Origin of the sequence: Terrabacter sp. RAF57 (assembly GCF_052113925.1) — a bacterium.
Taxonomy (GTDB): Bacteria; Actinomycetota; Actinomycetes; order Actinomycetales; family Dermatophilaceae; genus Terrabacter.
Genome location: NZ_JBFRDT010000015.1, coordinates 1 through 101,522, shown reverse-complemented (window position 1 = coordinate 101,522; position 101,522 = coordinate 1). Strand labels below are relative to the sequence as shown.

Here is a 101,522-nt window from a genome sequence, read left to right as displayed (position 1 = left end):
TACCTCCACCGGCAGCGGCTGCTCCCGCGGACCCCCGGGCGGGCTTCGCCGCGGCCGTGACCTCGGCAGGGTCGGCACTGCCCGGGTCGAGGGCAGGCGGCGCCGGGACGGTGGCCATCCACGCGCCGAGGCGGTCCTTCTCGTGGAGCAGGTCGCGGATGTCGGTCTCGGCGTACTCGAACTCGGGGCTCCAGTGCAGGGCGTCGAAGGGGCAGACCTCGATGCAGATGCCGCAGTACATGCAGAGCGAGAAGTCGATGGCGAAACGGTCGAGGACGTTGCGCTGGCGGGCGCGGCCGCCGGGCGTCGTCGGCGGCAGCTCCTCCTTGTGCGAGTCGATGTAGATGCACCAGTCGGGGCACTCGCGCGCGCAGAGCATGCACGAGGTGCAGTTCTCCTCGGTCAGCGCGATGACGCCGCGTGACCGGGGCGGGAGCGCGGGTGAGACGTCGGGGTACTCGGCCGTGTGCGTGTGCCGGGTCAGCGACTTCGCCGTCGTCGCGAGTCCCTTGACGAGCCCCGGAATGATCCCGTCAGCCATGTCGCTCCACCCTCGATCGGTCGTCGGTCACGGGAAGACCACCACCCCGACGGCGGTCAGGGCGAGCTGGAAGAGTGCCATCGGCACGAGCCACACCCAGGCGAGGCGCTGGAGCTGGTCCTCGCGCATGCGCGGCCACGACACGCGGAGCCAGATGACGACGACCGCGACGAGGAAGCCCTTGAGCACGGTCCACAGCCAGCCGAGCCACTGCTCGATGGGCCCTGCCCAGCCGCCGAGGTAGAGCACGGCGAAGAGCAGCGACATGACGACGATGCCGGCGTACTCGGCGAGCAGGAAGAAGGCGAACCGCAGGCCGGTGTACTCGGTGAAGGCGCCGAAGACGATCTCGGAGTCGGCGAGCGGCATGTCGAACGGCGGGCGCTGCAGCTCGGCGAGGGCTGCGACGAGGAAGACGACAGCGCCGGGCAGCTGCCAGAGCAGCCACCACGGGTTCCACGCCTCGGCGATGGAGACGAGCGACAGGCTTCCGGCGGCGAGGGCGACCGAGGCGACCGCGAGGACCATCGGCAGCTCGTAGGACACGAGCTGGGCGGCGGCGCGCATCGCCCCGAGCAGGGAGTACTTGTTGGCCGAGGCCCACCCGGCCATGAGCGTGCCGATGACGCCGACCCCGATCACGGCGAGCACGAGCACGACGCTCGCGTCGACGTCGGCCCCGACGACCCGTGGCGAGAGGGGGATGACGGCGAGCGCCACGAGGTAGGGGATGAGCGCGACGAAGGGGGCGAGGCGGAAGACCCAGCGGTCGGCCCGGGCCGGAGTGATGTCCTCCTTCTGGACGAACTTCACCCCGTCGGCGACGAGCTGGGCCCACCCGTGGAAGCCACCGGCATACATCGGTCCGAGGCGACCCTGCATGTGCGCCATGACCTTGTGCTCGGTCTGGCCGACGAGCAGCGGCAGCACGAGGAAGGCGGCGAGCACCGCGGCGGCGCGCAGCACGACCTCGACCCAGGGAGCGAGGTCGCTCATCGCGGCCCCCACTCGGGTCCGGGCACGCCGGGCGCCTGGACGCGCCGGCGGCCGGGTGCGCGGGCGGAGTCGTGGCCCTCGCCGGGCTCCTTGGCACCGGGCCACGCCTTGGAGGCGCGGGCGGCCAGGACGAAGGACTTGCGCAGCGGGGTGCCCTCGAAGCCGTCGGGGAGCAGGAGCGGGCGCAGGCCGAGGCCGCTGCCGTCGTCGAAGCCGTCGAAGTCGATGCCGAACATCTCGTGGGTCTCGCGCTCGTGCCACGCCGCGCCCCGGAAGATCCCGGTCAACGACGGGACCGGCAGACCCCCGGTGACGCGAGTGCGCAGCAGCACCGACCTCAGCGCGCCCGGCGTGCGTGTGTCGAGCAGGTGGCAGACGACGTCGAAGCCCGCGTCGTCGCCCTCGCGGTCTGTCTCGTCGACGGCCGTCAGCCAGTCGAAGTACGCGTAGCCCTCCTCACGGAGCGAGAGCACCGTGCGGGGCCACTCCCCGAAGGGCACGTCGCGCACGTCGGTGACCCTCACCGGCCGTCCTCCCCCGGCTTCGCGCCACGGCGCAGGAGGGGACGGCGGAGGTCGCCGGCGCTGCCGACGCGCGTGCCGGCATACCTGCCCTTGAGCTTCTGCGTCGACAGGCGCTCCGCGGCGATCTGCTCCTGGAGGCGGATGATGCCGTGCAGCAGCGCCTCGGGGCGCGGCGGGCAGCCGGGGACGTAGACGTCGACGGGCACGATCTGGTCGACGCCCTTCGTCACGGAGTAGGAGTCCCAGTAGGGGCCGCCGGAGTTGGAGCAGGCGCCGAAGGAGATGACGTACTTCGGCTCGGGCATCTGGTCGTAGAGGCGGCGGATCGCCGGGGCCATCTTGTCGGTGACGGTGCCCGAGACGACCATGAGGTCGGCCTGGCGCGGGCCCGGCGCGAAGGGGATGACCCCCAGGCGGATGAAGTCGTGGCGACCCATCGAGGCGGCGATGAACTCGATGGCGCAGCAGGCGAGCCCGAAGTTGAAGACCCAGAGGGAGTAGCGGCGGCCCCAGTTGAGGACGACCTTGATCGGCTTGGGCGCGTGGGCGCCGAGGACGCCCATCGACGCCGGTCCGATGGTCGGCATCGGGAGGCCGACCGGCTGGCCGGGCTGGCTCGCCGGCTGGCCGGGCTGGCTCGGCGGCTGATCCATCACACCCACCTCAGCAGACCGCGGCGGCCCGCGTGGGCCAGGCCGAGCACGATGACGCCGATGAAGATGCCCATCTCGACGAGGCTCGCGCGGCCGAGGTCGGCGTCGCGGATGACGGTCGCCCACGGGAAGAGGTAGACCGCGTCGACGGCGAAGACGACGTAGAGGAAGGAGAAGACGAAGTAGCGGACCTTCGTCTGCGCCCAGCCCTCGCCGACCGGGTCGACACCGGACTCGTACGTCGCCAGCTTGGCCGCGTGGGGTGCGCGCGGGGCGAGGAGCCGTCGCACGAGCATCGCCGCCGTGACGAGCAGGACGCCCGCCCCCAGCACCGCTGCGACGGCCACGTACCCGGACATGACGGCCAGCCTATCCATGCCGGTAGGCGAGTGGCACGGAGTGGTCAGCCGCATCCGGGCTACCCTCCAGCGCATGTCGACAGGGGTGGACAGGACCGGGTGGGCTCGCCGCACGAGGCGACGACCCAGGTGCCCGGCGACGTGCCCCACGACGGGCCGCTCGACGTGACGGACCCCGGACGTGGACCCGGGCGTGGACYCCGGCCTGGACCCGGGCGTCGACCCGGGCGTCGACCCGCTCGGCTGGGACGCCACCGCCCTCGTCGTGACGCACGTGGTCCTCGCCCTCTGCACCGGGGCGGCGGTCGGGGCGCCGTCGGGCGGCGCTACGTCCGCGGTCGGCACGTCCCGGTGGGCGCCTCCGTGCGGTGACCGCGGCTCACCCTGTGTCGGCACCGCGTCGACCCGCGTCGTCCACGTTGTGGCAGGTGCACGATCTGAGGCCCGACGAGACATAGCATGGAAAGTGCCCGCCGCACAGGGCCCCGGGCAGTGAATCGTATGGAAGTTCGAGGACGTCGCAGAGCATGAGCGCCAAACTGGTCCAGAAGCTCGATCGCGTGGTCATCCGATTCGCCGGGGACTCCGGCGACGGCATGCAGCTCACCGGAGACCGCTTCACGTCGCAGACCGCACTGCTCGGCAACGACCTGTCGACGCTGCCGAACTTCCCCGCCGAGATCCGGGCGCCCCAGGGCACGCTGCCCGGCGTCTCGAGCTTCCAGCTGCACTTCGCCGACCACAACGTGCTGACGCCGGGTGACGCCCCCGACGTCCTCGTCGCGATGAACCCCGCCGCTCTCAAGGCCAACCTGCGCGACCTGCCGCGGGGCGCCGCGATCATCGTCAACACCGACGAGTTCACCAAGCGCAACCTCTCCAAGGTCGGCTACGCCGAGAGCCCGCTCGACGACGGCTCGCTCGACAGCTACGACGTGCACCCGGTGGCCCTGACCTCGATCGCCGTCGAGGCCCTCGCGTCCTTCACCGACCTGACCCGCAAGGAGAAGGAGCGCGCGAAGAACATGTTCGCGCTCGGCCTGCTCTCGTGGCTCTACACCCGACCCATGGACGGCACCGAGGCGTTCCTCAAGGCGAAGTTCGCCGACAAGCCCGAGATCCTCGAGGCCAACCTCGCCGCCCTGCGCGCGGGCTTCAACTACGGCGAGACCACCGAGGACTTCGCGGTCGCCTACGAGGTGGCCCCGGCCGCGATGCCGGCGGGCACCTACCGCAACGTCACCGGCAACGTCGCGCTGTCGCTCGGCCTCGTGGCCGCTGCGCACCGCGCACACCTGCCGCTCTTCCTCGGCAGCTACCCGATCACGCCGGCCTCGGACATCCTCCACACGCTCGCCGGGCTCAAGCGCTACGGCGTCGCGACGATGCAGGCCGAGGACGAGATCGCCGGTGTCGGCGCCGCCCTCGGTGCCAGCTTCGGCGGCGCGCTCGGTGTGACGACGACGTCGGGGCCCGGCCTCGCGCTCAAGGCCGAGACGATCGGCCTCGCCGTGTCGCTCGAGCTGCCGCTCATCGTCTGCGACATCCAGCGCGGTGGCCCGTCGACCGGCCTGCCGACGAAGACCGAGCAGGCCGACCTGCTCCAGGCGCTCTTCGGCCGCAACGGCGAGTCGCCGGTGGCCGTCGTCGCACCCGCGACCCCGGCCGACTGCTTCGACGTCGCCGTCGAGGCCGTGCGCATCGCCACGACCTACCGCACGCCGGTCATCGTGCTGTCCGACGGCTACCTCGCCAACGGCTCCGAGCCCTGGCGGCTGCCCCGCACGGCCGAGCTGCCCGACATCGCCGTGGAGTTCGCGACCGAGCCCAACGCCGTGGACGACAAGGGTCAGCCGACCTTCCACCCCTACCTCCGAGACCCCGAGACGCTCGCCCGGCCGTGGGCGATCCCGGGCACGCCGGGCCTCGAGCACCGGGTCGGGGGCATCGAGAAGGCCGACGTCACGGGCAACATCTCCTACGACCCCGACAACCACGACCACATGACGCGCCTGCGTCAGGCCAAGATCGACGGGATCGCCGACACCATCGAGCCGCTCGTCGTCGACGACCCGACCGACGACGCCGACGTCCTCGTCCTCGGCTGGGGCTCGACCTTCGGCCCCATCGCCGCGGGCGTCCGCCTGGCGCGGGCCACCGGAGCCCGCGTCGCCCAGGCGCACCTGCGCCACCTCAACCCCTTCCCCGCCAACACCGGCGACGTGCTCCGCTCCTACCAGCGCGTCATCGTGCCCGAGATGAACCTCGGCCAGCTCGCGATGCTGCTGCGGGCGAAGTACCTCGTCGACATCGAGTCGCACACCTCGGTGCGCGGCCTGCCGTTCCAGGCGGGCGAGCTCGCCGACGTCATCGCCACCGCGGTGGCGTCCGTCTCGGACGTGCCCCTGAAGGAGGCCGCCAAGTGACCACCGACCTGGGTATGCCGTCCAGCGGGCCAGGCGCCCCCGGTGCCCACGGCACCGCCGGCGTCCCGCGCCTCACCGACGGCACCGCGCTGACGAAGAAGGACTTCACGTCCGACCAGGAGGTGCGCTGGTGCCCCGGGTGCGGGGACTACGCGATCCTCGCGGCCGTGCAGGGCTTCCTCCCCGAGCTCGGGCTCAAGCGCGAGAACATCGTCTTCGTCTCGGGCATCGGGTGCAGCTCGCGCTTCCCCTACTACCTCGACACCTACGGCATGCACTCGATCCACGGCCGTGCCCCGGCCATCGCGACCGGCCTCGCGGCGACGCGCGAGGACCTCTCCGTCTGGGTCGTCACCGGCGACGGCGACGCCCTGTCGATCGGTGGCAACCACCTCATCCACGCCCTGCGCCGCAACGTCAACCTCAAGATCCTGCTCTTCAACAACGAGATCTACGGCCTGACCAAGGGGCAGTACTCCCCCACCTCGCACGTCGGCCAGGTGACGAAGTCGACGCCGCTGGGCTCGCTCGACACGCCCTTCAACCCCGTGTCGCTCGCGCTCGGCGCCGAGGCGAGCTTCGTGGCCCGCACGATGGACTCCGACCGCCAGCACCTGACGTCGGTGCTGCGTGCCGCGGCCGAGCACCGCGGGTCGGCGCTCGTCGAGATCTACCAGAACTGCCCGATCTTCAACGACGGCGTCTTCGACGTGCTCAAGGACCGCACCGAGGCGGCCGCCCGCATCCTGCACCTCGCCGACGGCGAGGAGGTCGGCACCGCCGAGACGGTCGTCGTGCGTGACGACCGGGGGTCGCTCGCCGTCGTGCCGCGCGCCGAGGCCGACCCAACCCGCATCGTGCGCCACGACGTGTCGGCCCACGACCCGTCCGCGGCGTTCGCGCTCTCGCGGCTCGACAGCCCCGACCTCGGGCACGTCCCGATGGGGATCTTCCGCAACGTCCCGCGCCCGACCTACGACGACTCCCTGCGCGAGCAGATCGCCTCGGCCCGCACGGGCGAGGTCACCGACGCCGACATCGACGCCCTGCTCGCCGGTCGGGACACCTGGACCGTGGGGGCGTGACCGCGCGCGAGACCGCTCCGTCCCTCGCGCCGAGCGAGTCCGGCACGCGCGGGACGGGGTCGACGGCACCCCACGGCGAGGTCGGGCGGGGCACCCTGCTCGGCTTCGCGGCCTACGGCCTCTGGGGGCTCTTCCCGCTCTACTTCGACGCGCTCAAGCCCGCCGGGCCGTGGGAGATCCTCGCCCACCGCATCCTCTGGACGCTGCTCTTCTGCGTCGTCGTGCTGCTCGTCGTGCGCGACCTCGGCTGGATCAGGCCGCTGCTGCGACGGCCGCGGCTGCTCGCCGGCACCGCGGTGGCTGCGGTGCTCATCGCGGTCAACTGGGTCGTCTACGTCGCGGCCGTGACCTCGGGCAACACGTCCGAGGCCGCGCTCGGCTACTTCCTCAACCCCCTCGTCACGGTCGCCCTCGGCGTCGTCGTGCTCGGTGAGCGCCTCCGCGTCCTCCAGTGGGTGGCCGTCGGCATCGGTGTCGTCGCGGGCGTCTACCTCGGGGTCTCCGGCGGACGCGTGCCGTGGGTGGCCCTGACGCTGGCGGTGTCCTTCGCGCTCTACGGGCTGACGAAGAAGAAGGTCGGCGTCAGCCTCGACGCCATCCACGGCCTCACGGTCGAGACCGTCGTGCTCGCCCCCGTCGCCGTCGTGCTGCTGCTCGTCGTCGGTGCGCAGGGCGGCCTCGAGTTCGGCCTTCACGGTGGCGTGCACACGTCGCTGCTCGTCCTCTCCGGGCTGGTCACGGCGGTGCCGCTGCTGTGTTTCGCCGCCGCGGCGCGCCGTATCCCGCTCGTGTCGATCGGGCTCATCCAGTTCATCACCCCGGTCATGCAGCTGCTCTGCGCGGTGGTCCTGCTCGACGAGCACATGCCGTCCGAGCGGTGGATCGGCTTCGGCATCGTCTGGCTCGCGCTCGTCGTCCTCACCGTCGACTCGCTCCTCAGCCTGCGTGGCGCCCGGGCCGCGCGGCGAGACCTGCCCGTCGACGACTGCCCGCGCTGACGAGCCGTTCGTCGCACCCGCGGTGACAGACTGCCGGTGTGAGCGACGTCGTCCTGGGCTCCCGCACCGGTCGGTTCGTCATCGCCGCTGCCGTGCTCGGCTCGGGGATGGCGCTGCTCGACGGGACCGTCGTCAACGTCGCGCTCGTCCGGATCGGCGAGGAGCTCGGCGCGAGCCTCGCCGAGCTGCAGTGGATCACCAACGGCTACCTCCTCGCGCTCGCCTCGCTCATCCTCCTCGGCGGGTCGCTCGGTGACCGCTTCGGCCGCCGACGCGTCTTCGTCATCGGGGTCGTGTGGTTCACGGTGGCCTCCGCCGCCTGCGGTCTCGCGCAGTCACCCGTCCAGCTCATCGTCGGCCGGGTGCTCCAGGGCGTGGGAGGTGCGCTGCTGACGCCGGGCAGCCTGTCGATGATCCAGGCGTCCTTCCGTCCCGACGACCGCGGCAAGGCCATCGGCACGTGGTCCGGACTCGGCGGCATCGCCTCCGCCCTCGGGCCCTTCGTCGGCGGGTGGCTCGTGCAGTACGCGAGCTGGCGCTGGGCCTTCCTCGTCAACCTGCCCCTCGGCGCCGCGACCGTCTGGATCGCGCAGCTGCACGTCCCCGAGACCAGGGACGACCGTGCCGACCACCACTTCGACGTCGCCGGCGCCGTGCTCGCGACCCTCGCCCTGGGCACCACGACCTTCGCCCTGATCCAGCACGAGCCGCTGGGTGCGGTGGCCGCCACGGGCGTCGGCCTGCTCGGCCTCGCCATCGGCGCGACCTTCGTCGTCGTCGAGGGTCGCACCTCGCACCCGATGGTGCCGCCGGCCCTCTTCGCCTCCCGGCAGTTCAGCGCGGCCAACGCGATGACCCTGCTCGTGTATGCCGCCCTCGGCGCAGTCTTCTTCTTCCTCACCCTCCAGCTCCAGACCGTCCTCGGCTACGGCCCGCTGCTCGCCGGCATGGCCTCGCTGCCGGTCACCGTGCTCATGCTGCTCTTCGCGGCGCGAGGAGGTGCGCTCGCCTCCCGCATCGGGCCACGCCTGCCGATGACGGTCGGCCCGGTCGTGTGCGCGGTCGGTGCCCTCCTGCTGTCGGGTGTCGGTGCCGGCTCGACCTACTGGACCGGCGTCCTGCCCGGCATCTCCGTCTTCGGCCTCGGACTCACCCTGCTCGTCGCGCCGCTGACGGCGACGGTCCTCGCCGCGGCTCCCGACCGCTACGCCGGCGTCGCCAGCGGGGTCAACAACGCCGTCGCCCGCGCGGGCAGTCTCCTCGCCGTCGCCGCACTCCCGGCCGTCGTCGGGCTCAGCGGCTCGGACTACGCCGTCCCCGAGGCCTTCTCGTCGGCGTACCGGACCGCGATGCTCCTGTGCGCCGGGATGCTCGCCGCCGGAGGTGTCGTGTCGTGGCTGCTCATCCGCAACCCCGCACCCGCGCCGTCCGGCACCGACGAGACGGGTGCCGGACGGCAGGGGCGCGCCGCCGCAGCGGGAGCGACACGGCATACGCGAGCGGTTCCGGCCGGCTGGTCGTGCGCCGGCTCCGAGGGGTGCCCGGGGACGGCGCACCACCACGACGAGGACCTGCCCGCGCTGGGCGGGGCGCCGACCGGGCGCTGACGGAACTCCGCCCGGCCCGGCCGACCACGCCGTCAGGGCGTCGGGTCGGCCCAGCTCCCACACGGATGTCGCTGTTGCCGAAGGTCGCCGGGCACGCCGCGAGGACGTCGGGCGGCGGGATCTGGCTCGCCGTGTAGAGCGAGGCGCGGTACGCGTCGATCGCCGGCCAGTCGGCGGCGTGCACCGTCCAGCGTGCGCCCGCGACGCGGCATCCGGCAAGGTCTACGGCGGATCTCGTCGGCGAGACGTGGATGATGGGGACATGAGCGACGTGTCAGCGCCAGGCTTCCGGACCGAGCACGACTCGATGGGCGAGGTGAAGGTGCCCGCCGACGCGTTGTGGGGCGCGCAGACGGCGCGGGCCGTCGAGAACTTCCCGATCAGCGGGCAGCCGGTGCCGCCGGGCGTCGTCCACGCCCTCGCCCGGCTCAAGGCCGCCGCCGCCGACGTCAACGCCGAGCTCGGGGTCCTCGACGCCGACCGGGCCCGAGCCATCGCGGCGGCAGCCGGTGAGGTCGCGGACGGCGACCACGACGACGAGTTCCCCATCGACGTCTTCCAGACCGGGTCCGGCACCTCGACGAACATGAACGTCAACGAGGTCGTGGCACGGATCGCACACCTCGCGAGCGACCTCGACGTGCACCCCAACGACCACGTCAACGCCGGCCAGTCGAGCAACGACACCTTCCCCAGCGCGCTGCGCATCGCGGCGACGACCGCGAGCGTCCTCGACCTCGTGCCGGCGCTCGAGCACCTCGCGCTCGCCCTGGGTCGCAAGGAGGCCGAGTTCGTCGACGTCGTCAAGGCTGGACGCACCCACCTCATGGACGCCGTGCCGGTGACGCTCGGGCAGGAGTTCGGCGGCTACCGGCGCCAGGTCGAGCTCGGGGCCAGCCGGGTGCGCAGCGCCGCGGAGGCGACGAGCGAGCTGCCCCTCGGTGGCACGGCCGCCGGAACCGGGCTCAATGCGGCACCGGGCTTTGCCCGCAAGGTGATCGAGCGGGTCTCGGGGGTCACCGGCATCCCGTTCCGCGAGGCCGCGAACCACTTCGAGGCGCAGTCGGCGCAGGACGCCGTCGTCGAGCTGTCCGGGGCGCTCAAGGTCGTGGCCGTCAGCCTGACGAAGATCTGCAACGACCTGCGCTGGATGAGCTCCGGGCCCCGCACGGGCCTCGGCGAGATCCACCTGCCCGACCTCCAGCCCGGGTCGAGCATCATGCCCGGCAAGGTGAACCCCGTCGTGCCCGAGGCGACCCTCATGGCGTGCGCGCAGGTCATCGGCAACGACGTCGTCATCACGACGGCCGGCGCTGCCGGCAACTTCGAGCTCAACGTCATGCTGCCGGTCATGGCCAAGAACGTCCTCGAGTCGATCGGGCTGCTCGCCTCGACGAGCCGCCTGCTCGCCGACCGCTGCGTCGACGGCATCACGGCCGAGGTCGAGCACGCGCGGGCCCTCGCCGAGGGCTCGCCCTCGATCGTCACGCCACTCAACCGCTACCTCGGCTACGAGGCCGCGGCCGCGGTCGTCAAGCAGGCGGTCAAGGAGCGGCGCACGATCCGCGACGTCGTCATCGAGCAGGGTCACGTGGCCGACGGCAAGCTCACCGAGCAGCAGCTCGACGAGGCCCTCGACGTCCTCTCGATGACCCGCCCCGAGGACTGACGTCGAGGTCGCTGTGCGTTGAGTCATCCAGCGACCCAGCGTCCACCCGGCCGCCGGCCGGCCCGGCTGCCAGGGCGCTGAGTCACCTGACGGTGCAAGGCACAGGGCGCACGGAACAACCCGGCGACGTCGGCCGTGTGCACCGTGGAGGTCCACGGCTGACGTGACCCCGCTCGCCGCGCAGCGGGAGGTCCCGCGGATCAGCCGAGGAACTGGCTGACCGTGAAGACGGCACCCTGCGGATCGCGCACGACGGCGGTGCGCGTCCAGTCGCTGTCGCCGGTGCGGACGACGGACCCGCCGAGCCGCACGACACGCTCGGCCGCCGCGTCGCGTTCGGCGACGGTGAACGTCACGTGCCACCCCGGCTCGGCGCCCGGTGCGACGGGCACGACCCAGCCGATCGCGTCGGCGAAGCCCGGTGGCACCCTGGCCCCGGACTGTCGCTCGTGGATGTCGGGGTCGACCGTCGAGGCGAGGTGGTCGCCGTAGCCGGGCACCCGGATCATCGTGGCGAAGCCGACGTCGGCGAACTCCCAGCCGAAGGCCCGGGCGTAGAACTGCTGCGCGGCGGCGGGCTCGTCGGTGTGCAGGTCGCTGAAGTTCCAGGCACCCGGGACATTGGTCACCTGCGAGCCCAGACGTCGCCTGGCCTCCCAGAGGCGCACCTCGAGTCCCTGCGGGTCGCGCACGACGGCCGACCGGCCACCCTCGCCGGCCACCGTCGGCGGTTGGACGACGGCTCCCCCGGCCTGCTCGACCCGGCCGGTCGCGGCCTCGGCGTCGTCGACCGCGACATAGGTGTGCCACCGGGCCGCTCCACCGCCAGCACCACCGGCGTCCTCAGCCGCGGGTGTCGCGGGGCCGCCGAGCCCACCGACGTCCTGGCCGTCGAGCTGGGCGATGAGATAGCGGAACGGCACCCCCGGCGGGGTGGCCTCGGTGAACGTCCAGCCGAAAAGCCCGGTGTAGAAGTCTGCGGCGGCATCGACGTCGTCCTGCTCGGTGTCGACCCACGAGGTCACGCCCTCGGGGTAGGTCCTCGGCTCGGTCACGGCATCCTCCTCGGCGTCGCTGTGCGTTCTCCACCGTAGGTGGGCCCGCCGACAGCCGTCGACGCACGCCGACGGTCGTCACCAGGTGCCGCCGAGGGGCGCGCTCGCCCAGCGGGCCGGCCCGTGCGGTCTACCGTCGGTGGATGACCCTGGACGACGTCGACGAATACCTCCGGACGCTCGACGGGGTCCGCGCCAGACGCGCCGACGGGCGCCGCGCGTGGTACGTCGACGGGCTGCTCGTGGCCCGAGCCGACGCTGCCGGCACGCTGCTCGTCCGACTCGGCGGCCGCGACCGCGAGCAGCTCGTCAGCGCCCACCCCGACACCTTCGGCGTGCCGCCCCGGTGGGAGGCGCACGCCAAGCTGCAGGCCGACCTCACGGGCGACGAGGACGCGATCAGGCGCTCGCTGCGCCTCGCCTGGGAGCGACAGCGCTCGGTGCGCGCCGGCACCTGAGTGGCGGACACGGCATACGCCATCGCTCACCGGGACGCTCAGGCGCCGAGGACCCGCTCGAGGTAGGGGTTGCCGAAGCGGCGCTCCGGGTCGACGCGGTTGCGGACCGCGAGGAAGTCGTCGAAGCGCGGGTAGACGCTGCGGAGGTAGTCGGCGTGCCGCGTGTGGAGCTTGCCCCAGTGCGGGCGACCGCCGTGGTTGACGGCGATGGCCTCGAACGCGTCGAAGTAGGCACCCCGCCCCTGCCGGTGGTACTTGTGGATCGCGATGTAGCAGCTCTGGCGCTCGTAGGCCGTCGAGAGCCACACGTCGTCGGCAGCGGCGACGCGGCACTCGACGGGGAAGGAGATGCGCTCGTCGTGGGTGTCGACCCACTCGCGCAGCTCGAGCAGCACCTCGGACAGGCTCGCGCGCGGGAAGGCCCACTCCGACTCCATGAAGCGCACCTCGCGCGCGGTGACGAAGACCTTGCGCGAGCTGTCGGTGAACTGGCGCTCGCTCAGGGCACGCGACGCGATGGCGTTGATGCTCCTCGTCGAGCGCGGCATCCGGGTGGCGACACGGTTGGTCAGCTCGAAGAAGCGGTTGCTCAGGAGGTCGTCGTCGAGCTTCTCGCGCCAGGCCGGCAGCGGGCGCCTCGCCGTGCCCTCGGGCACGCGGTTGTTGCGCTTGGTCAGGGCCCGGTCGGTGTGTGGGAACCAGTAGAACTCGAAGTGGTCGTTCGCCTCCGCCGAGACGTCTGCGTGGGCCAGCACGTCGGTCAGGGACTCGGGACGCTCGACGGCGTGGAGCAGGAAGGCGGGCACGACGGCGACGGTGATCTCGGTGACGATGCCGAGAGCTCCGAGCCCGAGACGGGCAGCCTGGAAGAGCTCGGGCTCGTGCGTCGGGGAGCACTCGACGAGAGACCCGTCGGCGAGGACGATGCGCAGCGCCCGGATGCCCGCGGACAGGCCCGTCAGGCGCAGACCCGTGCCGTGCGTCCCGGTGCCGGTGGCGCCGGCCAGACTCTGCCGGTCGATGTCGCCGAGGTTGGGCAGCGCGTAGCCGAACGCCTCGAGCTCCTCGTTGAGGACGTGCAGCGGGGTGCCGGCGCGCACCGTCGCCTCGCCGCGCGTCGAGTCGATCGAGGTGACCCCGCTCAGGGCGCCGAGGCGCAGCTGCACGCCGTCGGTCACGGCGACGCCGGTGAACGAGTGACCGGCGCCGATCGCCTTGACCCGCAGTCCCCGGTCGGCAGCTCGCACGACCTCCTCGACGACCTCCGCCTCGCTGCGCGGCGTCGCCACGCGCGCGAGCTTCGAGGACTCGGTGCCGGCCCAGTTGGACCAGTCGATGCTGCGTACGACGCGGCGCTTCACGCCACCCACGCTGTCAGCCAAAGCACTGCCCTTCCCCACGATAGGTCGCGGCCCGTCCGACGACCCGGTCGCCTCCGTCGCTGCTGACGAGCGCGAACTCCGTGAAGCGCTCGGCCAGCTCCCCTGCCTTGGCGTGCCGGAACCATATCCGATCACCCAGTGAGAGCCGGTCGGCGCCCGGACCCTCGAGAGGTGTCTGCACCTCGCCCGCCCCCTCCCGCCGGAGCAGCGCGACCTCGTGCTCGGGCAGCGGGCTCGGCACGCGGGACCACCCGGGCGGCCCGGACGCGACGTAACCGCCGCCGTATGCCGTCACCATCCCTGCGCCGGGCCGGCGCACCACCGGGGCGGCGAAGTAGGCGGCCGGACGCAGCGACAGCGCGTCGTAGCCGTCGAAGAGGGTCGGCGCGAAGAGGCCCGACCCCGCAGCGAGCTCGGTGAGCGACGGGTCGTGGTGCGTGACGTGCAGGCTGCCGGTCCCACCGCCGTTGACGAGCTCGAGGTCGGCGAGGGCGCGCGCGGCCGCGACGACCTCGGCCCGGCGGGTGCGCAGCTCGGCGTCGGACACCTTCTTCATCCGGCGCACGACGGGCGAGGAGTCGGGCAGACCGGCGATCTGGGCGTCGTAGAACATGAGGCCGGCGACGACGAGGCCCCGCTCCTGGGCCCGACGGATGACCGCCTCGACGTCGGCCGGCGTGCGGGTGGGTGACCGGCGGACCCCCATGTGTGCGGGGCCGACCCGGAGCGACGCGTCGACGTCGATCGCCACGCGCAGGCCCTCGTGGCCGGGCACCTCGCGGGCGATGAAGTCGACGTGCTCGACGCTGTCGACCATGACGACGACGGCCCGGGTCAGGGCCGGGTCGGCAGCGAGCTCGGCCAGGGCGGGGACGTCGACGCTCGGGTAGGCGACGAGGAGGTTGTCGTGACCGTCCCGGGCCCACCAGAGGGCCTCGCGCACGGCGTAGCACATGAGGCCCTCGAAGCCGCGGCGCCCGAGGGCCCGCTCGATGAGGGGTCGGCTGCGCAGCGACTTCGTCGCGATGCGGATCGGCACGCCCGCGGCGAGGTCGACGAGGGTCGCGGCGTTGGCGTCGAAGGCGTCGAGGTCGACGACGGCGAGCGGGCCGGGCAGGTCGGCGGTCGCCGCCGAGAGGCGCGCCGCGACGGGCGGCGACAGGCGGCGATGCATGGTCTGCACCCTACCCAGCGTCACCCCACCCCGTGACCCCCCGATCTCACTCGAATTGGGGGTGAGGGTGGTCGCGAGGAAACGTCAGCCGACGCGGTCGACGACGCTCATCGCCAGAGCCTGCAGGGCGGCCTTCGCGTCGCTGTCGGGCAGCGGGTCGAGCAGGGCCTGCGCCTCGCGGGCGACGGCATACGTCTCGTCGCGCGCGACCGCGAGTGCCGGGTGGGCCCGGAGGAGCCCCAGGGCCTCCGCCAGGGCGGCGTCGTCGTCGGTGAGGTCACCGTCGAGGAGCTCGAGCAGACGTGCGTCCGACGCATCGGCGGGATCGGCCGTGGCGCGGAACCGCAGCACGGCCAGGGTGTCGACGCCCTCGCGCAGGTCGGTGCCCGGGATCTTGCCGCTGTCGTCGGCGTCGGACGCGATGTCGATGAGGTCGTCGGCGAGCTGGAAGGCGATGCCGAGCTTCTCGCCGTAGGAGCGCATGATCTCGACCGACCCGGGCGAGCCGCCGCTGAACATGACGCCGTAGCGTCCGGCCGTCGCGATGAGCACGCCGGTCTTGTCGGCGAGGACACCGAGGTAGTAGTCGACCGGGTCGACGCCCTCGGGGCAGGGACGGTCATCGCGGATCTGCCCGTTGCAGAGACGGACGAACGTCTGGGCCTGGATGAGGACGGCCTCGGCGCCGAGACCCGCGACGAGCTCGGACGCCTTGCCGAAGAGCAGGTCGCCCACGAGGATCGCCGTCGAGTTGTCGTAGGCCGCGTTGACCGACGCGACACCACGCCGCACGCTCGCCTCGTCCATGACGTCGTCGTGGTAGAGCGAGGCGAGGTGGGTCAGCTCGACACCTGCCGCAGCCGCGACGACGTCGTCGTTGATGCCCTCACCGAGCTCGGCCGCGAGGAGCGTCAGCAGCGGCCGGAACCGCTTGCCGCCCGCCGCGACGAGGTGCCCCGACGCGGCCGCGATAAACGGGTCGTCGTGGTCGACGACCTGCGTCAGCAGGGCGTCGACCCGGGCCAGGCCGTCACGCAGGCGTGCCGACAGGTCCGCAGTCGCCCCGGGGATCCCGAGGACCGGCGGGGTGGCGTGCGTCGTCATCGAGCCCCGTGACCGGAAGGACGACCCTGCAGCCGTGGCTGAGCCGTCATCGGACGAACTGCGAGGCGCGGTCGGCCAGGTCGAGCAGCGCCGACGGCAGGACGCCGAGGGCGAGCGTGGCCAGGGTGCCGATGGCGATCGAGAACGTCGTCGAGACCGACGGGATGACGACCTCGACGGCGTCGTCGGGGGCGTCGCTGAAGAACATCAGGACGATGACCCGGGCGTAGACGAAGACCGTGATCGCGCTGCACAGGACACCGACGATCGCCAGGACCGTGCCGGTCGCGCCACCCGTGCCGATCGCCGCCGAGAAGACGCCGAACTTCGAGACGAAGCCCGAGGTCAGCGGGATGCCGGCGAAGGCGAGCATGAGGAAGGCGAACGCGCCGGCCACGACCGGGTAGCGCTTGCCGAGCCCGGCCCACTGCGACAGGTGTGTGGCCTCGGCGCCGTTCTGGCGCACGAGCGAGACGATGGCGAAGGCCGCGATCGTCGAGAAGCCGTAGGCGACGATGTAGAAGAGCACCGCGCCGACGCCCTTGCGGTCGAAGGCGAGGACACCGACGAGGATGAAGCCCGCGTGCGCGATCGAGGAGTAGGCGAGCAGGCGCTTCATGTCGGTCTGCGTCACCGACAGCACCGAACCGACGACCATGGTGAGCAGGGCGACGAGGACGAGCGCGTTGGTCCACTCCCAGCGGCCGGTGTCGAGGCCGACGTAGCCGAGGCGCAGGATCGCGCCGAACGCGGCGGCCTTGGTGCACGCGGCCATGAAGCCGGTGACCGGCGTCGGGGCGCCCTGGTAGACGTCGGGCGTCCACGCGTGGAACGGCACCGCGCCGACCTTGAAGAGGAGGCCGACGAAGACGAGGAACGCACCGGGCACCAGCAGGCCGTTCATCGCGAGCGGTCCGGCCGCGATCGCCTTGGACAGGTCACCGAAGTAGACCGAGCCGGCGTAGCCGTAGAGCAGGGCCGTGCCGAAGAGGAAGAAGGCCGAGCTGAAGGCACCGAGCAGGAAGTACTTCAGGGACGCCTCCTGCGAGAGGAGGCGGCGACGACGCGCCAGGCCCGAGAGGATGTAGAGCGGCAGCGAGAGCACCTCGAGGGCGACGAACATGCCGATGAGGTCGTTCGTCGTCGGGAAGAGCATCATGCCGAAGATCGCGAACATCGTCAGCGGGAAGACCTCGGACGTCAGCGCGCCCGCGCGGGCGGCCGCCGTCTCGGTGGCCGAGCCCGGCGTCGACGCACCGCTCGGGGTGAAGGCGTCGGGACCGACGCCGCCGAACCGCTCGGCCATCGTCAGGACGCCCAGGACACCCAGGAGCAGGATCGTGGCCTGCATGAAGAGGGCCGGTCCGTCGATGGCCAGGGCGAAGAGCTGGCGGTTGGTCGAGCCGTCCGTCAGACCCATCGTCAGGCCCTGGTGCTTGGCCGCGAGGATGATCGCCGCGGCGGCCGCGAGCAGGCCCGCGACGGCGAGCGTCACCTGGATGGCGTGGCGACGCTCCCGCGAGGCGAACGCCTCGACGAGGACGCCGATGAGCGCCGTGCCGAAGACGATGAGCAACGGCAGGATCGCGAGGTAGTCGACGTTCGACTGCTGGAACGCTGCGGGAAGCGTGGGCAGCGCCAGCGGAGCGACGGCGGTCACTTCGAGCTCCCTTCGGCCACGGTGCCGGCCGGGTTGAGGTTCGGAATGGCTTGCTGGACGTGCGACAAGGTCTTGTCGACGGCCGGGTTGATCACGTTCAACGCGAGGTTCGGCAGGAAGCCGAGCACGACGAAGGCGGCGATCAACGGGGCGGCGACGAGCTTCTCGCGCGTCGTCAGGTCACGCACGGCGGTGAGGCCGCGACGGCCGCGCTCGTCGAGCCGGTCGTGCTCGCGCTCGCCCACGAGGCCCTCGGGCTTCGGGCCGGTCATGACCTTCTTGTACATGAGCAGGATGTAGAGCGCGGCGAGGATGATGCCGGACGTCGCGATGACCGTGGCCACCGGCTGCGTGGAGAAGCTGCCGACGAGCACGAGGAACTCCGAGACGAAGCTCGACAGGCCCGGGAGGGCCAGCCCTGACAGGCCCGCGACCAGGAAGATGCCCGCGAGCGCAGGAGTGATGCGCTGCCACCCACCGAAGTCGGGGATGCGCTTGCTCCCCCTGCGCCGGACGAGCATCGCGGCGAAGAGGAACAGCGCCGCTGTCGAGAAGCCGTGGTTGACCATGTAGAGCGTCGATCCGCCCTGGCCCACCGTCGTGAAGGCGAAGATCCCCAGCACGATGAAGCCGAAGTGGCTCACCGAGGTGTAGGACACGAGGCGCATCATGTCGGTCTGGCCGATCGCGAGGAGCGCACCGTAGATGACGGAGAGCACCGCGAGGGCCACGACGACGGGCGTCGCCCACGTGCTCGCCTCCGGGAAGAGCTGGAGGCAGAAGCGGATCATCCCGAACGTGCCGACCTTGTCGAGCACGCCGACGAGCAGCGTCGCCGTCGCGGGCGAGGACTCGGTGGCGGCGTCGGGCAGCCACGTGTGGAACGGCACCATCGGGGCCTTCACCGCGAAGGCGAAGAAGAAGCCGACGAAGAGCAGCCGCTCGGTGGTCGGGTCGAGCGAGAGACCCGTGAGGCGCTCGATGAGGAAGCCGTCGGTGCCGCCGGGGCCTTGCAGGTAGAGGGCGATGACGGCGACGAGCATGATGAGCCCGCCGGCCAGCGAGAAGAGGAGGAACTTCATCGCGGCGTACTGCCGGCGCGGCCCGCCGAAGCGGCCGATGAGGAAGTAGACCGGGATGAGCATGGCCTCGAAGAAGACGTAGAAGAGGAACACGTCGGTGGCGGCGAACACCCCAACCATGAACGTCTCGAGCACGAGGATGAGCGCGAAGTACGTCTTGACGCGCTGGCCGCCCCGGGGGCCGGCCTCCTCGGGCACGTCGTGCCAGGCGGCGAGCAGGCAGATCGGGGTCAGCACGAGCGCCATGAGGATGAGCACGAGCGCGATGCCGTCGACGCCGAGCGAGTAGCTGACGCCGAACTGCGGGATCCACGAGTGCTGCTCACCGAGCTGGAACTGCTTGCTCGAGGCACGGTCGAACTGCGTCGCGGCGATGATGCCGACGACGAGCGTGGCGACCGAGAACCCGATCGCCATCCGCTTGGCGTTCTCGGCGCTCCCCGGCACGAAGGCGACGACGAGCGCGCCCACGAGGGGGATGAGGCCGAGGATCGTCAGCCAGGGGACGGTGGACATTGCGGTCATCAGGACATCACCCAAAGAGCACCGAGGATGGCGACGACACCAGCGAGCATCGTCAGGGCATAGGAGCGCGCGAAGCCGTTCTGCAGCTTGCGCAGGCGGGAGCTCGTCCCGCCGACGAGGGCGGCGAGGCCACCGGCCGCACCGTCCACGCCCTTGCTGTCGGCGAAGACGAGCGAGCGCGTGAGGTGGATGCCGGGCCGCATGAGGAGGGCCTCGTTGACCTGGTCCTGGTAGAGGTCCTTGCGGGCCGCCTGCGTGAGCAGCGAGCCCGCCGGGGCCGTGACCGGCACCTCGTCACGCCAGTAGCGCAGCCACGCCAAGGCGCCACCGGCGGCGACGAGGACGAGCGTCAGGGCCATGAGGACCGGCACCGGGATGACCGGGTGGGCGCCCTCGGGCTCGGCGCCGGTGACCGGCTCGAGCCAGGAGGTGAAGAGTCCCGTCGGGCCGAGGATCAGACCGAGGAAGGCCGAGCCCACCGCGAGGACGATCATCGGGACCGTCATGAGCTTGCCCGACTCGTGCGGGTGCACGTCGTCGGTCCAGCGCTTCTTGCCGTGGAAGGTCATGAAGAACAGGCGCGACATGTAGAAGGCCGTGATGCCGGCACCGAGGAGGGCGGCCAGACCGAAGACCCACGGGCGCCAGCCCTCACCGATGAAGGCGGCCTCGATGATCTTGTCCTTGGACCAGAAGCCCGAGAACGGGGGCACGCCGAGGATGGCGAGCCAGCCGACGGCGAACGTCGCCCACGTGATCTTCATGGCGCCGGACAGGCCGCCGAAGCGGCGCATGTCGACCTGGTCGTTCATGCCGTGCATGACCGACCCGGCCCCGAGGAACATCCCGGCCTTGAAGAACCCGTGCATGAGCAGGTGGAAGATCGCGAACGCGTAGCCGACCGGGCCGAGGCCTGCGGCGAGCATCATGTAGCCGATCTGGCTCATCGTCGAGGCCGCGAGGGCCTTCTTGATGTCGTCCTTGGCGCAACCGACGATCGCACCGAAGAGCAGCGTGATCGCGCCGACGATGACGACGACGAGCTGGGCCGTGGGCGCCGCCTCGAAGATCGGCGCCGAGCGCACGACGAGGTAGACGCCGGCGGTGACCATGGTCGCGGCGTGGATGAGCGCCGAGACCGGCGTCGGGCCGGCCATGGCGTCACCGAGCCAGCTCTGGAGCGGGAACTGCGCCGACTTGCCGCAGGCGCCGAGCAGGAGCATCAGGCCGATGGCCGTCATGAAACCCTGGTTGGCGTTGCTGCCGGCCGCGCCGAGCACCGTCGCGAAGTCGACCGCACCGAAGTGGAAGAACATCACGATGATGGCGATGGACAGACCGAAGTCACCGACGCGGTTGGCGACGAACGCCTTGTTGGCCGCGGTCGCGTAGGCCGGGTTGTAGTTCCAGAAGCCGATGAGCAGGTAGCTCGCGAGGCCGACGCCCTCCCAGCCGACGTAGAGCAGCAGGTAGGAGTTGGCGAGGACGAGCAGCAGCATCGCCGCGACGAACAGGTTGAGGTAGGCGAAGAAGCGCCGCTTGTCGGCGTCGTGCTCCATGTACCCGATCGAGTAGACGTGGATGAGCGAGCCGACGAAGGTGATGAGCAGGACGAAGACCATGGACAGCTGGTCGACGAGCAGCCCCGCGCTCACCTTGAACGAGCCTGCGGCGATCCAGTCGAAGAGGTCGATGCCGACGGCGCGGTCCTCGGCACCACGGCCGAGCATCGCGAGGAAGACGAGTGCGCCGACGACGAACGCACCCCAGGAGAGGGCGGTCGCGAGCACGGGCCCGAACCTGTCGGTGCGGCGACCGCCGAGGAGGAGCACGGCGGCACCGAGCAGCGGCAGCGCGACGAGCAGCCACGCGTATGCCGTCACCCCGGTGGCGGCGTGCGCCTCACCTTCGTGCGTGGCGAGGCCCGCGGCATACGTGCTCAGCGTGCTCGACGAGCTCGCGAGCGTCTGGACGAGAGTTCCCATTCTGGCCGGCGCTCCTTACAGCTTCAGCAGGTTGGCGTCGTCGACCGAGGCCGAGCGGCGGGCGCGGAAGATCGCCATGATGATGGCGAGTCCCACGACGACCTCCGCGGCTGCGACGACCATGACGAACAGGGCCATGACCTGCCCGTCGAGGGCGCCGTGCATCCGGGAGAAGGTGACGAGGGCGAGGTTCGTCGCGTTGAGCATGAGCTCGACGCCCATGAAGACGATGATCGCGTTGCGTCGGACCAGCACTGCAGCCGCGCCGATGGCGAAGAGCAGCACCGAGAGGTAGACGTAGTGCATCGGGCTCACTTGGACCGACCCTCCTCGATCTCGCGCTCCATGTGGCGCTCGACGTCCTTGAAACCGTCGGTCGTCGCGACCTGGTCACGGGCCACGAGGACGCGCGAGACGGACAGGTCGCTCGGCGTGCCGTCGGGCAGCAGCGCCGGGGTGTCGACCGCGTTGTGGCGGGCGTAGACACCCGGCGCGGGCAGGCCCGCGACGTTCTTGTTGTCGCGGACGCGCTTGGCGGCCCACTCGGCCTGCGTGATGCGCGGCGTCAGGCGCTCGCGGTGCGCGAGCACCATGGCGCCGAGGGCGGCCGTGATGAGCAGGGCCGAGGTGACCTCGAAGATCCAGACGTACTGGCCGAAGATCAGTTCGGCGAGGCCCGTCACGTTGCCGGTCTCGGCGTTGGACGCGACGAGCTTGTCCATCCCGGCCTGCACCGTCTGCTCGTCCATGACGACGCGGCCCAGCGAGAAGACGAGGATGCCGGCGAGACCGATGACGAGCAGCAGCGAGGCCCAGCGCTGACCCTTGATCGTCTCGACGATCGAGTCGGACGAGTCGACGCCGACGAGCATGAGGACGAAGAGGAAGAGCATCATCACGGCGCCGGTGTAGACGAAGATCTGCACGATCCCGAGGAAGTCGGCCTTCTGCATGATGTAGAAGACGCCGAGGATGCACATGACCAGGGCCATGCCGAGGGCGGCGTGGACGGCCTTCTTGGCGAAGAGCAGGCCCAGCGCGGCGAGGACCGCGATCGGGGCGAGCAGCCAGAAGCCGACGGCTTCGGCGGTGGAGGTCACGGGTTGGCCCCTTCCCTGGTCTCTGCTGCGGTCGGGTGGCTGGAGTGCACGATGTCGTGGGCCCCAGGCACCGCGGCCCCGACGTTGCCGGGCCCACCCGCATACGCGTCGTCCTCGTCGTCGGCCGCGTCGCGGGCGTCGACGTAGGCGCGCTGCGCGGCGGTCGGCTCGCTCACCTTGCCCTGGTAGTAGTCGCGCTCCTCGAGCCCGTCGGACATCGGGAACGGCGTCTGGAGCATGCCGCTCTGGAGCGGGGCGAGCAGCTGGTCCTTGGTGAAGATCAGCTTGCCGCGGTCGTTGTCGGCGAGCTCGTAGAAGTTCGTCATCGTCAGGGCGCGCGTCGGGCACGCCTCGATGCACAGGCCGCAGAAGATGCAGCGCAGGTAGTTGATCTGGTAGACGCGGCCGTAGCGCTCGCCCGGGCTGAAGCGGCCCTTGCCACCCTGGTCGAGCGGGGTGTCGTCGTTGTCGGCACCCTCGACGAGGATCGCGTCGGCCGGGCAGGCCCACGCGCACAGCTCGCAGCCGATGCACTTCTCGAGGCCGTCCGGGTAGCGGTTGAGCTGGTGGCGACCGTGGAAGCGCGGCGCCGTGGGGCGCGGCTTCTCGGGGTACTCCTCGGTCGCGACCTTGCGGAACATCGTGGAGAACGACACCCCGAAACCGGCCACCGGCGCGAAGAGCTCGGACAGGAAGCCCTTGCTGCGGTCGTCCTGGCCGGGTCGCTGGTCACGGGGCGCGCCGACCTCCGAGCCCCTGCCGGGGCTCTGGGGTGACACGTCCTTGCCGACGGTGTCGTCAGCCATGGTCCTCCTCCTTGACGGCGGTCGGGGTGCTCGAGGTGCCGGCGGTCGTCAGCACGGGCTCGCGGGACGCCGCCAGCTGGTGGCCCGACCGGGTCGGCTCGTTGAGGCGCTGACCCGGCAGCGGCGGGACGGGGTAGCCGTCCTCGAAGGGGTCGATCTCCTCCGGCGGGGTCACGTCCTCGGCGGCGGYACGGGCGGCGCGCTTGTCGTCCCAGATCCACGCCGCGGCGAGGGCGATGACGGCGACGATGCTGACGATGACGACGGTCGCGACGGACAGCTCGCGCCCGGCGAAGGTCAGCTTGCTGTCACCGAGGAAGCCGAGCTGCGCGCCGCGGATGAAGGCGACGGCCACGACCCAGGCCAGGGTGATCGGGATGAGGAACTTCCAGCCGAAGCGCATGAACTGGTCGTAGCGGACACGCGGCAGCGAGCCACGCAGCCAGACGAACATGAACATGAACAGCCACAGCTTGGCGGTGAACCACAGCAGGCCCCACCAGCCGCCGCCGAACATGTTGTCGTTGATCGCGGAGATGAACGGCGGGGCCTGCCAGCCACCGAGGAAGAGCGTGGTGGCCAGGGCCGAGACGGTGAACATGTTGACGTACTCGCCGAGGAAGAACATCGCGAAGCGCATCGAGGAGTACTCGGTGTGGAAGCCACCGGTCAGCTCGCCCTCGCCCTCGGCGAGGTCGAAGGGCAGGCGATTGGTCTCGCCGACCATGGTGATGACGTAGACGGCGAAGCTGAAGAACGCCGGAAGGATGTACCAGAGCGAGCTCTGCGCCGAGACGATCGCAGAGGTCGACATGGAACCGCTGTAGAGGAAGATCGCGACGAGCGAGAGTCCCATGGCGATCTCGTAGCTGATGACCTGGGCGGTCGAGCGCAGGCCACCGAGCAGCGGGTAGGTCGAGCCGGAGCTCCACCCGGCGAGGATGATGCCGTAGACGCCGACCGAGGCGACGGCGAGCACGAGCAGCACGGCGACGGGGACGTCGGTGACCTGCAGCGGCGTCTCGTGGCCGAACATCGAGACGGTGCCGCCGACCGGGATGATCGCGAACGACACGAAGGCCATCGTCGCGGCGAGCAGCGGCGCGAGGGTGTAGATGAGCTTCTCGGCGTTGGCCGGCGTGATGTCTTCCTTGAGCATCGACTTCATGCCGTCGGCGAGCGTCTGGAGCAGACCGAAGGGACCGTTGCGGTTCGGGCCCGGGCGCTGCTGCATGCGGCCGATGACGCGGCGCTCGAACCAGATGACGAGCAGCGTCGAGACGAGCAGGTAGACGAAGATGCCGACGGCCTTGATCAGGGCCACCCACCACGGGGTGTCGCTGAAGTCGGCCGTGGGGTTCTCGGACACGGGCAGCGTGGCTGCCACCCCGTATGCGGTCAGGCCGAGGCTCATGCCGCACCACCCTTCGTGACGTGGACGCGGCCACCGGCGTCGGTACCGAGGCCCGAGCGGATCGAGCAGTCCTCGTGGGTCGAGTCGCTGGTGGAACGCGAGTTGGTCGGGAGCCAGACGACGCCGTCGACCATCCCCCCGGTGACGACGGCGGGCAGCGTGACGCTGCCGGCCGGGCCGGAGACCGTGACGTGGTCGCCCTCGACGAGCCCGAGCCCGGCGGCCGAGGCCTCGGACAGACGGGCCACGGCGAGCGGTGCGGTGCCGGCGAGGAACGGCTCGCCGTCCTGCATGCGGCCGGCGTCGAGGAGCGTGGCCCAGCTCGACAGGACGAAGTCGCCGCTGCCGTCGGGGGCGGTCGCGACGCGCTGGCCGTCGGGGGCGCTCGTGGCACGGGCGCCACCCCACGGGCCGAGCGCCTCGAACTGGGCGTGGATCTCGCGCTGGGTGCGGGTCTCGAGGAAGACGCCCATCTCGCTCGCGAGCATGTCGAGGGCGCGGTGGTCGCTGACCGCGTTGGTCTCGAGGGCCTCCTCGAAGGCGCGGACGCGGCCTTCCCAGTTGACGTAGGTGCCGGTCTTCTCGGACTGCGAGGCGACGGGCAGCACGACGTCGGCGACGGCCGTGACCGGCGACTCGCGCAGCTCGAGCGAGACGACGAAGGCCTTCTCGAGCGCCGCGGTGGCGGCCGGGTCACCGAGGTCGGACGGGTCGACACCACCGACGACGAGGGCCGCGATGTCGCCGGCCGCAGCGGCCGCGAGGATGCCGGCCGTGTCGCGGGCCGGGGTGGCCGGGACCTGGTCGACGTCCCACACGCGGGCGACCTCGGCGCGCGCCGAGGCGTCGGAGACCGGGCGTCCGCCGGGCAGGAGCGCACCGAGCGCACCGGCCTCGAGGGCACCGCGCTCCCCCGCCCGACGCGGCACCCACGCGAGGCGGGCACCGGTGGCGGCGGCGAGGTCGGCCGCGGCGCGCAGGGCACCGGGCGAGGTGGCGAGGCGCTCACCGACGAGCACGACGCCGCCGGCACCGAGGGCCTCGCGAGCCTTCGCGCCGAGCTCGGTCGAGCCGAGGTCGGTCAGGGCCGAGGCCTCGTGGCCGGGGACGGTCGGCAGCAGCGTGCCGCCCACCTTGGTCAGGCCGCGCGTCGGGTGGGACGCGACGGCATACACCTGCGTCTGGTGCTTGCGGAACGCCTTGCGCAGGCGAAGGAACACGATGGGGCTCTCGTCCTCGGGCTCGAAGCCCACGAGCAGGACGGCCTTGGCCGCCTCGAGGTCGGCATACGTGACGGCGCCGCCATCGGGTCCCGTGGCGGCGACGTGCTCGGCGAGGAAGGCGACCTCCTCGGCCGAGTGCGGTCGCGCCCGGAAGTCGACGTCGTTGGTGCCGAGCACGACGCGCGCGAACTTGCCGTACGCGTAGGCGTCCTCGGCGGACACGCGTCCACCGACGAGCACGCCGGCCGTGGTGCCGGCGAGACCGGCCGCGGCTGCGGCGAGGGCCTCGGGCCAGCCGACCACCTGCAGTTCGCCGTCGGCGTCACGGACCATGGGCAGCTCGACGCGGTCGGGCAGCGTGGCGTACGTGAACGCCCAGCGGCCCTTGTCGCAGTTCCACTCCTCGTTGACGGCCTGGTCCTCGGCCGCCATCCGGCGCAGCACGACGCCGCGGCGGTGGTCGGTGCGGGTCGCGCAGCCGCTCGCGCAGTGCTCGCAGACCGACGGCGTCGACACGAGGTCGAACGGGCGGCTGCGGAAGCGGTAGGCCGCACCGGTCAGCGCGCCGACCGGGCAGATCTGGACGGTGTTGCCCGAGAAGTAGCTCTCGAACGGCTTCTCCTCGTAGATGCCGATCTGCTGGAGCGCACCACGCTCGACGAGCGCGATGAACGGGTCACCGGCGACCTGGTCGGAGAAGCGGGTGCAGCGGGCGCAGAGCACGCAGCGCTCGCGGTCGAGCAGGACCTGCGAGGAGATGTTGACCGGCTTGGGGTAGGTGCGCTTGACGTCGTCGAAGCGCGACACCGGGCGGCCGGCGCTCATCGCCTGGTTCTGCAGGGGGCACTCGCCGCCCTTGTCGCAGACCGGGCAGTCGAGCGGGTGGTTGATGAGGAGCAGCTCCATGACGCCCTGCTGCGCCTTGTCGGCGACCTTGGACGTGGCCTGCGTGTTGACGACCATGCCCTCGGACACCGTCATCGTGCACGAGGCCTGCGGCTTCGGCATGGGGCGGACGTTGCCCTCGCGGTCGGGCATCGCGACGTCGACGAGGCACTGGCGGCACGCCCCGACGGGGTCGAGCAGCGGGTGGTCGCAGAAGCGCGGGATCTCGACGCCGATCGTCTCGGCGGCGCGGATGACGAGCGTGCCCTTGGGGACGCTGACGGGCACGCCGTCGATCATCAGGCTGACGTGGTCGGGCGCCGTGGGCGCCTTCGTCTCCGTCGTGGCGGTCATGCGGACACCATCCCGCTGGACTCCTTGGTCTGGACGTCGAAGAGGACCGACTTCTCGGGCGGGAAGAGCTCGTGGGCCGGCGTGTGCATGCCGGCCTCGAACTCCTCGCGGAAGTACTGCACGGCCGAGGTGATCGGGCTCGTGGCCGCGTCCCCGAGGGCGCAGAAGCTGCGGCCGAGGATGTTGTCGCAGATGTCGACGAGCTTGTCGATGTCGTCCTGCGTGCCCTGGCCGTTCTCGATGCGGTTCATGATCTGGCGCAGCCACCACGTGCCCTCGCGGCACGGCGTGCACTTGCCGCAGGACTCGTGGGCGTAGAAGTCGGTCCAGCGCGCGACGGCGCGCACGACCGACACGGTCTCGTCGAAGACCTGCAGGGCACGCGTGCCGAGCATCGAGCCGGCCGCGGCGACCGAGTCGAAGTCGAGGGGCACGTCGAGGTGCTGGTCGGTGAAGATCGGCGTCGAGCTGCCACCCGGCGTCCAGAACTTCAGCTTCTTGCCGCCACGCATGCCGCCGGCGAGGTCGATGAGCTCGCGCATCGTGATGCCGAGCGGGGCCTCGAACTGGCCCGGGTTGGCGACGTGGCCCGAGAGGCTGAAGATGCCGAAGCCCGTGGACTTCTCGGTGCCCATGCCCTTGAACCAGTCGGAGCCCTCGAGGATGATCCCGGGCACCGAGGCGATGGACTCGACGTTGTTGACCGACGTCGGGCGGGCGTAGAGACCGGCGGCACCGGGGAACGGCGGCTTGAGGCGCGGCTGGCCACGGCGGCCCTCGAGCGAGTCGAGCAGCGCCGTCTCCTCGCCGCAGATGTAGGCGCCGGCGCCGGCGTGCACGGTGATGTCGACCTTGACGCCCTTGCCACCGACGTTGTCGCCGAGGTAGCCCGCGGCACGGGCCTCCTCGACGGCGCGCAGCAGGCGGCGGTAGACGTGGACGACCTCACCGCGGAGGTAGATGAACGCGTGCTCGCAGCCGATGGCGTACGAGGAGATGGCCACCCCCTCGATGAGCGCGTGCGGGTTGGCCATCATGAGCGGCACGTCCTTGCACGTGCCCGGCTCCGACTCGTCGGCGTTGACGACGAGGTAGCGCGGGCCGCCGTCGGGCGGCGCCATGAACGACCACTTCATGCCGGTCGGGAAGCCGGCACCACCACGACCACGGATGCTGGAGTCCTTGACGGCGTCGATGATCGCCTGCGGCTCCATGTCGAGCGCCTTGGTCAGGGCCTTGTAGCCGTCGTGGCGCTCGTAGGTCGCGAGGGTCCAGGACTGCGGGTCGTCCCAGAACTTCGTGAGGATCGGGGTCAGGGTGTCGGTCACTGCGATCCGTCCTTCCCGTCGGGCTGCGACGAGTGCGAGCCGTTGCTGCTGTTGGCACCAGGGGCGACCCAGCCGCGGTCGTTGGCGATCTTGAGACCGAGCAGGGACGCCGGACCGGCGCCCACGCCCTCGTCGGCGCGGCCGTCCTCGAAGCCCGCGAGGACCCGCGAGACCTCCTTGAACGTGCAGACCTTGGCGGCGCCGCGCGTCGGGGCGACGTCCTTGCCGGCGCGAAGGTCCTCGACGAGCCCGATCGTGCTCTCCGGCGTCTGGTTGTCGAAGAACTCCCAGTTGGCCATGACGACCGGCGCGTAGTCGCACGCGGCGTTGCACTCGACGCGCTCGAGGGTGATCCTGCCGTCGTCGGTCGTCTCGTCGTGGCCGATGCCGAGGTGCTCGGAGAGCCGGTCGAAGATGAGGTCGCCGCCCATGACCGCGCACAGCGTGTTGGTGCAGACGCCGACGGTGTAGTCACCGTTGGGGTGGCGCTTGTACTGCGTGTAGAAGGTGGCGACACCGCTCACCTCGGCCTCGGTGAGGTCGAGCACCTCCGCGCAGAAGCTCACGCCGCGGCCCGCGACGTAGCCGTCGACCGACTGCACGAGGTGCAGCAGCGGCAGCAGCGCCGAGCGCTTCTGCGGGTAGCGCGAGATGACCTCGGCGGCGTCGACGTGCAGCTTCTCGAGGACGTCGGCGGCATACGGCGCCTTGGACTCGGGGCTGACGTGCAGGTGGCCTGAAGCGTCGTGACCGCTCAACGGTCCACACCTCCCATGACGGGGTCGATCGAGGCCACGGCGACGATGACGTCGGCGATCTGGCTGCCTTCGCACATCGCGGCCACGGCCTGCAGGTTGTTGAAGCTCGGGTCGCGGAAGTGCGCGCGGTAGGGGCGGGTGCCCCCGTCGGAGACGACGTGGCAGCCGAGCTCGCCCTTCGGCGACTCGATGCCGACGTAGGCCTGTCCCGCCGGCACCCGGAAGCCCTCGGTGACGAGCTTGAAGTGGTGGATCAGGGACTCCATCGAGGTGCCCATGATCTCGCGGATGTGGTCGAGGCTGTTGCCGAGACCGTCGCTGCCGAGCGCGAGCTGCGCGGGCCACGCGATCTTCTTGTCGGCCACCATGACCGGGCCCTCGTTCGCCTGGAGGCGGTCGGTCGCCTGCTCGATGATCTTCAGCGACTCGTACATCTCGTCGATGCGGATCCGGAGACGGCCGTAGGCGTCCTGGCTCGTGCGGGTCTTGATCTCGAAGTCGTAGGTCTCGTAGCCGCAGTAGGGGTCGAGCTTGCGCAGGTCGTGCGGCAGGCCGGTCGAGCGGAGCACCGGGCCGGTGATGCCGAGCGCCATGCAGCCGGCGAGGTTGAGCACGCCGACGTCGACGGTGCGGCCCTTGAGGATGGGGTTCTCGTTGAGCAGCGCCTCGAGCTCGCCGAGACCACGGCGCACCTCGGGGACCATCTCGCGGAGCGCGTCGATGGCGCCGGGCGGCAGGTCCTGCGCCACACCGCCGGGGCGGATGTAGGCGTTGTTCATGCGCAGGCCCGTGATCATCTCGATGACGCGGAGCAGTCGCTCGCGCTCGCGGAAGGCGACGGTCATGACCGTCGTCGCGCCCATCTCCATGCCACCGGTGCCGAGGCAGATGAGGTGGCTGCTGATGCGCGTCATCTCCATCATGAGCACGCGGATGACGTTGGCCCGCTCGGGGATCTGGTCCGTGATGCCGAGGAGCTTCTCGATGGCGAGGCAGTAGGCCGCCTCCTGGAACATGGGCGTGAGGTAGTCCATGCGCGTGCAGAACGTGACGCCCTGCACCCAGGTGCGGTACTCCATGTTCTTCTCGATGCCGGTGTGGAGGTAGCCGATGCCCGCGCGGGCCTCGGTCACCGTCTCGCCGTCGATCTCGAGGATGAGGCGGAGCACGCCGTGCGTCGACGGGTGCTGCGGCCCCATGTTGACGACGATGCGCTCCTCGCCGAGCGAGGTGGCCTCGTCGACGAGGTCGTTCCAGTCGCCGCCGGCGGCGTTGAAGACGTGGGCGCCCTCGCTGGCCTGCTCGTCGGCCACGGACGTGGCGTAGACGTCGTTGGCGCCGGGCTCCGGCACCTCGGTCTGGGTGAACTCGGTGTGCGTGCTCATCAGTTGTACGACCTCCGCTGGTCCGGCGGCGGGACGGTGGCGCCCTTGTACTCGACGGGGATGCCGCCGAGGGGGTAGTCCTTCCGCTGCGGGTGGCCCGGCCAGTCGTCGGGCATGAGGATTCGGGTGAGGGCCGGGTGGCCGTCGAACTCGATGCCGAACATGTCCCACGTCTCGCGCTCGTGCCAGTCGTTGGCCGGGTAGACGGAGACGATCGACGGGATGTGGCGGTCGTCGTCGGGGCACGAGACCTCGACGCGGACCCGCCGGCCGCCGTGGGTGATCGACAGGAAGTGGTAGACCGCGTGCAGCTCCTCGCCGGTGCGGTTCGGGTAGTGCACGCCCGAGACGCCGGTGACGATCTCGAAGCGCAGCGACGCGTCGTCGCGCAGGACGCGGGCGACGGCCAGCAGGTGCTCGCGGCGGACGTGGATCGTCATCTCGCCCCGGTCCACGACGACGCGGTCGACGGCCTCGCCGTAGGAGGCCGTGCCGCCGACGAGGCCGCGCTCGAGGTTGTCGGCGATCTCGTCGAAGTAGCCGCCGTAGGGGCGCTCCGAGGCGCCGGCGACGAGGATCGGGCGGACGAGGCCGGAGTAGCCGGTCGTGTCGGCGCCCTGGGTCGCCCCGAACATGCCGTGGCGGACGCCGACGACCTCGGGCTCGGCGGGCGTGCGCTGCTGCGCGAGCTCGATCTCGTGGGGTGTCAGGCCGGAGGCCTGGTCCTTCGTCGTGTCGGCGTTCACGGCGTTCGTGTCGTCCTTCTTCTCGCCGTCGCTCATGCGAGCAGACCCTTCATCTGGTGCGTCGGCGTCGCCGAGAGGGCCGCGACCTCGGCGGCCTTGGCCGCCTCCTCGCGGTTGACGCCGAGCGGCGAGGTCTCGATCTGGTGGTGCAGCTCGATGATCGCGTTGAGCAGCATCTGCGGGCGCGGCGGGCAGCCGGGCAGGTAGATGTCGACCGGGATGATGTGGTCGACGCCCTGGACGATCGCGTAGTTGTTGAACATGCCGCCCGAGCTGGCGCACACACCCATCGAGATGACCCACTTGGGGTTGGGCATCTGGTCGTAGACCTGGCGCACGACGGGAGCCATCTTCTGGCTGACGCGACCGGCGACGATCATGAGGTCGGCCTGGCGCGGGGTCGCCGAGAAGCGCTCCATGCCGAACCGGGCGATGTCGTAGTCGGGCGTGCCCACGGCCATCATCTCGATGGCGCAGCACGCGAGGCCGAACGTGGCCGGCCAGATCGAGGCCTTGCGCATGTAGCCGGCGAGACCCTCGACGGTCGAGAGCAGGAACCCGGCTGGGAGCTTCTCTTCGAGACCCATTGCTTACTCCTTAACCTTTCCTGACGAACCCGGTGGACGCGTTCCCGCTGGTGCGGGTGCTCACGTGTGCAACGGGCGTCAGTCCCACTCGAGGCCGCCGCGACGCCAGACGTAGGCGTACGCGACGAACACCGTGAGGATGAACAGGACCATCTCGACCAGCGCGAAGAGGCCGAGCTTGTTGAAGGCCACCGCGAACGGGTAGAGGAAGACGGACTCGATGTCGAAGATGATGAAGAGCATCGCCGTCAGGTAGTACTTGATCGGCACGCGGCCACCGCCGGCCGCCTGGGGCGTCGGCTGGATGCCGCACTCGTACGCCTCGAGCTTGGCGCGGTTGTAGCGCTTGGGCCCGACGACGAGCGAGGTGAAGACCGACAGCGCGGCGAACGCGAAGCCGAGCCCCAGCATGAACAGGATCGGGACGTAGGAGTTCATCCGAGGTCACGTGCCTTTCGGTCGTGCTTGACGTGCGAAGCAGGGGCGCAGGTGCGCGGCGCACCCATCCTAGGGGCGTCGGCATCGATTGTGCTCGGCGTCACAATGGCGCCGACGGGCGGGTGGCTCATGCGCTCGGAGMCAGCCGCGAGAGGGTGGTGATGAGGCGGTCGCTCGCGCCCTTGCTCGTGGGGTCGGCGAGGTTGGCCATGATCTTGAGCAGGAGCGGCATGAGCTTCCTCCGGGGCAGGCCGTACTTCGTCGCGAGCCGCATGACCTCGGGGTTGCCGATGGCGTGGGCGAACCAGCGACCGAGCGTGAAGTAGCCGCCCAGCTCGTCCTTCATGACCTTGGGGTATGCCGCGAGCACCCGTTCGCGCGCAGCGTCGCTCGGGCGCGCCATGGCCTGGGCGACGAGCTCGGCACCGAGGCGCGCGGCCTCGAGGGCGTAGTCGATGCCCTCGCCGTTGAAGGGGTTGACCATGCCACCGGAGTCGCCGACGAGGAGCAGGCCGTCGGCGTAGAGCGGGGTGCGGTTGAAGCCCATCGGCAGCGCGGCGCCGCGGATCGGACCGGCCGACTCGTCGTGCTCGAGCTGCCACTCGGGATTGATGTCCTCGACCCAGCGACGCATGACGTCCTTGTAGTCGGTCTTCTGGAAGGCCGAGGTGGTGTCGAGCGTGCCGAGGCCGACGTTGGTACGGCCGTCCTCGAGCGGGAAGAGCCAGCCGTAGCCGGGCATGAGGATGCGGTTGCCGTCGTCGTCGCGGCTCCACAGCTCGAGGTGGCTCTCGAGGTAGTCGTCGCGTTTCGGCGTCGTGTAGTAGGCGCGGACGGCCACGCCCATGACGCGGTCCTCGCGCTTGGGTCGGCCGACGGCGGTGGCGAGGCGGCTCGAGACGCCGTCGCTCGCGACGACGACGGGCGCGCGGTAGGAGACGGTCTCGCCCGTCGCGCGGCCGGCGTCGTCGAGGCGCTTGGCCGTGACGCCTGTGACGCGACCCGAGGAGTCGCGGAGCGGGGTGGAGACGCTCGTGCGCTCGTGGAGGCGCGCGCCCCGGGCCTCGGCGTGGCGGGCCAGGGTCTCGTCGAGCTGGGCGCGGGTGCGGACCATGCCGTAGCCCGGGAAGGCGTCGGACTCGGGCCAATCGAGCTGCAGCGTGTGGCCGCCACCCTTGATGCGCAGGCCCTTGGTGCGCTGCCAGCCMGTCGTGTCGACGCCGAGGGAGATGAGCTCCTTGGTCGCGCGAGGGGTCAGGCCGTCGCCGCAGATCTTGTCGCGGGGGAAGGCGGACTTCTCGAGGAGGACGACGTCGAGACCGTGGTCGGCGAGGTAGGCCGCCGTCGCGCTGCCGCCCGGACCGGCACCGACGACGATGACGTCGGCCCGCTCGACGGGTGCAGCACCAGACCCCGAGGGGCTGGGCGCGACGCTCGAACTGGTCATGTCTCCCTGCACGCTTCCGAACCGCTTGTGAAGATCTTCACGAACTAACTTCGGGAGTCTATTCCCGCGATTTCGCGCTTGTCAGATAAGGCATGCCTAACTCTCGACACGCGGGCGGTCAGCGCTTGGTGCCGTGGTGCAGCGCGACGATGCCGCCGGTGAGGTTGGTCCAGCCCACCTGCTGCCAGCCGGCCGCCTCGACGATGCTTGCGAGCTCGCCCTGCGGCGGCCAGGCGCGGATCGACTCGGCGAGGTAGACGTAGGAGTCGGGGTTGCTCGACGTGCGGCGGGCGACCGGCGGGAGCGCGCGCATGAGGTAGTTCGAGTAGACGGTGCGGAAGACCTTGTTGACCGGCTGGCTGAACTCGCAGACGAGGAGTCGGCCGCCCGGCTTGGTGACGCGGAGGAACTCGCGCAGCGCGGTCTCGGCATCGGCGACGTTGCGCAGCCCGAAGCTCATCGTCACGACGTCGAAGCTCTCGTCGGCGAACGGCAGCCTCATCGCGTCGGCGGCCGTGAAGGCCATGTCCGGGCGACGCCGGCGACCGACCCGCAGCATGCCGAGCGAGAAGTCGGCCGGGACGACCTCGATCTCCTCGTTGGCCCACGGCTCGCTCGACGTGCCCGTGCCCGCCGCGATGTCGAGGATGCGCTCCCCCGGCTTGGCGTCGACGGCCTTGACGACGGCCCGGCGCCACAGCCGGTCCTGCCCGAGCGAGAGCACGTCGTTGGTCACGTCGTACTTCTCGGCGACGGTGTCGAACATCGACGCGACGTCGACCGGCTTCTTGTCCAGCTGCGCACGGGTCATGCGCTCATCCTCGCACCCACGACGGGTGTGGGTCGGGTCGCACCGGCGACCACGCGAGCAGGGTGGCTCACGATCGGCCGTAGAGTTGCCACCGATGTCCACGCTTCCCGCCCCCGAAGCGCCGTCCCCCGCCGCGGGACCGACGGTCGTCGTCCGCACGGTGCCCCTCGAGGCCGCGGACCCCTTGCTGGCCTACCTCCCCGCCGACGTCCCGCACGACGAGCTGCTCTCGTGGGTGCGCCGAGGCGAGGGCCTCGTCGGCTGGGGGTCGGCACTGTCGTTCGAGGCCCACGGCGACAGCCGTTTCCGCGAGGCCGAGGCCTGGTGGCGCGAGGTCAGCCGGCACGCCGTCGTGCGCGACGAGGTGGGCCGCCCTGGCACGGGTCTCGTGTGCTTCGGCTCCTTCCCCTTCGCCTCCGACTCCGCCGAGGCGGCCCGGCTCGTCGTCCCCTCGACGATCGTCGGCCGTCGGGACGGGCAGACCTGGCTCACCACGGTCTCTCTCGAACCGCAGCTCACGCTGCTCGAGAAGCCCTCTGTCGCAAGCGATCCCGAGCCTCCTCGTGACGTCGCCTTCGCCGACGGCCAGGTGTCCCCCGCCGACTACGCCCATGCGGTCGCCGACGCCGTCCAGCGCATCGGGGCGGGTGAGGTCGACAAGGTCGTCCTCGCCCGCGACCTCGTCGCGACGGCCTCCGGCCCCATCGACCCGCGCTGGCTGCTGCGTCGCCTCGCCGAGCGCTACGAGAACACGTGGGTCTTCTCGGTGGCCGGTCTCGTCGGAGCCACCCCCGAGCTGCTCGTGCGCCGCGACCAGGGACTCATCACCTCGCGCGTGCTGGCCGGCACGATCCGCCGCACCGGCGACGACGCCAAGGACCTCGCCCTCGCGGCCTCGCTCGCCCGCTCGTCGAAGGACCTCGAGGAGCACGAGTACGCCGTGCGCTCCGTCGCCGAGGCCCTCGCCCCGCACTGCTCGTCGATGAACGTGCCCGAGGCACCGTTCGTGCTGCACCTGCCCAACGTCATGCACCTCGCGACCGACGTCGCCGCCGTGAGCGCCGACGAGGCCTCGGCCCTGACGCTCGCCGCGTCGCTGCACCCCTCCGCCGCCGTCGGCGGGACCCCCACGGCCCGCGCGGTCGAGCTGATCGGCGAGCTCGAGCACATGGACCGGGGGCGCTACGCCGGCCCGGTGGGCTGGATGGACGCGAGTGGCGACGGCGCGTGGGGCATCGCCCTGCGCAGCGGCGCCATCGATCCCGGCAACCCGTCGCAGATCACGCTGTATGCCGGGTGCGGCATCGTCGCGGGATCCGACCCCGAGTCCGAGGTGGCCGAGTCCAACGCCAAGCTCATCCCGATGCGCGACGCGCTCGCGAGCGACTGATCGGGGCGACGGTGACCGCTCGTCGGAGTGCGCCTGAGGTCGCGCTGCACGTGCTCCAGCAGCTGTGGCTCGGCGGGGTGCGCGACGTCGTGCTCGCCCCGGGGTCGCGATCGGCACCCTTCGCCCTCGCCCTCGACGCGGCCGACCGGGCCGGCGACCTGCGCCTGCACGTGCGCGTCGACGAGCGGTCCGCGGGCTTCCTCGCGCTCGGTCTCGCCACCGGGTCACGCCGACCGGTCGCCGTCGTCACGACGTCGGGCACTGCCGTCGGCAACCTGCTCCCGGCGGTCATGGAGGCGCACCACACGGGGCGCCGGGTCGTCGTCGTCAGTGCCGATCGGCCCGAACGCCTGCGCGGAACGGGCGCCAACCAGACGACCGACCAGGTCGGCATCTTCGGCACCTTTGCGCCGTGCCACGACCTGACGGCGGCCACGCCCGACGACGAGCTGGCTGGCCTCGTGGCACAGGCGTGCTCGCGGCCCGGACCGACCCAGCTCAACGTCCAGCTCGACGGCGACCTGCTGCCCTCGGACGCCGACCCCGACACGTGGTGGCAGCGCCCCGGGGACGACGCCGCTGCGCCCTCCCTCCTCGCCTCGACCGACCTCACCAACTCCGCCCCGGCGGACCTCCGACACGAAACCGCAGCCGAACCCCACCACAACCCCGCCCCGGCGGACCTCCGACACGAAACCGGAGCCGAACCCCGCCACAACCCCGCCCCGGCGGACCTCCGACACGAAACCGCAGCCGAACCCCGCCACAACCCCGCCCCGGCGGAGGGTGCGCGCGGGGACCGGGCCGGACGGGGCGTCGAGCCGTCGGTGTCGGCGCCGACCGACGGCGAGGTGCTGCCGCTCGGGCCGCGCACGGTCGTCGTCGCGGGTGACGACGCCGGACCGGCCGCACGCCTGCTCGCCGAGGCCGCGGGCTGGCCGCTCGTCGCGGAGCCCACCTCGGGGGCGCGCCTCGGCCGGCAGGCCCTGCGCACCGGACGGCTGCTGCTCACCACCGACCTGCGCGGGGACGTCGAGCGCGTCGTCGTCGTCGGCCACCCAACCCTGTCCCGCCCCGTCACGAGCCTCATCAGCGACCCGGGCCTCGAGGTCCTCTCCGTCCGAGCTCGTGACGGCGTGGCCACCGACCCGGGCCGGGTGGCGCGCGTGCTCGACGTCGTGCCGCGGGTCGAGGCCGCCGACGACCCGGCCTGGTTCGACGCCTGGCGTGACGCCGACCAGCGACTCGGCGCCCTCATCGACGCGGGACTCGTTGCGCCCGAGGGAGATCCGTCACGAGCCCCCGGGGACGGCGGCCTGTCGCCACTCGCCGTCGCGGCTGTCGTGGGCGCCGCGGTCGCCGCCGACACGACGCTCGTCGTCGGCTCGTCGAACCCCGTCCGCGACCTCGATGTCATGGCCACACCGTGGACGCCGCTCGAGCACCGCTTCGTCGTCGGCAACCGTGGTCTCGCCGGCATCGACGGCATGGTCTCGACGGCCGTCGGCGTCGCCCTCGGTCGCCCACGAGCCGCGCGCAGCATCGCCTACCTCGGCGACCTGACCTTCCTCCACGACACGAACGGCCTGCTCACGGGTCGCGGTCAGCGGCGGCCCGACCTCACCTTCGTCGTGCTCAGCGACGACGGGGGCGCGATCTTCAGCACCCTCGAGCAGGGCGACCGTCGCTATGCGAGTGCCTTCGAGCGCGTCTTCGCGACCCCGCACGGCACCGACCTCGAGGCGTTGTGTGCTGCGCACCACACGGCATACGAACGCGTCGACGACCTCGGTCGGCTTGCCGCGGCGCTCGCCGAGTCCCCCTCTGGCACCAGAGTCCTCGAGGTCCCCGTCTCGCGGGCCGACCGCCGGGCCGAGGCCGCCTGGCTGCGCGAGCTGGCTCAGCAGGTCGCGCCCCACCGCTGACCGGACGGGCGTCGGGTCAGCCCGGGGCGTCGGGGACCGGCCACTGGGACGGCGTGCCCGGCTCGGAGCGCACCGCCGCTGCGACGAGGTCGGCGCTGTCACGCGCCTCCCGCCCGTCGGGCAGGTGGACGGTGTCCTCGAGGCCGATGCGCACGTCGTAGCCCGCAGCCTGCGCCCAGCGCAGCACCCGCCAGGTCCAGCGCCCCTCGCCGTGCACGAGGACCGGCACCGGCGACATCCCGAGCGCCGCGAGGATGCGCTCGGCCGCCCACGGCCCGTCGGAGCCGGGGGTCATACCCGGGATGAGCTCGACGAGCACCCGCTCGACCTGCCAGGGCCAGTTCGTCCCCACGTAGCGGCTGGCCGCCATGGGCGTCCAGATCCCCGCCTCGACGCCGGATCCGTTGTCGCGCAGGGCTGCCGCGACGTCCACCGCGCCCTCCTCGTGCCAGTTGACGCTCGCACAGTCCGGGCCGCCGAGGTCTGGCGACGGCCACTCCGACACGTGGGCGAGCTTGCGGCGGGCGCTGTCGACGATGCCATCGCGCGTCGAGACGCTGACGCGGAGCCCCGGCGTCGCAGCCCGGATGGCGCTGACGGCGTCGACGACGTGCCGGGTCTCGAGCGTCTCGCGACCGGACTCGTCACGCGGGTGCACGTGAACCATGAAGGCACCCGCCGCCACGGCGTCGGCCGCGGCGCGGGCGAGCTCGTCGGGCGTCTGCGGCACCGTGCGGTGCTGGCCGCGGGTGCGGTCACCGTTGAGGCAGGCCTGGATCATCGGGGGCTCACCTCGGCGAGCACGGTGTGGCAGCGCACGAGCCGGTCACGCCACCACTGTTGCCGGTCAGGCGGAGCCGCGAGGTCCGCGAGCGCGTCGGGGTCGGCCACGGCACGACCGACCCCCAGGAGACCGCCCGACGGACGCCACGGGTCCGCCGAGACGTCGCGCTCGAAGAGACCCACCGTGCCGAGGCCGCAGGCGTGGTCGAGCGACGGGAGCGCCGCGGCGAGGGCCACCCCCGCAGCGATGCCGACGCTCGTGTCGAGCGCCGACGACACGACGGCGGGCAGCCCGCACGCCTCGACGACACCGAGCGCCGACGCCACACCACCGAGGGGCGCGACCTTGACGACGACGAGGTCCGCGGCACCGAGCCGGGCCACACGGATCGGGTCCTCGGCCTTGCGGATCGACTCGTCGGCCGCGATGAGCGCGTCGATCCCGTTGCGTGCCAAGGCGGTTCGTAGCTCGACGAGCTCCTCGACGCTGGCACAGGGCTGCTCGGCGTACTCCAGGTCGTATGCCGTGAGCCGCCGCAGCGCCGCCGTGGCGGTCGCGACGTCCCACCCTCCGTTGGCATCGACCCGGATGCGCGCCGAGGGACCCATCGCGGACCGGACGGCCGCGACCCGGTCGATGTCGTCGTCGAGCGTCTGGCCGCGCTCGGCGACCTTGACCTTCGCCGTCGTGCACCCGTCGAAGCGCGCGAGGACCTCCGGCACCCGGTCGGGGCCGACGGCCGGCACGGTCGCGTTGACGGCCACGGCGTCGCGCACGGGAGCGGGCCACACGGCATACGCCGCCTCGAGGGCCGCGGACAGCCAGCGCGCGGATTCGCGATCGGCGTACTCGACGAAAGGGCTGAACTCACCCCAGCCCGAGGGCCCTTCGAGGAGCAGGGCCTCGCGCACGTCGACGCCGCGGAAGCGCACCCGCATCGGCAGGGCGACGACGTGGGCCCGGGCGAGGAGCTCGTCGGCAGGAGGCAGCGTCGTCATGCCTCCATCATCACCGACGGAGCTCAGCGGGCCGGGAAGGCCTCGTGCCGGTCCTGCGTCGGGTCGGGCTGCGCCGGGACCGGCTGCGTCGGGGCGTGGTCGTCGTGCGGGAGCCCGCGGTCGTGGGAGCGACGGGCCCGACTGCCACAGGCGTGGCCGCGAGTGCGACCGGAGGCGTGCGGCAGCACCCAGAAGAGCCCGAAGAGCCACCAGAGGCCGTGACCCGACGCACCGAGCGCGACGGCGATGAGCACGACTCCGGCGATGATGAGGTTGCGTGGCGAGAACACGTGGGTCTCCTCCGTCCGCGGGACCGGTCGGCCCCGTACTCCCTCGACGGTAGGCCCGCGAAGCCCGGCGGACCCGGTCCCTCTGTCAGCGCCTCCCCCTGACAGATGTCACCTCCGCCGGCTGGGACGGGGCGCTCACTCGACTGGGGCGGGGCGCTCACTCGAGTGGGAGAGGGGGCCGAGGACGACGTCGCGCGGGTCGTCGACGGCCACGGCGATGCGGTCGCGGAAGACCTGGCGCATCTGCGGCAGGGCATCGAGGGGGAAGAACCGCGCGTCGGTCGACTCGTCGTCACCCGGTCGGGGCTCGCCCGAGACCCAGCGGCACCGGAAGGTGTGGTCGAGGTACTGCCCGAGGTCGCCGTTGACGTGCGTCACGACGCCGCTCGCCGAGACCCAGACGAGCCGCTCGACCTCGGCGACGACGCACGCCTCCTCCTCGACCTCCCGGACGGCGGTGACGTGCGGGTCCTCGCCCGGGTCGACGATGCCGGTGACCGGTGTCCACGCGCCGTTGTCCGACCGCTTGACGAGCAGCACCTCGTCGGCGCCGTCAACGCCCGGGCGGAGCACGACCGCCGTGACCCCGGGCATCCAGAGCAGCTCCGTGCCGACCATGGTGCGCAGGTGGGAGACGTAGGGAGGGATCGGCATACGGCCGACCCTAACCCCGCCGATAGGGTCGGTCCGTGAGCAGCGAGCCGGGCCAGAGCGCCGTGTCCGAGACCTTCGACCCGAGCGAGTGGGCACCCGTCGAGGGCTTCGACCTGACCGACATCACCTACCACCGGCGCCGGCCCGTGGCCGGACGCCCCCACGCGGAGTCGGGGGTCGTCCGCATCGCCTTCGACCGTCCCGAGGTGCTCAACGCCTTCCGCCCGCACACCGTCGACGAGCTCTACCGCGCGCTCGACCACGCCCGCAGGACGCCCGACGTCGGCGTCGTCCTGCTCACCGGCAACGGCCCGAGCCCCAAGGACGGCAAGTGGGCCTTCTGCTCGGGCGGCGACCAGCGCATCCGCGGGCGCTCCGGCTACCAGTACGCCGAGGGCGAGACGGCCGACACCGTCGACGCGGCCCGCACGAAGGCCCAGGGAGGGCGCCTCCACATCCTCGAGGTGCAGCGGCTCATCCGCACCATGCCCAAGGTCGTCATCGCCGTCGTGAACGGCTGGGCGGCCGGCGGCGGGCACTCCCTCCACGTCGTGTGCGACCTGACGATCGCGAGCCGCGAGCAGGCCCGCTTCAAGCAGACCGACGCCGACGTCGGCTCGTTCGACGCCGGCTACGGCAGCGCCTACCTCGCCAAGATGGTCGGCCAGAAGTTCGCCCGCGAGATCTTCTTCCTCGGGCGCACCTACTCCGCCGAGGACATGCAGCGGATGGGCGCCGTCAACATCGTCGCCGACCACGCCGACCTCGAGCGCGAGGCCCTGCAGGTCGCGACGGAGATCATGGGCAAGAGCCCGCAGGCGCAGCGGATGCTCAAGTTCGCCTTCAACCTCACCGACGACGGGCTCATGGGCCAGCAGGTCTTCGCCGGCGAGGCGACCCGTCTGGCCTACATGACCGACGAGGCCGTCGAGGGCCGCGACCAGTTCCTCGAGAAGCGCGAGCCCGACTGGTCGCCCTTCCCCTGGTACTTCTGACGCTCAGAGCCCGTCGACCAGGGCGACGGTGGCGGCCACGATCTGGCGCTGCGCCTCGGCCCGGCTGACCGTCGGGGTGCCGTCCCCGGGCTGGTCGCCGTAGTCACCGAAGTAGGAGTGCACGGCCCCCGTGACGGCGGTGTATGCCGTGTCGCCGGGCAGGAGCGGCCGGCTGGCCGCGATGTCGGCGGGCGTCGTGAAGCCGTCGCGGGTGCCGCTCACCGAGGCGACGGCGAGGTCGGTGCGCTCGGCCATGGAGTCGACCGGGTAGGACGCCCAGAGCACGAGTCCCTTGACGACGCCGGGGTGGTCGTGGGCGAACCCGGCGGCGACGACGCCGCCGAGGCTGTGCCCGGCGATCGTCCACGACGTCACCTCGGGATGACGGTCGATGAAGGCGTGGGGCGCCGTCGTGGCAAGGAAGCCGATGCCGAACGGCTGCTTGACGATGAAGACGATGACCCCCTGCCGGCTCACCTCCGACAGCATCGGCACGTAGGCGCGCGGATCGACGCGGGCGCCCGGCTGGAAGATCAGGCCGCGGGTCGGCGTGCCGCTCGTCGGCGCGATGACGATGTGGGCCGGCGCGTCCATGACGCGGACGTCGGCGCTGCCGGACATCGCGGCCACGGCCTCGGGGGTCGCCCCGAAGGGCCGCAGCCAGACGAGCGCCCCGAGCACGACGACCGTGACCAGGACCCCGGCCACCCGGCCGACGACACGGAGCACCGGTCGTGCGGTCCGACGTCGCGGGTCCGGCTCCGAGCGGTCCCGCACGAGGAGCACGACGCCGATGAGACCGCTCGCCGCGAGCGCGATGACCTGAGCCGGGTTGCCGGCCAGCAGGACGGTGTGGTCGAGCAGGAAGAGCACGAGCGGCACGACGAGCCAGAGGACCCCGAGCACGACGGTGAACCGCGCGCGAGGGCGCCGTCGGGCCCCGGCCCCGGTCCCCGCCAGTCCCTCGTCCGGCACGGTCGTCACGACCTGAGGGTAACCACGCGGAAGGGCGCAGCGGCGGCGTGGACGCCGGCATTCCGGAGGACGGACGGCCCTGCCGCGGCGAAGCCGGTGTCGGTCGCCCACCGGCCAGCGGGACAGGGCAGGATGTTGGAGTGGAACCGAGCGACGACCGCCGCGCCAGCCCTGGCCGTCGTGCGCCCGGTTCCGCGCCACGTGGTCGCGCCGCAGCAGGCGCCCCGCACGGGACCGACGGATCGGCCGCTCCCCCTCCCGCACCCGAGACCCCGGACGTGCCCGAGGGCGGCCGGCCCGCGGACTTCCGCCAGCCACCGCGCACGACCGCGGCCAACGCGACGCGCGCCGTCGGGCGCGGGCTCGGACGGGCCGCCACCGGCACCGCTCGCCTGACCGCACGCTCGGGTCGCTTCGCTGCCGCCAAGGCGCATGCGTACACCCACTCCGGCGGGGCCGGCGAGAGCGGTCTGGCCCGGATGACCGAGCTGCACGCGAGCCACACCGCGGGCGACACGATCATGACGCTGGCCCTCGCCGGCACCCTCTTCTTCAACCCGCAGACAGCCCAGGCCCGTGGCGACGTCGCGACGTTCCTGCTGCTGACGATGGTGCCCTTCGTCCTCGTCGCGCCGCTCATCGGGCCGCTCCTCGACCGCTTCTCGCACGGCCGGCGCTGGGCCATCGGCACGACGCTCGCCGTCCGGGCCTTCCTCTGCTGGGTGCTCGCCGAGGCCATCACCCACGACAGCGGCTGGCTCTTCCCGGCTGCGCTCGGGTGCCTCGTCGCCTCGCGGGCCTACACCATCACGCGCGCGGCAGCCGTCCCGCGGCTCCTGCCGCCGGGCACGACCCTCGTCAAGGCCAACTCCCGGGTCTCGATGGCCGGAGTCGTCGGTGCGGTCATCGGGGGCGCCCTGGGCGGGGTGGCGATGCTCGCCGGACCGTCCTGGGCCCTCCGCGTCGGCTTCGTCGTCTTCGTGGTTGCCACCGTCCAGGCGATCCGCCTCCCGGCGCGTGTCGACAGCTCGCTCGGCGAGGTCTCCATTGAGGACACGACACCGATCCCGGTGCGCGGCGCCCACGACGACCCGAGCGCGCCGGGGGCCGGCTCGCTCCGCGGCACCCGGCGCGGCTGGGGCGACGACCCGGCCCGGCGGCATACGTCCTCGGACGGCGACGCGCTCACCGTCGACTCGCTCGGGCCGCTGGGCCGCTTCCGCCGGCGCAAGCAGGCGATCCCCTGGCCGGTGATGCACGCGATGTGGTCGACGGGTGGCACCCGGGTGCTCACCGGCTTCCTCATCCTCTTCATGGCCTTCCTCGCCAAGGAGCACCCCATCGACGGCATCCGCGGCGAGCTCGTCCTCGCGTTCATCGCGGTCGCCATCGGCGTCGGCAACGGCATGGGCAGCGTCGTCGGCAACGTCGTGCGCGACCAGCGGCCCGAGCGCATCGCCATGGTGTCGGTCCTCGCCGCGACGGTCTGCTGCGTCGCGACGGGCATCTGGTACGGCGTGTGGACGCTCGTCGTGCTCGGCTTCGTCCAGGGCATGTCGGCGCAGCTGTCCAAGCTGGGCTTCGACGCGCTCGTGCAGCGCGAGGTCCCCGAGAACGTCCGCACGTCGGTCTTCGCCTGGTCCGAGACGATGCTCCAGGTGCTGTGGGTCGTCGGCGGCACCCTCGGCATCGTGCTCCCGCTCAACCCCTACGTCGGCTTCCCCGTCTGCGCGGTCGCGCTCGTCTGGACCGTCGCCATGGCCGCGCGCCAGCGCCGGCGCGCCGCCCCCACCGCACCCCCGAGAGCGAGACGTGCCTGATGGCCGCGCCGTCCCCCCGCCCGCTGGCGGTCCCCGCCGGACCCGCCGTCCTCGACGTGCTGCCCGCCCTCGACGCGGCCCTGACCGGCCGCTCCCCCGTGCTGCCGTATGCCGCCGACACCCCGCCGCCGACCGTGCCGTCCCACGACCCGGCCGAGCTCCCCGACGGTCTCGCGGTCGCGATCGGCACGTCGGGCTCGACCGGCCGGCCCAAGCGCGCGCTGCTGACGGCGGACGCCCTCGAGCGGTCGGCGTGGGCCACCCACCAGGTGCTCGGCGGCAGCGGCGCGTGGCTTCTCGCCATGCCGGCCCACCACGTCGCGGGACTCCAGGTCCTGCTCCGGTCGCTCGCCTCGGGTGTCACACCGGAGGTGCTCGACCTGCGCGACGGCTTCTCGGTCGCGGGCTTCGCGGAGGCCGCGGCCCTGGTGCGGCCCACGAGCGCGGCACCCCGCCGCTACACCGCGCTCGTGCCGACGCAGCTGACCCGTCTCGTCGACGACCCCGTCGGACTCGACGCCCTGCGCACCTTCGACGGGGTGCTCGTCGGCGGCGCGGCCACGCCGCCGGCCCTCGTCGAGCGCTGTCGCTCGCTCGGCGTCGCGCTGAGCCTCACGTACGGCATGAGCGAGACCGCCGGCGGCTGCGTCTACGACGGCATCCCGCTGCCCGTCAGCAGGGTCCACGTCGACAACGACCGGCACGTCGTGCTCGGCGGCGACACCGTCGCACACGGCTACCTCGGCGAGGCACGCCTCAGCCGTGACGCCTTCGCCGTCGACCCCGACGGCGTCCGGTGGTTCCGCACCGACGACCTCGGCCACTTCGACGACGACGGGCTGCTCGTCATCGACGGGCGCGCCGACGACGTCATCAACACGGGCGGCCTCAAGATCAACCCCGGTGTCGTCGAGGACGCCATGACCCGGCACCTCGACGACGTCCTCGACGTCGTCGTGCTCGGCCTTCCCGACCCCGAGTGGGGCGAGGCCGTCTGTGCCGCAGTGACGCTCGTCGACCCGACCGGCCACCTGACGACTCGCGCCGTCCGCGAGAGACTGCGCGGCATCCTCCCGGACGCGGCCCTGCCGCGACGGGTCCTCGTGCTCGCCGAGATCCCCCAGCGGGGCCCCGGCAAACCCGATCGGGCCGCCATCCGACGCGCCGTGCAGGGCCTCGCCTGAGCGGTGGCAAGATGGGGGTGTCCCACCCGTCGCCGAAGGAGGTCGCCGTGCTGCGCGTCGTGCTGATCGCCCTCGTCGTCTTCGCCACGATCTACGCGCTGGTCGACTGCCTCCAGACCGATCGTCGGCTCGTGCGGATCATGCCCAAGACCGTCTGGCTGCTCGCGGTGCTCGTGCCGGTGCTCGGCCCGGTGTTCTGGCTCGTCGCCGGGCGCAGCGACGCCCGGGGCGGCCCCGGTCCCGCGTCGCGCGGGCCCGGCCGCCGGCCACCCGGGCCCCGAGGCCCGATGGGCCCCGACGACGACCCCGACTTCCTCCGCAAGCTGTAGAAGGACCCCCCGGAACTCCATGGCCACCCTGTCCCAGTGGATCGAGGGCGCTCGCCCCCGCACGCTGCCCGCCGCCGTCTCGCCCATCCTCGTCGGCACCGGCGCCGCCTACCAGACCGGTCACGTCGTCTGGGCGTATGCCGTCCTCGCCCTCGTCGTCGCCCTGGCCCTGCAGGTCGGGGTCAACTTCGCCAACGACTACTCCGACGGCATCCGCGGCACCGACGAGGTGCGCGTCGGGCCGGTGCGGCTCGTGGGCCAGCGGCTCGCCGCACCCCGCTCGGTCAAGATCGCGGCCTTCGCGTGCTTCTTCTTCGCCGCGCTCATGGGACTCGCGCTCGTCGGGCTGTCGGAGCTGTGGATCATGATCCCGATCGGCGCGGCCGCGATCGTCGCGGCCTGGTACTACACCGGCGGCACGCGGCCCTACGGCTATCTCGGCCTCGGCGAGGTCTTCGTCTTCGTCTTCTTCGGGCTCGTCGCGACCCTCGGCACCATGGCGACGATGACCCCGCCGACCGCCGCCGGCTGGTGGGGCGCCATCGGCGTCGGGTCGCTCGCCTCGGCGATCCTCGTCGCCAACAACCTGCGCGACATCCCCACCGACCGCGAGCACGGCAAGCGCACGCTCGCCGTGCGGATGGGCGAGTCAGGGACCCGGGCCTTCTACGTCGCGCTGATCGCCGTCGCCTTCGTCATGACGGGCCTCGCCTCGCTCACCTCGCCGTGGGCCCTGCTCGCGCTCCTCGCGGCGCCGCTCGTCGTGCGGCCGATGCAGGCCGTCGTCGGGCGCGCCACGGGGCCCGGCCTCATCCCGGCCCTGGCCGGCACGGGGCAGTTCCAGCTCGCCTGGTCGCTGCTGCTCGCCGTCGGCCTGGCGCTCGGCCGCGTCTGACCCGGTGAACCGCCGAGCCGCTGAGCCGCAGCGGGTCGAGGTGATCCCTCGCGACCGGGCGCGACGGCATACCTCGGCATTCGGCTGACGGGAGCCACGTCCCGGTGCCACGGTGGACGCGTGTCCGAGGAGATCGACGTCGTCGTCATCGGGGCCGGGCAGGCGGGCCTCGCGACGAGCCACGAGCTCGACCAGCGCGGCGTCGAGCACGTCGTCCTCGAGGCGAGCGTGCCCGGGTCGTCGTGGCTCGGCCGGTGGGACAGCTTCACCCTCGTCGGACCCAACCACACCGTCCGACTGCCGGGCGCCGCCTATGCCGGCGACGACCCCGGCGGCTTCATGACCCGCACGGAGGTGGCCGGGCACCTGCAGGCGTATGCCGGCCGGCTCGGTCGGGTGCGCGAGGGGGTCCCCGTGCACGGGCTCTGGAGACGCGACGGCGCGTTCGAGCTGCGCACCGACGACGACACGATCCGCAGCCGCATCGTCGTCGTGGCGACAGGCGCCTACCAGCAGCCGCTCCGACCGGCAGCGGTCGCCCGTCTCGCTCCGGACGTGCCGTGCATCGACGTGCTCGGCTACCGGAACCCGGGCGCGCTGCCCGACGGCGCGGTGCTCGTCGTGGGCAGCGGACAGAGCGCGTGCCAGATCGCCGAGGAGCTCGCGCTGTCGGGGCGGGACGTCGTCATGGCGTGCGGCAGGGCGCCGTGGTTCCTGCGGCGGGTCGGCGGCCGCGACCTCTTCGAGTGGCTGATGGACTCGAGCTTCTACGAGCAGACGCCCGACCAGCTACCGAGCCCTGCGGCGCGGCACGGCGCCAACGTCCAGGCGAGCGGCGCCGGCGGCGGTCACGACCTGCACTACCGGACGCTCGCCGCGCTCGGCGTGCGCCTCGTGGGACACCTCGTCGACATCGACGGCCACACGGCGCGCTTCGCGCCCGACCTGCCCGAGGTCATCGCCGCCGGCGACGCCGGGTTCGGGTTCGTGCGCGACACCATCGTCGCCGGGTGCCGGGAGCGCGGGATGCCGGCACCCGAGATCCCGGAGCCGGGCCCTCTCGACACGTCGGCGCCCACCGAGCTCGACCTGCGGGGCTTCGGAGCGGTCGTCGTGGCCACGGGCTTCCGCTCGCGCTACACCGAGTGGGTCGACGTCCCCGGGCTCGTCGACGAGCAGGGGTTCCCCGTGCACGTCGACGGCGAGAGCGTCGTGGCCCCCGACCTGCACTTCGTCGGCGTCCACTTCCTGCGCCGGCGCCGCTCGTCCCTGCTCTTCGGCGTCGGGGACGACGCCACGGCCACGGCCACCCGCATCGCCACCCGGCTCGGCCTCCCCACCTGACCCACTCGAGTGAGCGCTCCTTCACACTCGAGTGAGCGCTCCGTCACACGATCGTGGGACGGGTGTGACGGCGTACTCACTCGACTGTGGTTGGGCGCTCACTCGAGTGGATGTCGGCGCTCAGCGGTCGGCGTTGCGGGGGTCCTCGGTGGCCGCGGCACCCGTGGTGTCGGCGTCGCGGAGCGGGCGCTCGTCCTCGAGGTCCTCGGCGAACTCGTCGCTCGTCGGGTCGACCGCGTGCTTCGCCTCGAGCTTGGCCTCGTGGCGTTCGACGAGCTTGGCCGTGATCTCGTCGCGCATGCCGCGCAGCAGGATGTAGGACGCGGCCGCCGAGGCGATCGCCGAGGCACCGAGCAGGAGCACGGGGTTGTTGCGCAGGCCGATGAGCCAGAAGAGGAAGAGGAACCCGAAGAAGATGAGGATGCGGAGCAAGGAGTAACGGACCATGTCAGATCACCGTCACATGCCCGAGTAGTTGTGCATGCCCACGAAGGTCGAGACGAGGTTGACCAGCGTGAAGTTGATGATGACGGCGACGTAGCCCGCGAGCGCGATGTACATCGACTTGCGGTGGTCGACGCCGGCCGTCGCGCGGCCGTGCATGTAGGCGGCGTAGACCGTCCAGATGACGAAGGTCCAGACCTCCTTGGGGTCCCACTGCCAGTAGGCGCCCCAGGCCTGCTTGGCCCAGATGGCTCCCGCGATGAGCGTGAACGTCCAGAGGATGAAGGCCACCATGTTGAGGCTGTATGCCGTCCGCTCGAGCGAGGCGGACGACGGCAGCGACTCGATGAAGTTCGGCTTGGCCGGCGGCTTCTCCTCACGGCGCAGGCGCACGAGGTAGAGCAGGCCGACCGCGAAGGCCAGCGTGAAGAAGGCGACGGCGAGGAAGGCCACGGAGACGTGGATGCCGAGCCAGTAGGACTTGAGGGCCGGCATGAGCTCGCCGGCCTCGGTGTAGAGCACCGTCAGGGCGAGACCGAGGACGAGGAGGATGGGCGTGACGATGAAGACGCCGAGCCACTGCCAGTTGTTGCGCTTGGCGAGCACGCTGTAGGCGGCACCGACCGCCGCCGTGGCGGCCGTCGCGAACTCGAACATGTTGCCCCACGGCGGGCGGCCCACGGCGAGGCCGCGCATGAGCACCGACGCGACGAGCAGCGCCGACGCGAGGTAGGTGAGCATCAAGGCGATGCTGCCGCGCTGGCGGCTCTTGAGGCTCTCCTCGAATCCCGGCCCGGCAGCGTACGGCGTTGCCGGACGTCGCTCGGCCGGGGTCGGGGCGCCGGCACCGACGAGGACGCCCTCGCGCTCGTTGGCGGCGACCTCGGCGACGGCCTTCGAGTCGGCCACCTTCGGTGCTCGCGCGGCCAGGTGCCAGGTGAAGGCGAGCATGGCGAGCGTGTAGACGATCATCGACGCGTAGAGCGCGGCGTTGGCGTTGGCTGCGAGGTTCACGAGCGGTCGGTCCGTTCTGCAAGGCGGTCGTGCACGCCGGTCGTGATCGCGGAGACGATCGCGGCGAGCCCGGGGTCGGAGTCCTTCGAGAGGCCACCGATGGTGACCACGGTAGCCGGTCGCCCGTCGGCGCCGGCAGGGCTGTCGAGCGTGCCGCCGTCGGGGCCGTCGCCCGTGGTGGCGGGGGCCGGCCGCACGCGGACGAAGACGCGGCGGCGCTTGATCGTGAGCCCGAGGATCAGGCCGAGCGTCGCGAGGATCGCGCAGACGAGGCTGATCGGGGCGCCGGGGTCGGTGCGCACGGACAGGCCGGCGAAGCGCTTGACGCTGTCGAAGGTGATCGAGCCGCGGTCGCCCGGGAGCTGGTAGGTCTGGCCGGGCTTGAGGCGGATCAGCGCGGGCGAGCCGTCGGCCTTGGTGACCTGCTTCATCTCGTCGGTGTTGAGCGTGTAGACCGACTGCGGCGCGCCACCCGGGAAGAGGTTGCCCTCCCAGACCGAGAGCGCCACCTCGGGGTTGTTGGTGTCGGGGAAGATCGACACCGGCCCGTTGGTGAAGCTCGGCTCGGCGGTCGGCAGGAAGAAGCCGGTGAAGCCGAGCTGCTTCGGCGAGGCCGACGGCACCTTGATGACGCCGACCGAGCGGTAGTTGCCGTCCTGCGGCAGGAACGGCGTCGCCTCGCGGTAGAGCACGGAGCCCTTGGCGTCCTTGACCGTGATGACGGGCGTGTAGCCGTTGCCGAGCAGGAAGATGTCGGCGCCGTCGACGGTGATCGGGTGGTTGACCGAGACGTTCTCGCTGCTCTTCGGGGCGCCGGGCGAGCTCTGCAGCGTCGTCTGCGCGTCGAAGAGGCGCGGCGTGCCGAACGAGCGGCCGGGCGTCTCGTTGAACTCGACGTGGAGCTTGTCAAGCGAGAGCACGAAGGGCGGCAGCGTCTCGGTGTCGACCCACGGGCCGGGCGAGATGGTGTTGTAGGTGCCCGCGGACGACGCGAACTTGTCGCCCTCGGCGAGGATGATGTCGCCGCGCCAGCCGAGCAGGTGGCCGACCGCCATGCCGATGATGATGCCGGTCAGGGCCAGGTGGAAGAGCAGGTTGCCGGTCTCGCGGAGGTAGCCGGACTCGGCGGAGACGCTCGTCGCGTCGTGCGAGTGCAGCCGGAACCGCTTGCGCTTCAACACGGCCCGCGCAGCCGAAAGCGCCTCGTCGGGCGAGAGGGTCGTCGTGATCTCGGCGTGCTCGTCGAGACGCTTGAGCCGGGCGGGGGCGCGCGGCGGCCGCGAGCGCAGGGCCGACAGGTGCACCTTCGTGCGCGGCACGATGCAGCCGACGAGGGAGACGAAGAGCAGCAGGTAGATCGCCGAGAACCACGGCGACGCGTAGACGTCGAAGAAGCCGAGCTTGTCGAGCCACGGCGAGCTCGTCGGGTTCTGGGCGATGTAGTCGGCGACCCGGCCGGCGTCGATGTTGCGTTGCGGGAAGATCGAGCCCGGGACTGCGGCGATGGAGAGCAGCAGGAGCAGGAAGAGCGCCGTGCGCATGCTCGTCAGCTGGCGCCAGCCCCAGCGGAGCATCCCGATCGCGCCGAGGGTGGGAAGCGTCCGCTCCTGGCGGTCGGGACGCATCCCCGTGCGTATGCCGTCGCTGGGCGTCGCGCCGGCCGTGGCCTTCCGGGTTGCGGCCGCGTCGACGGACGTGTCGGCCGTGGCGGTGGCCTCGCCGGTGGCGGGGTCGGTGTCGGTGCTCATGTCAGATCGCCACCCGGAAGCCGTTGACGAGCCGCACCTGGAGCCAGACGATGACGTCCTCCCAGACCCCGGTCAGCATGAGCAGGCCCACGGCGACGAGGAGCAGGCCGCCGACGTTCTGGAGGGCGCGGCGGTGCCGACGCAGCCAGTCGCTCGCCGTGCCGGCGCGCTCCCACAGCGCCGCCATGAGCACGAACGGCAGACCCAGCCCGATCGAGTAGACGGCGGCGAGCGCGAGGCCGCGTCCGATCGAGCCGGACTCGGCCGAGATCGGAGCAGCCATGGCCTGGATGGCCCCGAGCGTCGGGCCCATGCACGGCGACCAGCCGATGGCGAAGGCGGCGCCGAGCAACGGTGCTCCCGCGAGTCCGGCACGCGGTCGCCAGCTCACCGGGGCGGCATACGAGCGGCCGAGCCCGAGGAAGAGCAGACCCATGAGCAGGACCACGGCACCGCCGACGCGCAGCAGCGCGCTCTGGTGCTCGCGGAAGGCGAGGCCGACGGCAGAAACGGCAGCGGCCGCGATGAGGAAGACGACCGTGAAGCCGAGGACGAAGAGCAGCGCCCCGACGACGAGCCGCCCGCGCGACCGCTTCTCGAGCGACACGTCGGACAGACCGGTGACGTAGCCGAGGAAGCCGGGCACGAGAGGCAGCACGCACGGTGAGGCGAACGAGACGAACCCGGCCACGAGGGCGACGAGCCCCGCGGCGAGGAGTGACCCGGAGGCGAGCTCGGTACCCACGAGGACCTCAGGCCTTCTCGGCGAGGACGTCGTCGATGAGGCCGAGCAGGGTCGTCGTCGAGACAGGACCGGAGACACGCGCCGCGATGCGGGCCTGGTGGTCGAGCACGAGCGTCGTCGGGGTGGCGGAGGCCTTGCCCTGGAGGGAGAGGATCGGGACGCCGCCGTCGTAGGCCAGCGACGGGTAGGTCACCTTGTTGGCGGTCTGGAAGGCGAGCCCGGTCTCGGGGCCCTCGAGCTTGTCGAGGCCGATGAACTCGACCTTCTTGCCCTTCGACTGCACGGTCTCCCAGGCCTTCTGCAGCGCGGGCGTCTCCTCGATGCAGGGTGGGCACCACGAGCCCCAGACGTTGACGACGAGGACCGTGCCGGCGCGCTCGGCGCTGCTCCACGGCTTGCCCTCGAGGGTCGTGCCGTCGAGCTTCACCGGCTCGCCGCGGTCGGTGGCGGGCAGCTGCTCGATGGAGCCGTCGCCGGCGACGTAGCCCTTGCGGTCACCCGAGCGGGCTTGGTCCGCAACGGAGTTCGGGTCGGACGAGCAGGCGGCCGCGAACGTCACGAGGCCCCCGGCCATGGCCACGGCGCCCCACCGCAGTGCGGTGCGTCGGTCGAGGTGGTCCATCAGGCGCCCACGCTCTTGCTCGCCCTCGCGAGCAGCTCGGCGGCCGGCTCGGAGTACGTGATCGAGGCGAGCTCGTCGCCCCGGTAGGTCAGCGACGTCAGCGAGGCGAGCGTGCACTCGCGCTTGCGCGGGTCGTGCCAGAGGCGCCGTCCCTCGAGCTTGTTGCGCACGGTCCAGACCGGCAGCTGGTGGCTCACGACGACGGCCTCGTGTCCGCGGGCGGCGTCGCGCGCGTCGGCGACGGCCGCGAGCATGCGGGTCGCGATGTCCTCGTAGGGCTCGCCCCAGGAGGGCTTCGTGATGTCGCGGAAGAGGTGCCAGTTGCGCGGGTGAAGCAGGTCCTTGGGGCTGACCGACCGGCCCTCGAACTGGTTCTCGGACTCGATGACGCGTGCGTCGGTGGCGATCTCGACGTCGTGGTCGGCCGCGATGGGGGCCGCGGTCTCCTGGGCGCGTTCGAGCGGTGAGGCGACGACGTGGGTGATGTCGTTGGCTCGGAGGTGGGCCGCGACGAGACACGCCATCTCCCGGCCGAGATCGGAGAGGTGGAAGCCGTCGAGGCGCCCGTAGAGCACGCCGTCGGGGTTGTGGACCTCACCGTGTCGCATGAGGTGCACGACCGTGAGGTCGTCGGCGCCCGGCGCCACCCCGCTCGTGCTCTCACCCATGGGCGACAGTCTCTCAAACGTCGTGCTCAGGACCGAATCCGCACCCGAGCCTGTGCACCCCCTGTGACGTGCAGCGACACCGAGCGGTGCCCCGCTGACGCGGCCCCACGCGTACGCCGTCGGTGGCGGTCCCCGACACCCGTGGCCGAGGTCACGCCGTCCGTGGGACGACCGGCGCCACGGACGGGGGCCGACCTACACTCCGTGACGTGTCGTGGTCACTCTGGCTGACGCTCGTCGCGACGGGCGCGCTCATCTCCTTCACCCCCGGGGCCGGCGCCGTCAACACGATGGCCAACTCGCTCGGGTCCGGCTGGACCCGCTCGATCTGGGGCATCCTCGGCCAGCAGGTCGCGCTGCTCGCCCACATCGCCGTCGTGGCCGCCGGCGTCGGCGTCCTCGTCGCGGGCTCACCGGTGCTCTTCAACCTCATCCGGTATGCCGGCGCCGCCTACCTCGTCTACCTCGGGATCCGCCAGTTCCGGTCGCGCGCCGCGGCGGCACGGGTGGGTGAGGTGCAGCGGGAGCCGGCGTGGTCGATGTTCCGCCGCGGTCTGCTCGTCAACCTCACCAACCCGAAGGCCGTCGTCTTCTTCCTCGCGTTCACGCCGCAGTTCATCCGGCCGGAGCAGCCCCTGCTGCCGCAGTACGCCGTGCTCGCCGCGACGGTGATCGCCATCGACGTCATCGTCATGTGGTTCTTCTTCGCCGCGGCGGCACGCGGGCTGGGGCGGCTGACCCAGCGCGAGTCGGGCCAGCGCACGCTCAACCGCGTCTTCGGCGGGCTCTTCGTCGGCGTCGGGGTGCTCCTCGCCGCCGTCCACTAGCGCCCGGACGACCGGCGTCAGACGAGTTCGGGCACGTCGAGGTGCGCGATGGCGAGGGAGAACTCGCCGATCTGGGTGATCCTCATGCCGGTCTCCTGCACGAGGTCGGCCCGCAGGCCCATCGCCGCGTTGCGGGTCGCCATCATCGCCTGCGGTGAGTCGTACGTCGCGGTGACGCACGTCCGTCCCGCGGCCCGGTCGACGAAGAGGCTGGCGCTGCAGAAGCCCTCGAGCTGCTCGACCCGCGGCATGATGCCCATCCGGAAGGCGTCGAGCATCCGGTCGACCATGGCCGGGTCGCCGTCGGTCCACGTCACCCGGGCGGCGCAGCCGTCGGCCACGCGGTGGTCACGGTGGAGGTAGGCGATCTCCCACTCCTCGACGGTGGCCTCACCGCCGAGCAGGTCGGCCGCCTGCCGTCGGAGCGGGACGACGGTGTCGGCGGTGGCGCGCATCGCGGCATCGTCACGCCAGGCCGTCGTGACGATGCACTGGCCGCTGATGCGGTCGGCGACCATGGACAGGCCGACGCAGCCGTCCATCGCCCTGACCTGCGGCATCACCACGTCCTGCACGTGTGCGATGCCGCTCTCGATCATGCCGGGACGGCCCAGGACCGTCGTGGAGCGTGCGTGCACGACCCCACCTCCCTCGGTCGGGGCGGCACCCCGACGGCGCCGCCGTCACCGACCAGCGTCCTCCTCGTGGGTCGAGCCCACAATCCCCGCTGCCGTATGCCGTGTCGCCCGGTCCCCACGCCCGTTCGAGGTGATCGCGGGCTGGCCCGTGGCGGCCGCGATCACCTCGAACCGGGGTCGCGCGAGGCGCCGGGTCGGCGGTCCGCAGGTCAGTCCGAGGTCGCGGCGGCCCGCGCTGCGGCCGGTAGGGCCGCGAGCACGTGGTCGACGGCCTCGTCGTCGTGCGAGGCCGAGACGAACCACGACTCGAAGGCGCTCGGCGGGAGGTGCACGCCCTGGCTCAGCATCGAGTGGAAGAACCGGCGGAAGGCGTCGCTGTCCTGGTCCCTGGCGTCGTCGTAGTTGGCGACGGCCCCGTCGCGGAAGAAGACCGAGAACATCGAGCCGGCCCACTGGATCGTGTGCGGCACCGAGGCCGCGGAGAGCTCGCTCGCGACGGCGTCGGCGATCGCGTGCGAGACGACGTCGAGGCGCTCGTACACGGCAGGCGTGCAGCCCTGGAGCGTTGCGAGGCCGGCAGCGGAGGCGACGGGGTTACCGGACAGCGTGCCGGCCTGGTAGACGGGCCCCTGCGGGGCGAGGAGCGCCATGACGTCGGCACGACCGCCGAAGGCCGCGGTCGGGAAGCCGCCGCCCATCACCTTGCCGAAGGTGAAGAGGTCGGGCGCCCCTGCGGCATAGGGTCCCTCGAGGCCGTAGAAGCCTGACCCGCTGCACCGGAAGCCCGTCATCACCTCGTCGGAGACGAGGAGGGCGCCGTGCGCCCTGGTGACGCGGAGCAGTGCCTCGGTGAAGCCGGGAGCCGGCGGGACGACGCCCATGTTGCCGGCCGCGGCCTCCGTGATGACGGCGGCGATCTCGTGGCCGCGCTCGGCGAACGCGGCCTCGAGGGCCGGGACGTCGTTGTAGGGCAAGACGATCGTCTCGCCGGCGCTCGAGCGCGGCACACCGGCGGAGTCGGGGAGGGCGAAGGTCGCGACACCCGAGCCCGCCGAGGCGAGGAGGGCGTCGACGTGACCGTGGTAGCAGCCGGCGAACTTGACGATGACGTCGCGGCCGGTGAAGCCGCGGGCGAGGCGGATGGCCGACATCGTCGCCTCGGTGCCGGAGTTGACGAGGCGCACCTGCTCGACGGGCTCGACCCGCCGGACGATCTCCTCGGCGAGGCGCACCTCGTTCTCGCTGGGCGTGCCGAACGAGAAGCCGTGAGCGGCCGCCTCGGTCACGGCGGCGAGGACGTCGGGATGCGCGTGGCCGAGGATCATCGGGCCCCACGAGCAGATCAGGTCGACGTAGCGCTTGCCGTCGACGTCGGTCAGCCACGGACCGGTCCCGCTCGCCATGAAGCGCGGCGTGCCGCCGACCGCCCGGAAGGCGCGCACCGGCGAGTTGACCCCACCGGGGATCACCTCGCTGGCCCGTGCCAGGAGCGCGGCGGACGCCGGGGCGTCGGTGGTCGTCTGGACGGTGACGGGCTGCGAGCTCATGCACCCAGTCTCTCAACCGATGCTGGGTGCGCCCCGCCGGGTCGTCAGTGGCCGCTCGTGCCGTTCGGGTCGAGGTGGTCACGCACGATGGCCATGGCGTCGCCGATCGCCGTGAACTGCGTCGGCGTCATGATGTCGACGAGGTTGGCGCGCACGCTCTGCACGTGGACGCGCGCGATGTCGCCGACCGCAGCCAGACCACCGGTCGTCAGGACGAGCTCGACGCCGCGCTTGTCGTCGGAGCACTGCTCGCGCGTCACCCAGCCGCGGTCCTCGAGCCGCTTCGCCGTGTGCGTCAGCCGGCTGCGCGACTGGACGACCATGGCCGCGAGCTCGGACATCCGGAGCCGGTGGTTCGGGCTCTCGGAGAGCATCGAGATGATCTCGTACTCGCTCAGCTGCAACCCGGCGTCGCCGAGCGCGTCGTCGAGCGCGCGCTCGAGCAGCCTCGTGCCGCGCAGGATGGCCCGCCACGACGCCTGCTCGGCGTCACTGAGCCACCGCACGCCGTCATCCCCTGTACCTGACATGTCAACCTCCTGCGATTGCACAGATGGTAGTGGTGTCAGGCGGTCCATTCGGCCACGTCGAGCGCGAAGTACGTCAGCACGACCTGCGCACCGGCGCGGCGGATCGAGGTGAGGGACTCGATCGCGGCGCTCCGGAGGTCGATCCAGCCGTTGGCCGCGGCCGCGTGGATCATGGAGTACTCGCCCGACACCTGGTAGGCCACGACCGGCACCGACGCCCGCTCGGCAGCGGCCGCGACGACGTCGAGGTAGGACATCGCCGGCTTGACCATGACCATGTCGGCGCCCTCGGCGATGTCGAGATCGATCTCGCGGAGGGACTCCACGATGTTGGCCGGGTCCTGCTGGTAGGTGCGGCGGTCGCCCTGCAGGCTCGACTGGACGGCCTCGCGGAAGGGCCCGAAGAAGGCCGAGGCGTACTTGGCGGAGTAGGCGAGGATCACGGTGTCGGTGAGGCCCTCGGCGTCGAGCGCCTCGCGGATGACGGCGACCTGCCCGTCCATCATCCCGGAGGGCGCCACGACGTGGGCGCCCGCGCGAGCCTGCGCGACGGCCATCTCGGCGTAGAGGAGATTGGTGGCGTCGTTGTCGACGCGACCGTGCTCGTCGAGCACGCCGCAGTGCCCGTGGTCGGTGAACTCGTCGAGGCACGTGTCGGCCATGACGACGAGGTCGTCACCAACGGCGTCGCGGACGGCGCGCAGGGCGACGTTGAGGATGCCGTCGGGGTCGACGGCGCCCGAGCCGGTCGCGTCCTTCTCCTGCGGCACCCCGAAGAGCATGATCCCGCCGAGTCCGGCCGCGACGCAGCGGTGGGCGACCTCGACGACGCTCTCGAGCGTGTGCTGGTCGACGCCCGGCATGCTCGTGATCGAGCGCGGCTCCGTCAGGCCCTCGCCGACGAAGACGGGCAGCACGAGGTCACGCGGGTGCAGCCGGGTCTCGGCGACGAGGGATCGCAGGACGGGGGTCTGGCGCAGGCGACGGGGACGCTCGATCATCGGGGCCTCGTCTCAGCGGGCGCGGCGGCGCGAGGCCGGACGCTTGTCGCTGGGACGCTGCACCGACTGGCCCGCCTCGGTCGCCGCGACGGCGAGACCGACGCCGTGGCCGGCGAGCGCGTCGACGAGGCTGAGGGCCGAGGCCTCGGGCGCGAGGACGTCGACCCGGAGGCCGTGCTCCTGCGCGGTCTTGGCCGTGGCCGGTCCGATGCACGCGACGACCGTTGCGGCGTGGGGCTTTCCGGCGATGCCGACGAGGTTGCGCACCGTCGAGCTCGACGTGAAGAGCACGGCGTCGTAGTCGCCGCCCTTGATGGCGTCGCGGATCGACGCGGCCGGCGGGGCGGCGCGGACCGTCCGGTAGGCCGTGACGTCGTCGACCTCCCAGCCCATGTCGCGCAGGCCGGCGACAAGCGTCTCGGTCGCGATGTCGGCGCGCGGCAGCAGCACGCGGTTGATCGGGTCGAGGACCTCGTCGAACTCGGGCCACGACTCGAGCAGGCCGGCAGCGGACTGCTCGCCCGCGGGCACGAGGTCGGGGTTGATGCCCCACTCGCGGAGAGCGGCGGCGGTGACGCCCCCGACCGCGGCGACCTTGAGGCCGGCGAAGGCCCGGGCGTCGAGCCCGAACTCCTCGAAGCGCTCGCGCACGGCGCGCACGGCGTTGACCGAGGTGAAGCCGACCCACTCATAGCGTCCGGTGACGAGGCCCTTGACGGCCTTCTCCATCTGCTGCGGCGTGCGCGGCGGCTCGACGGAGATGGTCGGCACGACGTCGGCCGTCGCGCCGTAGCCGGCGAGCCGGTCGACCATGGAGCCGGCCTGGGCCTGGGTGCGCGGCACGAGCACCTTCCAGCCGAAGAGCGGCTTGGACTCGAACCACGAGAACTCGTCACGCAGCCCGACGTTGGGAGACACGACCGCGAGCGACACCTGCAGCGGCTCCTTGCCACCGAAGATCCCGTCGGCGTCGCCGAGGGTCGTCGCGACGGAGGACTGGCGCACGGTCGTGCCGTATGCCGTCAGCGCCACGAGGGCGTCCGCCGGACGTCCTGCCGCGCGCAGCGCAGCGAGGGCGGCCCGGATGGCCTCGGTGCCGCCGAGCAGCACGAGGGTGTCGGTGTCGGCCGCGTAGGCGGACCAGTCGACGCCGGAGCGGTCGACGCCGACGACGTGGACGGCCCCGGTCGACTTCGAGGTCAGGGGCACTCCGGCATACGTGGGCCCGGCGGTGAGCGCCGACACCCCCGGCACGACGTCGTAGGTGATGCCGGCCTTGCGGCAGGCACGCACCTCCTCGACGAGGCCGTTGAAGGTCGCGGGGTCACCGTCCATGAGGCGCACGACGAGGCCGCCGGGGGCGACCGACTTCGCGGCCTTGACGACGAGCTTGGCGCGCACCGCGTGGGTGAGCTCCTGGCCCTGCTCGCCGTGCCCGGCGTCGATGATCTCGACGTCGGGGCGGGCGTGCTCGAGCACGACGTCGTCGCGGGCGATCCGGTCGAGGATCACGACGTCGGCGGCGGCGAGCAGGTCGCGGCCGCGCAGCGTCATGAGGCCGGGGTCGCCCGGTCCGGAGCCGACGAAGGCGACACACGCCGGCGTCGTCGCGTGGGTGGGAGTCGAGCCCGTCTGCTCTGACGGCTGGTGGGAAGGAGTCACGAAACTTGCTCCGGTTGGTGTGGGGCGTGGTCTGGGGCAGGTCCAGCTGACGTGGCGACCTGGAGGTCGGCGGCGCCGTCCTCCAGGAGGATCCGGGCGAGGCGCGAGCCGAGAACCACCGGCTCGTCGTAGGGCCCGACGAGCGAGCGGCGCAGCTCGACGGAGCCGTCCTCCGTGCCGGCGAAGGCACGCAGCGACAGCTCGAGGCCGTCGTCGCCCTCGACGACCTCGGCGAGCGCCCCGACGGGTGCGGTGCAACCGGCCTCGAGCGTCGCGAGCAGCGAGCGCTCGGCCTCGACGCAGGCTCGCGTGTCGGGGTCGTCGAGGACGGACACGGCGGCCACGACGTCGTCGCGGTCGGACCGGCACTCGACGGCGAGGGCGCCCTGACCCGGTGCCGGCAGCACCTGGATCGGGTCGATGACCTCGGTGGCCTCGTCGAGACGGCCGAGCCGGGCGAGACCGGCGCGCGCCAGCACGACGGCGTCGAGCGCACCCGAGGAGACGAATCCGATTCTGGTGTCGACGTTTCCGCGGATCGGCCGGATCTCGATGCCGAGCCCGAGCGCTGCGATCTGGGCCGTGCGACGCGGCGAGCCGGTGCCGACGACCGAACCGGCGGGCAGCTCGCCGAGCGTCAGCCCGTCGCGCGCCACGAGCACGTCGCGGCTGTCCTCGCGCACCGGCACGGCGGCGACGACGAGACCGGGCTCGGGCGCCGTCGGGAGGTCCTTGAGCGAGTGCACGGCGACGTCGATGCGACCATCGAGCAGGGCTCGTCGGATGGCCGCGGCGAAGACGCCGGTGCCACCGATCGCGGTGAGCAGCTCGCCCGAGACGTCGCCCTCGGTCGTGATCTCGACGAGCTCGACCTCGTGGCCGGCCTCGCGCAGGCGGTCGGCCACCCACCCGGACTGGGTGGTGGCGAGGGCCGATCTGCGCGTGCCGAGACGCAGGGCGGTCATGGCTGGGCCCGCTTCGGCGGCGTGGACACGTTGGCGACGTCCTTGGGCTCGAGGTCGAAGAGCTCGCGCAGGGCGGCGGCGTAGTCGTCGCCGCTGCCTTCCATCGCGAACTCCTTGACCCGCATGGTCGGCGTGTGGAGCAGCTTCTCGACGATGCGGTGCACGGCGAGGCCGACCTCGGCACGGGTGGCCTCGTCGAGGCCGGGCAGCCGCTGGTCGAGCCGTTCCATCTCGGTCGCGACGAGGGCGGCGGCACGCGCGCGCAGGGCGGCGACGGTGGGCGCCACGGACTTCTCCATGCGGCGCGTCAGGTAGTCGGCGACCTCACCGGTGACGAGCTCGCGCACACGGACGACCTGGGTGGTGTCGGCGCGGCCCTCGAGCAGGAGTCCCAGCGACTGGAGGTCGACGAGCGAGACGCCCGGGACGGCGTGCGGCCAGGAGACGACGGGCTCGACGTCGCGCGGGAGGGCGAGGTCGACGACGACCTGGGGTCGACCCCCGCGGCGGCTCGCGCTCGCGGCCAGCATGTCGGCCGTGATGACGTGGCCGACCGCCCCGGTGCACGTGACGACGAGGTCGCTCTCGGCGAGGACGTCGGTCAGGTCGTCCCAGGGACGGGCCACGCCGGACGTCGTGGCCGCGAGGCGCTCGGCACGCTCGGGCGTGCGGTTGACGATGGTGAGGGACCCGATGCCCTGGCGGCGGACGGTCGCGGCGGCGAGGCCGCTCATGCCACCGGCCCCGACGACCGCGGCGGCGACACCCTCGAGCGGGCCGAGGACCGCGGTCGCCTCCTCGAGCGCGATCTGCACGAGCGAGACGCTGTGCTGGTCGATGTCGGTCTCGGTGTGGGCGCGCTTGCCGACGCGCAGGGCGCCCTGGAAGAGCGCGTTGAGCGACTCCCCCACCTGACCCCGGCTCTGGGCCCCGGCGAGCGAGTCGCGCATCTGGCCGAGGATCTGGGCCTCGCCGACGGCCATCGAGTCGAGCCCGCAGGCGACGGTGAAGGCGTGGGCGACGGCGGCGTCGTCGTAGCGCACGTAGAGGTGGTCGGCGAGGGCCTCGGCACGGTCGGCGAGGGCGTCGGCGGGGTCGCCCGGCGGCAGGTCGGCGACGCGGCGCGCCCCCTCGGGCTCCTCGACCCCGGCAGCGAGGGCGAGCGCCTCACCGATGGCGGCGACGGCGGGGTGGAAGGCCGGCACCGACGCGTAGACCTCGAGGCGGTTGCACGTGGAGAGCACGACGGCCTCGGTGGCCGTGGCCGAGCTGAGCACGGAGGCGGCGATGGCCTCGGCACGCCCGGGGCGCTCCGAGAGCGCCTCGAGCACCGACAGCGGGGCGGTGTGGTGGGACAGTCCGATGACGAGAAGGCTCATGGGGCGGCCACCGCCGACCGGAGGTCGCCCGCGGCCAGCGACTTGCGCTGGGCGTGGAAGGCGAGGATCTGCAGCTCGGTCGAGAGGTCGACCCGGCGTACGTCCACGCCGCTCGGGACGGAGAGCACCGCGGGCGCGAAGTTGAGGATCGAGCTGATGCCCGCGCCGACGAGGGCGTCGCAGACGGCCTGGGCGGCGGGCGCCGGCGTCGCGATGACGCCGATGGCGATGGGGTCGACGGCGTGGTGCTCGGTGAGCTCGGCGAGCGGGCGGATCGCCACCCCGACGATCTTCTCGTCGGCGAGCGCGGGGTCGTCGTCGTAGAGACCGACGATGCGGAAGCCCTTGGTGACGAAGCCGGAGTAGGAGGCGAGCGCGTGCCCGAGATTGCCCATCCCGACGATGGCGACGGGCCAGTCCTCGGTCAGACCGAGGGCGCGGGAGATCTCGAGGGCGAGCGTCTCGACGTCGTAGCCCACGCCGCGGACCCCGTAGGAGCCGAGGTGGCTGAGGTCCTTGCGCAGCTGCGCGGAGCGCACTCCGACCTCGGCCGCGAGCTCTTCCGACGAGACCGACAGGACGCCGTCCTCAGCGAGGCGCGAGAGCGTTCGGAGGTACTCGGGAAGCCGCGCGACGGTTGCGTCGGGGATCTCGCGACGCAGTGCTGGGTCGGCGGACACTCTTGCTCACCGGCTCCTCTCGAACGAGGCGTTCTCCCACACGTGGAGCACGTGGGGACCCGATCAGGCTAGACGTTTGTGAACCCATGCACAAAGTTGACTTCGACGGCCTACCACGGCATGGGATGCGCCGGTGAGGCAGGTCACCGGAGCGCGGCGCGCAGGCGTGCCTCGTCGACCCGCCAGAAGTCGTGGCGCCGCCCGTCGACGAACGTCACGGGGATCTGCTCGGCGTAGCGCCGCAGCAGCTCCGGGTCGTCATCGACGGACTGCTCCTGCCAGGCCACGCCGAGCTCGCCCGTCACCCGCTCGACGACGGCGCGCGCCTCGTCGCACAGGTGGCATCCGGCGCGCCCGAGGAGGACGACCCGCGGTAGGGCCCCGGCAGCCGGGACAGCGGGAGGGTCTGGAGCGTCGAGGGGCTGCTCGCTCGTCATGCCGACCACTGTAGGCACGCTCGCGGCGCCGCACGTCGGGTGCACCACAAAACGTCGTCGGGGTCCCATCCGCGGGCGCATTCCGACAGACTGTCCACAATGCGCGCGAACAGGACGTCGGGCCGCCGGCCCCCACCTGTCCTCGCACCGGGAACGACCCCGGGGCGGGCGTCGATGACGCCTGGACCGTGCCCGGCACTGCCGGGCACGGTCCCGGCGATCCTCGCGCCCGCGGCATACGCCCTGCCGACGTGGCGCTCGGCGCTCGACGCCATCTGGTCGGCCCTGGCCGATGCAGGCGCCGAGGGTGGCGGGCTGACTCGCACCTCCCCGGGCTCCCCCGGCTCTGCCGGCTGGCGGCGGCACCCGGAGCGCGACGCCGACGAGCAGGCCCGCATCGCGGCCCTCGTCGAGCTCGCCCAGGGCGGCGACAAGGAGGCGTTCGCGCAGCTCTACGACGTCTACGTCGACACGGTCTTCCGCTACGTGCTCGTCCGGGTCGCCAACCGCGCGCTCGCCGAGGACCTCACGTCCGAGACCTTCCTCCGGGCGATGCGCCGGATCGACTCGTTCACGTGGCAGGGCAAGGACATCGCGGCGTGGTTCGTCACCATCGCGCGCAACCTCATCGCCGACCACGTGAAGTCGGCGAAGTTCCGGTTCGAGGTGGCGACCGCCGACATGCGTGACGCCGACGAGCGGGTCGACGCCCCCGACACCGAGGTGCTGACCCGGCTGCGCGACGAGCGCCTCGTCTCGGCGATCAAGGAGCTCGGCTCCGACCAGGCCGAGTGCATCACCCTGCGCTTCCTCCAGGGACTCAGCCTCGCCGACACCGCGAAGATCCTCGACAAGTCCGAGGGGGCCGTCAAGCAGCTCCAGCTGCGCGCCACCCGGGCGCTGCGCAAGGCCCTCGAAGGAGTCGAGCTGTGATCCGCGTAACCCCACAGACACCCTCGTCGTTCTCATGGCGTAGGGACGGTGCGTGTGGGCCCGGACCGACGCTCGGCGCGCTGACCGGCGCGACCGTGGAACGTGTGAACGCAGGCGGCGGGGTGGCAGCGATGGCGGTGCTCCGGCCCCTGACGAACGACCCGCACCACCCACCCCTCGCCGCACCACGTGTCGTATGCCGTGCCGTGTCGTCCCAGCCGGGGCCGCCGGGTCGGGCGAGGGCACCCGGCACGCCCTGACGGGACGACCGACGAGCGGGACCAGCAAGCACGACCAGCCAGCACACCAGCACGACGAACCAGACGGACTCGAGACGGAGGAGGGACATGGACCTCGGTGCGAACGCCGACGGCGAGCTCCTCCAGCGCGCCCTCGAGGGCGAGCAGGTCTCCGAGCCCGGCATCCTCGAGCTCGTCGCGGTGCTGCACGCCGTGCAGGCCGTCGACCAGGCCGGTCTGGCACCGCGGGCCGAGTTCGTCTCCGACCTGCGCGCCCGACTGCTGGCCGACGACGCCACCGCGGTCACTCCCCTCGTCCCCCTCGCACCCGCAGACCCGGTCGACGGCGACGAGGACGGACCCGCCCGAGCCGACGCCGCCGACGCCGCCGACGCCGCCGACGCCGCCGACGCCGCCGACGCCGCCGACTACGGTCCGCGCGACGGCGGCACCGTGTCGATCCTCCGCGTGGCGGCGCGGCCGCTGAAGTTCATCGCCGCCGCGGCCGCCAGCATCCTCGTCATCGGCGGCGCCCTCGGCTTCGCGTCCCGCTCGGCCGTGCCCGGCGACGCGCTCTACGGCGTCAAGCAGCTGCTCGACCGGGCCGCCGTCCAGCTGGCGGGCTCCCGCTACGACGAGGGCCTGACCTACCTCGCCCAGGCGCAGGAGCACATCGCCGATGCCCGCGACCTCATCGACGGAGGCTCGCCGTCGACGCACGACCTCGACACGGCCTACGACGCCGCGACGGACGCGACCGGCCGCGCCCAGACCATCCTCATGGAGGTCTACCGCACCGAGCACCGCGCTGACGCGCTGACCGAGCTGGCCGACTTCTACACCCGCGCCATCCCGCAGGTCGACGCGATGCGAGCCCGGGTGCCCACCGGCTCGCTCGCGTCCTGGCAGCGTCTGCGGGACCTGCTCGGCGCGGGCCAGGTAGCCACCCTGAGGGAGCTGGCCGCCTGCGGCGTGTGCGGCGACCGAGCCACCCAGGCCCGACAGGCCCTGGCACGACTGCCGGGTGCGGTCCGGCCCAGCAGCCCGGTGAGCGGCACGTCCGCCCCGGGCACCGCGCCATCTCGACCCGGGGCCACGACGACCCCACGGCCCACCGGCTCGGCGCCGCGACCCCCGGTGGTCACGGTGCCCGTCCCTGGCGGCGTGCCGGTGCCCGGCGTCTCCGTGCCCGGCGTCACCGTCACCGGCGGCGTCACCCTCCCCGGCGGCAGGATCAACCTGCCCGGCGTCGGGGTCACGAGCTCGTCCGTCGCTGTCGGTGGCGGCGGAGTCACGCTCCCGGGTGCCACGGTCAGCCTGCCGGGGGTGGGCGTCACGTCCTCGACGATCAGGGTCGGCGGCGGTGGCGTCACGCTGCCCGGCGCGACGATCCCGCTGCCGTCGGTGACCCTCGGCGCCCCCACGGTGCCGGTGCCGCTACCGACGAAGATCCTGCCCTGACCTGAACGCGTGTCGGTCTCCTCGCGGTTCCGTCGCGACCGGCGGTCACGGGCGGGCGCCGGTCAGAGGAAGACGGACTTGCGCTGCATGAGCAGGCTGTAGAGCGTCTGCTGGATCGTCTCGCGCACCTGGTCGGTGAGGTCGAAGACGAGCATGGGGTCGTCGGCGGCGTCGGGCCCGAAGCTCGTGGTCTCGATGGGCGGCCCGAACTCGATGAGCCACTTGCTCGGCAGTGGCACCATGCCGAGGGGGCCGAGCAGCGGGAACGTCGGCGTGATCGGGGCGTAGGGCAGCCCGAGCAGCCGGGCGACGGCGGGCATGTTGCCGAGGATCGGGTAGATCTCCTCGGCCCCGACGATCGACACCGGCACGATCGGCACGCCGGCGCGCAGGGCGGCCGAGACGAACCCACCGCGGCCGAAGCGCTGCAGCTTGTAGCGCTCGCTGAACGGCTTGCCGACACCCTTGAAGCCCTCGGGCCAGACGCCGACGAGGGCGCCGCTGCTGAGGAGTCGCTCGGCGTCGGAGTTGGCCGCAAGGGTCGTGCCCGAGCGCCGGGCCATGGTGCCGATGAAGGGCATCTGGAAGACGAGGTCGGCTCCGAGCATCCGCAGGTGCCGGTTGCGTGGGTGCTCGTCGTAGACGGCCACCTGCGTCATGAGGGAGTCCATCGCGATGGTGCCGGAGTGGTTGCCGACGACGAGGGCTCCGCCGACGTCGGGGATGTTCTCGATGCCGCGCACCTCGACCCGGAACCACGAGCGGTAGAGCGGGCGCAGCAGCGGCAGGTGGACGTTGACGGTGTAGTCCTCGTCGAAGCCGAACTCGTCGACGACGTAGTCGCCCGTGAGACGGCGCCGGAGGTAGGCAAGGGTTTCGGCGACCTGTCGCTCGACCTCCTCGGCGGGCACCCCGGCCGAGGTGGCGGCGGCGCGCAGCACGTTGACGGCGAGCTCGACGAGCTCGGCCGGGCCCGGGCGGGACTCCGAGCTGAGCTCGGCCCCGTCGAGCACCGCGCCGACGAGCTTCTCGGCCCGCGACTGCAGCCCCGACGTCAGCGCGTGCTCCCAGCCGCCTCCGTCTCCAGCGGGCGTATGCCGTGTCTCCGGCTCGGCCTCGGGGCGGACGCCGCGCTGGGCGACCTCCTCGACCGGCGGGACGGCACGCAGCCGGGCAGGCTCCCCCGCGCCCGCGCGACGGGGCGAACGCATCGACGCGCGGCTCGGCCTGGTCCGTGGCGGTGTCGGCTCTGCCGGCAGGGTGTCGGCGGGGTCCCCGGGCTCGGTGATGTCGGCGACCTCGAAGGCTGCGTCGGGCTCGGCGGACTCGAAGGCTGCGTCGGGTCCGGCGGCGTCGGCCCCCTCGCTCGGGACCTCGTCGCGCGCGGACCGGCTCGACGGCGTCCGGGCGCGGCGGGACTCGGGCTCGGTCGGGCCTTCGGTCACCGCCGCCTCGATGAGGTCGTCGGCGACGGTGTCGGCGCCTGCGCCGGTCGCGAGGCGTCGCGCCGCGCTCACCTCGACCGGCGCCGTGGGGATGAGGGGCGTCCCCGCGCGGCGCCGGCGCTCGCCCGAGGCACGGGCCGCTCCGGCCGCGAAGGCTCCCCGGGCCGGGCGGCCCGAGGTCGCGACAGGCCTCTCGCTCGTGACCGTGGCCGGCTCGGCCTTCGTGGCCGGCGCGGTCCTCTTCGTCGTCTTCGGGGTCTTCGGCGTCTTCGCCTTGGCCGGCTTCGCAGGCTTCGTCTTCGCCGACTTCGTCCCAGTCGACTTCGTCCCCGTCGGCTTCGTCCCCGTCGGCTTCTTGGGTGCGCCCGTCGTTGAGGTCGACGGCGCGGACGTGGCCTTCGTCGTCTCAGCCCCGCCGGACGTCGTCGAGTCGGCGGCCTTGCTCGGGTCGGCGCTCACGGCTGGATCCTGTCGAAGACGCGGGAGAGGGCTGCGGCGGTGCCACCGGCGGCGTCGCTGACGACCTCGCCGACACCTTCGACACCGGGCACGGCGGGCCGCAGGTGACGCGCGTAGTCCTCGAAGGCCTCTCGCGTGGTGAAGTGGGGCTCGAACTCGAGAACGGAGCGCATCCGGGTCGTGTCGAGACCCCGGCCGAAGGCGAGGAAGGTCAGCTGGTCTGACGAGAAGTCGGCGAAGCCGCTGCGCTTGACGATGGTGCCGATGAGACCGGCGGCCGAGAGCGGCACCGGGACGACGGGGCGCCGCGCGATGGCGGTGCACTGCGTCACGGTGAGGAAACCGTCGCCGGCGACGTTGACGATCCCGGCGGGCGGTCCGGTGGTCGCGAGGATCATGGCCGCCGTGGCGTCGTCCTCGTGGATGAACTGGAAGCGGGCGTCGTAGCCGAGTGGGATCGGCACGAGCGGCAGCGAGAAGTAGTCGGTGATGGCGGTGTGGATGCTCGGTCCCACGACGTTGGCCAGGCGCAGCATCGTGATCTCGACGTCGGGCCGGCGCCGCGAGAAGCCCCGGACGTAGCCCTCGACCTCCACGGAGTCCTTGCCGAAGCCCGTGCGCGGCAGGGTCTTGGGGTTCATGTCCTCGCTGAACATCGCCGGGTCGCGGGGCGAGGAGCCGTAGACGGCGGCGGACGACTTGACGACGAGTCGCGAGACCGACTCGGACTTCTGGCACGCGGCGAGCAGCTGCATCGTGCCGATGACGTTGATCTCCTTCTGCGTCACCCGACCGCCGGAGTCCTTGGGGGTCGCGATGACGTTCATGTGCACGACCGTGTCAACCTCCGCCTGCGCCATGATGCGCCCGATCATCGGGTTGCGGATGTCGGCGCGCACGAACTCGGCCCGGCCGATGGAGTGCTTGGGCGGCACGACGTCGACGCCGAGGATGCGCTCGATCGACGGATCCGTCGAGAGCCTTCGGGCGAAGAGGCCACCGAGGTAGCGGGACACCCCCGTGACCAGGACGACCTTGGCCATCGGATCCTCCTGTCGTCGGTCGGTGCGGACGTCGTGCACGGGCGCTGCTCGAGCGGGTTCGAGGATGGCGCGCGCTGCGGAGGAGTTCTCGCACCCCCACCCTCGCAGCCTACCGAGACCCTGCTCGATCCGTACCCGGGCGTGGCACCTCATGGTCGGATGTGTCGAGCCTCTCCATCGGCGCTCCCGTCGGCCCTCGTCGAGGCTCGGTGTCCGACAGACCCCGGGAACGCGAACGACCCCCACCGGAGGTGAGGGTCGAGAGCGTGCGGGGCGATTCCGCCGGTATGCCTGAGCTGGTCAGGTCACTTCTTGTTGCGACGCTGGTGGCGCGTCTTGCGCAGCAGCTTGCGGTGCTTCTTCTTCGCCATCCGCTTGCGGCGCTTCTTGATGACAGAACCCATGTTTGTCCTTGTCGTGAGACGTGTCCTCGAACTGTGCTGGTGCCGACCTGCGTCGACACCCCTCGGAGAAGGGTAGGTCGAACTTCACGAGCCGAACAGGCTCACAGGGTAGCGCGTGCGGGCTCCCTACCCCAAAAGCGCGTCGACGAGCGCACCTGCACCAACGCCGAGGGGGCGGCCGGACCGGGTGGTCGCGGCCGCCCCCTCGGGTGCGTGGTGACGCTGCTGTCACGCGGTGTCGATGAAGGACGTCTGGAGGTACTTGTGCACCGCATCCTCCGGAACCCGGAAGGAGCGGCCGACGCGTACGGCCGGAAGGTCTCCGCCGTGGACGAGCCGGTAGACGGTCATCTTCGACACGCGCATGATCGAGGCGACCTCGGCGACGGTCAGAAACCGCACCTCGGCGAGCTGGCGCTCATTCGACATGTGTTACCCCGATCTTCGGTGGGTTTGCACCCGCGCGTCGACGGCTTCCCCTCCGGCGAAACTGCACGCAGGTGCAAGAAGCAACATTAGGGGCAGATGTGACTGGAGGGGAAGCGAACGGGAGAACGAATCGATCACGCGCAACTCGACACGCCGGTGAGATCACTGTGGATCTCCCGGCTCGTCATGGCTCCAGGCGGTGCAGGTCACGCGGGAAGAGGGTCACCTCGCGGATGTTCTCGGCACCTGTCAGCCGCCCGACCCACCTTTCCAGACCGATGGCGAACCCGCCATGCGGAGGCATGCCGTGGGCGAAGGCGTCGAGGTAGCCGGTCAGGACCCCGGGGTCGGTCCCGGTGCGCTCCATCGCCGCGGCATAGTCCGAGGGCCGGTGCAGGCGCTGCCCTCCGGTCGTCAGCTCGAGCCCGCGGAAGAGCATGTCGAAGCTGTTGCTCCACCGCTCGTCGCCCGGCTGCGGGTGCGTGTAGAAGGGCCGCTTGCCCATCGGATAGCCCTCCACCGCAAGGAAGTCCGAGCCGTATGCCGTCTTGGCCCACTCGCTGAGCGCGCGTTCGTGCGCGGGGCTGAGGTCGGGCTCGTCTGGGTCGGCGCCGACCCTCGCGAGGGCGTCGCTGAAGTGGATGACGGGGAAGTGCTCCGGCACCTGCGGCAGCTCGACGCCCAGGAGCGCAGCGGCGTCGGCGGCATACTCCCGGATGCCCTCGACCATGCCCGCGATCGCCTCGCGCAGGACGGCGAGCACGTCGTGGTGGTCACGGATGAAGCCCAGCTCGGCGTCGAGCGAGGTGTACTGCGCGAGGTGGCGCACCGTGTCGTGCGGCTCGGCCCGGAAGACCGGACCGACCTCGAAGACCCGCTCGAAGACCCCGACGAGCATCTGCTTGTAGAGCTGCGGGCTCTGCGCGAGGTAGGCCGTGCGTCCGAAGTAGTCGACGGTGAAGACGTTGGCCCCCGACTCGGTGGCCGTGCCGACGAGCTTCGGGGTCGCGATCTCGGTGAACTCGAGGCTTCCGAGCGCAGCGCGGAAGCCTCGCATCGACGCGCTCGCGAGCTGCCAGGCAGCCCGGTGGCGCGGGTGGCGCAGGGTCACCGCCGCGTGGTCGAGGTGCGTGGGCAGCCCGGCGCCGAAGGTCGGGCGCCACAGCTCGGTGGGTGGCGCGACCGCCGGTTCGGTGAGCGGGGTGATGACCGGTTCCACGAGCTCGGCACCACCGGGGGCCGACTCGTTGGCCGACACGGTGCCGGTCACCTCGACGACGGTCTCCTCCGGCAGACCCGAGAGCTGGTCGACGGTCTCGCGGTCCTTGACGACGACCTGGGCCAGGCCCGAACGGTCGCGCAGCACGAGGAACGTGACGCTCGCGAGGACGCGGCGCCGGTGGATCCAGCCGGCGAGCGTGACCCGCTCGCCGGGTTCGACGGACGCGAGGTCCCGCGCGAGCACGCGAGGAGCAAGGGTCGTGGGTTGGGTTGGTTGCATTCCGTTCACCTCCAGAGGGTTGGTGCCCCGGAGGTGTGGGCGATGGGGAATGTCGCTGTGCCACCACACCTTCGCCGCCGCGGATCGCGGACGGCCTCTGGTCGTGCTCGGCTCAGGATCGTCAGGCCCGTCGTCGCCGTGCCGTCATGCTAGGCGCCCCAGCGCCGTAGGACCAACCGGATTGCGATGAGGAACTCGGTCCACCCGGCCGAGGCGCCGGCGTCGCCTGGACGCAGCGCAGCGACCGAGGAACGAGCGAGCGAAGCGGAGGAAGGCGACGCCTGAAGGGCGCCGAGGCACGCGCCGGAACGAAGCGAGGCGCCAACAACAGAGCCGAGGCGCCGGCGTCGTCTGGACGCAGCGCAGCGAGCGAGGAACGAGCGAGCGGAGCGGAGGAAGGCGACGCCTGAAGGGCGCCGCGGCACGCGCCGGAACGAAGTGAGGCGCAGATGACTCAGTCGAAGTGGACGTCGAGCCCGTGCAGCGGGAAGACGGCCGTGCGCGTCGCCATGACGGCGCGGTCGACCTCGCTCGCGGGGTCGTAGCCCATCTCCCACGAGCGCCACCAGAGCGGCCCGTCCTCGGCGGTCAGGTCGCCCATCCGTCGCGGACCCGGACGGCCGAAGATCTGCTCGACGTGGGCACGCCAGTCCTCGGGGACCGGGGTGCTCGTCGGGATCGGGGCGTGGGCGGCGATGGCTGTCAGGTGCGTCCACGTGCGGGGCACGACACCGATCACCTCGTAGCCGCCACCTCCGAGGGCGACCCAGCGGCCCTCGCACACCTCGTGCGAGAGGCGGTGGAGCGCGTCGGCCGCGGCCCGCTGGGCGTCCACCGTGACGGCGAAGTGCGCGAGGGGGTCCTCCGCGTGGGTGTCGCACCCGTGCTGGGTCACGAGCACGTCGGGCTTGAAGGCGCGGATGAGCGGCATGGCGACGGCATGCAGGGCGCGCAGCCAGCCGGCGTCGCTGAGGCCGGGCGGCAGCGCGACGTTGACGGCGGTGCCCTCCGCGTCGGGGCCACCGACGTCACTCGGCCACCCGGTGCCCGGGAAGAGGGCCCGACCGGTCTCGTGGACCGAGATCGTCAGCACCCTGGGGTCGTCCCAGAAGATCCGCTCGACGCCGTCGCCGTGGTGCACGTCGACGTCGACGTAGGCGACACGTTCGGCGCCGTGGTCGAGGAGCCACTGGATGCCGACGGCGATGTCGTTGTAGACGCAAAAGCCACTCGCCTTGCCCCGCATCGCGTGGTGCAGGCCGCCCGTGAAGTTGACGGCGTGCTCGGCCTCGCCCTCCCAGACGGCGCGACAGCTGTCGACCGTGCCGGACACGACCCGGGCGCTGGCATCGTGCATGTCGACGAAGGCCGGGTCGTCCTCGGTGCCGAGGCCGTACGCGTCGTCGGCAGCGGAGGGGTCGGTCGAGGCGGCCTTGACCGCGGCGACGTAGTCGTCGTCGTGGACGGTGGCCAGCAGCTCGTCGGTGGCCACCTCGGCGCCGACCACCTCGACGCCGTCGACGTCGAAGACACCGAGGGCGTCGCAGAGCCGGGCCGTGAGGTCCAGGCGAGCGGGCGCCATCGGGTGCGTGGGGCCGAAGTCGTATCTCGTGAAGGAGGAGTCCCAGACGACCCGGGCCTGAGTTGGCATGATTGAGACGCTATCGCGGAAACGCGCCACGGACGACGGAGGTAACACCCATGGGCCGCAACCGGCTCTTCGACGACGACGTCATCGTCATCGGGCTGGGACGCTTCGGCTCGGCCGTCGCTCTCGAGCTCACCAAGCTCGGCCACCGGGTCATCGCCGTCGAGCGCGACAACGCCATCGCCGAGAGCTACGTGAACAAGGTGGCCAAGGTCGTGCACGCCGACATGGCGCAGTCGACGGCACTCGACATGATCCGCCACGCGCAGCCCCGGATCGCGATCGTCGGCATCGGCTCGTCCGTCGAGTCGTCGGTCCTCGCAGCGGCCAACCTCGTCGACGCGGGCGTCCCCTCGATCTGGGCGAAGGCCCTCTCACCCGAGCACAAGCGCATCCTCGACCGCATCGGGGTGCACCACGTGATCTCGCCCGAGGCCGACTCCGGTCGCCGCGTGGCCCACCTCGTCAACGGCAAGATGCTCGACTACATCGAGTTCGACGACGGCTTCGCCATCGTCAAGCTGAAGCCGCCGGCCGAGACGATCGGCTTCACGCTGGAGCAGAGCCAGATCCGCCGCAAGTACGGCGTCACCGTGGTCGGCGTCAAGGCACCGGGCGAGGACTTCACCTACGCCGTCCCGCAGACGAAGATCTCGGCGCACCACATGCTCATCGTCAGCGGGCCCGTCGAGCTCATCGAGCGTTTCGCCGCCCGCCCCTGACGTCGGGCTCGCTTCCGGCACAGACGAACCCACCGTCCCGAGCGCGGGGACGGTGGGTTCGTGAAACGCAGTGGGGCTGGAGCGCGCCGCCGGCTCAGAGGCGCAGCGTGGGTCCGTGGTCGGCGCCGAGCGGCAGGACCATGGCGACCTCCTCCTCGCCGTCCTCCTCGCTGACGACACCCATCGGCCTGCGGTAGTCGGTGGGGCGGAAGCCCATGCCGCTCGCGAAGGCGACGGCCCGGCCGTTCTCGGTGCCGACCCAGTAGACGAGGTGGGAGTGACCGCGCTCGGCGGCGAGGGAGGCGCCGTCCTTGACGAGGTGGGTGGCGACGCCGGAGCCACGGGCCTCGGGCCGCACCCACAGCCCGAAGAGCTCGCCGGCCGTGCCGTCGCTCTCCTTGGCGGTGCCGACGCTGACCACGCCGACGGCGCGGCCGTCGCGCTCGGCCACGAGCCGTGCGGAGCGCTGCATGCGTTCACGCCAGAAGTCCTCGCCGTAGGACTCTTCCTCGTCGACCGAAGCCACGAACGCCTCGGGCGATTCACGCAGTGCGGCGAGGCGGACGGAACGGTAGTCCTCCCAGTCGTCCTCGCCGAGGGGACGCACGGTGATGTCGCTCATGGGTCCACCTTCGCACGACAGCCTGCCGGACCGCACCCGCGGGGCGGTGAACGTTCGGGGGCGCCTCGGACCGACTGGCCGACAGGGTGACTCAGAAGCGGTGGACCATCTCGATCTCGCGCAGGTCCGGGCGCCGCGGGTGGTCGTGGACCGCGCCGGTGCGCACGAACCCGCACCGCGCGTACAACCCCTCGGCGACCACGTTGGAGCTCGTCACCTCGAGCACGACCTCGGTCTTGCCGAGGCGCCTCGCCTGCTCGAGGACGGCTCGGACCAGGGCCTCCCCGACACCACGTCCCCGGGCCTCCGGGGCGACGTACATGCCGAACAGCGTTGCGGTCGTGGCCCGCTCGGGCTCCCAGTGGGAACCGAGCCCCGCGCTGCCGAGCACCCCCGAGGCGTCGCGGGCCTGCACGAGCCAGGCGCCCTCGATCCGCTGGCGCCAGTCGGCCTCGTCGTAGGCGGCCTCGTCGGCATAGGTGAACCAGAAGGCGTCGGGGGCCTCCTGGAGCATCGCGAGCCGGACGTCGCGGTGCGACTCCCAGTCCTCCGGCGAGACGGGGTGCAGGTGGAGGCGCTGGTCGTGGGTGTGGGGCTCGGCCATCACCCCACGATGCCCTCAGACCTGCCCGGACGCCAGCTGTTTCGAGCGGGCCGCTGCGGCCTCGATGGCCGTCACGAACGCGGCCCGGACCTTGTGGTCGTCGAGCTGGCGCAGGGCCGCCACGGTCGTGCCGCCGGGCGAGCTGACCTGCTCGCGCAGGACCGTCGGGTGCTCCCGGGTCTCCTTGAGCATCGTCGCCGCCCCGTAGAGCGTCTGCACGACGAGCTCGGTGGCCGTGGCCCGCGGCAGACCGAGCACGACGCCGGCCTCGATCATCGCCTCGACGACGTAGAAGATGTAGGCGGGGCCGCTGCCGGAGATCGCCGTCACGGCGTCGAGGTGCTTCTCGGCGAGCCGGACGACCCGGCCGCACGAGCTGAGCAGCGCCTCGGCCTCGGCGAGGTGGTCGTCGGTGCAGTGGCTGCCGGGCGAGATGCCGGCCATCCCCTGGTCGACGAGCGCCGGGGTGTTGGGCATGACGCGGATGACCGACGTGCCCTCGGGCAGCCGCGACTCGAGGAACTCCGTCGTGATGCCGGCAGCCAGCGAGATGACGGCGTTGCCGGGGGCGACGTGGTCGTGGATCTCGTCGAGCAGCGCCGCCATGTCCTGCGGCTTGACGCACAGCACGAGCGTGTCGGCGACATCGGCCGCCTCGGCGTTGGCCAGCACACGCACCCCGTGGCGCTCGGCGAGGGCGTTGACCTTCTCCGGCGTGCGTCCGGTGACGACGAGGTCGCCGGGCGTGCGGCCCGAGCGGATGAGGCCGGAGACGAGGGTCTCGCCCATGACCCCCGCGCCGAAGATGGCCGTCGTCGTCATCGTGGCTCTCCGCTCAGCTCTTGGTCGCGACGCCGCGCAGGAAGAACATGACGTTGGCGGGCTTCTCGGCCATCCGGCGCATGAGGTAGCCGTACCACTCCTGGCCGTACGGGATGTAGACGCGCATCTGGTCGCCGCGGTCGGAGATCCGCTTCTGCTCCTCGGGGCGGATGCCGTAGAGCATCTGGTACTCGAACGACCTCGGGTCGCGACCGGCCTGGCCCGCGAGCGCGCCGGCGATCTCGATGAGCCTCGGGTCGTGCGAGGCCACCATCGGGTAGCCCTCGCCCTGCATGAGGATCTTGAGGCACCGGACGTAGGACTTGTCGACGTCGGCTCCGGACTGGAAGGCGACCGACTCGGGCTCCTTGTAGGCGCCCTTGCAGAGCCGGACACGGGACCCGGCGTGGGCGAGGTCCCGGCAGTCGGCCTCGGTGCGGTAGAGGTAGGCCTGCACGACGGCGCCCACCGTCGGGAAGTCGGCCCGCAGCTCGCGCAGGGCGTCGAGGGTCAGGTCGGTGGTCGTGTGGTCCTCCATGTCGAGGGTCACGGTCGTGCCGCCCTGCTTGGCCAGCTCGCAGATCTCACGGGCGTGGTCCAGGGCGATGGCGTTGCCGTCGCCCGGCAGCGCCTGCCCGAGCGCGCTCAGCTTGAGCGAGACCTCGACGGAGCCGCCCTCGGTGAGGCCCTGGTCGCGCAGCGCCGTCAGCAGCGAGAGGTAGGCGTCGCGCGTGTGCCGGGCCTGGGCGAGGTCGGTCGTGTCCTCGCCGAGGTAGTCGATCGTCGAGAGGCGGCCGGACGCCGCGATCTCGGAGGCGGCCCCGACGACGTCGGCACGCTCGGCACCGGGCACGAAGCGCTTGACGACCGAGCGCGACACGGGCGCCTTCTCGATGACGTCTCGGATCTTCTCCTGCTTGGACAGCTGCAGGAGCGAGTTGCGCAGCAGGTCGCTGGCGTCCACGGGGGCCTCCGGGTGGTGCTCGGGATGTCGCTCGGGTCACGGCGGCGGACGGTGGTGACCGTCCCGCCGGGCAAATCTACCGCCGCCGGCAGCCGGCGCCCGCCGGTCCCCTCCGCTCCTGCGGCACGCACGCCGCCCGCCCGGTCTCTCGGGGTCCTCCTCGGGGCCATGCGGCAGACTCGCTGCCATGGCTCGCCCGACCGCCACCCGACGACCCGTGCCCGCCGCCCTCGCGGCCGCAGCGCTGCCTCTCGTGCTCGCCGCGTGCGGCCAGCCGGTCGCGACGCCGTCTTCCGCCACCCGCCCGGCAGGCACGACCGGAACGGCAGGCGCCACCGGCGCCCCGACGAGCCCAGCCGCTGACGACGCGCCGCTCACGCCGCCCTCGAGCGTCGTGCCACCCCGCGTGCACGCCACCGCCGTCGTCGCCTCCTACCTCCGTGGCCACGACCTCAGGGGGCTCACCCGCACGGACGACGAGTCGGTGACGGAGGCCGTCCTCACGTCGTGCCCGAACGGGCCCACCGTGGCCCGGGACGTCGGCCCGACGGCATACGCCCGCTCCTGGGAGGGGCCGGGAGGCGTCCGCGCCGACGTCGCCGCGATCACCTACCCCGACCTCGCGTCGGCCGCGAACGCGGCCGAGCCGCTGCTCGTCGCGGCGCAGGTGTGCCGGGCCCCCCGGCCGGCCAAGGGCGTCACGACGACCGTCGCCAACCAGCGCCGCGACGTGGCGGAGGGTATGCCGCTCGGCCGGGTCGACGTGACGCGGACGTCCCCGGACGAGACGCGCCACGACTACGTCGGCGTCGTGCAGGTGGGCAACGTGCTCGTACGCCTCACCTACTCGTCCGGCGACGCGAAGGTCGCCACCGACAAGGGGTCGACGGCGCTCGCGCTGCTGGCCCGGGACGTGCAGGGGCTCTGATGTCCACGATCGACGACGCCGCCCTCGCCGCGCCCGGACCGCTCGGCCTGACCCTCGACGACCTCGGCGAGGCCCTCGGGGGTGCCGCGACCGTGCTGCGCGCCAACGCGATGGCGGCTGGCCTCGATGCACCCGTCCCCACGTGCCCCGACTGGACGGTGCTCGACCTCGTCACCCACCAGGGCATGGTCCACCGCTGGGCCGCGAGCCACCTGCGCGGCGAGCCCGTCGAGCCGGAGCCGCTCGCGCGCGAGGGGCGCCGGTCCGCCGACGTGCTCGGCTGGTTCGACGACGGGGCGACGGCGCTGCTGCAGGCGATCGTCGACGCGCCGGACGCCCTCGACGCGGTCGTGTTCCTCAAGGACGCGCCTGCCCCGCGGCTCTTCTGGACGCGCCGGCAGTGCCACGAGACGACGGTCCACGCCGTCGACGCGCTCGGGGCCCGGCTCGGACGGCCCGCGCGCGCCGACGAGACGTGGATCCGGCCCGCCGTCGCGCTCGACGGCATCGACGAGCTGCTCGTCGGCTTCGTCACCCGCCGCAAGGAGGGAGCCTCACCCGGCGCCCCGACCCGGCTGCTCGTGCGCCCCGACGGCGCCGACGTCGCCTGGCTCGTCGACCTCGACACCGGCCGGCCGATCCGGACCAGCCGGGTCCGGTCGGGGTCCGGTGGTTCGGGTGGGGCCGACGCCGACCACGTCCTGACCGGCGACCCCGTCGACCTCTACCTGCGGCTGTGGAGCCGCGGCGCTGCCGAGCCGGCCGAGCCGGCCGAGCCCACCGAGACCACCGAGACCATCACGGAGATCGAGCGCTGGTGGCGCGAGAACATCTCGATCTCGTGGTGACCCCCGGGTCGACCACGTAGCAGGATGGGCGCAGCACCCGGACCGCACCGTCGCGGCCCGGGCCCGTGCGACCAGAGGAGCTCGTATGCCACAGGAGGGCGTCGGACGGACCGTCCAGTCGGCGATCTACCGGGCCGGTGCTTTCGGCCGCCGCCCGGCGGTCCCGACCGACGGCACGCAGCTCGAGGTGGCGGCCCGCAAGGTCATGTCGAAGCGCGGGTTCGCCTACGTCGCAGGCTCGGCCGGCTCCGAGGCGAGCGCCGACGCGAACGTCTCAGCCTTCTCGAGGTGGCGCGTCGTGCCCCGGATGCTCGTCGACACGACCGAGCGCGACACGTCCGTCGAGCTCTTCGGCCGTCGGCACGAGAGCCCCTTCCTCGTCGCCCCGGTCGGGGTCCTGTCGATGGCCGACGACGAGGCCGACCTCGCCGTCGCCCGCGGCGCCCGCGAGCAGCGCGTCACCCAGATCCTCAGCACCCAGGCCTCGGTGCCGATGGAGGACGTCGCGCGCACCCTCGCCGGGTCCGGTCACTGGTACCAGCTCTACTGGAGCAGCGACGACGACCTCGTCGAGAGCCTCGTCTCGCGCGCCGAGGCGTGCGGCAGCGACGCCCTCGTCGTCACCCTCGACACGGCATACCTCGGCTGGCGTCCACGCGACCTCGACCTCGGGCACCTGCCGTTCGCCCGCGGCGAGGGCATCGCCCAGTACACGTCGGACCCCGTCTTCCAGCGGCTCGTCCGCGAGCGGGTGGCGGCCGCCGGGCCGGCGGTCCGGCCGCGGCCCACGCCGGCCGCGGTCGCGACGCTCGTGTCGATGAGCCGCAACCACCCGGGCGACACCCGGCACAACCTCACGGCGCCCGAGCCGCGCGCCGCGGTCGAGACGTTCCTCGACGTCTTCAGCCGACCCTCGCTGACGTGGGACGACCTACCGCGGCTGCGGACCATGACCAGCCTGCCGATCGTGCTCAAGGGGATCCTGCACCCCGACGACGCCCGACGCGCCGTGGACGCCGGGGTCGACGGTGTCTACGTCTCCAACCACGGCGGCCGGCAGGTCGAACGGTCCGTCGCCGCGCTCGACGCCCTGCCCGGAGTCGTCGAGGCCGTGCGCGGTGCCGGGTCCGACGCCCCGGTGATCTTCGACAGCGGGATCCGTTGCGGCGCAGACGCGTTCGTCGCCCTGGCCCTGGGCGCGTCGGCCGTCGGCATCGGGCGACCACACGTCTACGGTCTGGCCCTCGCCGGCGCCGACGGGGTCTCGGAGGTGCTGCGCAACCTGCGCGCCGAGCTCGACCTCCAGCTGGCGCTCACGGGGTGCACGTCGCTCGCCGACCTGACCCCGGAGCGGCTCGTGGCCGCGCCCTGACGCGACAAGGCGCCGCGCCGACCGTCGACGGGCCACGTGTCGCCGCCCGGTCACGGTCGAGAGGCCGCTTCTCGCCGCCTGGAACCGGGTCGACGCAGTCGGGGTCTGTCCCGGAGGATCGGGTCATGCCAGCCCTCGACCACCTGACCCGCGACGCCTACCCGAAGTCGAACGGCTACGACGCGAAGTGGCTCGTCGACCTCGACATGGGCCCCCACCCGCTATGGCTGCTCGAGGACCTCGCCGCCGACCTCGACCTCCGACCCGGCATGCGCGTCCTCGACCTCGGCTCGGGGCTGGGCGCGACGTCGGTCTTCCTCGCGCGGGAGTACGGCGTCAGCGTCGTGGCCGCCGACCTGTGGGTCGACCCCACCGAGGCTGCCGCGGTCTTCCGCAAGGAGAACGTCGACGATCGCGTCCTCGCGATGCGGGTCGACGCGCACGCGCTCCCCTTCGGCCGGGGCTCGTTCGACGCCATCCTCAGCATCGACGCGTGGGAGTACTTCGGCACCGGCGACCACTACCCGCCCTACCTCGCCACCTTCCTCAAGCCGGGCGGCCAGCTCGGGGTCGCGACGCCGGCCCTGACGACCGAGGTGCGCGAGCTCGGCGAGATCCCCGAGCACATCGACCGCGTCGTCGGCGCCGAGTCCGCGGCCTGGCACACGGCGGACTGGCTGCGCAGCCAGTGGGAGTTCAGCCGCGCCTTCACGACCGTCACGGCCCGCAACCAGCCGGACGCGTGCGCGAACTGGTTGCTGTGGGAACGTGCCGTCATGGAGCTCAAGGGACAGGCCAGCTCGCCGGTGCAGGGGATGCTCGAGGCCGACGGCGGCGCCTTCGTCACGTTCGCGCTCGTCACCGGGAGGGTCRCATGAGCCTCGACGCCACCGACCTCGGGCACCTGCGCCGGGCGGTCTCGCTCGCGCGCCTGGCCCTGGAGCGCGGGGACGAGCCGTTCGGCTCCGTCCTCGTGTCGGGCGACGGCGAGGTGCTCTTCGAGGACCACAACCACGTCCTCGCGCTCGAGGCCACCCAGCACCCCGAGTTCGCCATCGCCCGCTGGGCGGGTGCCCACCTGACCGCCGCCGAGCGGGCGGCCGCGACCGTCTACACCTCGGGCGAGCACTGCCCCATGTGCTCAGCAGCGCACGCGTGGGTCGGCCTCGGCCGGATCGCGTATGCCGTGAGCTCGGCCCAGCTGACCGCGTGGCGGTCGGCGTGGGGCTCGGCCCCGTCCCCGGTCGCGGCGCTGTCGATCCACGACGTCGTGCCGGGCGCGGTCGTCGACGGGCCGGCCCCCGAGCTCGAGGCCGAGGTCCGCGACCTCCACGACCGTTTCGCCCACGGTCACCCCCACCCCSACCCCAACCCCTGACGCCGGCCAACCGGCATACGCCAAGTGCGCCACGGCGCACTTTCGCAAGTGACGGTGGGTGTCCGACCAACCAGAAGCGCGCCACGGCGCTCTTCTGCGCGGCAGATCGACCCCGCTTCGCACGACTAGTGCGCCACGGCGCGCCTTCACCCCACCTGTGGAGAGGCGTCTCGCGCGTTGCCATCGCCCGGGCAGGCTTCCAACCATGACTCGCCCAGATCGCAGCACACCTCCGGTCCGACGGGCTGATGCGACGGCGGCCGGGAACACCGATGATCGGCTCCGCCGCTCGCACGTCGCGCTCTTCCGTGGGGTCCATGTCGAGCGAACGGTTCCCGTCACGTTGCACATCCGGATCGAGGCCGCCCTCCTCGTGGTCACACCGGGCAGCCATGTGTCGCACCACACGGCGGCGTCGCTGTGGGGTGGGATCGTCCCTGATCACCCCGACATCCACGTCTCGAGTCCGCGGAACCGGACCCGGCGGGACGGGATCACGGCCCACCGTGTCAAGCAGGGGCAGGAGGTCGTCCTCTTCCAGGGGTTTCGCGTGACGACGCCGGTCCAGACGTTTCTGGACCTGGCCCACTGCCTGACGCTCGTCGATCTCGTCGTGCTCGGGGACTCGTTGGTCCGCAAGAAGCGCTTCACACCTGACGAGCTGGTTGCCCTGGCTGAGAAGCACCGCGGCCCCCATTCGAGGCTGGCCCGGCGAGCGGCAAGGCTCGTGAGAGCCGGCGTCGACTCACCCATGGAGACGCGCCTGCGGCTGCTCATCGTCCTCGCCGGACTTCCCGAGCCCGAGGTGGACCACCGGGTGCACGACGACGACGGGACCTTGTTGCGGCGATACGACCTCTCCTACCTCCCCTTCCGACTGATCATCGAGTACGACGGCAGGCAGCACGCCGAGTCGGACGAGCAGTGGCTCAACGACATCGGCCGCGACGAGGCGCTGGACGACGAGCAGATCCGGCGGCTCGTGGTCGTGTCCCGGGACATCTACTCGACACCGGCGAACACCCTCGCGAGGATCACGCGGGCCATGCGCCGAGCCGGTATGCCGGTGCCCCGGCTCCGGCACGAGTGGCGCCGACACTTCCCGAGCAGGTCGGGCGACCTCGCCCTGCCGGCATGAGGGCGCCGACGAGCGCGCCATGGCGCGGTTCCGCGCCCGTTGACGGGGCTGGCCGAACCCGAAACCGCGCCATGGCGCGGTTCTGTGTCGGAAGGCGGCCCGGATGCACGCGTCCGCGACCGCTCTCCACGGGTGTGAAGCGCGCCGGCAACAGTGCGGGCGGACACTGGGCGGGTACGACACGGCATACGCAAGGATCACCACACGCCTCTCGGCATCTGTCCGCTCACGGCGAACAGCGGCTGAACCTGAGCCGATCACGCTCAGGATGGGGAACAGGAGGGACACCACCGGCGTTGGTCGGGGTGTGCTCGTCCACAGCGGGCACAGATAGCATCGAGATGTCTCTCGATCAGTCAGGAGAAGAACATGTTCGAACGGTTCACCGACAGGGCCCGAAGGGTGGTTGTCCTCGCGCAGGAGGAAGCTCGCCTGCTCAACCACAACTACATCGGGACCGAGCACATCCTCCTGGGTCTGATCCACGAAGGCGAAGGCGTCGCCGCGAAGGCCCTCGAATCGCTCGACATCTCGCTCGAAGCGGTCCGGGCCCAGGTCCAGGAGATCATCGGCCAGGGGCAGCAGGCCCCCACCGGTCACATTCCCTTCACGCCCCGCGCGAAGAAGGTCCTCGAGTACTCGCTCCGCGAGGCGCTCCAGCTCGGCCACAGCTACATCGGCACCGAGCACATCCTGCTCGGCCTGATCCGCGAGGGCGAGGGCGTCGCCGCCCAGGTCCTCGTCAAGCTCGGCGCGGAGCTCAACAAGGTCCGCCAGCAGGTCATCCAGCTGCTCTCCGGCTACCAGGGTGGCCAGGGCGGCGAGAAGGCCGGCGCCGGCGTCGGCCAGAGCCAGGCCGAGGGGACGCCCGCGGGCTCCCTCGTGCTCGACCAGTTCGGTCGCAACCTCACGCAGGCTGCCCGCGAGGGCAAGCTCGACCCGGTCATCGGACGTGAGAAAGAGATCGAGCGGGTCATGCAGGTGCTGTCCCGCCGCACCAAGAACAACCCCGTCCTCATCGGCGAGCCCGGCGTCGGCAAGACCGCCGTCGTCGAGGGCCTCGCCCAGGACATCGTCAAGGGCGAGGTGCCCGAGACGCTCAAGGACAAGCAGCTCTACACCCTCGACCTCGGCTCGCTCGTGGCCGGCAGCCGCTACCGCGGTGACTTCGAGGAGCGGCTGAAGAAGGTCCTCAAGGAGATCCGCACCCGCGGCGACATCATCATCTTCATCGACGAGATCCACACGCTCGTCGGTGCAGGTGCCGCCGAGGGCGCCATCGACGCCGCGTCGATCCTCAAGCCGATGCTCGCCCGTGGTGAGCTGCAGACGATCGGTGCGACGACGCTCGACGAGTACCGCAAGCACATCGAGAAGGACTCGGCCCTCGAGCGGCGCTTCCAGCCGATCCAGGTGCAGGAGCCGACGCTGCCGCACGCGATCGAGATCCTCAAGGGTCTGCGTGACCGCTACGAGGCCCACCACCGCGTGACGATCACCGACGGGGCGCTCGTCGCGGCCGCCAACATGGCCGACCGCTACGTCAACGACCGCTTCCTACCCGACAAGGCCATCGACCTCATCGACGAGGCGGGCGCGCGACTGCGCATCCGTCGGATGACGGCTCCGCCGGACCTGCGCGAGTTCGACGAGAAGATCGCCGCGCTCGTGCGCGAGAAGGAGTCGGCCATCGACGGGCAGGACTTCGAGCGCGCGGCCCGCGTCCGCGACGACGAGAAGCGCCTGCGCCAGGAGAAGGCCGCCCGTGAGGCCCAGTGGAAGTCGGGCGACATGGACGTCGTGGCCGAGGTCGACGAGGAGCTCATCGCCGAGGTCCTGGCGGCCAGCACCGGCATCCCGGTCTTCAAGCTGACCGAGGAGGAGTCGAGCCGACTGCTCCACATGGAGGACGAGCTGCACAAGCGCATCGTCGGCATGGACGACGCCGTCAAGGCGCTGTCCCAGGCGATCCGCCGCACCCGTGCAGGCCTCAAGGACCCGCGTCGTCCGGGTGGCTCGTTCATCTTCGCCGGCCCCACCGGTGTCGGTAAGACCGAGCTCGCCAAGACGCTCGCCGAGTTCCTCTTCGGCAGCGAGGACGCGCTGATCCAGCTCGACATGTCCGAGTACTCCGAGAAGCACACGGTGAGCCGCCTCTTCGGCTCGCCTCCTGGCTACGTCGGCTACGAGGAGGGCGGCCAGCTCACCGAGAAGGTGCGCCGCAAGCCGTTCTCCGTCGTGCTCTTCGACGAGGTCGAGAAGGCCCACCCGGAGATCTTCAACTCGCTGCTGCAGGTGCTCGAGGACGGCCGCCTCACCGACTCGCAGGGTCGGATGGTCGACTTCAAGAACACCGTCATCATCATGACGACCAACCTCGGCACGCGGGACATCTCCAAGGCCAACATGGGCTTCTCGGCCGGACCCGACAGCCGCTCGGACTACGAGCGGATGAAGGCGAAGGTCACCGACGAGCTCAAGCAGCACTTCCGGCCCGAGTTCCTCAACCGTGTCGACGACACCATCGTCTTCCCGCACCTGAGCCGCGACGAGATCATCCAGATCGTCGACCTCGAGATCGCCAAGCTCGACAAGCGGCTCAAGGACAAGGACATGGGCATGGAGCTCACGCAGTCCGCCAAGGACCTGCTCGCCAAGAAGGGCTACGACCCCGTGCTCGGTGCGCGTCCGCTGCGCCGCACCATCCAGCGCGAGATCGAGGACGCCCTGTCGGAGCGGATCCTGTTCGGGGACTTCGCGTCCGGCCAGTACGTCAAGGTCGACACCGAGGGCGAGGGCAAGGCGGAGACGTTCACCTTCTCCGACATGGCCCACCCGGACGCCGCGCACCGGCCGGCCGACGACCTCCCGGAGCTTCCCGAGGGCGCCGCCCTCGACGAGGCGCTCGGGGTCAACATCACGGCCGGCCCGCCCGTGCCCGACGACCAGGTCTACCCCGACGCGGGGCTGACCGGCACGGAGCGCTGACCGCAGCGATCCGCCAGCACGGCCGAAGGGGCCGGGGACACCACGTCCCCGGCCCCTTCGTCGTACGCCCGCGTCCCGGTCGTCATACCGGGGTCGTATGCCGTCCCGCCCGGGAGGCGACCACGGCCCGATGTGGGACCCGGCCCACCGCGGCGAGGCTGGGTCCATGAGCTACTACGACCCAGCCCGTACGCCGTCCGGTGCGCCCGAGCGCCCAGCCTTCCCAGCCTTCCCAGCCTCCCCCGCCTCCACCGTCGCCCCGCCTGTCAGCCCCACCGTCGGCCTCACCGGCGCCCAGGCCCCCTCACGTCCGGCACGGGCGGTGTCGCCCGACCCGGCCCGCGACCTCGTCGCCCGAGACCTCGTCATGACCTACGGCCGCTCCGGGGCCTCCGCCGGGCCGCCCGCGCTCGGCGGCGTCGACCTGACGATCCGCGCCGGCGAGAGCCTCGCCGTCATGGGGCCGTCCGGCTCGGGCAAGACGACGCTGCTGCACGTGCTCGCCGGGATCCTGCGACCGACCGGCGGCCAGGTGCTGTGGCGCGGCCGGGACATCGCACGGATGTCGGACCGCGAGCGCACCGTGCTGCGCCGCGAGGACTTCGGATTCGTCTTCCAGCAGGGCATGCTGCTGCCCGAGCTGCCGGCGATCGAGAACGTGGCCCTGCCGCTCATGCTCGGCGGGGTCAGGCGGTCGGAGGCGACGGCGCGGGCCGCGACGCTCTTCCACCCGCTCGGCCTCTCGGGGCTGGAGAAGCGCCGTCCGGGCGAGCTCTCGGGCGGCCAGGCGCAGCGGGTCGCCATCGCCCGCGCCCTCGTGGCCCGCCCCGGGGTCGTCTTCGCCGACGAGCCGACCGGTGCGCTCGACCAGACGACCAGCGCCGAGGTGATGCACCACCTGACGCAGCTCGCGGCGCACACCGGAGCCTCGCTCGTCGTCGTGACCCACGACGAGAACGTCGCCCGCTGGTGCCACGGCGTCGTCCGGGTCCGCGACGGTCGGATCGCTGGTGCAGACGCAGGCGCCCACGTCGCGGCCGGCCCGGTCCAGACTGCGACGGCGGTGGCCAGGTGAGGGCCGCGACCGAGCTGTGGTGGCGCCTGCGGCGTGCGGGCGCGGCCGACAACCGGGTGCCCGGCATCCTCGCGGTGGTCTCGTTCGCCGTCGCGACGGCGGCCCTGCTCGTCTGCGTCGCCGGGCTCCACGCGTTCGAGGCGCGCAACCCCCTGCCGCCGGGCGGCCTCAAGGGCCACCTCAGCGACGAGGCGGCGCTCGGCAACCTCTACGTGACCCTCGCCTGGATCGCGACGACGTGCATGGTCATCCCGACCCTCACCCTCGGCGGTGTCGCGGCGCGTCTCGCGATCGCCCGCCGCGACCAGCGTCTGGCCGCGCTCCGTCTCGCCGGTGCGACGTCGGGACAGGTCACGCTCATGACGCTGGCAGAGGCGGCCGCCCAGGCCGTCGTCGGTGCGCTGACAGGCGTCGTGCTCTACCTCGCCGTCCTCCCCCTCGTGGCCCGGCTGAGCTTCCAGGGCCGCCCCTTCGAGCTGCGCGAGCTGGTGCTGCCGCTGTGGCAGACGCTGGCCGTCGTCGCGGCCGTCGTCGTCGTGGCGGTCGTGTCCGGCGCGTCGAGCCTCGCCCGGGTGGCGATCAGCCCGCTCGGCGTGGCTGCCCGCACGAGCCCGAAGCGCCTGAGCGTCCTGCGGCTGCTCGTCGCCCTGGCCGCCGGAGCTGCGTGGGTGCTCGTCATCACCCCGATGAAGGAGCCGCAGCGGATGACGATCGTGCTCGTGCTCGGCGCGATGATCCTCGCCGTCAACGCCGTCGGGCCGTGGGTGGTCATGGTGGCCGGCCGGGTCGCGGCGCGTCTCGCCCCGACCGCAGCGACGCTGCTGGCGGCCCGGCGCATCGCCGACGACCCGAAGAGCACGTGGCGCGCGGTCGGCGCCCTCGGCCTCGCCGTCGTCGTCGTGGGCTTCACGAGCCTCGCGCAGGTCGACGACCCGACGACTCCGCTCGAGCGCTACCTCGCCGACGACCTCGGCACGGGCGCGCTCGTCACCCTCGTCATCATCACCATCGTCGGCGCCACGTCGACGGGGGTCGTCCAGGCGGCCCGGGTGCTCGACCAGCGCGAGCAGTACCGCGCGCTGGCGCTCGCCGGCACGAGCGAGCGCTCGCTCCACCGGGCCCGCGCGCTCGAGGTCGCGCTCCCGCTGTCGATGACGATCGTGCTGTCGGCCGGCTTCGTGCTCGTGCTGATGCTGCCCTTCACGAGCGCCCTCGACAGCGGCCTCGTCGTGCGTTTCGTCGTGACCTCGGCCGTCGCTGGGGCGGTCGTCCTGGCGTCGGTGCTGGCGTCCCGGTCGCTCGTGCGGACGGCCTCCCGCGTCGCCTGAACCGGTCGTCTACGGTGGGGCGGTGACCTCCCCGCACCGCCCCACCGACGTCCGCCAGCGGCCTGTGATGCCCGCCGACACCCGTCGTCCAGCCCGCACGCGACGGTCCGTGGTGGCGCGCGCCGGGGCCGTTTCGGCGGCCGCGGCGGTGGCCCTCGCGGGTTGCTCGACGGGTGCGCCGAGCGGGACCGGCTCGCCGGCCGGAGCGTCCGCCTCGGCCGACGGCAGCGCGTCCGGGTCCGCCCCCTCCTCGGGGGTCCGCGTGAGCGGGGCGCCAGCGCCCTTGGCTGCGCTGGTCTCGACGGTGTATGCCGGGGGCGACCTCACGCGTACGTCCTCCCCCTCCGCCGCGGCCGCCCTGAAGACGCGCAAGGCGGCCCCCGGCCCGGTCTCGGCCAAGGCCGAGGTCGGCTCGTGGATGGGCACGCCCGTCGCCGTCGTCACCGCCGGCGACGACGTGACCCTCGCCGTCGGACCGACGTGGAAGGTCGTCGGCGGCTGGTGGCCGTCGCTCGGGGTCGAGAAGCCGAGCCTCGGCGGCGGGCCGCGCTGGGTGCTCGCGATCGGCTCGGACGCCCGCAAGGGCCAGCCGCTCGAGCGCACCCGCGCCGACGTGCTCCAGGTCATCGGCATCGACGGCAAGGGTGGCGGCGGCGTCATGGGCATGGCCCGCGACCTGTGGGTCCCGCTGGCGACCGGCGGCAAGGGCAAGATCAACTCGGCCATGGTGTTCGGCGGCCCGCGGGCGCAGGTGAGCACCGTGAGGTCCGTGACCGGCCTCCCCGTCGAGGGATACGTCGTCATCGGCTTCAGCGGGTTCAAGAAGATCGTCGACGACGAGGGCGGCATCCCGATCGTCATCCCCAAGACCGTYGTGGCCTCGCACGCCAAGAACCTCGTCATCAAGGCCGGGGCCCAGACCCTGTCCGGCGCCGAGGCCCTCGCCTACGCCCGCGAGCGGAAGACGTTGCCGGACGGGGACTTCGGCAGGTCGCGCCACCAGGGAGAGGTCATCCTCGCCGCCGCGATCAAGGCCAAGCTCGCCGGGCCGATCGCCATCCCGTCGGCGCTGACGAGCTTCAGCACGGTCGGTCGGAGCAACCTCTCGGCCGAGCAGATCCTCACCTTCACCGCCGGTCTCCATCAGCTGAGCCCGCTCCAGGTCGGCCGGGGCGTCGCCCAGGGCGCCTTCGGGTGGGCCGGCCAGCAGTCGATCGTCGTTCTCGGCAGGCAGGCCCGCACCCTCTTCGCCGAGTTCCGCGACGGGAACCTCTCGTGAGCGGCGGCACGCCCGTCCTCCGGCGGGCCCGAACGTCCGACGTCCGCGCCATCCGGGCCCTCGTCGCGCCTCTGGCCGAGCGTCGGGTGCTCGTCAGCAAGGAGGCGGTCACCTACTTCGAGAGCCTCCAGGAGTTCCGCGTCGCCGACCTCGACGGCCGCGTCGTCGGCTGCGGCGCGCTTCACGTGATGTGGGAGGACCTCGCCGAGATCCGCACTCTCGCGGTGGCTCCCGATCAGCTCGGCACCGGTCTGGGTGGGCGCCTGCTCGAGGCGCTCGTCGAGGACGCGCGCGAGATCGGGGTCGAGCGACTCTTCTGCCTGACCTTCGAGACCGACTTCTTCGTCCGGCACGGCTTCGACGTCATCGAGGGCCAGGCCGTCCCGATGGACGTCTACGCCGAGCTGCTGCGCTCCTACGACGAGGGCGTCGCCGAATTCCTCGACCTCGAGCGCGTCAAGCCCAACACCCTCGGCAACACCCGGATGCTCCGCACCCTCTGACCCCGCCCGCCGCTCCAGCACCCCTGCCGGGCGACGACCTCACTCGAGGGGCCACCCGGTCCCACCCGTCACACGACTGAAGTGGCACCTGAGGTCACGGGGCCACTCGACGGGTGGGACGGCATACGCCCTGGGCCGGGAGTGGCCACGGGGCACTCGACGGAGGGGGTGGGGTGTCAGGCTCGGCCCGAGGCGGCGTAGATGCGGCGCACCACGTCCTCGATGTCGGGCTCCTCGATCGTCAGGTCGCGCACCTCGTGCCGGGAGGAGACGTGGGCGAGCACGGCCGCGACCGTCGTGGCCTCGGCGTCGAACGAGAGCCGCTGCCGCAGGCCGTCCGACTCGCTCTCGACGAGGGTCGCTCCCGGCACGTCGTGCAGGTCCGGCGTGGGCTGGGCGAGGTCGATGACGAGGATGCGCTGCGCGCCGACGGTGCCCGCGAGCCCGGTCAGGGTGCCGTCGAAGGCGAGCCGGCCGCGGTCGACGACGAGGACCCGGTCGCAGAGCCGTTCGATGTCGCCCATGTCATGGGTGGTGAGCAGCAGGGTCGTGCCCTGCTCACGGCGCTCGGCGACGAGGAACTCGCGCAACCGCTGCTTCGAGAGCACGTCGAGGCCGATCGTCGGCTCGTCGAGGATGAGCAGCTCCGGCGAGTGGAGCAGGGCGGCGGCGATCTCGGCACGCATCCGCTGGCCGAGCGACAGCGAGCGCACCGCCGTGCCCAGCTGCGGTCCCATCTCGAGCTGCTCGACGAGCAGGTCGGTGCGCGCCCGGGACGCCGCCTCGTCCATCCGGTGGATCGCCCCGAGGATCGCGAAGGAGTCGCGCAACGGCAGGTCCCACCACAGCTGCGAGCGCTGGCCGAAGACGACTCCGACCCGGCGCGCGACCTCGACCCGCTGTCGCATCGGGTCGAGCCCGCACGTGCGCACGTGACCGGAGGTCGGCTTGAGGATGCCGGTCAGCATCTTGATCGTCGTCGACTTCCCGGCACCGTTGGCTCCGATGTAGCCGACCGCCTCGCCGGGCGCGACCGAGAAGGTCATCCGGTCGACGGCGCGCGTCTTCTTGAAGTCGCGCACGAGGTCGCGCGTCTCGATGATGCTCATCCGCCTGCTCCTTGGTAGTGACGAGTGCCGAGGCGCCAGCACGTGGCGGCGATGCCCCAGGCCAGCAGCCCGGCGACGGGGGTGAGCCACGCGAGCCAGGTCGGCGCGAGCGGGTCGTCGAGGCCGAGGATCGCGACGGCCGGGATGTAGGCGACGAAGGCTGTCGGCACGACGAACGTCCAGAAGATCCGCAGCGGGTCGGGGAAGACCTGCTGGCTCTGCTGGGCGGCATACGACCCGCCGTAGGTGAAGGCGTTGGTGAACTCGGCACCGTCGACGAGGAAGAACTGGAGGCCGCCAGCGGCCGTGAAGAGGGCCGAGAAGATCGCGGTGCCGCTGACGACGGTGAGCACGATGAGCGCCACGGTGGCCGGCGACCAGGCGATGTCGGCGGTCGTCAGGGCGACGCCGAGGGCGACGAGGGCGACGGACAGCCGGCCGACCCTCCGGAGCGACAGGTCGCTCGTCATGAGCTGGGCCAGCAGCGGCAGCGGACGCACGTAGAAGGCATCGACCTGGCCGGCCCGGATGTAGCGCGGCAGCTGGTCGAGGTGACCGACGAACATGTCGGCGAGCGAGAAGGACAGGTTGGACAGGGCGAACACGAGCAGGGCCGCCGTGAAGTCGAGGCCGCCGAGCACGTCGACGTTGTGGAAGATCACCCACACCTCAGCGAACTCGGCGAGGCCCACACCGACGGTGCCGAGGATGTCGGTGACGAACGAGGCGCGGTACTGCATCTGCGCCCGGGCACGGGACGCGAGCAGCACCCGGTAGGGGCGCAGCCGTTGGGAGAGCGTCCGGTCAGCCACCCTGCACCTCCAGCCGTCGACGGCCCGCGCGCAGCACGACCTGACCGAGGGCGAGCAGCGCGACGGCCCAGAAGACCTGCACCCCGACCGCCGACGCGATGTCGGGCCCGACGACGCGTCCGGCGAGGATGTCGATGGGGTTCTGCAGCATCGACGGGAAGGGCGACCAGTTGGCGATGGTGCGCAGCCAGTCCGGGAACCACGGCACGGGCAGGTAGAGACCGCAGAGCAGGCCACCGGTGATCATCCACAGCAGCGTGATGCCACGGATCTCGACGAGCCAGAACGCGAGCAGGTTGATGACGAAGTTGCCCGAGAAGGCCACGACCACGGCGAGCAGGATGGACACGGCGCCCGCGACCCAGCTGACGGCGGAGGGTGGCCACGCCATGTCGAAGAGGACGGCACCGAGCAGCAGCGCGGGCGCTCCGCGGCCGATGAGGTTGATGCCCGCACGTCCGAGATCGCCTGCGAGATAAGCGATCTGCGGGTCGACCGGCCTCAGGAAGTCGACGGCGATGTCACCGGTGCGGACCCGGTCCTTGACCTCGGCGAAGCCCCAGAGGTTGACCGTGCCGAGCAGCGCCTGACCCCACCAGACGAACGCGATCGTCGTCGGGGCGTCGTAGCCGCCGATGGCCGTCCCGGCCGACGCGAGCGCGGCGAGCAGGATCGAGGCGCGGATGAAGCCGAAGACCGAGTTCGTCGTCATCCCGGCCAGCAGCGCCAGCCGGTACGTCGAGTGCCTCCTGAAGCCGGCTCGGACGAGCAGCCAGAAGGTCTTCACGACGCACGGACGGGGGCAGGCACAAGGGGCCACGCTACCGACGAGGCGGCCCGGGATCAACGGGAGGCGCCGGTGACATGCCGGCCTCTCGTAGTCTGTCGCCCGTGGCCACCCTTCCCCGCGACCTCTCCCCGGAGGCCCTCGAGTTCATGTCGGTGCGTCACCTCGCGACGCTGACGACCCTGCGGCCGGACGGCTCGCCCCACGTCGTGCCGGTCGGCTTCACGTGGGACCCCGAGACGTCGGTCGCCCGCGTCATCACGAGCCGCGGCAGCCGCAAGGCCCGCAACGCGCTCGCCGGGTGTGCCGCCGTGCTGTGCCAGGTGGACGGGCGCCACTGGCTCTCGCTCCAGGGCACCGCCCGCATCCTCGACGACCCGGCCTCGGTCACCGACGCCGAGCAGCGGTATGCCGCCCGCTACCGCGAGCCTCGCCCCAACCCCGAGCGCGTGGTGATCGCGATCGACGCGCGCTCCGTCCTCGGCAACGTCTGACCCCGTCGCCCGCCCCACTCGAGTGAGTGCCCCGTCCCACTCGAGTGAGCGCCCCGTCCCACTCGAGTGGCCGCCATGTCCCACGCGTCACACCCGTTCTGTGACCACGGGGCCACTCGACGATCAAGGGGTGTGGGGGGTGGGGCTCGTGGGACGGAGGGGCCACTCGAGTGGGGTTGGGCGCTCACTCGACTCGGCGGGTGGGGCGGGTGGAGTCCCTCAGGCGGGGAGGCGGAACCTCTGCCGCGACAAGGGCTCCACGAGGCCGTCGGCGACGAGCGAGTCGAGGCAGCGCATCACCTGCACGCGGTCGGCGGCGGAGTCCTCGAGACGGGCGAGGGGCAGCGCCGCGTGGGCGTCGCGCAGGCGGCGCAGCAGCTCACCCCGCACCTGGCGATCGGTGCCGTGCCAGGACTGCCCCCGACGGGGCGGTCCGTCGTAGGCCGGTCGGCCCGCGACGTTCCAGGCGCACAGGTCGGCGACCGGGCACTCGTCGCAGCGTGGCCCACGGGCGACGCAGACGAGAGCCCCGAGCTCCATCACGGCGACGTTCCACGTGTTCGCGGCACCGCGGTCGGCCGGCATCGAGTCGGCGGCGAGTAGGGCCTCGGCGCGGTTGAGCGTGAGGTTCGGGAAGGCCTTGCCCTCGACCGTGCGCGCCAGCACGCGCCGGACGTTGGTGTCGACGACGACCTCGGGGATGCCGAAGGCGAAGCACGACACGGCGGCAGCCGTGTAGGCACCGACCCCGGGGAGCGCCAGCAGGCCCTCCGGGGTGTTCGGCACCTCGGCACCGTGACGCTCGACCATGACCCGGGCCGCCTCGTGCAGCCGCAGGGCACGCCGGGGGTAGCCGAGCCGCCCCCAGGCGCGCACCGCGTCTCCCGGCGCAGCGGCCGCGAGGTCGGCCGGCGTCGGCCACCGCTGCATCCACTCGCGCCAGATCGGCTCGACCCGGGCGAGCGGGGTCTGCTGCGACATCACCTCGGAGAGGAAGACGCCCCATGGGCTGGCGTCCGGCGCCCGCCACGGCAGCTCCTTGCGCCCGGACTCGGCGTACCAGGCGTTGACGCGCTCGTGGAGCAGCGACAGCGGGACCTCGCGGGACGGCATACGGAACGATGCGGCGGCGGAGCCGGTCAGACGTAGCGCTCGAGGATGCTCGACTCGGCGAGCCGCGACAGGCCCTCGCGCACGGCGCGGGCACGGCCCTCACCGACGCCCTCGACGAGCATGAGGTCCTCGATGCCGGCGGCGAGCAGGCGCTGGAGCGACTCGAAGTGCGACACGAGCCGGTCGACGATCGCGGTGGGCAGGCGCGGCACCTTGGTCAGGAGGCGGTAGCCCTGCGGCGACACGGGGGCATCGAGGCTGTCGCCGACGACCGAGAAGCCGACGGCGCGGGCACCTGCCGCGAGGTCGAGCAGCTCGACGGAGTTGAGGGCCTGGAGGTTGGCGAGCGCGTCGCCGACTGTGAGGCCCGACTTGGTCGCCGGGAGGTAGTCGCGGATGACGAGCTCGCGGTCGTTGCCGAGCCCGCCGACGAGCTCCTCGAGCTGGAGGCTGAGGAGGCGACCGTCGGTGCCGAGCTCGACGACGTAGTCCTGGATCTCGGCCGAGATGCGCCGCACCATCTCGAGGCGCTGGAGCACGGCGGTGACGTCGCGGATGGTGACGAGGTCCTCGATCTCGAGCGCGGACAGCGTGCCGGTGACCTCGTCGAGGCGGGCCTTGTAGCGCTCGAGGGTCTGGAGGGCCTGGTCGGCGCGCGAGAGCGTCGTGGGCGAGCCCTCGATGACGTGCCGGAGGTCGCCGACGTAGAGCGCGACGACGCCCATCGACTGGCTGACGGAGATGACGGGGAAGCCCGTCTGCTTGGCCACGCGCTCGGCCGTGCGGTGACGCGTGCCGGACTCGGTGGTCTCGATGCGGGAGTCGGGAACGAGCTGGGTGGCGGCGCGCAGGATGCGGGTGCCCTCGCGGTCGAGCACGACGGCGCCGTCCATCTTGCACAGCTCGCGCACGCGGGTCGCCGAGAACTCCATGTCGAGCACGAAGCCGCCCGTGCAGATCGAGTCGACCACGCGGTCGAAGCCGAGCACGATGAGGGCTCCGGTGCGTCCACGGAGGATGCGTTCGAGGCTGTCGCGCAGCTCCGTTCCGGGTGCCACGGCGGCGAGGGCCGCACGCAGCAGCAGCTCGTCGTTCCGGTCCATCACTTCCCTGTTCGCAATGGGGGCGCCGAGCGCGTCCACCCCGGTCGGTCGCAGTCTAGACGGTGCCGACGGCCGGTGCGCTCGTTGACCGTCCACCGGCGAGGCGTCCCATCGCCTCGATGGCCCGCGGGACGTCGGCGACCTCGACGGCACGGATCCCGGCGGGCACGGAGGAGTCGGACAGGCTGCCCGCGGGCACGAGCGCGTGGCGGAATCCGAGGCGGGCCGCCTCCGCGAGACGGCGGTCCAGACCGGTCACCCGACGGACCTCGCCGGCGAGGCCGACCTCGCCGAAGGCGACGACGTCGCTGGCGAGGGGCTTGTCGATGACGGACGACGCGACGGCGCAGACGATGGCGAGGTCGGCAGCGGGCTCGGTGATGCGCACCCCTCCGACGGTGGCCGCGAAGATGTCGCGCGAGCCGACCGGCGCCCCGGCCCGCTTGTCGAGCACGGCGATGATCATCGCGAGCCGCGAGGCGTCCAGACCGCTCGAGGTGCGTCGCGGCGACGGCAGCGTGGACGGTGCGACGAGCGCCTGCACCTCGGCGACGAGCGGTCGGCGACCCTCGAGGGTGACGGTGACGCACGTGCCCGGCACCGCGTGGTCACGCGTCGACAGGAAGAGCCCGCTCGGGTCGGCCAGTCCGGTGATGCCGACGTCGGACAGGTCGAAGCACCCGACCTCGTCGGTGGGGCCGAAGCGGTTCTTGACGGCGCGTACGAGGCGCAGGCGCGAGTGCCGGTCGCCCTCGAACTGGATGACGACGTCGACGAGGTGCTCGAGGACCCGGGGACCGGCGATCGAGCCGTCCTTGGTCACGTGGCCGACGAGGAGCACGGCGGTGCCGCGCGCCTTGGCCGCCGCGATGAGGGCACCGGCTACCTCGCGGACCTGCGAGACGTTGCCGGCCTGGCCCTCGACGTCGGCACTCGCGATGGTCTGGACGGAGTCGACGACGAGCAGCCCCGGCGAGCGGGCCTCGACGTGGCCGAGGACCGTCGCGAGGTCGGTCTCGGCTGCGAGGTAGAGCGTGTCGGCCATGGCCGAGATGCGCTCGGCGCGCGTGCGCACCTGCGCGGCCGACTCCTCACCGCTGATGTAGAGGACCTCGGAGCCCGACCGGGCCGCCCGGGCGGCCACGTCGAGCAGCAGCGTCGACTTGCCGACGCCCGGCTCCCCCGCGACGAGGACGACCCCGCCGGGGACGAGGCCACCGCCGAGCACGCGGTCGAACTCCGCCACGCCGGTGGGCCGCGCGGCCGCCCGGGTCACATCGACGTCGGCGATGCGCAGGGCCGGGGTGACGACGGAGGCCGCCGTGGTGCGGGCGGCCGTGGGCGCACCCGTCTCGGCCACGGTGCCCCACGCCTGGCACTCGCCGCACCGACCGACCCACTTGGCGGTGGTCCACCCGCACTCACCGCAGCGGAAACCGGGGGTGCGTCGGGTCGTCGTCCTCGTAGCCATGGCACGACCGTACGGTGGCGGTGCGACAGCGCTCGTGAGGGGCGGCCGCGGCGCCGTGAGAAAATGTCGGCATGGAATCGGTCATGCCCTATGTGCTCGCCATCGTCCCGACGGTCGGTGTGGGCGCGCTCTTCTACTTCGTCATCAAGAGCATCCTCGAGGGAGACCGTCGCGAGCGCCTCGCCCAGGCCAGGTGGGAGGCCGAGCACGACCGCCGCGAGGCTGCCGCGAACGAGGCGTCGCAGGCCGCCGCGCCGGGCGCCGAGGCCACCCCGACGACGGAGCGCTGAGCGCCGGAGCGCCGAGCGCCGAGCGCGTGTCGACGACCGCGCGTCGACAAAGGGCCCGCCACGGCAGGAACACCGCCTTTCCGTCATTCCTGCACGCGTCGGTGCATCTCTTTAGCGGTCGACCGCGCCATTGTTTTCGATGGAAATGCATTTACGGACTCTTCGCGCTAAATTGATCGTGCCCCGCGAGTCGCGTATTCGCGGAATCCCCTCCGAATTAGCGAACAACTTCAGATGGAGAAACATGGCTCAGCGTGTCGAAGTGGTGTTGATCGATGACATCGACGGTGGAAAGGCTGCCGAGACGGTGACCTTCGCGCTCGACGGCGTCACCTACGAGATCGACCTGTCCGACAAGAATGCCCGCAAGCTTCGCGACGACCTCGCGACGTGGACCGGTCACGCACGTCGGGCAGGTTCGGCCAAGGCTGCCTCGCGTCGTCGCGCGGGCGCCGGCTCGGCCAAGCGCAGCGACCTCGGCGCGGTCCGTGAGTGGGCCCGCGCCAACGGCCACACCGTCTCGGACCGGGGCCGCATCTCGGCCGACGTCCAGGCGGCCTACGACAAGGCGCACTGACCCGGTCAGCGATGCCACCGAGAGGGCCCGGCACTCCGAGTGCCGGGCCCTCTCGCACGCCACGGGGAGGGTGTATGCTGTCACGGCCTCGTGCGAGCGGGCCCCCTCGCCTCCCGGCTCGCCCACCGCAACGGTCAGCCCGTGACCTCGACGGCCAGGTCGCCGTCCCGGGCTACGCGGTCGAGCACCTCGTCGGCCGTCAGCTGCTCGAGCTCGCCGCCGTCGGCGCCCGCCTCGATCTCGTCCCACGACCGCGGCGCCGCCACGGTCGGGCGGTCACGGCCGCGCAGGGAGTAGGGACAGACCGTCGTCTTGGCGGCGACGTTCTGGCTCCAGTCGAGGAAGATCTTGCCCGGGCGCAGCTCCTTGGCCATCTTCCACACGATGAGGTCGGGGTAGGCCTTGGTCAGCTCCTGCGCGAGCTGCTGGACGGTGTCACGGATCTCGTCGCTCGTGTGCGCCCCGGGCAGAACGGCATACAGCTGGAGTCCCTTGCTGCCGCTGGTCACCGGGACGGTGTCGAGCCCGATGCGGCCGAGGCGTTCGCGCACGACGAGCGCGACCCGGGCGCACTCGAGCAGGCCGGTGCCCGGCCCGGGGTCGAGGTCGATGACGAGCCGGTCGGGGCCCCGCGGCACGGCATCACGCCCCTCCCCCTCGTAGCGCCACTGGTGCACGTGCAGCTCGAGCGAGTTGAGGTTGGCGAAGAACGTCAGCCCGGCGAGGTCGTCGATGAGCGGGAAGACGGGGTCGCGCCCAGCGCGCCGGATCCACGCGGGCGTGCCGGCTGGGATGTTCTTCTCGAAGAACTGCATGTCGCCGACCCCGTGCGGGAAGCGGATCCGCGTCACCGCGCGGTCGCGGAGGTGGGGAAGGATCACCGGCGCGATCCGCGCGTAGTAGTCGATGACCTGGGCCTTGGTCGTGCCGGCCCTCGGGTACATCACCTTCTCGAGGCTCGACAGCTTCATCCGTCGGCCGTCGACCTCGACGGTCACCTTGGTCGGCACGTACGCCATCACTCACCGTCCCCGTGGTCGTCGACGTCACCGGGCGTGAGGTCGCTGCGCAGGCCCTTGTATGCCGGCTGGCGCAGTCTCCCCTGACCGCTGAGTCCCAGCGACTGCACGTCGGCGACAAGCACCGGGTGCACCCACGTCGCGCCGTTCGAGTCCTCGGCGGGGACGTCTGTGGCGAAAGGCGACTCGGCCGACGTGAGAGCCTGGAGGTCGCGCATGAGCGCCTGCCCCGTCTTGCCGGCCAGGCCGGAGCCGACGCGCCCGAGGTAGCGCAGGCCGCCCGGCCCGGGGACCCCGACGAGGACGGCACCGAGACGGCTCGACACGGTCCCCGTGGCCTCGGGCCGCCAGCCGCCGATGACGACGGAGACGGTGCCGCGGTGGGGCGACTTGAGCCAGTAGGGGGAGCGGAGCCCGGGCACGTAGACGGAGTCGACGCGCTTGGACACGATGCCCTCGAGGCCCTGCTCCTTCGTCGCGGCGTGCAGCGTCGCCCCGTCGGCGAACGTCGGCGGCGTCTGCCAGCGCGCGGCAGAGAGCTCGAGTCGCTCGAGCGTGGCGCGCCGGTCGGTCCACGTGCGCGGCATGAGGTCGACGCCGTAGAGCCGCAGCAGGTCGAAGGTCATCAAGGTGACCGGCGCGGCCTCGGCGAGCATCGCGGCCCGGCGGGCGTCGGTGACGTGGAACCGCTCGGCCATCGCGGCGAACGACGGCACGCCGTCTCGCATCGAGACGATCTCGCCGTCCAGCAGCATGTCGGCGTACTCGTTCGCGAGCCCGCGCAGCTCCGGGAACGCGACGGTGACGTCGCGTTCCGTGCGGGAGAAGAGGCGCATCTCGCCGGCCACGACGTCGGCCAGCACCCGCATGCCGTCCCACTTGACCTCGTGCTGCCAGCGGTCGCCGACCGGAATCGTCGTCGTCGGCGTCGCGAGCATGGGGCGCATGGGTGCATTCTTGTTCTCATGCGAGCCATCTGGAAAGGCGCCGTGTCGTTCGGCCTCGTCAATGTGCCGGTCCGACTCTTTTCGGCGACCGAGAACCACGACGTGCAGTTCCGGCAGGTCCACGAGAAGGACGGCGGCCGCATCAAGTACCAGCGCGTCTGCTCGATCGACGGCGAGGAGGTGCCCTACTCCGACATCGCCAAGGGCTACGAGGCCGCCGACGGGCAGATGGTCGTGCTGACCGACGAGGACCTCAAGAGCCTTCCGACGCGGTCGACGAAGGAGATCTCGATCGAGAAGTTCGTGCCGTCCGAGCAGATCGACCCGCTGCTCTTCGACAAGAGCTACTACCTCGAGCCCGACAAGACGGGCCTCAAGCCCTACGTCCTGCTCCGCGACGCGCTCGAGAAGGCCGACCGGATGGCGCTCGTCACCGTGTCGGTGCGCACCCGGATGACGCTCGCCGTGCTCCGCGTGCGCGACGGCGTCATCGTGCTCCAGACGCTGCTGTGGGCCGACGAGGTGCGCGCGCCCGAGTTCGAGTCCCTCTCGGAGGAGACGCACGCGACGGCCAAGGAGCTCGCCATGGCCTCCTCGCTCGTCGACTCGCTGTCGGGCGACTACGAGCCCGAGGAGTTCGAGGACGACTACGCCGAGGCCGTGACCCAACTCGTCGCGACGAAGATCGAGGGCGGCGACATCACCGAGACGCCCGAGGCCAAGGGCGAGGAGACGGAGGTCGTCGACCTGCTCGCGGCCCTGCAGCGCAGCGTCGACAAGGCCAAGGCCGCCAAGACCGGCGGCTCGAGCGCCTCCGACTCCGACTCCGACTCCGCCGAAGGGAAGCCCGCCAAGAAGACGGCTGCGAAGGCCACGAGGCCGAAGAGCGCGGCCACGAAGACGACGGCGAAGAAGACGACGGCCAAGACCACGGCGAAGAAGACGGCCACCAAGAAGGCCAGCTGACCGGCCGGCTCCGCCCCAGTCGCCGACCCGCCCCGACCCCCGCCACGCGCGGAGGGTCGGGGCGACGTTCGTCACGCCGGACGGCATACGCCCTCGCGGTGGCCCGCGCTGCGCGAGGATGAAGGAGTGCGGACGGCGACGATCGACGAGCTCACCCAGCGGCTTCGAGCCCTCCCGGAGAACCCCCGTGTCGTCGTCAGCGGCAACATGGCGGTCCCTTGGGAGGCGGTCCGGGCGCTCGACGCGGCCCAGCCGAGCTACGTGCTCCACGCGCTCAATGCTCCCGCCGGCCTGCCCGACCGCGACGGCGTGACCGTCGAGACGTGCTTCGTCGGACCGGGTATGCGTCGGCACCCCCGGCTGCGCTACGTGCCCTCGCGCCTGTCGCTCGTGCCGCTGCTCTACGGCCGGGCGCTGCCGCCGGACGCCGTGCTGCTCCACTGCGCGCCGCCGCGCAACGGCCAGGTCAGCATGGGCCTCGAGGTCAACGTCCTGCCCGCGGCCCTCGAGGCGTGCCGGGCCCGGGGCGGGCTCGTCGTCGCGGTCGTCAACCCGCAGATGCCCTACACGTTCGGCGACGCCCAGGTGCCGATCGAGCACGTCGACCTCGTCGTCGAGGTCGACGCGCTGTTGCCCTCGCACGCAGCGACCGAGCCCGACCCCGAGAGCCGGCTCATCGGCGAGCGCGTGGCGGCCATGGTCCAGGACGGCGCGACGATGCAGCTCGGCATCGGCGCGGTGCCCGACGCGACGCTGTCCGCACTGACCTCGCGACGCGGCATCCGGATGTGGACGGAGATGTTCTCCGACGGCGTGCTCGCCCTCGACGAGGCCGGCGCCCTCGACCCGGACCACCCGCTCGTCACCTCGTTCAGCTTCGGCTCGACCGACCTCTACGCGTGGCTCGACGGCAACCCACGCGTGCGGATGATGCGCACCGAGAAGACGAACGACCCCGGCCTCATCGCCTCGCAGCGGCAGATGACCTCGGTCAACACCGCGCTCGAGGTCGACCTCTTCGGCCAGGCCAACGCCTCGCGCATCAACGCGCGCATCCACTCCGGCTTCGGCGGCCAGACCGACTTCATCGTCGGCGCGCTGCACTCCGCGGGCGGCCAGTCGTTCATCGCGCTCCGCTCGTGGCACCCCCGCGCCGACGTGTCGACGATCGTGCCGCTGCTCGACGAGCCGGTCACGAGCTTCCAGCAGAGCGCGATCGTCACCGAGCAAGGGGTCGCGCCGCTGTGGGGTCGCAGCGAGACGGACCAGTGCCACGACATCATCGAGAACTGCGCCCACCCGCGGGTTCGCGACGACCTCTGGGAGGAAGCCCAGGCCCTCGGCCTCGCCTGAGCCCGCGCCTGACCGACCGAGGCCGTATGCCGGCCCCCACCACACTCGAGTGAGCGCCCCCACCGTCCCCGTCGAGTGAGCGCCCCGCAACAGTCGAGTGAGCAGCCCGCCACACCAGCCCCGCGGATCGTGGGACGGAGCGCTCGGCGGTTTCAGGGCGTGTGCGCAACGTTGAGTAGTTCGTTGAGTTTATGGGCGGGGGTGTGGAAGCCGAGGGTGGCTCGGGGGCGGGTGTTGAGCAGTTGTTCGACGTGGGCGATCTGCTCGTCGGTGACGGTGGTGAAGCTGGTGCC

The 101,522-nt window shown here is 72.0% G+C and carries 97 protein-coding genes; 34 read left to right on the top strand and 63 right to left on the bottom strand.

The window, feature by feature from the left end; translation table 11 throughout:
* The 5 genes from AB4Y83_RS16945 to AB4Y83_RS16925 all read right to left on the bottom strand — a co-directional run.
* A partial coding sequence (locus AB4Y83_RS16945) for a NuoI/complex I 23 kDa subunit family protein (RefSeq protein WP_442297579.1) occupies positions 1-541 on the bottom strand: 541 nt, incomplete at its 3' end.
* Between the two features lie 27 nt (positions 542-568).
* Positions 569-1,537 carry an NADH-quinone oxidoreductase subunit NuoH gene (nuoH, locus tag AB4Y83_RS16940; RefSeq protein ID WP_442276223.1) on the bottom strand — a complete coding sequence of 323 codons (969 nt, stop codon included), beginning with the start codon at positions 1,535-1,537 and terminating at the stop codon, positions 569-571.
* Positions 1,534-2,061, bottom strand: coding sequence for an NADH-quinone oxidoreductase subunit C (locus tag AB4Y83_RS16935; RefSeq protein WP_442276222.1), 528 nt, complete (start codon positions 2,059-2,061; stop codon positions 1,534-1,536). Before AB4Y83_RS16935 ends, nuoH (AB4Y83_RS16940) begins: the two co-directional genes overlap by 4 nt.
* Positions 2,058-2,714 carry an NADH-quinone oxidoreductase subunit B gene (locus AB4Y83_RS16930; RefSeq protein WP_442297578.1) on the bottom strand — a complete coding sequence of 219 codons (657 nt, stop codon included), beginning with the start codon at positions 2,712-2,714 and terminating at the stop codon, positions 2,058-2,060. The genes AB4Y83_RS16935 and AB4Y83_RS16930 overlap by 4 nt, the downstream gene beginning before the upstream one ends.
* Complete coding sequence (locus AB4Y83_RS16925) at positions 2,714-3,073, bottom strand: NADH-quinone oxidoreductase subunit A (protein ID WP_056781480.1); 360 nt, start codon at positions 3,071-3,073, stop codon at positions 2,714-2,716. The genes AB4Y83_RS16930 and AB4Y83_RS16925 overlap by 1 nt, the downstream gene beginning before the upstream one ends.
* A gap of 527 nt (positions 3,074-3,600) precedes the next feature.
* Here AB4Y83_RS16925 and AB4Y83_RS16920 point away from each other — a divergent pair.
* The 5 genes from AB4Y83_RS16920 (at position 3,601) to AB4Y83_RS16900 (ending at position 10,858) form a co-directional block, all read left to right on the top strand.
* A complete protein-coding gene (locus tag AB4Y83_RS16920) occupies positions 3,601-5,499 on the top strand; it encodes a 2-oxoacid:acceptor oxidoreductase subunit alpha (RefSeq protein ID WP_442276220.1) in 1,899 nt (632 codons plus the stop codon).
* Positions 5,496-6,584, top strand: coding sequence for a 2-oxoacid:ferredoxin oxidoreductase subunit beta (locus tag AB4Y83_RS16915; RefSeq protein WP_442297577.1), 1,089 nt, complete (start codon positions 5,496-5,498; stop codon positions 6,582-6,584). Before AB4Y83_RS16920 ends, AB4Y83_RS16915 begins: the two co-directional genes overlap by 4 nt.
* The gene (gene rarD / locus AB4Y83_RS16910) at positions 6,581-7,582 is read left to right on the top strand and encodes an EamA family transporter RarD (protein WP_082620096.1); all 1,002 of its coding nucleotides are present in this window, start codon (positions 6,581-6,583) and stop codon (positions 7,580-7,582) included. Before AB4Y83_RS16915 ends, rarD begins: the two co-directional genes overlap by 4 nt.
* Positions 7,583-7,620: 38 nt before the next feature.
* Positions 7,621-9,189, top strand: a complete 1,569-nt coding sequence (locus AB4Y83_RS16905; RefSeq protein WP_442297576.1) for an MFS transporter — start codon at positions 7,621-7,623, stop codon at positions 9,187-9,189.
* Between the two features lie 262 nt (positions 9,190-9,451).
* The gene (locus AB4Y83_RS16900; protein WP_442297575.1) at positions 9,452-10,858 is read left to right on the top strand and encodes a class II fumarate hydratase; all 1,407 of its coding nucleotides are present in this window, start codon (positions 9,452-9,454) and stop codon (positions 10,856-10,858) included.
* 200 nt (positions 10,859-11,058) lie between these two features.
* On the opposite strand, the gene AB4Y83_RS16895 is transcribed toward AB4Y83_RS16900, so the two are convergent.
* Positions 11,059-11,913, bottom strand: a complete 855-nt coding sequence (locus AB4Y83_RS16895; RefSeq protein WP_442297574.1) for a VOC family protein — start codon at positions 11,911-11,913, stop codon at positions 11,059-11,061.
* A 143-nt stretch (positions 11,914-12,056) separates the two neighbouring features.
* Here AB4Y83_RS16895 and AB4Y83_RS16890 point away from each other — a divergent pair, with 143 nt between their 5' ends.
* On the top strand, positions 12,057-12,371 hold the full coding sequence (locus AB4Y83_RS16890) for a hypothetical protein (protein ID WP_442297573.1): 315 nt from the start codon (positions 12,057-12,059) through the stop codon (positions 12,369-12,371).
* Positions 12,372-12,409: 38 nt separating this feature from the next.
* Here AB4Y83_RS16890 and AB4Y83_RS16885 read toward each other — a convergent pair whose 3' ends face one another.
* The 19 genes from AB4Y83_RS16885 to AB4Y83_RS16795 form a co-directional block, all read right to left on the bottom strand.
* Entirely contained in the window at positions 12,410-13,741 is a 1,332-nt protein-coding gene (locus AB4Y83_RS16885) for a D-arabinono-1,4-lactone oxidase (RefSeq protein WP_442297572.1), read from the bottom strand.
* A 4-nt stretch (positions 13,742-13,745) separates the two neighbouring features.
* On the bottom strand, positions 13,746-14,927 hold the full coding sequence (locus AB4Y83_RS16880; RefSeq protein ID WP_442276276.1) for an alanine racemase: 1,182 nt from the start codon (positions 14,925-14,927) through the stop codon (positions 13,746-13,748).
* 84 nt (positions 14,928-15,011) lie between these two features.
* Entirely contained in the window at positions 15,012-16,031 is a 1,020-nt protein-coding gene (locus AB4Y83_RS16875) for a polyprenyl synthetase family protein (protein WP_442297571.1), read from the bottom strand.
* Positions 16,032-16,077: 46 nt separating this feature from the next.
* Positions 16,078-17,691 (bottom strand): NADH-quinone oxidoreductase subunit NuoN, encoded by a 1,614-nt coding sequence (nuoN, locus tag AB4Y83_RS16870; protein WP_056826370.1) that lies wholly within the window; start codon positions 17,689-17,691, stop codon positions 16,078-16,080.
* Positions 17,688-19,289: an NADH-quinone oxidoreductase subunit M gene (locus AB4Y83_RS16865; RefSeq protein ID WP_442297580.1), complete on the bottom strand. Its 1,602-nt coding sequence runs from the start codon at positions 19,287-19,289 to the stop codon at positions 17,688-17,690. Before AB4Y83_RS16865 ends, nuoN begins: the two co-directional genes overlap by 4 nt.
* Positions 19,290-19,297: 8 nt before the next feature.
* On the bottom strand, positions 19,298-21,283 hold the full coding sequence (gene nuoL, locus AB4Y83_RS16860) for an NADH-quinone oxidoreductase subunit L (RefSeq protein WP_442276210.1): 1,986 nt from the start codon (positions 21,281-21,283) through the stop codon (positions 19,298-19,300).
* A 15-nt stretch (positions 21,284-21,298) separates the two neighbouring features.
* Positions 21,299-21,598, bottom strand: coding sequence for an NADH-quinone oxidoreductase subunit NuoK (gene nuoK / locus AB4Y83_RS16855; RefSeq protein ID WP_020145008.1), 300 nt, complete (start codon positions 21,596-21,598; stop codon positions 21,299-21,301).
* Positions 21,595-22,383 (bottom strand): NADH-quinone oxidoreductase subunit J, encoded by a 789-nt coding sequence (locus tag AB4Y83_RS16850; protein ID WP_442276209.1) that lies wholly within the window; start codon positions 22,381-22,383, stop codon positions 21,595-21,597. The genes nuoK and AB4Y83_RS16850 overlap by 4 nt, the downstream gene beginning before the upstream one ends.
* On the bottom strand, positions 22,380-23,189 hold the full coding sequence (nuoI, locus tag AB4Y83_RS16845) for an NADH-quinone oxidoreductase subunit NuoI (RefSeq protein ID WP_442276208.1): 810 nt from the start codon (positions 23,187-23,189) through the stop codon (positions 22,380-22,382). Before nuoI ends, AB4Y83_RS16850 begins: the two co-directional genes overlap by 4 nt.
* Positions 23,182-24,603: an NADH-quinone oxidoreductase subunit NuoH gene (gene nuoH, locus AB4Y83_RS16840; RefSeq protein WP_442297570.1), complete on the bottom strand. Its 1,422-nt coding sequence runs from the start codon at positions 24,601-24,603 to the stop codon at positions 23,182-23,184. The genes nuoI and nuoH (AB4Y83_RS16840) overlap by 8 nt, the downstream gene beginning before the upstream one ends.
* On the bottom strand, positions 24,600-27,065 hold the full coding sequence (locus tag AB4Y83_RS16835; RefSeq protein WP_442297569.1) for an NADH-quinone oxidoreductase subunit G: 2,466 nt from the start codon (positions 27,063-27,065) through the stop codon (positions 24,600-24,602). Before AB4Y83_RS16835 ends, nuoH (AB4Y83_RS16840) begins: the two co-directional genes overlap by 4 nt.
* Entirely contained in the window at positions 27,062-28,393 is a 1,332-nt protein-coding gene (gene nuoF / locus AB4Y83_RS16830) for an NADH-quinone oxidoreductase subunit NuoF (RefSeq protein ID WP_056781526.1), read from the bottom strand. Before nuoF ends, AB4Y83_RS16835 begins: the two co-directional genes overlap by 4 nt.
* Positions 28,390-29,151, bottom strand: a complete 762-nt coding sequence (nuoE, locus tag AB4Y83_RS16825; protein WP_056781529.1) for an NADH-quinone oxidoreductase subunit NuoE — start codon at positions 29,149-29,151, stop codon at positions 28,390-28,392. Before nuoE ends, nuoF begins: the two co-directional genes overlap by 4 nt.
* Positions 29,148-30,536, bottom strand: a complete 1,389-nt coding sequence (locus tag AB4Y83_RS16820; protein ID WP_442276205.1) for an NADH-quinone oxidoreductase subunit D — start codon at positions 30,534-30,536, stop codon at positions 29,148-29,150. The genes nuoE and AB4Y83_RS16820 overlap by 4 nt, the downstream gene beginning before the upstream one ends.
* On the bottom strand, positions 30,536-31,318 hold the full coding sequence (locus tag AB4Y83_RS16815; RefSeq protein WP_442276204.1) for an NADH-quinone oxidoreductase subunit C: 783 nt from the start codon (positions 31,316-31,318) through the stop codon (positions 30,536-30,538). The genes AB4Y83_RS16820 and AB4Y83_RS16815 overlap by 1 nt, the downstream gene beginning before the upstream one ends.
* Positions 31,315-31,869, bottom strand: a complete 555-nt coding sequence (locus AB4Y83_RS16810) for a NuoB/complex I 20 kDa subunit family protein (protein WP_056826380.1) — start codon at positions 31,867-31,869, stop codon at positions 31,315-31,317. Before AB4Y83_RS16810 ends, AB4Y83_RS16815 begins: the two co-directional genes overlap by 4 nt.
* 78 nt (positions 31,870-31,947) lie before the next feature.
* Positions 31,948-32,307: an NADH-quinone oxidoreductase subunit A gene (locus AB4Y83_RS16805; protein WP_020145018.1), complete on the bottom strand. Its 360-nt coding sequence runs from the start codon at positions 32,305-32,307 to the stop codon at positions 31,948-31,950.
* A 127-nt stretch (positions 32,308-32,434) separates the two neighbouring features.
* Positions 32,435-33,754, bottom strand: a complete 1,320-nt coding sequence (locus AB4Y83_RS16800) for a geranylgeranyl reductase family protein (RefSeq protein ID WP_442297568.1) — start codon at positions 33,752-33,754, stop codon at positions 32,435-32,437.
* 118 nt (positions 33,755-33,872) lie between these two features.
* Positions 33,873-34,565, bottom strand: a complete 693-nt coding sequence (locus tag AB4Y83_RS16795) for a demethylmenaquinone methyltransferase (RefSeq protein ID WP_442276202.1) — start codon at positions 34,563-34,565, stop codon at positions 33,873-33,875.
* A gap of 94 nt (positions 34,566-34,659) precedes the next feature.
* Here AB4Y83_RS16795 and AB4Y83_RS16790 point away from each other — a divergent pair, with 94 nt between their 5' ends.
* Both AB4Y83_RS16790 and menD read left to right on the top strand, forming a co-directional pair.
* Entirely contained in the window at positions 34,660-35,955 is a 1,296-nt protein-coding gene (locus AB4Y83_RS16790; RefSeq protein WP_442276201.1) for an isochorismate synthase, read from the top strand.
* A gap of 11 nt (positions 35,956-35,966) precedes the next feature.
* Positions 35,967-37,880: a 2-succinyl-5-enolpyruvyl-6-hydroxy-3-cyclohexene-1-carboxylate synthase gene (gene menD, locus AB4Y83_RS16785; protein WP_442297567.1), complete on the top strand. Its 1,914-nt coding sequence runs from the start codon at positions 35,967-35,969 to the stop codon at positions 37,878-37,880.
* Between the two features lie 16 nt (positions 37,881-37,896).
* Here menD and AB4Y83_RS16780 read toward each other — a convergent pair whose 3' ends face one another.
* The 4 genes from AB4Y83_RS16780 to AB4Y83_RS16765 form a co-directional block, all read right to left on the bottom strand.
* Positions 37,897-38,661, bottom strand: coding sequence for a 3-keto-5-aminohexanoate cleavage protein (locus tag AB4Y83_RS16780; RefSeq protein WP_442297566.1), 765 nt, complete (start codon positions 38,659-38,661; stop codon positions 37,897-37,899).
* On the bottom strand, positions 38,658-39,662 hold the full coding sequence (locus tag AB4Y83_RS16775; protein ID WP_442297565.1) for an o-succinylbenzoate synthase: 1,005 nt from the start codon (positions 39,660-39,662) through the stop codon (positions 38,658-38,660). Before AB4Y83_RS16775 ends, AB4Y83_RS16780 begins: the two co-directional genes overlap by 4 nt.
* Positions 39,663-39,685: 23 nt before the next feature.
* Positions 39,686-39,952: a hypothetical protein gene (locus AB4Y83_RS16770; protein WP_442276197.1), complete on the bottom strand. Its 267-nt coding sequence runs from the start codon at positions 39,950-39,952 to the stop codon at positions 39,686-39,688.
* Positions 39,953-40,087: 135 nt separating this feature from the next.
* Complete coding sequence (locus AB4Y83_RS16765; RefSeq protein ID WP_442276196.1) at positions 40,088-40,606, bottom strand: NUDIX hydrolase; 519 nt, start codon at positions 40,604-40,606, stop codon at positions 40,088-40,090.
* 35 nt (positions 40,607-40,641) lie between these two features.
* Between AB4Y83_RS16765 and AB4Y83_RS16760 the strand changes: the two genes are divergently transcribed.
* Positions 40,642-41,601, top strand: a complete 960-nt coding sequence (locus AB4Y83_RS16760; protein ID WP_442297564.1) for a 1,4-dihydroxy-2-naphthoyl-CoA synthase — start codon at positions 40,642-40,644, stop codon at positions 41,599-41,601.
* Between the two features lie 3 nt (positions 41,602-41,604).
* Here AB4Y83_RS16760 and AB4Y83_RS16755 read toward each other — a convergent pair whose 3' ends face one another.
* A complete protein-coding gene (locus AB4Y83_RS16755; protein WP_442276194.1) occupies positions 41,605-42,585 on the bottom strand; it encodes an alpha/beta hydrolase in 981 nt (326 codons plus the stop codon).
* A 269-nt stretch (positions 42,586-42,854) separates the two neighbouring features.
* On the opposite strand from AB4Y83_RS16755, the gene AB4Y83_RS16750 reads away from it, so the two are divergent.
* From AB4Y83_RS16750 to AB4Y83_RS16730, 5 genes are all read left to right on the top strand, one after another.
* Complete coding sequence (locus AB4Y83_RS16750) at positions 42,855-44,396, top strand: MFS transporter (protein WP_442276193.1); 1,542 nt, start codon at positions 42,855-42,857, stop codon at positions 44,394-44,396.
* Positions 44,396-45,580: an o-succinylbenzoate--CoA ligase gene (menE, locus tag AB4Y83_RS16745; protein ID WP_442297563.1), complete on the top strand. Its 1,185-nt coding sequence runs from the start codon at positions 44,396-44,398 to the stop codon at positions 45,578-45,580. The genes AB4Y83_RS16750 and menE overlap by 1 nt, the downstream gene beginning before the upstream one ends.
* 11 nt (positions 45,581-45,591) lie before the next feature.
* Complete coding sequence (locus AB4Y83_RS16740) at positions 45,592-45,909, top strand: PLD nuclease N-terminal domain-containing protein (protein ID WP_020145031.1); 318 nt, start codon at positions 45,592-45,594, stop codon at positions 45,907-45,909.
* Between the two features lie 19 nt (positions 45,910-45,928).
* Positions 45,929-46,804 carry a 1,4-dihydroxy-2-naphthoate polyprenyltransferase gene (locus AB4Y83_RS16735; protein WP_056826396.1) on the top strand — a complete coding sequence of 292 codons (876 nt, stop codon included), beginning with the start codon at positions 45,929-45,931 and terminating at the stop codon, positions 46,802-46,804.
* 120 nt (positions 46,805-46,924) lie between these two features.
* Positions 46,925-48,148, top strand: coding sequence for a flavin-containing monooxygenase (locus AB4Y83_RS16730; protein ID WP_442297562.1), 1,224 nt, complete (start codon positions 46,925-46,927; stop codon positions 48,146-48,148).
* 120 nt (positions 48,149-48,268) lie between these two features.
* Here AB4Y83_RS16730 and AB4Y83_RS16725 read toward each other — a convergent pair whose 3' ends face one another.
* The 6 genes from AB4Y83_RS16725 to AB4Y83_RS16700 are packed head-to-tail and all read right to left on the bottom strand — an operon-like array spanning position 48,269 to position 53,389.
* Entirely contained in the window at positions 48,269-48,595 is a 327-nt protein-coding gene (locus AB4Y83_RS16725) for a DUF4229 domain-containing protein (RefSeq protein WP_056773450.1), read from the bottom strand.
* A gap of 12 nt (positions 48,596-48,607) precedes the next feature.
* Complete coding sequence (ccsB, locus tag AB4Y83_RS16720) at positions 48,608-49,606, bottom strand: c-type cytochrome biogenesis protein CcsB (protein ID WP_442297561.1); 999 nt, start codon at positions 49,604-49,606, stop codon at positions 48,608-48,610.
* Complete coding sequence (gene resB / locus AB4Y83_RS16715) at positions 49,603-51,354, bottom strand: cytochrome c biogenesis protein ResB (RefSeq protein WP_442297560.1); 1,752 nt, start codon at positions 51,352-51,354, stop codon at positions 49,603-49,605. The genes ccsB and resB overlap by 4 nt, the downstream gene beginning before the upstream one ends.
* Position 51,355: 1 nt before the next feature.
* Positions 51,356-52,099 carry a cytochrome c biogenesis CcdA family protein gene (locus AB4Y83_RS16710; RefSeq protein WP_056773456.1) on the bottom strand — a complete coding sequence of 248 codons (744 nt, stop codon included), beginning with the start codon at positions 52,097-52,099 and terminating at the stop codon, positions 51,356-51,358.
* Positions 52,100-52,106: 7 nt separating this feature from the next.
* Positions 52,107-52,721: a TlpA family protein disulfide reductase gene (locus AB4Y83_RS16705; protein WP_056826401.1), complete on the bottom strand. Its 615-nt coding sequence runs from the start codon at positions 52,719-52,721 to the stop codon at positions 52,107-52,109.
* Entirely contained in the window at positions 52,721-53,389 is a 669-nt protein-coding gene (locus AB4Y83_RS16700) for a histidine phosphatase family protein (RefSeq protein ID WP_442276187.1), read from the bottom strand. Before AB4Y83_RS16700 ends, AB4Y83_RS16705 begins: the two co-directional genes overlap by 1 nt.
* A 209-nt stretch (positions 53,390-53,598) precedes the next feature.
* Between AB4Y83_RS16700 and AB4Y83_RS16695 the strand changes: the two genes are divergently transcribed.
* Positions 53,599-54,216 carry a LysE family transporter gene (locus tag AB4Y83_RS16695; RefSeq protein WP_056773467.1) on the top strand — a complete coding sequence of 206 codons (618 nt, stop codon included), beginning with the start codon at positions 53,599-53,601 and terminating at the stop codon, positions 54,214-54,216.
* A 17-nt stretch (positions 54,217-54,233) separates the two neighbouring features.
* Here the strand turns inward: AB4Y83_RS16695 and AB4Y83_RS16690 are convergent, their stop codons facing one another.
* The 9 genes from AB4Y83_RS16690 to AB4Y83_RS16650 all read right to left on the bottom strand — a co-directional run bounded on the left by AB4Y83_RS16690 (position 54,234) and on the right by AB4Y83_RS16650 (position 63,055).
* Complete coding sequence (locus tag AB4Y83_RS16690) at positions 54,234-54,854, bottom strand: hypothetical protein (protein WP_056773470.1); 621 nt, start codon at positions 54,852-54,854, stop codon at positions 54,234-54,236.
* Between the two features lie 209 nt (positions 54,855-55,063).
* Positions 55,064-56,401, bottom strand: coding sequence for a glutamate-1-semialdehyde 2,1-aminomutase (hemL, locus tag AB4Y83_RS16685; protein WP_442297559.1), 1,338 nt, complete (start codon positions 56,399-56,401; stop codon positions 55,064-55,066).
* Positions 56,402-56,445: 44 nt separating this feature from the next.
* The gene (locus AB4Y83_RS16680; protein ID WP_442276184.1) at positions 56,446-56,931 is read right to left on the bottom strand and encodes a MarR family winged helix-turn-helix transcriptional regulator; all 486 of its coding nucleotides are present in this window, start codon (positions 56,929-56,931) and stop codon (positions 56,446-56,448) included.
* A 35-nt stretch (positions 56,932-56,966) separates the two neighbouring features.
* A complete protein-coding gene (gene hemB, locus AB4Y83_RS16675) occupies positions 56,967-57,932 on the bottom strand; it encodes a porphobilinogen synthase (RefSeq protein WP_442297558.1) in 966 nt (321 codons plus the stop codon).
* 12 nt (positions 57,933-57,944) lie between these two features.
* Complete coding sequence (locus tag AB4Y83_RS16670) at positions 57,945-59,594, bottom strand: uroporphyrinogen-III synthase (RefSeq protein WP_442297557.1); 1,650 nt, start codon at positions 59,592-59,594, stop codon at positions 57,945-57,947.
* Positions 59,591-60,559 (bottom strand): hydroxymethylbilane synthase, encoded by a 969-nt coding sequence (gene hemC, locus AB4Y83_RS16665; protein WP_442297556.1) that lies wholly within the window; start codon positions 60,557-60,559, stop codon positions 59,591-59,593. Before hemC ends, AB4Y83_RS16670 begins: the two co-directional genes overlap by 4 nt.
* Positions 60,556-61,938 (bottom strand): glutamyl-tRNA reductase, encoded by a 1,383-nt coding sequence (hemA, locus tag AB4Y83_RS16660; RefSeq protein WP_442297555.1) that lies wholly within the window; start codon positions 61,936-61,938, stop codon positions 60,556-60,558. The genes hemC and hemA overlap by 4 nt, the downstream gene beginning before the upstream one ends.
* Entirely contained in the window at positions 61,935-62,618 is a 684-nt protein-coding gene (locus tag AB4Y83_RS16655; RefSeq protein ID WP_020145048.1) for a redox-sensing transcriptional repressor Rex, read from the bottom strand. The genes hemA and AB4Y83_RS16655 overlap by 4 nt, the downstream gene beginning before the upstream one ends.
* A 143-nt stretch (positions 62,619-62,761) precedes the next feature.
* Positions 62,762-63,055, bottom strand: a complete 294-nt coding sequence (locus AB4Y83_RS16650; RefSeq protein ID WP_442276179.1) for a glutaredoxin family protein — start codon at positions 63,053-63,055, stop codon at positions 62,762-62,764.
* Positions 63,056-63,229: 174 nt separating this feature from the next.
* Here AB4Y83_RS16650 and AB4Y83_RS16645 point away from each other — a divergent pair, with 174 nt between their 5' ends.
* Positions 63,230-63,988, top strand: a complete 759-nt coding sequence (locus tag AB4Y83_RS16645; protein WP_442297554.1) for an RNA polymerase sigma factor — start codon at positions 63,230-63,232, stop codon at positions 63,986-63,988.
* A 347-nt stretch (positions 63,989-64,335) separates the two neighbouring features.
* A complete protein-coding gene (locus AB4Y83_RS16640) occupies positions 64,336-65,688 on the top strand; it encodes a hypothetical protein (RefSeq protein ID WP_442297553.1) in 1,353 nt (450 codons plus the stop codon).
* A gap of 62 nt (positions 65,689-65,750) precedes the next feature.
* Here the strand turns inward: AB4Y83_RS16640 and AB4Y83_RS16635 are convergent, their stop codons facing one another.
* From AB4Y83_RS16635 to AB4Y83_RS16610, 6 genes are all read right to left on the bottom strand, one after another.
* Complete coding sequence (locus AB4Y83_RS16635) at positions 65,751-67,592, bottom strand: 1-acyl-sn-glycerol-3-phosphate acyltransferase (RefSeq protein ID WP_442297552.1); 1,842 nt, start codon at positions 67,590-67,592, stop codon at positions 65,751-65,753.
* Positions 67,589-68,635: an NAD-dependent epimerase/dehydratase family protein gene (locus tag AB4Y83_RS16630; RefSeq protein WP_442276175.1), complete on the bottom strand. Its 1,047-nt coding sequence runs from the start codon at positions 68,633-68,635 to the stop codon at positions 67,589-67,591. Before AB4Y83_RS16630 ends, AB4Y83_RS16635 begins: the two co-directional genes overlap by 4 nt.
* A gap of 305 nt (positions 68,636-68,940) precedes the next feature.
* Positions 68,941-69,039 (bottom strand): 30S ribosomal protein bS22, encoded by a 99-nt coding sequence (locus tag AB4Y83_RS16625; protein WP_003792170.1) that lies wholly within the window; start codon positions 69,037-69,039, stop codon positions 68,941-68,943.
* A gap of 228 nt (positions 69,040-69,267) precedes the next feature.
* Positions 69,268-69,468, bottom strand: a complete 201-nt coding sequence (locus AB4Y83_RS16620) for a helix-turn-helix domain-containing protein (RefSeq protein ID WP_056773495.1) — start codon at positions 69,466-69,468, stop codon at positions 69,268-69,270.
* A 184-nt stretch (positions 69,469-69,652) separates the two neighbouring features.
* Entirely contained in the window at positions 69,653-70,933 is a 1,281-nt protein-coding gene (gene aspS / locus AB4Y83_RS16615) for an aspartate--tRNA(Asn) ligase (RefSeq protein ID WP_442276174.1), read from the bottom strand.
* A gap of 490 nt (positions 70,934-71,423) precedes the next feature.
* Positions 71,424-72,620: an acetoin utilization protein AcuC gene (locus tag AB4Y83_RS16610; RefSeq protein WP_442276173.1), complete on the bottom strand. Its 1,197-nt coding sequence runs from the start codon at positions 72,618-72,620 to the stop codon at positions 71,424-71,426.
* Between the two features lie 50 nt (positions 72,621-72,670).
* Between AB4Y83_RS16610 and AB4Y83_RS16605 the strand changes: the two genes are divergently transcribed.
* On the top strand, positions 72,671-73,339 hold the full coding sequence (locus AB4Y83_RS16605; protein ID WP_056773504.1) for a potassium channel family protein: 669 nt from the start codon (positions 72,671-72,673) through the stop codon (positions 73,337-73,339).
* 94 nt (positions 73,340-73,433) lie between these two features.
* Here the strand turns inward: AB4Y83_RS16605 and AB4Y83_RS16600 are convergent, their stop codons facing one another.
* From AB4Y83_RS16600 to AB4Y83_RS16585, 4 genes are all read right to left on the bottom strand, one after another.
* Positions 73,434-73,961, bottom strand: coding sequence for a GNAT family N-acetyltransferase (locus AB4Y83_RS16600; protein ID WP_442276172.1), 528 nt, complete (start codon positions 73,959-73,961; stop codon positions 73,434-73,436).
* Between the two features lie 91 nt (positions 73,962-74,052).
* Positions 74,053-74,565, bottom strand: coding sequence for a GNAT family N-acetyltransferase (locus AB4Y83_RS16595; RefSeq protein ID WP_442297551.1), 513 nt, complete (start codon positions 74,563-74,565; stop codon positions 74,053-74,055).
* Between the two features lie 15 nt (positions 74,566-74,580).
* On the bottom strand, positions 74,581-75,387 hold the full coding sequence (gene proC, locus AB4Y83_RS16590; protein WP_056773514.1) for a pyrroline-5-carboxylate reductase: 807 nt from the start codon (positions 75,385-75,387) through the stop codon (positions 74,581-74,583).
* Between the two features lie 13 nt (positions 75,388-75,400).
* Positions 75,401-76,351, bottom strand: coding sequence for a proline dehydrogenase family protein (locus tag AB4Y83_RS16585; RefSeq protein WP_156415479.1), 951 nt, complete (start codon positions 76,349-76,351; stop codon positions 75,401-75,403).
* 187 nt (positions 76,352-76,538) lie between these two features.
* Here AB4Y83_RS16585 and AB4Y83_RS16580 point away from each other — a divergent pair, with 187 nt between their 5' ends.
* The 11 genes from AB4Y83_RS16580 (at position 76,539) to AB4Y83_RS16530 (ending at position 89,188) form a co-directional block, all read left to right on the top strand.
* Complete coding sequence (locus AB4Y83_RS16580; RefSeq protein WP_442297550.1) at positions 76,539-77,279, top strand: hypothetical protein; 741 nt, start codon at positions 76,539-76,541, stop codon at positions 77,277-77,279.
* The gene (locus tag AB4Y83_RS16575; RefSeq protein ID WP_442297549.1) at positions 77,279-78,127 is read left to right on the top strand and encodes a maleylpyruvate isomerase N-terminal domain-containing protein; all 849 of its coding nucleotides are present in this window, start codon (positions 77,279-77,281) and stop codon (positions 78,125-78,127) included. The genes AB4Y83_RS16580 and AB4Y83_RS16575 overlap by 1 nt, the downstream gene beginning before the upstream one ends.
* Positions 78,128-78,212: 85 nt before the next feature.
* Complete coding sequence (locus AB4Y83_RS16570; protein ID WP_442297548.1) at positions 78,213-79,499, top strand: lactate 2-monooxygenase; 1,287 nt, start codon at positions 78,213-78,215, stop codon at positions 79,497-79,499.
* A gap of 125 nt (positions 79,500-79,624) precedes the next feature.
* Positions 79,625-80,377: an SAM-dependent methyltransferase gene (locus AB4Y83_RS16565; RefSeq protein ID WP_442297547.1), complete on the top strand. Its 753-nt coding sequence runs from the start codon at positions 79,625-79,627 to the stop codon at positions 80,375-80,377.
* Entirely contained in the window at positions 80,374-80,877 is a 504-nt protein-coding gene (locus AB4Y83_RS16560) for a nucleoside deaminase (protein ID WP_442297546.1), read from the top strand. The genes AB4Y83_RS16565 and AB4Y83_RS16560 overlap by 4 nt, the downstream gene beginning before the upstream one ends.
* Before the next feature lie 205 nt (positions 80,878-81,082).
* Positions 81,083-82,015 (top strand): hypothetical protein, encoded by a 933-nt coding sequence (locus AB4Y83_RS16555; protein WP_442297545.1) that lies wholly within the window; start codon positions 81,083-81,085, stop codon positions 82,013-82,015.
* Between the two features lie 369 nt (positions 82,016-82,384).
* Entirely contained in the window at positions 82,385-85,003 is a 2,619-nt protein-coding gene (locus AB4Y83_RS16550) for an ATP-dependent Clp protease ATP-binding subunit (protein ID WP_056773529.1), read from the top strand.
* Between the two features lie 166 nt (positions 85,004-85,169).
* Positions 85,170-86,078, top strand: a complete 909-nt coding sequence (locus AB4Y83_RS16545; protein ID WP_442276164.1) for an ABC transporter ATP-binding protein — start codon at positions 85,170-85,172, stop codon at positions 86,076-86,078.
* Positions 86,075-87,406 carry an FtsX-like permease family protein gene (locus AB4Y83_RS16540; RefSeq protein ID WP_442276163.1) on the top strand — a complete coding sequence of 444 codons (1,332 nt, stop codon included), beginning with the start codon at positions 86,075-86,077 and terminating at the stop codon, positions 87,404-87,406. The genes AB4Y83_RS16545 and AB4Y83_RS16540 overlap by 4 nt, the downstream gene beginning before the upstream one ends.
* A gap of 262 nt (positions 87,407-87,668) precedes the next feature.
* Positions 87,669-88,685, top strand: a complete 1,017-nt coding sequence (locus AB4Y83_RS16535) for an LCP family protein (protein WP_442276162.1) — start codon at positions 87,669-87,671, stop codon at positions 88,683-88,685.
* A complete protein-coding gene (locus tag AB4Y83_RS16530) occupies positions 88,682-89,188 on the top strand; it encodes an amino-acid N-acetyltransferase (protein WP_442276161.1) in 507 nt (168 codons plus the stop codon). The genes AB4Y83_RS16535 and AB4Y83_RS16530 overlap by 4 nt, the downstream gene beginning before the upstream one ends.
* A gap of 176 nt (positions 89,189-89,364) precedes the next feature.
* Here the strand turns inward: AB4Y83_RS16530 and AB4Y83_RS16525 are convergent, their stop codons facing one another.
* The 3 genes from AB4Y83_RS16525 to AB4Y83_RS16515 are packed head-to-tail and all read right to left on the bottom strand — an operon-like array spanning position 89,365 to position 91,896.
* Positions 89,365-90,297 carry an ABC transporter ATP-binding protein gene (locus AB4Y83_RS16525; protein WP_442276160.1) on the bottom strand — a complete coding sequence of 311 codons (933 nt, stop codon included), beginning with the start codon at positions 90,295-90,297 and terminating at the stop codon, positions 89,365-89,367.
* On the bottom strand, positions 90,294-91,109 hold the full coding sequence (locus AB4Y83_RS16520; RefSeq protein ID WP_442276159.1) for an ABC transporter permease: 816 nt from the start codon (positions 91,107-91,109) through the stop codon (positions 90,294-90,296). Before AB4Y83_RS16520 ends, AB4Y83_RS16525 begins: the two co-directional genes overlap by 4 nt.
* Positions 91,102-91,896 (bottom strand): ABC transporter permease, encoded by a 795-nt coding sequence (locus tag AB4Y83_RS16515; protein ID WP_442276158.1) that lies wholly within the window; start codon positions 91,894-91,896, stop codon positions 91,102-91,104. Before AB4Y83_RS16515 ends, AB4Y83_RS16520 begins: the two co-directional genes overlap by 8 nt.
* Before the next feature lie 104 nt (positions 91,897-92,000).
* Here AB4Y83_RS16515 and AB4Y83_RS16510 point away from each other — a divergent pair, with 104 nt between their 5' ends.
* On the top strand, positions 92,001-92,390 hold the full coding sequence (locus AB4Y83_RS16510; protein WP_442276157.1) for a pyridoxamine 5'-phosphate oxidase family protein: 390 nt from the start codon (positions 92,001-92,003) through the stop codon (positions 92,388-92,390).
* Positions 92,391-92,609: 219 nt separating this feature from the next.
* On the opposite strand, the gene AB4Y83_RS16505 is transcribed toward AB4Y83_RS16510, so the two are convergent.
* The 3 genes from AB4Y83_RS16505 to radA are packed head-to-tail and all read right to left on the bottom strand — an operon-like array spanning position 92,610 to position 96,077.
* A complete protein-coding gene (locus tag AB4Y83_RS16505) occupies positions 92,610-93,503 on the bottom strand; it encodes an A/G-specific adenine glycosylase (RefSeq protein ID WP_442276858.1) in 894 nt (297 codons plus the stop codon).
* A 26-nt stretch (positions 93,504-93,529) separates the two neighbouring features.
* Positions 93,530-94,606 (bottom strand): DNA integrity scanning diadenylate cyclase DisA, encoded by a 1,077-nt coding sequence (gene disA / locus AB4Y83_RS16500; protein WP_056773551.1) that lies wholly within the window; start codon positions 94,604-94,606, stop codon positions 93,530-93,532.
* A gap of 55 nt (positions 94,607-94,661) precedes the next feature.
* Positions 94,662-96,077, bottom strand: a complete 1,416-nt coding sequence (radA, locus tag AB4Y83_RS16495) for a DNA repair protein RadA (RefSeq protein ID WP_056773554.1) — start codon at positions 96,075-96,077, stop codon at positions 94,662-94,664.
* A 71-nt stretch (positions 96,078-96,148) separates the two neighbouring features.
* Here radA and AB4Y83_RS16490 point away from each other — a divergent pair, with 71 nt between their 5' ends.
* Positions 96,149-96,367 carry a hypothetical protein gene (locus AB4Y83_RS16490; protein WP_442276860.1) on the top strand — a complete coding sequence of 73 codons (219 nt, stop codon included), beginning with the start codon at positions 96,149-96,151 and terminating at the stop codon, positions 96,365-96,367.
* Between the two features lie 244 nt (positions 96,368-96,611).
* The gene (locus AB4Y83_RS16485) at positions 96,612-96,944 is read left to right on the top strand and encodes a histone-like nucleoid-structuring protein Lsr2 (protein WP_020145083.1); all 333 of its coding nucleotides are present in this window, start codon (positions 96,612-96,614) and stop codon (positions 96,942-96,944) included.
* Between the two features lie 134 nt (positions 96,945-97,078).
* On the opposite strand, the gene ligD (AB4Y83_RS16480) is transcribed toward AB4Y83_RS16485, so the two are convergent.
* Complete coding sequence (gene ligD, locus AB4Y83_RS16480; RefSeq protein ID WP_442297544.1) at positions 97,079-97,963, bottom strand: non-homologous end-joining DNA ligase; 885 nt, start codon at positions 97,961-97,963, stop codon at positions 97,079-97,081.
* A complete protein-coding gene (ligD, locus tag AB4Y83_RS16475) occupies positions 97,963-98,910 on the bottom strand; it encodes a non-homologous end-joining DNA ligase (protein ID WP_442276862.1) in 948 nt (315 codons plus the stop codon). The genes ligD (AB4Y83_RS16480) and ligD (AB4Y83_RS16475) overlap by 1 nt, the downstream gene beginning before the upstream one ends.
* 18 nt (positions 98,911-98,928) lie before the next feature.
* Between ligD (AB4Y83_RS16475) and ku the strand changes: the two genes are divergently transcribed.
* Together ku and AB4Y83_RS16465 are read left to right on the top strand one after the other, a co-directional pair.
* The gene (gene ku / locus AB4Y83_RS16470; RefSeq protein WP_442297543.1) at positions 98,929-99,876 is read left to right on the top strand and encodes a non-homologous end joining protein Ku; all 948 of its coding nucleotides are present in this window, start codon (positions 98,929-98,931) and stop codon (positions 99,874-99,876) included.
* 126 nt (positions 99,877-100,002) lie between these two features.
* Entirely contained in the window at positions 100,003-101,229 is a 1,227-nt protein-coding gene (locus tag AB4Y83_RS16465; protein ID WP_442297542.1) for an acetyl-CoA hydrolase/transferase family protein, read from the top strand.
* Positions 101,230-101,522: the final 293 nt, after the last annotated feature.

Coding starts and splice junctions, on each gene's coding strand:
- proC (WP_056773514.1), bottom strand. CDS start 75,387: ATGACGACGACGGCCATCTTCGGCGCGGGGGTCATGGGCGAGACCCTC.
- ligD (WP_442276862.1), bottom strand. CDS start 98,910: ATGCGCCCCATGCTCGCGACGCCGACGACGACGATTCCGGTCGGCGAC.
- AB4Y83_RS16735 (WP_056826396.1), top strand. CDS start 45,929: ATGGCCACCCTGTCCCAGTGGATCGAGGGCGCTCGCCCCCGCACGCTG.
- AB4Y83_RS16505 (WP_442276858.1), bottom strand. CDS start 93,503: ATGCCGTCCCGCGAGGTCCCGCTGTCGCTGCTCCACGAGCGCGTCAAC.
- AB4Y83_RS16705 (WP_056826401.1), bottom strand. CDS start 52,721: ATGGACCACCTCGACCGACGCACCGCACTGCGGTGGGGCGCCGTGGCC.
- AB4Y83_RS16900 (WP_442297575.1), top strand. CDS start 9,452: ATGAGCGACGTGTCAGCGCCAGGCTTCCGGACCGAGCACGACTCGATG.
- AB4Y83_RS16485 (WP_020145083.1), top strand. CDS start 96,612: ATGGCTCAGCGTGTCGAAGTGGTGTTGATCGATGACATCGACGGTGGA.
- ligD (WP_442297544.1), bottom strand. CDS start 97,963: ATGGCGTACGTGCCGACCAAGGTGACCGTCGAGGTCGACGGCCGACGG.
- AB4Y83_RS16725 (WP_056773450.1), bottom strand. CDS start 48,595: ATGGTCCGTTACTCCTTGCTCCGCATCCTCATCTTCTTCGGGTTCCTC.
- AB4Y83_RS16570 (WP_442297548.1), top strand. CDS start 78,213: ATGCCACAGGAGGGCGTCGGACGGACCGTCCAGTCGGCGATCTACCGG.
- AB4Y83_RS16545 (WP_442276164.1), top strand. CDS start 85,170: ATGAGCTACTACGACCCAGCCCGTACGCCGTCCGGTGCGCCCGAGCGC.
- nuoH (WP_442276223.1), bottom strand. CDS start 1,537: ATGAGCGACCTCGCTCCCTGGGTCGAGGTCGTGCTGCGCGCCGCCGCG.
- nuoI (WP_442276208.1), bottom strand. CDS start 23,189: ATGGCTGACGACACCGTCGGCAAGGACGTGTCACCCCAGAGCCCCGGC.
- AB4Y83_RS16775 (WP_442297565.1), bottom strand. CDS start 39,662: ATGACGACGCTGCCTCCTGCCGACGAGCTCCTCGCCCGGGCCCACGTC.
- nuoL (WP_442276210.1), bottom strand. CDS start 21,283: ATGGGAACTCTCGTCCAGACGCTCGCGAGCTCGTCGAGCACGCTGAGC.
- AB4Y83_RS16550 (WP_056773529.1), top strand. CDS start 82,385: ATGTTCGAACGGTTCACCGACAGGGCCCGAAGGGTGGTTGTCCTCGCG.
- AB4Y83_RS16645 (WP_442297554.1), top strand. CDS start 63,230: ATGACGCCTGGACCGTGCCCGGCACTGCCGGGCACGGTCCCGGCGATC.
- AB4Y83_RS16580 (WP_442297550.1), top strand. CDS start 76,539: ATGGCTCGCCCGACCGCCACCCGACGACCCGTGCCCGCCGCCCTCGCG.
- AB4Y83_RS16890 (WP_442297573.1), top strand. CDS start 12,057: ATGACCCTGGACGACGTCGACGAATACCTCCGGACGCTCGACGGGGTC.
- AB4Y83_RS16700 (WP_442276187.1), bottom strand. CDS start 53,389: ATGGGTGAGAGCACGAGCGGGGTGGCGCCGGGCGCCGACGACCTCACG.
- AB4Y83_RS16920 (WP_442276220.1), top strand. CDS start 3,601: ATGAGCGCCAAACTGGTCCAGAAGCTCGATCGCGTGGTCATCCGATTC.
- hemL (WP_442297559.1), bottom strand. CDS start 56,401: ATGAGCTCGCAGCCCGTCACCGTCCAGACGACCACCGACGCCCCGGCG.
- AB4Y83_RS16680 (WP_442276184.1), bottom strand. CDS start 56,931: ATGTCAGGTACAGGGGATGACGGCGTGCGGTGGCTCAGTGACGCCGAG.
- AB4Y83_RS16555 (WP_442297545.1), top strand. CDS start 81,083: ATGACTCGCCCAGATCGCAGCACACCTCCGGTCCGACGGGCTGATGCG.
- AB4Y83_RS16805 (WP_020145018.1), bottom strand. CDS start 32,307: ATGAACTCCTACGTCCCGATCCTGTTCATGCTGGGGCTCGGCTTCGCG.
- AB4Y83_RS16790 (WP_442276201.1), top strand. CDS start 34,660: ATGTCCACGCTTCCCGCCCCCGAAGCGCCGTCCCCCGCCGCGGGACCG.
- AB4Y83_RS16575 (WP_442297549.1), top strand. CDS start 77,279: ATGTCCACGATCGACGACGCCGCCCTCGCCGCGCCCGGACCGCTCGGC.
- hemA (WP_442297555.1), bottom strand. CDS start 61,938: ATGAGCCTTCTCGTCATCGGACTGTCCCACCACACCGCCCCGCTGTCG.
- AB4Y83_RS16630 (WP_442276175.1), bottom strand. CDS start 68,635: ATGGCCAAGGTCGTCCTGGTCACGGGGGTGTCCCGCTACCTCGGTGGC.
- AB4Y83_RS16600 (WP_442276172.1), bottom strand. CDS start 73,961: ATGAGCGACATCACCGTGCGTCCCCTCGGCGAGGACGACTGGGAGGAC.
- hemC (WP_442297556.1), bottom strand. CDS start 60,559: ATGACCGCCCTGCGTCTCGGCACGCGCAGATCGGCCCTCGCCACCACC.
- AB4Y83_RS16780 (WP_442297566.1), bottom strand. CDS start 38,661: ATGATCCAGGCCTGCCTCAACGGTGACCGCACCCGCGGCCAGCACCGC.
- AB4Y83_RS16880 (WP_442276276.1), bottom strand. CDS start 14,927: ATGCATCGCCGCCTGTCGCCGCCCGTCGCGGCGCGCCTCTCGGCGGCG.
- AB4Y83_RS16925 (WP_056781480.1), bottom strand. CDS start 3,073: ATGTCCGGGTACGTGGCCGTCGCAGCGGTGCTGGGGGCGGGCGTCCTG.
- AB4Y83_RS16815 (WP_442276204.1), bottom strand. CDS start 31,318: ATGAGCGACGGCGAGAAGAAGGACGACACGAACGCCGTGAACGCCGAC.
- AB4Y83_RS16605 (WP_056773504.1), top strand. CDS start 72,671: ATGGGCCGCAACCGGCTCTTCGACGACGACGTCATCGTCATCGGGCTG.
- AB4Y83_RS16595 (WP_442297551.1), bottom strand. CDS start 74,565: ATGGCCGAGCCCCACACCCACGACCAGCGCCTCCACCTGCACCCCGTC.
- AB4Y83_RS16810 (WP_056826380.1), bottom strand. CDS start 31,869: ATGGGTCTCGAAGAGAAGCTCCCAGCCGGGTTCCTGCTCTCGACCGTC.
- AB4Y83_RS16875 (WP_442297571.1), bottom strand. CDS start 16,031: ATGACGACGCACGCCACCCCGCCGGTCCTCGGGATCCCCGGGGCGACT.
- ku (WP_442297543.1), top strand. CDS start 98,929: ATGCGAGCCATCTGGAAAGGCGCCGTGTCGTTCGGCCTCGTCAATGTG.
- disA (WP_056773551.1), bottom strand. CDS start 94,606: ATGGACCGGAACGACGAGCTGCTGCTGCGTGCGGCCCTCGCCGCCGTG.
- hemB (WP_442297558.1), bottom strand. CDS start 57,932: ATGATCGAGCGTCCCCGTCGCCTGCGCCAGACCCCCGTCCTGCGATCC.
- AB4Y83_RS16650 (WP_442276179.1), bottom strand. CDS start 63,055: ATGACGAGCGAGCAGCCCCTCGACGCTCCAGACCCTCCCGCTGTCCCG.
- AB4Y83_RS16740 (WP_020145031.1), top strand. CDS start 45,592: ATGGGGGTGTCCCACCCGTCGCCGAAGGAGGTCGCCGTGCTGCGCGTC.
- AB4Y83_RS16865 (WP_442297580.1), bottom strand. CDS start 19,289: ATGTCCACCGTCCCCTGGCTGACGATCCTCGGCCTCATCCCCCTCGTG.
- AB4Y83_RS16625 (WP_003792170.1), bottom strand. CDS start 69,039: ATGGGTTCTGTCATCAAGAAGCGCCGCAAGCGGATGGCGAAGAAGAAG.
- resB (WP_442297560.1), bottom strand. CDS start 51,354: ATGAGCACCGACACCGACCCCGCCACCGGCGAGGCCACCGCCACGGCC.
- AB4Y83_RS16620 (WP_056773495.1), bottom strand. CDS start 69,468: ATGTCGAATGAGCGCCAGCTCGCCGAGGTGCGGTTTCTGACCGTCGCC.
- AB4Y83_RS16640 (WP_442297553.1), top strand. CDS start 64,336: ATGGACCTCGGTGCGAACGCCGACGGCGAGCTCCTCCAGCGCGCCCTC.
- AB4Y83_RS16610 (WP_442276173.1), bottom strand. CDS start 72,620: ATGCCAACTCAGGCCCGGGTCGTCTGGGACTCCTCCTTCACGAGATAC.
- AB4Y83_RS16765 (WP_442276196.1), bottom strand. CDS start 40,606: ATGCCGATCCCTCCCTACGTCTCCCACCTGCGCACCATGGTCGGCACG.
- AB4Y83_RS16835 (WP_442297569.1), bottom strand. CDS start 27,065: ATGACCGCCACGACGGAGACGAAGGCGCCCACGGCGCCCGACCACGTC.
- radA (WP_056773554.1), bottom strand. CDS start 96,077: ATGGCTACGAGGACGACGACCCGACGCACCCCCGGTTTCCGCTGCGGT.
- AB4Y83_RS16795 (WP_442276202.1), bottom strand. CDS start 34,565: ATGACCCGTGCGCAGCTGGACAAGAAGCCGGTCGACGTCGCGTCGATG.
- menE (WP_442297563.1), top strand. CDS start 44,396: ATGGCCGCGCCGTCCCCCCGCCCGCTGGCGGTCCCCGCCGGACCCGCC.
- AB4Y83_RS16820 (WP_442276205.1), bottom strand. CDS start 30,536: ATGAGCACGCACACCGAGTTCACCCAGACCGAGGTGCCGGAGCCCGGC.
- AB4Y83_RS16525 (WP_442276160.1), bottom strand. CDS start 90,297: ATGAGCATCATCGAGACGCGCGACCTCGTGCGCGACTTCAAGAAGACG.
- AB4Y83_RS16490 (WP_442276860.1), top strand. CDS start 96,149: ATGGAATCGGTCATGCCCTATGTGCTCGCCATCGTCCCGACGGTCGGT.
- AB4Y83_RS16930 (WP_442297578.1), bottom strand. CDS start 2,714: ATGGATCAGCCGCCGAGCCAGCCCGGCCAGCCGGCGAGCCAGCCCGGC.